This is a genomic window from Streptomyces sp. SAJ15, from assembly GCF_007595705.1.
In the GTDB taxonomy this organism is placed as follows: domain Bacteria; phylum Actinomycetota; class Actinomycetes; order Streptomycetales; family Streptomycetaceae; genus Streptomyces.
On the sequence record NZ_NISY01000004.1, the window covers coordinates 230687 to 346029 of the forward strand.

Annotated in this window: 49 protein-coding genes, 1 tRNA gene and 3 pseudogenes (2 of these 53 running past the window's edge); 26 read left to right on the forward strand and 27 right to left on the reverse strand. The window is 74.2% G+C overall.

Features of this window, described 5'->3' with window-relative positions:
• The 6 genes and pseudogenes from CD790_RS13860 to CD790_RS36835 all read left to right on the forward strand — a co-directional run.
• Nucleotides 1-12021, forward strand: partial view of a type I polyketide synthase gene (locus tag CD790_RS13860; protein WP_144383516.1) — the 3' portion only. The gene continues 9435 nt to the left of window position 1, outside the view; only the last 12021 of its 21456 coding nucleotides appear in the window; its start codon lies off the left edge, out of view; it ends in the stop codon at nt 12019-12021.
• 93 nt (nt 12022-12114) lie between these two features.
• On the forward strand, nt 12115-21741 hold the full coding sequence (locus CD790_RS13865) for a type I polyketide synthase (protein ID WP_399217583.1): 9627 nt from the start codon (nt 12115-12117) through the stop codon (nt 21739-21741).
• A 56-nt stretch (nt 21742-21797) separates the two neighbouring features.
• Nucleotides 21798-38954, forward strand: a complete 17157-nt coding sequence (locus CD790_RS13870) for a type I polyketide synthase (RefSeq protein WP_144383775.1) — start codon at nt 21798-21800, stop codon at nt 38952-38954.
• 76 nt (nt 38955-39030) lie between these two features.
• On the forward strand, nt 39031-44040 hold the full coding sequence (locus tag CD790_RS36825) for an SDR family NAD(P)-dependent oxidoreductase (RefSeq protein ID WP_399217491.1): 5010 nt from the start codon (nt 39031-39033) through the stop codon (nt 44038-44040).
• Nucleotides 43958-49027 (forward strand): annotated as a pseudogene (locus tag CD790_RS36830) (SDR family NAD(P)-dependent oxidoreductase); the annotation flags it as partial. The gene CD790_RS36825 and the pseudogene CD790_RS36830, both read left to right, overlap by 83 nt.
• 477 nt (nt 49028-49504) lie before the next feature.
• Nucleotides 49505-50533 (forward strand): annotated as a pseudogene (locus CD790_RS36835) (alpha/beta fold hydrolase); the annotation flags it as partial.
• Between the two features lie 61 nt (nt 50534-50594).
• Here the strand turns inward: CD790_RS36835 and CD790_RS13880 are convergent.
• The 3 genes from CD790_RS13880 to CD790_RS35735 all read right to left on the reverse strand — a co-directional run bounded on the left by CD790_RS13880 (nt 50595) and on the right by CD790_RS35735 (nt 51927).
• Nucleotides 50595-50789, reverse strand: coding sequence for a hypothetical protein (locus CD790_RS13880; protein WP_144383518.1), 195 nt, complete (start codon nt 50787-50789; stop codon nt 50595-50597).
• A gap of 410 nt (nt 50790-51199) precedes the next feature.
• On the reverse strand, nt 51200-51370 hold the full coding sequence (locus CD790_RS34585; protein WP_186319009.1) for a hypothetical protein: 171 nt from the start codon (nt 51368-51370) through the stop codon (nt 51200-51202).
• The gene (locus CD790_RS35735) at nt 51370-51927 is read right to left on the reverse strand and encodes a hypothetical protein (RefSeq protein ID WP_260867561.1); all 558 of its coding nucleotides are present in this window, start codon (nt 51925-51927) and stop codon (nt 51370-51372) included. The genes CD790_RS34585 and CD790_RS35735 overlap by 1 nt, the downstream gene beginning before the upstream one ends.
• A gap of 148 nt (nt 51928-52075) precedes the next feature.
• Here CD790_RS35735 and CD790_RS13890 point away from each other — a divergent pair, with 148 nt between their 5' ends.
• From CD790_RS13890 to CD790_RS13910, 5 genes are all read left to right on the forward strand, one after another.
• Nucleotides 52076-53347 carry a Twin-arginine translocation pathway signal gene (locus CD790_RS13890; protein WP_186319010.1) on the forward strand — a complete coding sequence of 424 codons (1272 nt, stop codon included), beginning with the start codon at nt 52076-52078 and terminating at the stop codon, nt 53345-53347.
• A gap of 1 nt (nt 53348) precedes the next feature.
• Nucleotides 53349-53681 (forward strand): 4a-hydroxytetrahydrobiopterin dehydratase, encoded by a 333-nt coding sequence (locus CD790_RS13895; protein ID WP_144383519.1) that lies wholly within the window; start codon nt 53349-53351, stop codon nt 53679-53681.
• Between the two features lie 161 nt (nt 53682-53842).
• On the forward strand, nt 53843-54298 hold the full coding sequence (locus CD790_RS13900) for a hypothetical protein (protein WP_144383520.1): 456 nt from the start codon (nt 53843-53845) through the stop codon (nt 54296-54298).
• On the forward strand, nt 54298-56637 hold the full coding sequence (locus CD790_RS13905) for a DUF6571 family protein (RefSeq protein ID WP_144383521.1): 2340 nt from the start codon (nt 54298-54300) through the stop codon (nt 56635-56637). The genes CD790_RS13900 and CD790_RS13905 overlap by 1 nt, the downstream gene beginning before the upstream one ends.
• A gap of 10 nt (nt 56638-56647) precedes the next feature.
• Nucleotides 56648-57457: a hypothetical protein gene (locus CD790_RS13910; RefSeq protein ID WP_144383522.1), complete on the forward strand. Its 810-nt coding sequence runs from the start codon at nt 56648-56650 to the stop codon at nt 57455-57457.
• A 160-nt stretch (nt 57458-57617) separates the two neighbouring features.
• On the opposite strand, the gene CD790_RS13915 is transcribed toward CD790_RS13910, so the two are convergent.
• The 3 genes from CD790_RS13915 to CD790_RS13925 all read right to left on the reverse strand — a co-directional run bounded on the left by CD790_RS13915 (nt 57618) and on the right by CD790_RS13925 (nt 61103).
• Nucleotides 57618-58577, reverse strand: a complete 960-nt coding sequence (locus CD790_RS13915; protein WP_144383523.1) for an ACP S-malonyltransferase — start codon at nt 58575-58577, stop codon at nt 57618-57620.
• Between the two features lie 103 nt (nt 58578-58680).
• Entirely contained in the window at nt 58681-60081 is a 1401-nt protein-coding gene (locus CD790_RS35740) for an ABC transporter permease (RefSeq protein WP_260867562.1), read from the reverse strand.
• The gene (locus CD790_RS13925; protein ID WP_222108245.1) at nt 60078-61103 is read right to left on the reverse strand and encodes an ABC transporter ATP-binding protein; all 1026 of its coding nucleotides are present in this window, start codon (nt 61101-61103) and stop codon (nt 60078-60080) included. The genes CD790_RS35740 and CD790_RS13925 overlap by 4 nt, the downstream gene beginning before the upstream one ends.
• Before the next feature lie 548 nt (nt 61104-61651).
• Between CD790_RS13925 and CD790_RS13930 the strand changes: the two genes are divergently transcribed.
• Both CD790_RS13930 and CD790_RS13935 read left to right on the forward strand, forming a co-directional pair.
• Nucleotides 61652-62314: a thioesterase II family protein gene (locus CD790_RS13930; protein WP_260867563.1), complete on the forward strand. Its 663-nt coding sequence runs from the start codon at nt 61652-61654 to the stop codon at nt 62312-62314.
• 63 nt (nt 62315-62377) lie between these two features.
• Nucleotides 62378-63790, forward strand: coding sequence for a class I adenylate-forming enzyme family protein (locus CD790_RS13935; protein ID WP_144383525.1), 1413 nt, complete (start codon nt 62378-62380; stop codon nt 63788-63790).
• 91 nt (nt 63791-63881) lie between these two features.
• Here the strand turns inward: CD790_RS13935 and CD790_RS13940 are convergent, their stop codons facing one another.
• On the reverse strand, nt 63882-65543 hold the full coding sequence (locus CD790_RS13940) for an NAD(P)/FAD-dependent oxidoreductase (RefSeq protein WP_144383526.1): 1662 nt from the start codon (nt 65541-65543) through the stop codon (nt 63882-63884).
• A gap of 102 nt (nt 65544-65645) precedes the next feature.
• Nucleotides 65646-68543: a LuxR family transcriptional regulator gene (locus CD790_RS13945; RefSeq protein WP_186319011.1), complete on the reverse strand. Its 2898-nt coding sequence runs from the start codon at nt 68541-68543 to the stop codon at nt 65646-65648.
• Between the two features lie 698 nt (nt 68544-69241).
• On the opposite strand from CD790_RS13945, the gene CD790_RS13950 reads away from it, so the two are divergent.
• Nucleotides 69242-70291: a sulfotransferase gene (locus CD790_RS13950; RefSeq protein ID WP_260867564.1), complete on the forward strand. Its 1050-nt coding sequence runs from the start codon at nt 69242-69244 to the stop codon at nt 70289-70291.
• Nucleotides 70292-70446: 155 nt separating this feature from the next.
• On the opposite strand, the gene CD790_RS13955 is transcribed toward CD790_RS13950, so the two are convergent.
• Both CD790_RS13955 and CD790_RS13960 read right to left on the reverse strand, forming a co-directional pair.
• Nucleotides 70447-72507 (reverse strand): TerD family protein, encoded by a 2061-nt coding sequence (locus CD790_RS13955; RefSeq protein WP_144383529.1) that lies wholly within the window; start codon nt 72505-72507, stop codon nt 70447-70449.
• A gap of 317 nt (nt 72508-72824) precedes the next feature.
• Nucleotides 72825-72897 (reverse strand) — tRNA-Arg (locus CD790_RS13960).
• Nucleotides 72898-73287: 390 nt separating this feature from the next.
• On the opposite strand from CD790_RS13960, the gene CD790_RS13965 reads away from it, so the two are divergent.
• The 7 genes from CD790_RS13965 to CD790_RS13995 all read left to right on the forward strand — a co-directional run bounded on the left by CD790_RS13965 (nt 73288) and on the right by CD790_RS13995 (nt 83723).
• Nucleotides 73288-74901, forward strand: coding sequence for a dynamin family protein (locus CD790_RS13965; protein WP_144383779.1), 1614 nt, complete (start codon nt 73288-73290; stop codon nt 74899-74901).
• A gap of 722 nt (nt 74902-75623) precedes the next feature.
• Nucleotides 75624-77822, forward strand: a complete 2199-nt coding sequence (locus CD790_RS13970; protein ID WP_144383530.1) for a YfjP family GTPase — start codon at nt 75624-75626, stop codon at nt 77820-77822.
• Between the two features lie 170 nt (nt 77823-77992).
• A complete protein-coding gene (locus CD790_RS36840; RefSeq protein WP_399217501.1) occupies nt 77993-78805 on the forward strand; it encodes a single-stranded DNA-binding protein in 813 nt (270 codons plus the stop codon).
• A gap of 273 nt (nt 78806-79078) precedes the next feature.
• Nucleotides 79079-80503, forward strand: a complete 1425-nt coding sequence (locus tag CD790_RS13980) for a Cys-Gln thioester bond-forming surface protein (protein WP_144383531.1) — start codon at nt 79079-79081, stop codon at nt 80501-80503.
• Nucleotides 80504-80752: 249 nt separating this feature from the next.
• On the forward strand, nt 80753-82417 hold the full coding sequence (ettA, locus tag CD790_RS13985; protein WP_144383532.1) for an energy-dependent translational throttle protein EttA: 1665 nt from the start codon (nt 80753-80755) through the stop codon (nt 82415-82417).
• A gap of 2 nt (nt 82418-82419) precedes the next feature.
• Entirely contained in the window at nt 82420-82935 is a 516-nt protein-coding gene (locus CD790_RS13990) for a thioesterase family protein (protein ID WP_144383533.1), read from the forward strand.
• Nucleotides 82932-83723, forward strand: coding sequence for a hypothetical protein (locus tag CD790_RS13995; RefSeq protein ID WP_144383534.1), 792 nt, complete (start codon nt 82932-82934; stop codon nt 83721-83723). Before CD790_RS13990 ends, CD790_RS13995 begins: the two co-directional genes overlap by 4 nt.
• A gap of 105 nt (nt 83724-83828) precedes the next feature.
• Here the strand turns inward: CD790_RS13995 and CD790_RS14000 are convergent, their stop codons facing one another.
• From CD790_RS14000 to CD790_RS14065, 14 genes and pseudogenes are all read right to left on the reverse strand, one after another.
• Nucleotides 83829-84233 (reverse strand): globin, encoded by a 405-nt coding sequence (locus CD790_RS14000; protein WP_144383535.1) that lies wholly within the window; start codon nt 84231-84233, stop codon nt 83829-83831.
• 351 nt (nt 84234-84584) lie between these two features.
• Nucleotides 84585-86006, reverse strand: coding sequence for an FHA domain-containing protein (locus CD790_RS14005; protein ID WP_144383536.1), 1422 nt, complete (start codon nt 86004-86006; stop codon nt 84585-84587).
• Between the two features lie 50 nt (nt 86007-86056).
• A complete protein-coding gene (locus CD790_RS14010; protein WP_144383537.1) occupies nt 86057-87394 on the reverse strand; it encodes a VWA domain-containing protein in 1338 nt (445 codons plus the stop codon).
• A gap of 131 nt (nt 87395-87525) precedes the next feature.
• Nucleotides 87526-88971, reverse strand: a complete 1446-nt coding sequence (locus tag CD790_RS14015) for a protein phosphatase 2C domain-containing protein (RefSeq protein ID WP_399217505.1) — start codon at nt 88969-88971, stop codon at nt 87526-87528.
• An 11-nt stretch (nt 88972-88982) separates the two neighbouring features.
• Entirely contained in the window at nt 88983-91751 is a 2769-nt protein-coding gene (locus CD790_RS14020; RefSeq protein WP_144383539.1) for a serine/threonine-protein kinase, read from the reverse strand.
• Nucleotides 91752-91796: 45 nt separating this feature from the next.
• Complete coding sequence (locus CD790_RS14025) at nt 91797-93128, reverse strand: hypothetical protein (protein WP_144383540.1); 1332 nt, start codon at nt 93126-93128, stop codon at nt 91797-91799.
• 59 nt (nt 93129-93187) lie between these two features.
• The gene (locus CD790_RS14030) at nt 93188-94321 is read right to left on the reverse strand and encodes a glutamate ABC transporter substrate-binding protein (RefSeq protein WP_144383541.1); all 1134 of its coding nucleotides are present in this window, start codon (nt 94319-94321) and stop codon (nt 93188-93190) included.
• 14 nt (nt 94322-94335) lie between these two features.
• Nucleotides 94336-95790, reverse strand: a complete 1455-nt coding sequence (locus CD790_RS14035) for a hypothetical protein (protein WP_399217507.1) — start codon at nt 95788-95790, stop codon at nt 94336-94338.
• A 223-nt stretch (nt 95791-96013) separates the two neighbouring features.
• Nucleotides 96014-96537 (reverse strand): annotated as a pseudogene (locus tag CD790_RS14040) (tyrosinase family protein); the annotation flags it as partial.
• Entirely contained in the window at nt 96495-96629 is a 135-nt protein-coding gene (locus CD790_RS35745; RefSeq protein WP_260867566.1) for a hypothetical protein, read from the reverse strand. The pseudogene CD790_RS14040 and the gene CD790_RS35745, both read right to left, overlap by 43 nt.
• A gap of 26 nt (nt 96630-96655) precedes the next feature.
• Nucleotides 96656-97630, reverse strand: a complete 975-nt coding sequence (locus CD790_RS14045) for an N-acetylglucosamine kinase (protein ID WP_144383542.1) — start codon at nt 97628-97630, stop codon at nt 96656-96658.
• A complete protein-coding gene (locus CD790_RS14050) occupies nt 97621-98883 on the reverse strand; it encodes a 6-phospho-beta-glucosidase (protein ID WP_144383543.1) in 1263 nt (420 codons plus the stop codon). Before CD790_RS14050 ends, CD790_RS14045 begins: the two co-directional genes overlap by 10 nt.
• Before the next feature lie 134 nt (nt 98884-99017).
• On the reverse strand, nt 99018-100229 hold the full coding sequence (locus tag CD790_RS14055; protein WP_144383544.1) for an ROK family transcriptional regulator: 1212 nt from the start codon (nt 100227-100229) through the stop codon (nt 99018-99020).
• A gap of 348 nt (nt 100230-100577) precedes the next feature.
• Nucleotides 100578-101657 (reverse strand): mechanosensitive ion channel family protein, encoded by a 1080-nt coding sequence (locus CD790_RS14065; protein WP_144383545.1) that lies wholly within the window; start codon nt 101655-101657, stop codon nt 100578-100580.
• Between the two features lie 260 nt (nt 101658-101917).
• Here CD790_RS14065 and CD790_RS14070 point away from each other — a divergent pair, with 260 nt between their 5' ends.
• On the forward strand, nt 101918-102454 hold the full coding sequence (locus CD790_RS14070) for an HNH endonuclease (protein ID WP_135342018.1): 537 nt from the start codon (nt 101918-101920) through the stop codon (nt 102452-102454).
• Nucleotides 102455-102670: 216 nt separating this feature from the next.
• On the opposite strand, the gene CD790_RS14075 is transcribed toward CD790_RS14070, so the two are convergent.
• Complete coding sequence (locus tag CD790_RS14075; RefSeq protein ID WP_144383781.1) at nt 102671-105778, reverse strand: beta-N-acetylglucosaminidase domain-containing protein; 3108 nt, start codon at nt 105776-105778, stop codon at nt 102671-102673.
• A gap of 417 nt (nt 105779-106195) precedes the next feature.
• Between CD790_RS14075 and CD790_RS14080 the strand changes: the two genes are divergently transcribed.
• The 4 genes from CD790_RS14080 to CD790_RS14105 all read left to right on the forward strand — a co-directional run bounded on the left by CD790_RS14080 (nt 106196) and on the right by CD790_RS14105 (nt 111241).
• The gene (locus CD790_RS14080) at nt 106196-106522 is read left to right on the forward strand and encodes a hypothetical protein (protein WP_144383546.1); all 327 of its coding nucleotides are present in this window, start codon (nt 106196-106198) and stop codon (nt 106520-106522) included.
• 16 nt (nt 106523-106538) lie between these two features.
• Nucleotides 106539-109415, forward strand: coding sequence for a 4-alpha-glucanotransferase (malQ, locus tag CD790_RS35750; protein ID WP_260867568.1), 2877 nt, complete (start codon nt 106539-106541; stop codon nt 109413-109415).
• A gap of 216 nt (nt 109416-109631) precedes the next feature.
• The gene (locus CD790_RS14100; protein WP_144383547.1) at nt 109632-109865 is read left to right on the forward strand and encodes a hypothetical protein; all 234 of its coding nucleotides are present in this window, start codon (nt 109632-109634) and stop codon (nt 109863-109865) included.
• A 401-nt stretch (nt 109866-110266) separates the two neighbouring features.
• Nucleotides 110267-111241: an acyl-ACP desaturase gene (locus tag CD790_RS14105; protein ID WP_144383548.1), complete on the forward strand. Its 975-nt coding sequence runs from the start codon at nt 110267-110269 to the stop codon at nt 111239-111241.
• Nucleotides 111242-111427: 186 nt separating this feature from the next.
• Here the strand turns inward: CD790_RS14105 and pepN are convergent, their stop codons facing one another.
• On the reverse strand, nt 111428-114001 hold the full coding sequence (gene pepN / locus CD790_RS14110; RefSeq protein ID WP_144383549.1) for an aminopeptidase N: 2574 nt from the start codon (nt 113999-114001) through the stop codon (nt 111428-111430).
• A 362-nt stretch (nt 114002-114363) separates the two neighbouring features.
• Nucleotides 114364-115343: the 3' portion of an aspartate-semialdehyde dehydrogenase gene (locus CD790_RS14115; protein WP_144383550.1), read on the reverse strand. It continues 49 nt past the right edge of the window; the window shows 980 of its 1029 coding nt (coding positions 50-1029); its start codon lies off the right edge, out of view; it ends in the stop codon at nt 114364-114366.

The window sequence follows — 115343 nt, forward strand, 5'->3', positions numbered from 1 at the left end:
GCGGTGCGCGCGCCCCGGCTGGCCCGTGCCGACGTCACCGCCGACTCCGTGCGGGAGTTCGCGGCCGGTGGGACGGTGCTGGTGACGGGTGCGAGCGGCACGCTGGGTGGTCTGGTGGCCCGGCATCTGGTGGCCGAGCACGGTGTCCGGCATCTGCTGCTGGTGAGCCGTCGGGGCGGGGACGCCCCCGGCGCCGGTGAGCTGGCGGACGAGCTGGGCTCGCTGGGCGCGTCGGTGACCTGGGCGGCCTGTGATGTGGCCGACCGCGAGGCGCTGGCCGGTGTGCTGGCGGCGATCCCGGCCGCCCATCCGCTGACCGGTGTGCTGCACACCGCGGGTGTGCTGGACGACGGCACGATCGGCTCGTTGACGCCGGAGCGCCTGGAGTTCGTGCTGCGTCCGAAGGTGGACGCGGCCTGGAACCTGCATGAGCTGACGCGGGACCTCGACCTCTCCGCGTTCGTCCTGTTCTCCTCGGCCGCCGGTGTGTTCGGCAACGCGGGGCAGGGCAACTACGCCGCCGCGAACGCCTTCCTGGACGCGCTGGCCCAGCACCGCAAGGCGGCTGGCCTGGCGGGCAGTTCGCTGGCGTGGGGTCTGTGGGCGGACGAGGGCGGTATGGCCGGTGAGCTGGCCGAGGCCGATGTGTCCCGGATGAGTCGGGGCGGCGTGGACGCGCTGACCGCCGCCGAGGGCCTGGAACTCCTCGACGCCGCCGGCCGCAGCGCTGAGCCGCTGCTGGTCCCGATCCGACTGGACCTGGCCGCCCTGCGCGCCCAGGCCGCCGACGGAGCACTGCCCGCACTCCTCAGCGGGCTCGTCCGGGTGCCCGCGCGCCGCGCCGCCGAGGGCGCCACGGCGTCCGGCGCCCTGGCACGCCGACTGGCCGGGCTGGACGAGGCCGAGCAGCACGGTGTGTTGCTGGAGCTGGTGCGTACGCAGGTCGCCGCCGTGCTCGGATACGCGGGCGCGGAGACGGTCGAGGCCGAACGCTCCTTCCGTGAGCTGGGCTTCGACTCGCTGACGGCGGTGGAGCTGCGGAACCTGCTGGGTGCGGCGACGGAGCTGCGGCTGCCGGCGACGCTGGTCTTCGACTACCCGACGCCGACGGTGCTGGCGGACTTCCTGCGCGCCGAGCTGGTGGGCGCGGTGGCGGACGCGGCCGGTCCGGTGGTCGTGGCCGCCGTGGACGACGAGCCGATCGCGATCGTGGGTCTGGGCTGTCGTTACCCCGGTGGTGTGGAGACGCCGGAGGACCTGTGGCGGCTGGTCATGGAGGGCCGGGACGCCATCTCGGAGTTCCCGACCGACCGCGGCTGGGACCTCGACGCGCTGTACCACGAGGACCCCGACCACCCCGGCACCTCGTACACCCGCGAGGGCGGCTTCGTGGACGAGGCGGGCTACTTCGACCCGGCGTTCTTCGGGATCTCGCCCCGTGAGGCGCTGGCGATGGACCCGCAGCAGCGGCTGCTGCTGGAGACGTCCTGGGAGGCGTTCGAGCGGGCGGGCATCGACCCGGGCGCGCTGCGCGGGAGCCGTACCGGCGTCTTCGCCGGCGTCATGTACCACGACTACGCCTCGCTGCTGGAGCGCGTGCCCGAGGGCGTCGAGGGCTTCCTCGGCACGGGCAACGCGGCGAGTGTGATCTCGGGTCGCCTGGCGTACACCTTCGGTCTGGAAGGCCCGGCGGTGACCGTCGACACGGCCTGCTCCTCCTCGCTGGTCGCCCTGCACCTCGCCGTCCAGGCGCTGCGCAACGGCGAATGCGAACTCGCCCTGGCGGGCGGTGTCACCGTGATGGCCACCCCCGCCGCCTTCGTGGAGTTCAGCCGGCAGCGCGGCCTGGCGGCCGACGGTCGCTGCAAGGCGTTCTCCGCCGAGGCGGACGGCACGGGCTGGGCCGAGGGCGCGGGCATGCTGCTCGTCGAGCGGCTGTCGGACGCGCGGAAGAACGGCCACGAGGTGCTGGCGATCGTCCGCGGCAGCGCGATCAACCAGGACGGCGCGAGCAACGGTCTGACGGCGCCCAACGGTCCGTCGCAGCAGCGCGTCATCCGCCAGGCCCTCGCCAACGCCGGTCTGTCGGCCACTGAGGTGGACGCGGTCGAGGCGCACGGCACGGGTACGACGCTCGGTGACCCGATCGAGGCGCAGGCGCTGCTGGCCACGTACGGTCAGGAGCGGGACGGTGGTCGGCCACTGTGGCTGGGCTCCATCAAGTCCAACATGGGCCACACACAGGCCGCCGCCGGTGTTGCCGGCATCATCAAGATGGTCATGGCGATGCGCCACGGCGTACTGCCGAAGACGCTGCACGTGGACGAGCCGTCGCCGCACATCGACTGGTCGGCGGGTGAGGTCTCGCTGCTGGCCGACGCGGTGGCCTGGCCGGAGACCGGGCGCCCGCGGCGCGCCGCGGTGTCCTCCTTCGGTTTCAGCGGCACCAACGCGCACACGATCATCGAGCAGGCCCCGGCGGACGAGTCCACTCCGGTCGAGCGCGAAGCCGCCCCGGGCGCCGACGCGGGCGTACTGCCCTGGACCCTCTCGGCGAAGACGGCCGACGCGCTGCGCGCCCAGGCCGACCGGCTCCGCGGCCACCTCGCCGACCGTGCGGACGTCATCCCCGTCGACCTCGGCTACTCGCTGGCCACCACCCGCGCCGCCCTCGACCACCGCGCCGTCCTGGTGGCCCAGGAGCGTGCCGGGTTCCTGACCGCCCTGGACGCCCTCGCCGAGGGGCGCAACGCGGCCGCCGGCCTGGTGACCGGCTCCGTGGCGAACGGCAAGGCGGCGTTCCTGTTCACGGGTCAGGGCAGCCAGCGGCTGGGCATGGGGCGTGAGCTCTACGCGGCCTACCCGGTGTTCGCGGAGGCGTTCGACGCGGTGTGCACCGCGCTGGACGAGCACCTGGAGCGTCCGCTGAAGGACGTGGTGTTCGGCGCCGACGCCGAGCTGCTGGACCAGACCGGCTTCACCCAGCCCGCGCTGTTCGCGGTCGAGGTGGCGCTGTTCCGTCTGGTCGAGGCGTGGGGTGTGAAGGCCGACTTCCTGTCCGGTCACTCGATCGGCGAGCTGGCCGCCGCGCATGTCGGGGGTGTTCTCGCGCTGGCTGACGCGGCGAAGCTGGTGGCCGCGCGCGGCCGGCTGATGCAGGCGCTGCCGGTCGGTGGCGCGATGATCGCGGTGCAGGCGACGGAGGACGAGGTCCTTCCGCTGCTCACCGACGGTGTCAGCATCGCGGCCCTCAACGGCCCGCGGTCCGTGGTGATCGCGGGCGACGAGGACGCGGCTGTCACGATCGCCGGGACCTTCGAGACGCAGGGTCGTAAGACCAAGCGCCTCACGGTCTCGCACGCCTTCCACTCGCCGCGCATGGACGCGATGTTGGAGGACTTCCGCGCGGTCGCCGAGACCCTCTCGTACGAGGCTCCGCGTATCCCGATCGTCTCGGGTCTGACCGGCGCGCTGGTCACCGCCGAGGAGATCACCAGCCCGGACTTCTGGGTCCGCCACGTCCGCGAGGCGGTCCGCTTCCTGGACGCCGTGCGCGCCCTGGAGGCGCAGGGCGTCACCACCTTCGTCGAGCTCGGCCCCGACGGGGTGCTCTCCGCGATGGCGCAGGAGTGCGTCACCGGCGAGGGCGCGGCCTTCGCGGCGGTGCTGAGGGCCGGACGGCCCGAGGCGGAGTCGCTGGTCGCGGCCGTGGCACGGGCGCACGTCCGTGGTGTGAAGGTGGACTGGGCGGCGTACTACGCGGGCACCGGTGCCGCGCGGGTCGCCCTGCCCACGTACGCCTTCCAGCGGAAGCGCTACTGGCCGGAGGTCTCGCCCGCCGGCCTTGCCGGCACGGCCGGCCTGGGCCTCGGCACGGTCGACCACCCGCTGGTGGGCGCCGTGGTGCCGCTCGCCGGCGTCGAGGGGCTGGTGCTGACCGGTCGGATCGGGCTGGACACCCACCCGTGGCTGGCCGACCACGCCGTCATGGGCTCGGTGCTGCTGCCGGGCACCGCCTTCGTGGAGCTGGCGATCCGCGCCGGCGACCACATCGGCTGTGAACTGCTGGAGGAGTTGATGCTGGAGGCGCCGTTGGTGCTTCCGGAGGACGGCGGGGTGCGGCTCCAACTGTCCGTGGGCGCGCCGGACGCCTCCGGCCGTCGCTCGCTGGCCGTCTACTCCCGCCACGAGGACGCGGCCGCCGATGAGCCGTGGCTGCGGCACGCCTCCGGCCTGCTGGCGGAGGGCACCACGCCGGCCGCCTTCGACCTGTCCGCCTGGCCCCCGGCCGGGGCCACGCCGCTGTCCGTCGACGGCCTCTACGAGGGTCTGGCCGGGGTCGGTCTCGGCTACGGGCCGGTGTTCCAGGGGCTGAAGTCGGCCTGGCGGCTGGGTGGCGAGGTGTTCGCGGAGCTGGAGCTGCCGAAGGAGGCGCGCGCTGATGCGGGTCTGTTCGGGCTGCACCCGGCGCTGTTGGACTCGGCGTTGCACGCGGTCGGCCTCGGTGGTCTGATCGAGGGTGAGGACGGCGCCCGGCTGCCGTTCGCCTGGTCCGGTGTCTCGCTGCACGCCGTGGGCGCCTCCGTGCTGCGGGTGCGGCTGGCGTCCTCCGGGGCCGAGGGCGTCTCGCTCGCCGTCGCCGACGGGGCGGGGCGACCGGCCCTGACGGTCGACTCGCTGGTTCTGCGCCCCGTCTCCGCCGACCAGATCGACGGCGCGGCGCGCGGCGGACGCCAGGACTCGCTCTTCCGCCTGGAGTGGACCGAGCCTGTCGCCGCCACCGCGCCGGACACCGCGCTCGGCGACCGCTGGGCGGTGCTCGGCACCGACGCCTTCGGGCTGGCCGCCGCCGACTCGGCGATCCCGGTCCACCCGGAGCTGAGCGCGCTGGCCGAGGCGGTGGAGGCCGGCACCGCGGCCCCGCGCGAGGTGTTCTTCGCTTGCGCCGCCGCCGATGACGCCGCCGACGGCGGCCCCGCCGCCGTGCACCGGGCCGCCGCCGAGGCGCTCGCCCTGGTGCAGGCGTGGCTGGCCGACGAGCGCTTCGCCGACACCCGGCTGGTCCTGCTGACGTCGGGGGCCGTGGCCACCGGCGCCGACGAGCCGGTGACGGATCTCGCGGGTGCGGCGGTGTGGGGCCTGGTGCGCTCCGCTCAGTCCGAGAACCCGGGGCGGTTCGTCCTGGTCGACCTCGACGGCACGGGCGGCTCGCTGCGCGCCCTCCCGGCGGCCTTGGCCTCCGACGAGCCGCAGCTCGCCCTCCGCGACGGCGCCTGGCGCGCCCCCCGCCTGACCCGGGCGCTCCACGCCACCGCCGAGTCGGCGGACTCCGTGCGGGAGTTCGCGGCCGGTGGGACGGTGCTGGTGACGGGTGCGAGCGGCACGCTGGGTGGTCTGGTGGCCCGGCATCTGGTGGCCGAGCACGGTGTCCGGCATCTGCTGCTGGTGAGCCGTCGGGGCGGGGACGCCCCCGGTGCGGTCGAACTGACCGGCCGGCTCGCTGAGTTCGGCGCGTCCGTCACCTGGGCCGCCTGTGACGTGGCCGACCGGGAGGCGCTGGCCGGTGTGCTGGCGGCGATCCCGGCCGCCCATCCGTTGACCGGTGTGCTGCACACCGCGGGTGTGCTGGACGACGGCACGATCGGCTCGCTCACCCCCGAGCGGCTGGCGAAGGTGCTGCGTCCGAAGGTGGACGCGGCCTGGAACCTGCATGAGCTCACCCGTGAGTTCGACCTCGCCTCCTTCGTCCTGTTCTCCTCGGCCGCCGGTGTGTTCGGCAACGCGGGGCAGGGCAACTACGCCGCCGCGAACGCCTTCCTGGACGCGCTGGCCCAGCACCGTAGGGCCGCCGGTCTGGCCGGTAGCTCGCTGGCGTGGGGTCTGTGGGCGGACGAGGGCGGTATGGCCGGTGAGCTGGCCGAGGCCGATGTGTCCCGGATGAGTCGGGGCGGCGTGGACGCGCTGACCGCCGCCGAGGGCCTGGAACTCCTCGACGCCGCCGGCCGCAGCGCCGACGCGGTGCTGATCCCGATGCGGCTCGACATGGCCGCGCTGCGGGCCCGCGCCGCCTCCTCCGGCGCGGTGGCGCCGCTGCTGCGCTCCCTGGTCCGGCTGCCGGGCCGCCGCGCCGCCGAGGGCGCCACGGCGTCCGGCGCGCTGGCCCAGCGGCTCGCCGGCCTGGGCGAGACAGAACAGCAGGGTGTCCTGCTGGAGCTGGTCCGCACCCAGGTGGCGGCCGTGCTCGGCCACGACTCCGCGGACGCCGTGGAACCCCACCACTCCTTCCGTGAGCTGGGCTTCGACTCGCTGACGGCGGTGGAGCTGCGGAACCTCCTCGGGGCGGCGACGGAGCTGCGGCTGCCGGCGACGCTGGTCTTCGACTACCCGACGCCGACGGTGCTGGCGGACTTCCTGCGCGCCGAGCTGGTGGGCGCGGTGGCGGACGCGGCCGGTCCGGTGGTCGTGGCCGCCGTGGACGACGAGCCGATCGCGATCGTGGGTCTGGGCTGTCGTTACCCCGGTGGTGTGGAGACGCCGGAGGACCTGTGGCGGCTGGTCATGGAGGGCCGGGACGCGATCTCGGAGTTCCCGACCGACCGCGGCTGGGACCTCGACGCGCTGTATCACGAGGACCCCGACCACCCCGGCACCTCGTACACCCGTGAGGGCGGATTCGTCGACGAGGCGGGCTACTTCGACCCGGCGTTCTTCGGGATCTCGCCCCGTGAGGCGCTGGCGATGGACCCGCAGCAGCGGCTGCTGCTGGAGACGTCCTGGGAGGCGTTCGAGCGGGCGGGCATCGACCCGGGCGCGCTGCGCGGGAGCCGTACCGGCGTCTTCGCGGGCGTCATGTACCACGACTACGCCTCCTCGCTGCCGGCGCTGCCGGAAGGCGTCGAGGGGTTCGTCGGGACGGGTAACGCGGCGAGTGTGATCTCGGGTCGGCTGGCGTACACCTTCGGCCTGGAGGGCCCGGCGGTGACCGTCGACACGGCCTGCTCCTCCTCGCTGGTCGCCCTGCACCTCGCCGTGCAGGCGCTGCGCAACGGCGAGTGCGAGCTGGCGCTCGCGGGCGGTGTGACCGTGATGGCGACCCCGGCTCCCTTCGTGGAGTTCAGCCGGCAGCGCGGCCTGGCGGCCGACGGTCGCTGCAAGGCGTTCTCCGCCGACGCGGACGGCACCGGCTGGTCCGAGGGCGCGGGCATGCTGCTTGTGGAGCGGCTCTCCGACGCCCGGCGGCACGGTCACCCGGTCCTCGCCGTGGTGCGCGGCTCCGCGATCAACCAGGACGGCGCGAGCAACGGTCTGACGGCGCCGAACGGCCCGTCGCAGCAGCGCGTCATCCGGCAGGCCCTGGCCAACGCCCGGCTGACCGCGTCGGAGATCGACGTGGTCGAGGCGCACGGCACCGGCACCACGCTGGGTGACCCGATCGAGGCGCAGGCGCTGCTGGCCACCTACGGTCAGGAGCGGCCGGAGGGGCAGCCGCTGTGGCTGGGCTCCTTCAAGTCGAACGTGGGCCACACCCAGGCCGCGGCCGGCGTCGGCGGCATCATCAAGATGGTCATGGCGATGCGCCACGGCGTGCTGCCGAAGACGCTGCACGTGGACGAGCCGTCGCCGCACATCGACTGGTCGGCGGGTGAGGTCTCGCTGCTGGCCGACGCGGTGGTCTGGCCGGAGACCGGCCGCCCGCGGCGCGCCGCGGTGTCCTCCTTCGGCTTTAGCGGCACCAACGCGCACACGATCATCGAGCAGGCCCCGGTCGCCGAGGAGCGGGCCGTGGCGCCCGCCGCCGTGACGCCGCCGGTCGTGGCCCTGCCGCTCTCGGCGAAGACGGCCGAAGCGCTGCGCGCCCAGGCCGACCGGCTCGGCCGCCACCTCGCGGACCGTACGGACGCGTCACCCGCCGACCTGGGCTACTCGCTGGCGACGACCCGTGCCGCCCTGGACCACCGTGCGGTGGTCGTGGGCGCGGACCGGGAGACGCTGGTGGCGGGCCTGGAGGCGCTGGCGGGCGGCGAGTCGGCCGCGGGCCTGGTCGAGGGTTCGGTCGCCGACGGCAAGACGGCGATCCTGTTCACCGGTCAGGGCAGCCAGCGGCTGGGCATGGGCCGTGAGCTCTACGCGGCGTACCCGGCCTTCGCGGAGGCGCTGGACGCGGTCTGCGACGAGCTGGACCGGCACCTGGAACACCCCCTCAAGACCGTGGTGTTCGGCGAGGACGCCGAGCTGCTGAACCAGACCGGCTACACCCAGCCGGCCCTGTTCGCGATCGAGGTGGCCCTGTACCGCCTGGTCGAGGGCTGGGGGCTCACCGCCGACTTCCTCTCCGGTCACTCGATCGGCGAGCTGGCCGCCGCGCATGTCGCGGGTGTGCTCTCGCTGGCGGACGCGGCGAAGCTGGTGACCGCGCGCGGCCGGCTGATGCAGGCGCTGCCGGCCGGCGGCGCGATGATCGCGGTGCAGGCGTCGGAGGACGAGGTCCTGCCGCTGCTCACCGACGGTGTCAGCATCGCGGCCCTCAACGGCCCGCGGTCCGTGGTGATCGCGGGTGACGAGGACGCGGCTGTCGAGATCGCGAGCGGCTTCGAGGCGCAGGGTCGTAAGACCAAGCGGCTCACCGTCTCGCACGCCTTCCACTCGCCCCGTATGGACGCGATGTTGGACGACTTCCGGGCGATCGCGGAGACCCTCACCTACGCGGCCCCGCGCATCCCGATCGTCTCCAACCTCACCGGCGCCCTGGTCTCCGCCGAGGAGATCACCAGCCCGGACTTCTGGGTGCGCCACGTCCGGGAGGCGGTCCGCTTCCTCGACGGGATCCGCGCCCTGGAGGAGCACGGCGTCACCACCTTCATCGAGCTCGGCCCCGACGGAGTACTCACCGCCATGGCACAGGACTGCGCCACCGACCCCGACGGGGCGGCCTTCGCCGCCGCCCTGCGCGCCGGCCGCCCCGAGCCGGAGGCGCTCGCCGCCGCCGTGGCCCGGGCGCAGGTCCGGGGCGTGCCGGTGGACTGGGCGGCGTTCTACGCGAACACCGCCGCCCGCCGGATCGACGACCTGCCCACCTACCCGTTCCAGCGCCAGCGCTACTGGCTGGAGGCCCCGGCCGGCGCCGCCGGCGACGTGGCCTCGGCCGGGCTGGGGTCGGCCGACCACCCGCTGCTGGGCGCGGCGGTGGACCTGCCCGACTCCGACGGCCTTCTCTTCACCGGACGGCTCTCGCTGCACAGCCACCCCTGGCTGGCCGACCACGCCGTCATGGACACCGTGCTGCTCCCCGGCACGGCCCTGGTGGAGCTGGCCGTGCGCGCCGGCGACCAGGTCGGCTGCGACCTGCTGGAGGAGCTGACCCTGGAGGCGCCGCTGGTGCTTCCGGCGCGCGGCGGCGTCCAGCTGCGGGTCACCGTCGGCGAGCCCGACGAGGCGTCCGGGCGGCGCGCGCTGCACGTCTACTCCCGCCCCGAGGACGCCTCGGACGAGCCGTGGACCCGGCACGCGGCCGGCGCGCTCGCGGTCGGCGGCACCGCCGCCCCGGCGGCCGTGCCGGGGGAGTGGCCCCCGGCCGACGCCGAGGCGGTCGAACTCGACGGCTTCTACGACGCCTTCGCGGCCCTCGGCCTCGGCTACGGGCCCGTGTTCCAGGGGCTGCGCGCCGCCTGGCGGCGTGGCGACGAGGTGTTCGCCGAGGTCGCGCTGGGCGAGGCGCAGCAGGCTGAGTCCCGGGCGTACGGGCTGCACCCGGCGCTGATGGACGCCGCCCTGCACGCGGTGGGCCTCGGTGGCTTCTTCGCCGGAGAGGACGAGGGCGAGGCCGCCGGGCGGGCCCGGCTGCCGTTCGCGTGGGACGGGGTGCGGCTGCACGCCGTCGGCGCCTCGGCGCTGCGGGTGCGGGTCTCACCGGCCGGCTCGGGCGCGGTGGCGCTGGCGGTCGCCGACGAGGCCGGCGCGCCGGTCGCCTCGGTCGACTCGCTCGCGCTGCGACCGCTCGACGCCGAGCAGTTCACGGCCGGCCGGGCCGCGCACCACGAGTCGCTGTTCCGCGTCGACTGGGCCGCCCTGCCCGCGCCGGCCGCGTCGCCGGCCGCGGAGGCCGGCGCGTACGCGGTCCTCGGCGGCGACGAGCTGAAGGTGGCCGCCGCGCTGGAGGCCGCCGGTGTCGACACCGTGAGCCACGCGGATCTGGCCGCCCTCGCGGCGGCCGTGGACGCGGACGGGATCGCCCCGGACGTGGTGCTGCTGCCGTCGCTGCCCGACCTGGCCACCGCCGGCGACACCGCGGCCGCGGCGCACGCCGTCACCGGCCGGCTGCTGTCCCTGGTGCGGGAGTGGCTGGCGGACGAGCGGTTCGCCGACTCCCGGCTGGTGCTGCTGACCCGTGGGGCCGTGGCCGTGGGCGACGGAGTGGCGGGCGACGGCGACGAGGCGGCCCCGACGGAGGCGGCCTGGGACCTCACGCACGCCGCCGTCTGGGGCCTGGTCCGCTCGGCGCAGGCCGAGCACCCGGGCCGGTTCGTCCTGGTGGACGTGGCGGCCGACGGCGCCGGCGCCGCCGGCGCGCTGCGGGAGCTGCCCGCCGTGCTGGCGACCGACGAGCCGCAGCTCGCGCTGCGCGGCGACACCTGGCACGCCCCGCGCCTGGCGCGGGTGGCCTCGCTCGCCGAGGAGACCGTGCCGGCCTTCGACGCGGCGGGCACCGTGCTGGTCACCGGCGCCAGCGGCACCCTGGGCGGGCTGCTGGCCCGGCACCTGGTGGCCGAGCGCGGCGTGCGGCACCTGCTGCTGACCAGCCGTCGGGGCGCCGAGGCGGCGGGCGCCGCCGAACTCGCGGCGGAGCTGACCGCGGCCGGCGCGCAGGTCACCTGGGCGGCCTGCGACGCGGCCGACCGCGAGGCGCTGGCCGCGCTGCTCGCCGCCATCCCGGCGGAGCACCCGCTCACCGCGGTGATCCACGCGGCCGGTGTGCTGGACGACGGCATCGTCGAGTCGCTCACCCCCGAGCGGCTGGCCAAGGTGCTGCGGCCCAAGGTGGACGCCGCGTGGAACCTGCACGAGCTCACCCAGGACCTGGACCTGTCGGACTTCGTGCTGTTCTCCTCGGCGGCCGGCGTCTTCGGCAACCCGGGCCAGGGCAACTACGCGGCGGCCAACGCCTTCCTGGACGCGCTGGCGGCGTACCGGCGCGCCCAGCACCGCCCGGCCGTCTCCCTGGCCTGGGGCCTGTGGGAGGACGAGGGCGGCATGGCGGCCACGCTCGCCGAGGCCGACCGGCAGCGGATGAACCGCGGCAGCATGGGCGCGCTGAGCGACGCCGACGGGCTGGCCCTGTTCGACGTGGCCTGCCTGTCCGAGCACGCCCTGCTGATCCCGGCCGCGCTCGACCTCGCGGCGCTGCGCGCCCAGGCGACGACCGGTGTGGCCCCGCTGCTGCGCGGGCTGATCCGGACCCCGGTGCGGCGCGCCGCGGCCGGCGGCGCGGGCGCGGCGGCGGAGGCGGAGAGCCTCGTCGAGCGGCTCGCCGGAATGGCGGCGGCCGAGCGGGACCGCTTCCTGCTCAACCTGGTCTGCGGCCAGGTGGCGACCGTGCTCGGGTACGGCGGTGCCGGCGCCATCGAACCGGGCGCGGCCTTCAAGGAGCTGGGCTTCGACTCGCTCACCGCGGTGGAGCTCCGCAACCGGCTCGGCGCGGCCACCGGGCTGCGGCTGCCGGCGACGCTGATCTTCGACTACCCGACGCCCGAGGCGCTCGCCGACCATCTGCGCGCGGCGCTTCCGGTCGGCGACGGCGGCCCGTCGGTCTTCGGCGAACTCGACCGGCTGGAGGCCGCCCTGGCCGGAGCCGCGGACGACAGCGTCACCCGCTCGCGGATCACGATGCGCCTCCAGGCCCTGATGGCCAAGTGGAACGAGGCGCAGGAAGCGACGGCCGACGCCGAGACCGGCGACGACGACCTCGCATCGGCAACCGACGACGAGCTGTTCGACCTGCTCGACGACGAACTCGGCTCCTCCTGAAGGGGAGCGCACCGAACTGATGAGCATGACCTCCCCTTTCGCAAGGAGCCGACGGCAATGAACAAAGACGCAGCTGGGAGTAAGGGCGCGCCCGTGAACAACGAGGACAAGCTTCGCGACTACCTCAAGCGGGCGACGGCCGACCTGCGTCAGGCCCGCCGCCGGCTCCGCGAGGTCGAGGACCGGCACCAGGAGCCCATCGCGATCGTCGCGATGAGCTGCCGCTACCCGGGCGGGGTGCGCACCCCCGAAGACCTGTGGCGGCTGGTCGCGGGCGGCGAGGACGCCGTCTCCGGCTTCCCGACCGACCGCGGCTGGGACCTCGAGACCCTCTACGACGCCGACCCCGACCAGGCCGGATCCAGCTATGTCAGCGAGGGCGGATTCCTCTACGACGCCGGCGCGTTCGACCCGACCGTCTTCGGGATCTCGCCGCGTGAGGCGCTGGCGATGGACCCCCAGCAGCGGCTGCTGCTGGAGACGTCCTGGGAGGCGTTCGAGCGGGCCGGCATCGACCCCACCTCGATGCGCGGCAGCCGCACCGGCGTCTTCGCCGGCGTGATGTACCACGACTACACCTCGCGGCTGGACTCCGTGCCCGAGGGCGTCGAGGGCTTCCTGGGCACCGGCAGCTCCGGCTCCATCGCCTCCGGCCGCGTCTCCTACGTCTTCGGCCTGGAGGGGCCGGCGGTCACCGTCGACACGGCCTGCTCCTCCTCGCTGGTGACCCTGCACATGGCGGTGCAGGCACTGCGCGCCGGCGAGTGCTCGCTGGCGCTGGCCGGCGGTGTCACCGTGATGGCGACCCCGTCCACCTTCACCGAGTTCAGCCGGCAGCGCGGGCTCGCCGCCGACGGCCGCTGCAAGCCCTTCGCGGCCGCCGCGGACGGCACCGGCTGGGGCGAGGGCGTCGGCATGCTGCTGGTCGAGCGGCTGTCCGACGCGCAGCGGAACGGCCACCCGGTCCTCGCGATCGTGCGCGGCTCCGCCGTCAACCAGGACGGCGCCAGCAACGGCCTGACCGCCCCGAACGGCCCGTCGCAGCAGCGCGTCATCCACCAGGCGCTCACCAACGGCCGGATCTCCGCCGAGGACGTGGACGCCGTCGAGGCGCACGGCACCGGCACCACCCTCGGCGACCCCATCGAGGCGCAGGCCCTCCTCGCCACCTACGGCCAGGACCGGCCGGCGGAGCAGCCGCTGCTGCTGGGCTCCATCAAGTCCAACATCGGCCACACCCAGGCCGCCGCCGGTGTCGCCGGCATCATCAAGATGGTCAAGGCCATCGAACACGGGGTGCTGCCCAGGACCCTGCACGTCGACGAGCCGACCCCGCACGTCGACTGGTCGGCGGGCGCCGTCTCGCTGCTCACCGAGAACACCCCGTGGCCGGAGACCGGCCGGCCGCGCCGCGCCGCCGTCTCCTCCTTCGGCTTCAGCGGCACCAACGCCCACACCATCCTGGAGCAGGCCCCCGCCCCGGAGCAGGACGAGACCGCGGCCGCCGAGGAGCGGCCGCCGGCCGTGACCACGGCTCCCGGGGTGCTGCCGTGGCCGGTGTCCGGCAAGAGCGCCGCCGCGCTGCGCGAGCAGGCCGAGCGGCTGCTGACGCGGCTGACCGCCGACCCGGCGCTCCGCCCCGTCGACGTGGGCCTGTCGCTGGCCACCACCCGCGCCGCCCTCGACCACCGCGCCGTGGTCCAGGGCGCCGACCGCGAAGCGCTGCTGACCGGCCTGGAGGCCCTGGCGGCCGGCTCGATGGCACCCGGCGTGGCACAGGGTTCGGCCGTCGGCGGCCGGGTCGCCTTCGTCTTCCCGGGCCAGGGCTCGCAGTGGGCCGGGATGGCGGTGGAGCTGATGGACGCCTCGCCGGTGTTCGCGGCCCGGATCGAGGAGTGCGCCGCCGCCCTCGCGGAGTTCTGCGACTGGTCGCTGGTGGACGTCCTCCGGGGCGTGGACGGCGCGCCGTCGCTGGAGCGCGTCGACGTCGTCCAGCCGGTCCTCTTCGCCGTGATGGTCTCCCTGGCGGAGCTGTGGCGCTCCTTCGGCGTCCAGCCGGCGGCCGTCGTGGGCCACTCACAGGGCGAGATCGCCGCCGCGTGTGTGGCGGGGATCCTGGCCCTCCAGGACGCGGCGCGGGTCGTCGCGCTGCGCAGCCAGGCCATCGGCCGCGTCCTGGCCGGCAAGGGCGGCATGGTCTCCATAGCCCTCCCGGTGGCCCAGGTCCGCGAGCGGATCGCGGTCTGGGGCGAGGACCGTGTCTCGGTGGCGGCCGTCAACGGCCCGTCCTCCGTGGTGGTCTCCGGTGAGCCGGAGGCCCTCGACGAGCTGATCGCCTCGTGTGAGAAGGACGAGGTCCGGGCCCGTAAGGTCCCGGTGGACTACGCCTCGCACTCCGCGCAGGTCGAGCTGCTCCGCGACGAGCTGCTGAAGCTCCTCCCGGTGACGCCGCGCGCGGCCGAGGTGCCGTTCCTGTCCACCGTCACCGGCGAGTGGGTCGAGGGTCCCGAGCTGGACGCCGGCTACTGGTTCACCAACCTCCGTCAGACCGTCGAGCTGGAGTCGGCCGTGCGCCGCCTGCTGGACGAGGGCTTCGGCGCCTTCATCGAGTCCAGCGCCCACCCCGTGCTCGCCATGGGCGTGCAGGAGACCGCCGAGGACGCGGGCAGCGAGGCCGCGGCCCTGGGCTCGCTCCGCCGCGACGAGGGCGGCCTCGACCGCTTCTACACCTCGCTGGGCGAGGCGTGGACCCGCGGCGTGGCCGTCGACTGGAGCACGGTCTACGAGGGCACCGGCGCCGCGCGCGTCGAACTCCCCACCTACGCCTTCCAGCACCAGCACTACTGGCTGGAGTCCGGCGGCGCCGCCGAGGCCGCCGCCCCGGCGGTCGACCCGGTCGAGGCCCGCTTCTGGGAGGCCGTGGAGCGCGAGGACTGGCAGGCGCTCGCCACCGAGCTCGCCGTCGACGGCGACGAGCGGGTCAGCGCGCTGCTGCCCGCCCTCGCCACCTGGCGCAAGCAGAGCCGCAAGCAGTCCACCGTCGACGGCTGGCGCTACCGCGTCACCTGGAAGCCGCTGGCCGACGGGCCGGCCGCGCGGCTCTCCGGCAACTGGCTGCTGGTCACTCCGACGACCGTCGCCGAGGGCGACTGGGCCCGGGGCGCGGCCCGCGTCCTCGCCGAGCGCGGCGCCGACGTCCGTGTGCTCGCCGTCGATACCGACACGGACCACCGCGCGTCCCTGACCGGCCTGCTCCGGCAGGCCGCGGCCGAAGAGGGCCCGTTCAGCGGCGTGCTGTCGCTGCTGGCCCTGGCGGACGACCCGCACCCCGTGCACACCTCCGTCCCCGCCGGGGTCGCCGCCGAACTGGCGCTCCTCCAGGCGCTGGGCGACGCCGAGATCACCGCGCCGCTGTGGTTCGCCACCCGCGGCGCCGTGGCCACCGGCCGCGCCGACCGGCTGGAGTCCCCGACGCAGGCCCTGATCTGGGGCCTCGGCCGGGTGGCCGCCCTGGAGCACGGCGAGCGCTACGGGGGACTCATCGACCTTTCGGAGAGCGCCGACGACCGGGCGCTGGCCCGACTGGTCACCGTGCTGGCCGGGGCCGAGGAGGAGGACCAGGTCGCGATCCGGCCCACCGGGCTGTTCGTGCGCCGCCTGGTGCGCTCCCCGCTCGCCGAGACGCCCGCCGTACGGGAGTGGCGGCCGGCCGGCACCACGCTGGTCACCGGCGGCACCGGCGCGCTGGGCGCGCACGTGGCCCGCTGGCTGGCCCGTCACGGCGCCGAGCACCTGCTGCTCACCAGCCGTCGCGGCATCGACGCCCCCGGCGCGGCCGAGCTGCGCGACGAACTGACCGCCCTGGGCGCCGAGGTGACCGTCGCGGCCTGCGACGTCGCCGACCGCGCGGCCGTGGAGGCGCTGCTCGCCGGCATCCCGGCGGAGCGGCCGCTGACCGCCGTGGTGCACACCGCCGCCGTCCTCGACGACGGCGTGATCGAGGGCCTGACGCCCGAGCAGGTCGACCGGGTGCTCAAGGTCAAGGTCGACGCCACGCTCCACCTGCACGAGCTCACCCGGGGCCTGGACCTCTCCGCGTTCGTGCTCTTCTCCTCCTTCGCCGCCACCTTCGGCGCCCCCGGCCAGGGCAACTACGCGCCGGGCAACGCCTTCCTGGACGCCTTCGCCGAGTGGCGCCGCGCCGCCGGGCTGCCCGCCACCTCGCTGGCCTGGGGCCCGTGGGGCGAGGGCGGCATGGCCGAGGGCGGCGTGGGCGACCGGATGCGCCGCCACGGCGTCATCGAGATGTCGCCCGAACTGGCCGTCACCGCGCTCCAGCACGTCATGGACCGGGATGAGACGGTGCTCACCGTCGTCGACATGGAGTGGAAGCGCTTCGTCCTCGCCTTCACCTCCGGCCGCTCCCGGCCGCTGCTGCACGACCTGCCCGAGGCGCGCGAGGTCATCGAGGACATGCGGGGCGACGCGGAGGCGGACGACGCCGACGCCGCCGCCCTCACCCAGCGGCTCGCCGGACTGCCCGAGGCCGAGCAGGAGCGGCTGCTGCTGGAGCTGGTGCGCACCGCGGTCGCGACCGTGCTGGGCTACGCCGGCGCCGACGCCGTCGAGGCCGTGCGCGCCTTCAAGGAGCTGGGCTTCGACTCGCTCACCGCGGTCGAGCTGCGCAACCGGCTCAGCGCCGCCAGCGGCCTCAAGCTGCCGCCGACGCTGATCTTCGACTACCCGACCCCGACCGCGCTGGCCAAGCACCTGCGCGTCGAACTCTCCGGCGGACAGCTCGCGGCCGTGGCCCCGCTGCCCACCGCGCAGGCCCTGGCCGACGACGAGCCCATCGCGATCGTCGCCATGAGCTGCCGCTTCCCCGGCGGCGTGCGCACCCCCGAGGAGCTGTGGCAGCTGCTGACCTCCGGCGGCGACGCGCTCTCGGAGTTCCCGGCCGACCGCGGCTGGGACGTGGAGTCCCTGTACAACCCGGACCCGAACGCCCAGGGCACCAGCTACACCCGCGAGGGCGGCTTCCTCACCGGCGCCGCCGAGTTCGACCCCACCTTCTTCGGCATCTCCCCGCGTGAGGCGATGGCGATGGACCCGCAGCAGCGGCTGCTGCTGGAGACCTCCTGGGAGGCGTTCGAGCGGGCCGGGATCGACCCGGCGACGCTCCAGGGCAGCCAGTCCGGCGTCTTCGTCGGCACCAACGGCTCCGACTACTCGATCCTGATGCGGAACACCACCGACGGCTACGAGGGCCACCTGGCCACCGGCAGCGCCGCCAGCGTGGTCTCCGGCCGGCTCTCCTACGTCTTCGGCCTGGAGGGCCCGGCGGTCACCGTCGACACCGCCTGCTCCGCCTCGCTGGTCGCCCTCCACCTGGCCGTCCAGGCGCTGCGCAACGGCGAGTGCGAACTGGCCCTCGCCGGCGGCGTGACCGTGATGGCCACCCCCGGCACCTTCATCGAGTTCAGCCGCCAGCGCGGACTCTCCTCCGACGGCCGCAGCAAGGCGTTCTCCTCGGACGCCGACGGCTTCAGCCCCGCCGAGGGCGTGGGCATGCTGCTGGTCGAGCGGCTCTCGGACGCACGTGAGAACGGGCACCCCGTGCTCGCCGTCGTCCGCGGCACCGCCATCAACCAGGACGGCGCCAGCAACGGCCTGACCGCCCCCAACGGCCCGTCGCAGCAGCGCGTCATCCGGCAGGCGCTCGCCAACGCCCGGCTGACCACCGCCGACGTCGACGTCATCGAGGCGCACGGCACCGGCACCACCCTCGGCGACCCGATCGAGGCCCAAGCGCTGCTGGCCACCTACGGCCAGGGCCGCGCCGAGGACCGGCCGGTGCTGCTCGGCTCCATCAAGTCCAACATCGGCCACGCCCAGGCGGCCGCCGGTGTCGCGGGCGTGATGAAGATGGTGCTCGCCATGCGCCACGGGGTGGTCCCCGAGTCGCTGCACATCGCCGAACCCACCCCGCACGTCGACTGGTCGGCGGGCGCGGTCTCCCTCGTCACCGAGGCCACCCCGTGGCCGGACAGCGGCGCGCCGCGCCGGGCCGGCATCTCCTCCTTCGGCTTCAGCGGCACCAACGCCCACGCCATCGTGGAGCAGGCCCCCGCCCCGGAGCGGGACGAGCCCGCGGCCGCCGTCGAGCCGGAGCGGCAGCCGACCGGCGCCCTGCCGTGGGTGCTCTCCGGCAAGACCCAGGCCGCGCTCCGCGCCCAGGCCGAGAAGCTGCTCACCCACATGGAGGCCGGCCCCGACCTCCGCCCGGCCGACCTCGGCTACTCCCTCGCCACCACCCGCTCCGTCCTCGACGAGCGCGCGGTGCTGGTGGGCACGGACCGCGACGACCTTCGCCGCGGACTGGACGCCCTGGCCCGCGGCCAGGCCCTGCCCCAGCTGGTGCAGGGAGCCGGAATCGGGGGTAAGGCCGCATTCCTGTTCCCGGGACAGGGGTCACAATGGGTAGGCATGGCCGTCGGGCTGTTGGATGCTTCGGCAGTGTTCGCCGCCCGGATTGATGAGTGTGCCGTCGCTCTCGCGGAGTTCACCGACTGGTCGTTGGTGGACGTCCTGCGTGGGGCGGAGGGCGCGCCGTCCCTGGAGCGCGTCGACGTCGTCCAGCCGGTGCTGTTCTCCGTGATGGTCTCCCTGGCGGAGCTGTGGCGCTCCCTGGGTGTGCGGCCGGCGGCCGTCGTGGGCCACTCGCAGGGCGAGATCGCGGCCGCGTGCGTGGCCGGCGCGCTCTCCCTCCAGGACGCGGCGCGGGTGGTCGCGCTGCGCAGCCAGGCGATCGGCCGGGTGCTGGCGGGCAAGGGCGGCATGGTCTCCGTGGCGCTGCCCGTCTCCCAGGTCCGCGAGCGGATCGCGGTGTGGGGCGAGGACCGTATCTCGGTGGCGGCCGTCAACGGCCCGTCCTCCGTGGTGGTCTCCGGTGAGCCGGAGGCCCTCGACGAGCTGATCGTCTCGTGTGAGAAGGACGAGGTCCGGGCCCGTAAGGTCCCGGTGGACTACGCCTCGCACTCCGCGCAGGTCGAGCTGCTCCGCGACGAGCTCCGCGAACTTCTCGCCCCCGTACGGCCCCAGGCGACCGAGATCCCGTTCCTGTCCACCGTCACCGGCGAATGGGTCGAGGGTCCGGAGCTGGACGCCGACTACTGGTTCACCAACCTGCGCCAGACCGTCGAGCTGGAGGCCGCGGTGCGGCGGCTGCTCGACGAGGGCTTCGGGGTCTTCATCGAGTCCAGCGCCCACCCGGTGCTGACGATGGGCGTGCAGGAGACCGCCGAGGCCGCGGGCCGCGAGGCCGCCGCGTTCGGCTCGCTCCGCCGCGACGAAGGGGGCCTGGACCGCTTCTGGCTCTCCCTCGGCGAGGCGTGGACCCGCGGCGTCGCCGTCGACTGGGACGCCGTCTACGAGGGCACCGGCGCCCAGCGCGTCGACCTGCCCACCTACGCCTTCCAGCACCAGCACCTGTGGCCGCGGGCCGCCGAGCCGGCGCCGGGCGCCGAGACGCTGCCCGCCGACGCCGTCGACGCCCGCTTCTGGGAGGCCGTCGAGCGCGAGGACCTGGAGTCGCTCGCCGGGACCCTGGAGTTCCAGGGCGACGAGGCGCTGACCTCGCTCGGCGCCGTCCTGCCGGCGCTGGCCTCCTGGCGCAAGCAGAGCCGCGAGCTGTCCGCGCTGGACGGCTGGCGCTACCGCGTGACCTGGAAGCCGCTCGCCGAGGGCGCCGCCGCGCGGCTCTCCGGCACCTGGCTGCTGGTCGTGCCGGAGTCCGCGCTCACCGACGACTGGACCCTCGGCGCGCTGCGCGCGCTCGCCGAGCGCGGAGCCGACGTACGGCAGCTCACCCTGAGCGCCGTGGAGCTGGACCGGGAGTCGGTCACCCGCCGGGTCCGCGAGGAGCTGGACGGGGCCGCGCCGGTCGCCGGGGTGCTCTCGCTGCTGGCCTTCGACGAGCGGCCCGCGCCCGGCACCGACAACGTCAACGCCGGCCTGACCGGCACCGCCGCGCTGATCCAGGCGCTGGGCGACGCCGGGGTCGACGCGCCGCTGTGGTGCGCCACCCGCGGCGCCGTCTCCGTCAGCCGCTCCGACCGCCCCGACCACCCGGCCCAGGCGCTCGCCTGGGGCCTGGGCCGCACCGCCGCCCTGGAGTGCCCGGAGCGCTGGGGCGGCCTGGTCGACCTGCCGCAGACCGCCGACGACCGGGCGCTGGCCCGGCTGCTCACCGTCCTGGCCGCGGCCGACGGGGAGGACCAGCTCGCCGTGCGCGCCGCGGGCGTCTTCGCCCGCCGACTGGGCCGCGCCCCGCTGGCCGACTCCGCCCCCGTACGGGAGTGGCGGCCGGCCGGCACCACGCTGGTCACCGGCGGCACCGGCGCGCTGGGCGCGCACGTGGCCCGCTGGCTGGCCCGTAACGGCGCCGAGCACCTGCTGCTCACCAGCCGTCGCGGCATCGAGGCCCCCGGCGCGGCCGAGCTGCGCGACGAACTGACCGCCCTGGGCGCGGGGGTGACCGTCGCGGCCTGTGACGTCGCCGACCGCAAGGCCGTGGAGGCGCTGCTCGCCGACATCCCGGCGGAGCGGCCGCTGACCGCCGTGGTGCACGCGGCGGGCGTGCTCGACGACGGGGTGCTGGACGCCCTGACGCCGAAGCGGTTCGCGACGGTGCTCGGCCCCAAGGCCGACGCCGCCCGCCACCTGCACGAGCTCACCCGCGACCTGGACCTGTCCGCGTTCGTGCTGTTCTCCGGCATCGCGGGCACCCTCGGCGACGCCGGGCAGGGCAACTACGCGGCGGCCAACGCGTACCTGGACGCGCTGGCCGAGCAGCGCCGGGCCGACGGGCTGCCCGCGACCTCGGTGGCCTGGGGCCGCTGGGGCGACACGGGCCTCGCGGCCGGCGGCGCCATCGGCGAGCGGCTGGACCGCGGCGGCGTGCCCGCCATGGCACCGGACTCGGCGATCAGGGCGCTCCAGCAGGCCCTGGACCACGCCGACACGGTCGTGGCCGTCGCCGACATCCAGTGGGACCGCTTCGCCTACGGCTACACGGCGGTGCGGCCCAGCCCCTTCATCGGCGACCTGCCGGAGGTCCGGCGGCTGGCCGAGGCCGCCCCGGCCGGCGGCGGCGAGGCCGGTGCCACGGCCGACCCGGCGCAGGCGCTGCGGCAGAAGCTGGCCGGGATGTCCCAGGCCGAACAGTCCCTGGTCGTCCTGGAGCTGGTGCGCACCAACGCGGCCGCCGCGCTGGGGCACCCCTCGACCGACGAGGTCGGCGCGGGGCGGGCGTTCAAGGAGCTGGGCTTCGACTCGCTGATCGCGCTGGAGCTGCGCAACCGGCTGGGCGCGGCCACCGGCCAGAAGCTGCCGGCCACGCTGGTCTTCGACTACCCGACGCCGGCCGCGCTGGCCGAGTACCTGCGGGCCGAGATCACGCAGGACGGCGGCGCGGCGGCGGCCGCACCGGGCGTCGCGGAGCTGGAGAAGCTCGAGTCCGCGCTCTCGGTGATCGACCCGGCCGCGGAGGACGACGAGACCCGGGCGGACATCGCCGCCCGACTCCAGGCCCTGCTGGCCCGGTGGGACGCGCCACGCGCGAGCGTGGCGGAGTCCACCGGCGAGACGGTGACGGAAAAGCTGCAAGAGGCAACGCCCGATGAGGTCTTCGACTTCATCGAAAAAGAACTCGGTATCTAGGGATCCACGATCCGCGGGCAGCAAGGTTTGTGACGAGAAGCATGGGTGAGACTCCAATGGCGGATCAGGACAAGATCCTCGACTACCTCAAGCGGGTAACTGCCGATCTGCACCAGACGCGGCAGCGTCTTCGCGAGGTCGAGTCGCAGGAGCCTGAGCCGATCGCGATCGTCGGCATGAGCTGCCGCTTCCCCGGAGGCGTCACGTCTCCGGAGGAGCTGTGGCACCTCGTCGCCTCGGGCGGCGACGCCATCGCGGACTTCCCCACGGACCGTGGCTGGGACGTCGAGTCGCTCTTCGACGCCGACCCCGACCAGCAGGGCACCAGCTACACCGACAAGGGCGGGTTCCTGAAGGGCGCGGGCGAGTTCGACGCCGCGTTCTTCGGGATCTCGCCGCGCGAGACCCTGGGCATGGACCCCCAGCAGCGGCTGCTGCTGGAGACCTCCTGGGAGGTGTTCGAGCGGGCCGGGATCGACCCGGCCACGCTGCGCGGCTCCAAGGCCGGTGTCTTCATCGGCACCAACGGCCAGGACTACCCGGAGCTGATGCACCGGCTGCCGCAGGGCGTCGAGCAGTACCTGCTGACCGGCAACGCGGCCAGCGTCATCTCCGGCCGCATCTCGTACACCTTCGGCCTGGAGGGCCCGGCTCTCACCGTCGACACGGCCTGCTCGGCGTCGCTGGTGGCGCTGCACCTGGCCGTCCAGGCGCTGCGCAACGGCGAGTGCTCCATGGCGCTCACCGGCGGTGTCACCGTGATGAACAGCCCCCGGGCGTTCATCAACTTCAGCCGCCAGCGCGGCCTGGCGCCCGACGGCCGCTGCAAGGCGTTCGCCGACGGCGCCGACGGCACCGGCTGGGGCGAGGGCGTCGGCATGCTGCTCGTGGAGCGGCTCTCCGACGCCCGGAAGAACGGCCACCCGGTCCTCGCGATCGTGCGCGGTTCGGCCATCAACCAGGACGGCGCCAGCAACGGCCTGACCGCCCCCAACGGCCCGTCCCAGCAGCGCGTCATCCGGCAGGCCCTCACCGACGCCCGGCTCACCCCCGCCCAGGTGGACCTCGTCGAGGCGCACGGCACCGGCACCAGCCTCGGCGACCCGATCGAGGCCCAGGCGCTGCTCGCCACCTACGGCCAGAACCGGCCCGACGGGCGGCCGCTGTACCTGGGCTCCATCAAGTCCAACGTCGGCCACACCCAGGCCGCCGCCGGTGTCGCCGGCATCATCAAGATGGTCAAGGCCATCGAGCACGGCGTCATGCCCCAGACCCTGCACGTCGACGCCCCCTCGCGGGACGTGGACTGGGCGGCGGGCGACGTCGAGCTGCTGACCGAGGCCCGCGCGTGGCCGGAGACCGGCCAGCCGCGGCGCGCCGGCGTCTCCTCCTTCGGCGTGTCCGGCACCAACGCCCACACCGTCATCGAGCAGGCCCCGGCCGAGGACCGGGCGGCCGCGGAGCGGCCCGCGGCGGACTGGTCCGGGATCGGCGGCCTGATACCGCTGCTGGTCTCCGGGCAGACCCCGCAGGCGCTGCGCGCCCAGGCCGAGCGGCTCGCCGCGCACGTCCAGGCCGACCCGGCGCTCCGCCTCACCGACCTCGGCCACTCCCTGGCCACCACCCGCGCCTCCCTCGACCAGCGCGCCGTCCTCCTCGCGTCCGCCGACGGCGGCCGGGACGAGCTGCTGCGCGGCCTCGCGGCGCTGGCCACCGAGGGCACCTCGGCGGACCTGATCCAGGGTCAGGTCACCGAGGGCAAGACGGCGTTCCTCTTCACCGGTCAGGGCAGCCAGCGGGCCGGCATGGGACGCGAGCTGTACGCGGCCGTCCCGGCCTTCTCCGAGGCCCTGGACGCGGTCTGCGCCGAGCTGGACAAGCACCTCGAACGCCCGCTGCGCGAGGTGATGTTCGACGCCGACTCCACCCTGCTCGACCAGACCGGCTACACCCAGCCCGCCCTCTTCGCCGTCGAGGTCGCGCTGTTCCGGCTGCTGGAGGGCTGGGGCGTCAAGCCCGACTTCCTCGTCGGCCACTCCATCGGTGAACTGGCCGCCGCGCATGTCTCCGGCGTCCTCTCGCTGGAGGACGCGGCGAAGCTGGTGGCCGCCCGCGGCCGACTGATGCAGGAACTCCCCGCCGGCGGCGCGATGATCGCGCTCCAGGCGTCCGAGGACGAGGTCCTGCCGCTGCTGACCGACGGCGTCAGCATCGCCGCCCTCAACGGCCCCACCTCCGTGGTGATCGCCGGCGACGAGGACGCGGCGCTGGAGATCGCCGCGACCTTCGAGGCGCGGGGTCGCAAGACCAAGCGGCTCACCGTCAGCCACGCCTTCCACTCGCCCCGCATGGACGGCATGCTCGACGCCTTCCGCGAGGTCGCGCAGAGCGTCGCCTTCCACCCGCCGGTCATCCCGATCGTCTCCAACCTCACCGGCGCCTCCGTCTCCGCCGCCGAGATCGGCACCCCCGACTACTGGGTGCGGCACGTCCGCGAGGCCGTCCGCTTCACCGACGGCATCGGCTGGCTCCAGGAGTACGGCGTCACCACCTACCTGGAGCTCGGCCCGGGCGGTGTCCTCACCGCGATGGCGCAGGACTGCGTCACCGCCGAGAACGCGGCCTTCGTGCCGCTGCTGCGCGCCGACCGCCCCGAGGCCCGCGCGCTGGCCGGCGCCCTCGCCCAGGCCCACGCGCACGGCGTCGGCGTCGACTGGGCCGCGGTCTTCGCGGGCTCCGGGGGCCGCCGTGTCGAGCTGCCCACCTACGCCTTCCAGCGCGAGCTGTACTGGCCCGAGCCGGCCGGCCCCTGGACCGGTGACGTCACCGCCGCCGGACTCGGCTCCGCCGACCACCCGCTGCTGGGTGCCGCGGTGTCGCTGGCCGACGCCGCCGGCTTCCTCTTCACCGGGCGTCTCTCGCTCGCCACCCACCCGTGGCTCGCCGACCACGCCGTCATGGACACGGTGCTGCTGCCCGGCACCGCCTTCGTCGAGCTGGCCGTCCGCGCCGGCGACCACGCCGGCTGCGACGTGCTCGAAGAGCTCACCCTGGAAGCCCCGCTGGTGCTGCCCCCGCAGGGCGGCGTGCAGCTCCAGGTGGCCGTCGGCGCCCCGGACGGCTCCGGCCGCCGCTCGCTGACCCTGCACTCCCGCCTGGAGGAGTCCGGCGACGGCACGGGCTGGGGCGAAGGGGAGTGGACCCGGCACGCCACCGGTGTGCTCGCCACCGGCGCCGCCACCCCCGCCGCCGACCTCGCCGCCTGGCCGCCGGCCGGCGCCACCGAGGTCCCCATCGACGGCCTCTACGACTGGCTGGCCGAGACCGGCTTCGCGTACGGACCCGTCTTCCAGGGCCTCAAGGCCGCCTGGCAGCACGGCGACGACGTCTACGCCGAGGTCCGCCTCCCGGAGAACGCCCGCGAGGAGGCCGGCCTCTTCGGTCTCCACCCGGCGCTCCTCGACGCGGCCCTGCACGGCGTCGGCATCGGCTCCCTGCTGGAGCCCACCGAGCACGGCCGACTGCCGTTCTCCTGGAGCGGGGTGGCGCTGCACGCCGTCGGCGCCGCCGCGCTGCGCGTCCGCCTGTCGCCCGCCGGCCAGGACACCGTGGCCGTCCTGGTCACCGACGAGAGCGGGGCGCCCGTCGCCTCCGTCGACGCGCTGCTGCTGCGCCCGGTCTCCCCGGAGCAGGTGCACGCCGCCCGCTCCACGTTCCACGACTCGCTGTTCCGCGTCGAGTGGACCCCGGCGCCGGTCCCGGCCGCCACCACCCTCGCCGCCGGCCAGTTCGCGCTGCTGGGCGAGGAGATCGCCGCCGAGCTGACCGCCGCGCTGCCCACCGCCGCCGGCTACGCCGACCTGGCCGCGCTCGCCGAGGCCGTCGCCGCCGGCACCCCCGTGCCGCAGGCCGTCGTGGTGCCGTTCTTCGGCCCCGCCACGGACGCCGAGGGCGCAGCGGAGCTGACCGCCGACGTCCGGGCCGCGCTGCACCGCACCCTCGCGCTGGCCCAGGACTGGCTGGCCGACGACCGGTTCGCCGACTCCCGGCTGGTCGTCGCCACCCGCGGCGCCGTCGCCACCGCCGCCGACGCGGACGTGGCCGACCTGGCACACGCCCCGCTGTGGGGCATGCTGCGCTCCGCCCAGTCGGAGAACCCCGACCGCTTCGTGCTGCTCGACCTCGACGGCCAGGACGCGTCCTACCGCGCGCTGCCCGCCGCGCTCGGCGTGGCGGCACCCACCGGCGGCCACGCGGCGGGAGAGCCGCAGCTGGCCGTCCGCGCCGGGTCCGTCGTCGTGCCGCGGCTCGCCCGCGTCGCCGCCGACCCGGAGCACACCGTCCCCGCCCTCGACCCCGAGGGCACCGCCCTGGTCACCGGCGCCACCGGCACCCTCGGCGGGCTCGTCGCCCGCCACCTGGTCGCCGAGCACGGGGTGCGGCATCTGCTGCTGCTCAGCCGCCGCGGCGCCGCCGCCCAGGGGGCCGACGAGCTGGCCGCCGAACTGCGCGCCGCCGGCGCCGAGGTCACCCTCGCCGCCTGCGACGTCGCCGACCGGGACGCGCTCGCCGCCGTGCTCGCGGACATCCCCGCCGCCCATCCGCTGACCGCCGTGGTGCACACCGCCGGCGTGCTCGACGACGGCGTCCTCGACTCGCTCACCCCCGAGCGCGTGGACCGCGTCCTGCCGCCCAAGGTCGACGCCGCGCTCCATCTGCACGAGCTGACCCGCGAGCTGAACCCGGCCGCGTTCGTGCTGTTCTCCGCCGCCGCCGGCACCCTCGGCGGCCCCGGCCAGGCCAACTACGCCGCCGCCAACGCCTTCCTGGACGCGCTCGCCCAGCGCCGCCGCGCCCAGGGGCTGCCCGCCACCGCCCTCGCCTGGGGCCTGTGGGCCGAGCGCAGCGGCATGACCGGCGACCTGGACGACACCGACATCCAGCGCATCACCCGGGCCGGCGTCGCCGCGCTGTCCTCCGCGGACGGCCTGACCCTGCTCGACACCGCGCTGGCCGTCGGCGACCCCGCCTTCGTGCCGATGCACCTCGACCTGGCGCCGCTGCGGCAGGCCACCGAGGCCGCCCAGATCCCGGCGATGCTCCGCGGCCTGGTGCGGCTGCCCGGCCGCCGGGTCGTCGAGTCCGGCGCCGCCGCCCCCGTCGGCGGTCTCGCCGAGCGGCTCCTCGGCCTCTCCGTGCCCGAGCGCGACAAGCTGCTGCTGGAGCTGGTCTGCACCCAGGTCGCCGCCGTGCTCGGCTACGCCGGGCCGGAGGCCGTCGACGCGAGCCGGGCCTTCAAGGAGCTCGGCTTCGACTCGCTCACCGCCGTCGAGCTGCGCAACCGCATCGGCGCCGTCACCTCCGTACGGCTCCCGGCCACCCTCGTCTTCGACTACCCGACGCCCACCGCGCTGGCCGGCTTCCTGCGCACCGAGATCCTCGGCGACAGCGCGGACGCCGCCGCCACCCAGGTGACCACCGTCGCCATCGCCGACGACGAGCCGATCGCCATCGTCGGCATGAGCTGCCGCTACCCGGGCGGCGTCAGCAGCCCCGAGGAGCTGTGGCGCCTCGTTATGGGCGCCGAGGACGCCATCTCCGGCTTCCCGACCGACCGCGGCTGGCAGCTGGACGGGCTGCAGAGCGACGACCAGGGCGCGGCCGGCACCAGCGCCACCATCGAGGGCGGCTTCCTCTACGACGCCGGCGAGTTCGACCCGGACTTCTTCGGGATCAACCCGCGCGAGGCCCTCGCCATGGACCCGCACCAGCGGCTGCTGCTGGAGACCTCCTGGGAGGTCTTCGAGCGCGCCGGCATCGACCCGGCCACCGTGCGCGGCAGCAGGACCGGCGTCTTCGCCGGCGTCATGTACCACGACTACCTGTCCCGGCTCACCGCGCTGCCCGAGGGCCTGGAGGGCTACCTCGGCACCGGCACCGCCGGCAGCGTCGCCTCCGGCCGCATCGCCTACACCTTCGGCCTGGAGGGCCCGGCCGTCACCATCGACACGGCCTGCTCCTCCTCGCTGGTGGCGCTGCACCTCGCCGCGCAGGCGCTGCGCAACGGCGAGTGCACCATGGCCCTCGCCGGCGGCGTCACCGTGATGTGCACCCCGGACACCTTCGTGGACTTCAGCCGCCAGGGCGGCCTGTCCACCAGCGGCCGCTGCAAGTCCTTCGCCGCGGCGGCGGACGGCACCGGCTGGTCCGAGGGCGCGGGCATGCTGCTCGTCGAGCGGCTCTCCGACGCGCGCAAGAACGGACACCCCGTGCTCGCCATCGTGCGCGGCACCGCGGTCAACCAGGACGGCGCCAGCAACGGCCTCACCGCCCCCAACGGCCCGTCCCAGCAGCGCGTCATCCGCCAGGCCCTCGCCAACGCGGGCGTCTCCGCCGCCGAGGTCGACGTGGTCGAGGCGCACGGCACCGGCACCACCCTCGGCGACCCGATCGAGGCCCAGGCGCTGCTGGCCACCTACGGCCGGGAGAAGTCCGCCGACCGGCCGCTGCTGCTGGGCTCCATCAAGTCCAACATCGGCCACACCCAGGCCGCCGCGGGCGTCGCCGGCATCATCAAGATGATCATGGCGATGCGCCACGGCGTGCTGCCGCGGACCCTCCACGTGGACGAGCCCACCCCGCACGTCGACTGGGCGGCGGGCGCCGTCTCGCTGCTGACCGAGTCGGTGGAGTGGCCGGAGACCGGCCGCCCGCGCCGCGCGGGTGTCTCCTCGTTCGGCGTGTCCGGCACCAACGCGCACACCATCATCGAGCAGGCCCCGGAGCCGGAGGCCGCACCGGAGCCCGCCCCCGCCGCGCCCTCGCGCGAGGCCGGCGTGCTGCCCTGGGCGCTCTCCGGCAAGAGCGCCGACGCCCTGCGCGCCCAGGCCGAGCGGCTGCTCGCGCACCTCGACCGCTTCCCCGAGCAGCGGCCGCTCGACCTCGGCTACTCGCTGGCGACGACCCGCGCCGCCCTGGACCACCGTGCGGTGGTCGTGGGCGCGGACCGGGAGGCGCTGGTGGCGGGCCTTACGGCGCTGGCCCGCGGCGAGTCGGCCGCGAACCTGGTCGCGGACTCGGTCGCCGACGGCAAGACGGCGTTCCTCTTCACCGGCCAGGGCAGCCAGCGGCTCGGCATGGGCCGTGAGCTGTACGCGGCCTACCCGGCGTTCGCCGAGGCGTTCGACGCGGTCTGCGCCGCGCTCGACCCGCACCTTGAGCGGCCGCTGAAGGACGTGGTGTTCGGCGAGGACGCCGAGCTGCTGAACCAGACCGGCTCCACCCAGCCCGCCCTCTTCGCCATCGAGGTGGCCCTGTACCGCCTGGTCGAGGGCTGGGGGCTCACCGCCGACTACCTCTCCGGTCACTCCATCGGCGAGCTCGCCGCCGCGCATGTCGCGGGTGTGCTCTCGCTGGCGGACGCGGCGAAGCTGGTGGCCGCGCGTGGCCGGCTGATGCAGGCGCTGCCGGCCGGTGGCGCGATGATCGCTGTCCAGGCGTCGGAGGACGAGGTCCTTCCGCTGCTCACCGACGGTGTCAGCATCGCGGCGCTCAACGGCCCCACCTCCGTGGTGATCGCGGGTGACGAGGACGCGGCTGTCACGATCGCCGGGACCTTCGAGGCCCAGGGTCGTAAGACCAAGCGGCTCACCGTCTCGCACGCCTTCCACTCGCCGCGTATGGACGCGATGCTGGAGGACTTCCGCGCGGTCGCCGAGACGCTGTCGTACGCGGCCCCGCGCGTCCCGATCGTCTCCAACCTCACCGGCGCCCTGGTCTCCGCCGAGGAGATCACCAGCCCGGACTTCTGGGTGCGGCACGTCCGTGAGGCGGTCCGCTTCCTCGACGGGATCCGCGCCTTGGAGGCCCAGGGCGTCACCACCTTCGTCGAGCTCGGCCCCGACGGGGTCCTCTCCGCCATGGCGCAGGACTGCGTCACCGGGGACGGCGCGGTCTTCGCCGCCGCGCTGCGCGCCGGCCGCCCCGAGGCCGAGGCGCTGGTCGCGGCCTTCGCCCGGGCGTACGCCCGCGGCCTCGCCGTGGACTGGACGGCGTTCTTCGCCGGCACCGGCGCCGCGCGCGTCGAGCCGGCCACGCTGCCCACGTACGCGTTCCAACGCCGCCGCTTCTGGCTGCGGTCGCCCGCGGGCGCCGTGGGCGACGTGGAGTCGGCGGGCCTGGGCCGCGCCGACCACCCGCTGCTCGGCGCGGCCGTGCCGCTGGCCGACTCCGACGGCTTCCTGTTCACCGGGCGGCTCTCCCTGGAGACCCACCCGTGGCTGGCCGACCACGCCGTCATGGGCACCGTGCTGCTCCCCGGCACCGCCTTCGTGGAGCTGGCCATCCGCGCCGGCGACCAGGTCGGCTGCGACCGGCTGGACGAGCTGACCATCGAGGCGCCGCTGATCCTCCCCGAGCACGGCGCGCTCCAGCTCCAGGTCCTGGTCGGCGCCGCCGCCGACGCCGGGCACCGCACCGTCGAGCTGTACTCGCGGGCGCGGGACGCCGCCGCGGGCGAGCCGTGGATTCGGCACGCCAGCGGTGTGCTGACCGCCGGCGCCCCGCAGCCCTCCTTCGACCTCGCCGAGTGGCCGCCGCCGGGCGCGGAGGCCGCCGCGGTCGAGGGGCTCTACGAGCACCTCGCGCACGGCGGGTTCGCCTACGGGCCGGTGTTCCAGGGCCTCAAGGCCGCCTGGCTGCGCGGCGAGGAGGTGTTCGCCGAGGTCGAGCTGCCGGAGGACCGGCGCTCCGAGGCCGCCGCGTTCGGGCTGCATCCGGCGCTGCTGGACGCCGCGCTGCACTCCACCTTCGCCCGCGAGGGCGGCGACGAGCAGGGCAGGCTGCCCTTCTCCTGGAGCGGGGTGTCGCTGTACGCGGTCGGCGCCGGCACGCTGCGGGTCCACCTCAGCCCGGCCGGTGCCGACGGGGTGACCCTGGAGCTGGCGGACGGCACCGGCGCGCCGGTGGCCGCCGTGGAGCACCTGGCGCTGCGCCCGGTCGCCGCCGGCCAGTTGGGCGGCGGGCGCACCGCCGCGCACCACGAGTCGCTGTTCCGGCTCGACTGGGCCACCGTGCCGGTGCCCGCCGCCGCGGACGCCGCGCCGTGGGCGGTGCTGGGCACCGGCGCGCCCGCCGAGCTGGTCTCCGGCGCGGCCGTCCACACCGACCTGGCCGCGCTCGGCGCGGCCGTCGACGGCGGCGCCGAGGCGCCCGCCCACGTCCTGGTGTACTGCGCGCCGCCGGCCGCCGCCGACGACGCGGTGACCGGGGCCGTCCACACCGCCGTCCAGGACGCCCTGACGCTGGTGCGGGAGTGGCTGGAGGACGAGCGGTTCGCCGCCTCCCGGCTGGTCCTGGTCACCCACGGCGCCGTCGCCACCCAGGGCGACGCCGGGGTGCACGACCTGGCCCACGCCCCGGTGTGGGGCCTGGTGCGCTCGGCGCAGTCGGAGAACCCGGACCGGCTGGTCCTGACCGACCTCGACGGCGACGCCGCCTCGTACGAGACGCTGGGCGCGGCCCTCGCCTCCGGCGAGCCGCAGTTCGCGCTGCGCCGCGGCACCGCGCACGCCCCGCGGCTGGCCCGGGTGGCTTCCGCCGGCGCCATGGTGCCGCCGGCCGGCGAGCCGGCCTGGCGCCTGGACATCCTGGACAAGGGCACCCTGGAGAACCTCACCCTGCTGCCGACCCCGGAGGCCGTCGCGCCGCTGGAGGACGGGCAGGTGCGGGTCGCGGTCCGGGCCGCCGGCCTGAACTTCCGCGATGTGCTGAACGCGCTCGGCATGTACCCGGGCGACGCCGGTCTGATGGGCAGTGAGGGCGCCGGCATCGTCCTGGAGACCGGGCCCGGCGTGACCGACCTGGCCCCCGGCGACCGGGTGATGGGCATGCTGCCCGGCGGCTTCGGCCCGCTGGTGGTCGCCGACCGCCGAATGATCGCGCCGATGCCGGAGGGCTGGACCTTCGCCGAGGCCGCGGCCGTGCCGATCGTCTTCATGACGGCCTACTACGCGCTGCGCGACCTGGCCGACCTCAAGGGCGGCGAGGCGCTGCTGGTGCACGCCGCCGCCGGCGGCGTCGGCATGGCCGCGGTGCAGCTGGCCCGGCACTGGGGCGTGGACGTCTACGCCACCGCCAGCCCCGGCAAGTGGGACACGTTGCGCTCGCTCGGCCTGGCCGACGACCGCATCGCCTCCTCCCGCGACCTGGCCTTCGAGGAGAAGTTCCGCGAGGTCAGCGCGGGCCGCGGGGTCGACGTCGTGCTCGACTCGCTGGCGCGCGAGTTCGTCGACGCCTCGCTGCGGCTGCTGCCGCGCGGCGGCCGGTTCGTCGAGATGGGCAAGACCGACGTCCGCGTGCCGGAGCAGGTCGCCGAGGAGTACCCGGGCGTCTCCTACCAGGCGTTCGACCTGACCGAGGCGGGCCTGGACCGCATCCAGGAGATGCTCCGCGAGCTGCTGGAGCTGTTCCAGCGGGGCGCGCTGAAGGCGCCGCCGATCACCTGCTGGGACGTGCGGCAGGCCCCCGACGCCTTCCGCTACCTCAGCCAGGCCCGGCACATCGGCAAGGTCGTGCTGACCGTGCCCGCCGCCTGGAACCCGGACGGCACCGTGCTGATCACCGGCGGCACCGGCACCCTGGGCGCCCTGGTCGCCCGGCACGCGGTGACCGAGCGCGGCGCCCGGCACCTGCTGCTCACCAGCCGCCGCGGCGAGCGGGCCGCGGGCGCGGTCGAACTCGCCGCCGAGCTGCGCGAGCTGGGCGCCGAGGTGACCATCGCCGCCTGTGACGCGGCCGACCGGGAGGCGCTGGCCGCCACCCTGGCCGCCATCCCGGCGGAGCACCCGCTGACCGCCGTGGTGCACACCGCCGGTGTGCTGGACGACGGCGTCGTCGGCTCGCTCACCCCGGAGCGGCTCGCGAAGGTGCTGCGTCCCAAGGTGGACGCGGCGGTCAACCTGCACGAGCTGACCCGGGACCTGGACCTGGCCGACTTCGTGCTGTTCTCCTCCGCCGCCGGCACCTTCGGCGGCGCCGGCCAGGCCAACTACGCGGCCGCCAACTCCTTCCTGGACGCCCTGGCCCGGCACCGGCACACCCTGGGCCTGGCCGCCACCTCGCTGGCGTGGGGCCTGTGGGCCGAGGCCAGCGGCATGACCGGGGAGCTGGACGAGACCGACAAGTCCCGGATGAGCCGCTCCGGCGTGCTGGGGCTGTCCTCGGCCGAGGGCCTGGCCCTCTTCGACGCCGCCCACCAGGTGGGCGAGGCGTTCCTGGTGCCCATGCAGCTCGACCTGGCTCCGCTGGCGGGCGCGCCCGTCGGCATGGTGCCCGCGCTGCTGCGCGGCCTGGTGCGCGGCGGCACCGCCCGGCGCACCGCCGAGGCGGGCGCCGGCTCCGACGCCGGCTCGCTGGTCGAGCGGCTGGTCCGGCTGCCCGAGGCGGAGCGCGACACGGCCCTGCTGGAGCTGGTGCGCACCCAGGTGGCCGTCGTCCTCGGCCATGACTCGCCCGACGCGGTCGAGGCGAGCCGGGCCTTCAAGGACCTCGGCTTCGACTCGCTGACCGCCGTCGAGTTCCGCAACCGGCTCGGCGCGGCCGCCGGGCTGCGCCTCCCGGCCACCCTGGTCTTCGACTACCCGTCGCCGACCGCGCTGGCCGGCTACCTCCGCGACGAGCTGCTCGGCTCGGCGGCCGCGGCCGCCCTGCCGGAGCGGGCCGGCGGCGGCGCCGGGACCGCGGTGGACGACGACGACCCGATCGCGATCGTCGCCATGAGCTGCCGCTTCCCCGGCGACGTACGCACCCCCGAGGACCTGTGGGAGCTGCTGGCCGAGGGCCGGGACGGCATCGCGCACCTGCCGACCGAGCGCGGCTGGGACATCGAGGGGCTCTACGACCCGGACCCGGACCGTCCCGGCACCTCGTACGCCCGCGAAGGCGGCTTCTTCTACGACGCCCACCACTTCGACCCGGCGTTCTTCGGCATCAACCCGCGCGAGGCCCTCGCCATGGACCCGCAGCAGCGACTGCTGCTGGAGACGTCCTGGGAGGCGTTCGAGCGGGCCGGCATCGACCCGGTGGGGCTGCGCGGCCAGCAGGTCGGCGTGTTCGTCGGCCAGATGCACAACGACTACGTGTCCCGGCTCCAGACCTTCCCCGAGGGCGTCGAGGGCTACCTGGGCACCGGCGGCTCCAGCTCCATCGCCTCCGGCCGCGTCTCGTACACCTTCGGCTTCGAGGGCCCGGCGGTCACCATCGACACCGCCTGCTCCTCGTCGCTGGTGGCGCTGCACCTGGCCGCGCAGGCGCTGCGCAACGGCGAGTGCTCGCTGGCGCTGGCCGGCGGTGTCACGATCATCACCACGCCGACCGTGTTCACCGAGTTCAGCCGGCAGCGCGGGCTCGCCGCCAACGGCCGCTGCAAGCCCTTCGCGGCGGCCGCGGACGGCACCGCCTGGGGTGAGGGCGTCGGCATGCTGCTCGTCGAGCGGCTGTCGGACGCGCGTCGACACGGCCACCAGGTGCTGGCGATCGTCCGCGGCACGGCGGTCAACCAGGACGGCGCGAGCAACGGTCTGACGGCGCCCAACGGCCCGTCGCAGCAGCGCGTCATCCGCCAGGCCCTGGCCAACGCCGGACTCTCGGCCGCCGAGGTCGACGCGGTCGAGGCGCACGGCACCGGCACCACCCTGGGCGACCCGATCGAGGCGCAGGCCCTGCTGGCCACCTACGGCCAGGAGCGGGACGCCGAACAGCCGCTGTTCCTCGGCTCGATCAAGTCCAACTTCGGCCACACCCAGGCCGCGGCCGGCGTCGCCGGTGTCATCAAGATGGTGCTGGCCATGCGGCACGGGCTGCTGCCCCAGTCGCTGCACGTGGACGCCCCGACCCCGCACGTCGACTGGGAGGCGGGCGCCGTCGAGCTGCTCGCCGAGGCCCGGGAGTGGCCGGAGACCGGCCGCCCGCGCCGCGCCGGCGTCTCCTCGTTCGGCATGAGCGGCACCAACGCCCACGCCATCATCGAGCAGGCCCCGGAGCCGGACGCCCCGACCGTCGCGGCGGCGGCCGACGCGCCAGGCACGTCCGACACGTCCGGCGCGGCGCCGCGGGTGCTGCCCTGGGTGCTGTCGGCCAAGTCCCCCGAGGCGCTGCGCGCCCAGGGCGCCCGGCTGCACGCCCACCTCACCGCCCGACCCGGGCTGGACCTCCCGTCCGTCGGCCGGGCCCTGGCCACCGGGCGCGCCTCCTTCGAGCACCGCGCGGTGCTCGTGGCCGGCGACCGGGACGGCCTCCTGGCCGGCCTGGACGCCCTCGCCGAGGGCCGCGCGGCCGCCGGCGTGGTGCACGGCCAGGTCGCCGAGGGCAGGACGGCGTTCCTGTTCACCGGCCAGGGCAGCCAGCGGCTGGGCATGGGCCGCGAGCTGTACGACGCCCACCCGGCCTTCGCCGAGGCGCTCGACGCGGTCTGCGCGCACCTGGACGGGCATCTGGAGCGGCCGCTGAAGGACGTGCTGTTCGGCACGGACGCCGAGCTGCTCGACCAGACCGGCTACACCCAGCCCGCGCTCTTCGCGATCGAGGTGGCCCTCTACCGCCTCGTGGAGTCGTGGGGCGTCAAGCCCGACGTGCTGTCCGGCCACTCGATCGGCGAGCTGGCCGCCGCGCACGTCGCCGGGGTGCTCTCGCTGCCGGACGCCGCCAAGCTGGTGGCCGCGCGCGGTCGCCTGATGCAGGAACTGCCCGCCGGCGGCGCGATGATCGCCGTCCAGGCGTCGGAGGACGAGGTCCTCCCGCTGCTCACCGACGGTGTCGGCATCGCCGCCGTCAACGGCCCCACCTCGGTGGTCGTCGCCGGTGACGAGGACGCGGCCCTCGCGATCGCCGCGAGCTTCGAGGAGCGGGGCCGTAAGACCAAGCGTCTGACGGTCAGCCACGCCTTCCACTCGCCCCGTATGGACGGCATGCTCGACGCCTTCCGCACGGTGGCCGAGGGGCTCACGTACGGGGCTCCGCGCATCCCGATCGTGTCGAACCTGACCGGCGCGCCGGTCTCCGCCGACGAGATCACCACGGCCGACTTCTGGGTGCGGCACGTCCGTGAGGCCGTCCGCTTCCTCGACGGCGTCCGCGCCCTGGAGGAGCACGGCGTCACCACCTTCGTGGAGCTGGGTCCGGACGGGGTGCTCACCGCGATGGCGCAGGACTGCGTCACCGGCGAGGGGCTGTCCTTCGCCGCCGCGCTGCGCTCCGGCCGCCCCGAGGCCGAGACCCTCCTGGCCGCGCTGGGCACCGCCCACGTCCGGGGCGCCACCCCGGACTGGTCCGCCGTCTTCGCGGGCGTGGACCCGCGGCCGGTCGACCTGCCGACGTACGCCTTCCAGCGGGCGCCGTTCTGGCTGCACAACGGGCCGGCCGCCGGGGACGCCTCCTCGATCGGCCTGCGCGCCGCCGACCACCCGCTGCTCGGCGCGGCCCTGGAGCTGCCCGACTCCGACGGCGTCGCCTTCACCGGGCGGCTCTCGCTGGCCACGCACGGCTGGCTCGCCGACCACGCCGTGATGGGCGCGGTGCTGCTGCCCGGCACCGCCTTCGTGGAGCTGGCGCTCCGCGCGGGCGAGCACGTCGGCTGTGACCGGCTCGACGAACTCACCCTGGAGGCGCCGCTGATCCTGCCCGAGCAGGGCGGCACGCAGCTCCGGCTGACGCTGGCCGCGCCCGACGAGGCGGGGCGCCGCGCGCTGACGCTGCACTCCCGCGCGGAGAACGCCGCCGAGGGCGAGCCGTGGCTGCGGCACGCCACCGGCGCGCTGGCGACCGGGGCCGCCGAGCCGACGTTCGACCTGGCGGCCTGGCCGCCGGCGGACGCGGAGCGGATCGACACCGACGGGCTGTACCAGGGCCTGGCCGACTCCGGCTTCGGCTACGGGCCGGTCTTCCAGGGCCTCACGGCCGCCTGGACCCGGGGCGACGAGGTCTACGCCGAGGTGCGGCTGCCCGAGGAGGCCGCGTCCGACGCCGGCTCCTTCGGGCTGCACCCCGCGCTGCTGGACGCCGCGCTGCACGCCCTCGGGCTGGCCGCCGCGGAGTCCGGCGGCCAGGGCCGGCTGCCGTTCTCCTGGTCCGGCGTCTCGCTGCACGCCGTCGGCGCCTCGGCGCTGCGGGTGCGGCTGACCGGCACCGGCGGCGGCACCGTCTCCCTGGAGCTGGCCGACGCGACCGGCGCCCCGGTGGCCTCGGTCGAGGGCCTGGCGCTGCGCACCGTGGCGCCGGAGCAGCTCGGCGCGGGCGCCGGCGGCGGGGCCAAGGACGCGCTGTTCCGCGTCGACTGGACGCCCGTCCCGGCCGCGGCCGGCACGGTCTCCGCCGACCGGTGGGCCGCCGTGGGCTCCGACGTCCTCGGGCTCGACGCCCACCCGGACCTGGCCGCCCTGGCCGCCGCGATCGAGGCCGGCGAGGCGGCACCGGAGTACGTGTTCTACGTGCCCGGCCCGGCCCGCGCCGACGAGTCGGCCGCCGCGGCGCACAAGCTGTCCGCCGAGGTCCTGGCCGTACTCCAGGGCTGGCTGGACGAGAAGCGGTTCGGCGACGCCAAGCTGGTGGTGCTGACCACCGGCGCGGTGGTCGCCGCGGCCGGCGACCCGATGGCGCACCTGGCGGGCGCCGCGGCGCTCGGCCTGGCGCGCACCGCCCAGCAGGAGAACCCGGACCGCCTCGTCCTGGTGGACGCCGACGAGCGGGGCGACCTGCGCGCCGCCGTGGCCGCGGCACTCGCCGCCGGCGAGCCGCAGACGGCCGTCCGCGACGGCCGGGTCCTGACGCCGCGACTGGCCCGTACGGCGGCCGCCGAGACCGAGCCGACCGCCTGGGACGCCGACGGCACGGTGCTCGTCACCGGCGCCAGCGGCATGCTGGGCGGCCTGGTGGCCCGCCACCTCGTCGCCGAGCACGGGGTGCGGAGTCTGCTGCTGGTGAGCCGGCGGGGCGGCGACGCCCCGGGCGCCGGCGAACTGGCGGCCGAACTGGCCGAGTCCGGTGCGTCCGTCACCTGGGCGGCCTGCGACGTGGCCGACCGTGAGGCGCTGGCCGCCGTGATCTCCGCCATCCCGGCGGACCGCCCGCTGACCGGTGTGGTGCACACGGCCGGTGTGCTGGACGACGGCACGATCGGCTCGCTCACGCCGGAGCGGCTCGCGGGTGTCTTCCGTCCGAAGGTGGACGCGGCGTGGAACCTGCATGAGCTGACGCGGGATCTGGACCTGTCGGCCTTCGTGGTGTTCTCCTCGGCCGCCGGCGTCTTCGGCGGCGCGGGCCAGGGCAACTACGCGGCCGCCAACGCGTTCCTGGACGCCCTCGCCCAGCACCGCCGGGCGAACGGTCTGCCCGCCACCTCCCTCGCCTGGGGCCTGTGGGCCGAGGGCGGCATGGGCGGCGAGCTCGACGAGACGGAGATCGCCCGCATCCGGCGCGGCGGTGTCGTCGCCCTCACCGCCGAGCAGGGCCTGGAGCTGTTCGACGCCTCCGCCCGGGTGGACGAGGCGGTGCTGGTGCCGATGCCGCTGGACCTGGCCGCGCTGCGCGCCCAGGCGGGCAGCGGCATGCTGCCGCCGCTCTTCCGCGGCCTGGTGCGGATGCCGGTCCGGCGCGCCACCGGCTCCCCGGCGGCCGCGGCCGCCGCGGCCGGCGGAGCCGAGGCGCTGCTCCAGCGCCTGGCCGGGCTGAGCGTGCCCGAGCGGGACGAGGTGCTGGTGGAGCTGGTCTGCGTCCAGGTGGCGGCCGTCCTCGGCTACCCCGGACCGGAGACCGTCGACCCGGCGCGCTCGTTCAGCGAGGTCGGCTTCGACTCGCTGACCGCGGTCGAGCTGCGCAACCGGCTCGGCGCGGCCACCGGCGTCCGCCTCCCGGCCACGCTGATCTTCGACTACCCGACACCCAACGCCCTGGTCCAGTTCCTGCGCGGGGAGCTCGTGCCGGACGACGCGAACGCGGTGACGCCGCTGCTCGCCGAGCTCGACCGACTGGAGGCGTCCCTCGCCGGGGCCGCCCCGGACGACGAGGGCAGGACCAGGATCACCGCACGACTGCAGGCTCTGCTGGCCAAGTGGAGCGACGACCGAGGACCGGAGGACGGGGCCGACGTCGCCGACGAGATCGAATCGGCAACGGACGACGACCTCTTCGACTTCATCGGCAAAGAATTCGGGATCTCCTGACCGTGACCGCGACCGTGAGCGGCGGCGTGACCGGCCCCGACCAGCCTTCCGGATCCCTCGAAGGGGAACGCACGAAATGAATGAGGAAAAGCTCCGTTACTTTCTCAAGCGGGTGACTGCCGACCTGCACGAGACCCGACGCCGCCTCCAGGAGGTGGAGTCGGAGAACCAGGAGCCGATCGCGATCGTCGGCATGAGCTGCCGCTACCCGGGCGGCATCCAGTCGCCCGAGGACCTGTGGCGACTGGTGTCCGAGGGCGGGGACGGCATCTCCGAGTTCCCCACGGACCGCGGCTGGGACATCGAGCGGCTCTTCGACGCCGACCCGGACGGCGCGGGCACCAGCTACGTCCGCGAGGGCGGATTCCTCCACGACGCCAACTACTTCGACCCGGCGTTCTTCGGCATCAACCCGCGCGAGGCGCTCGCCATGGACCCCCAGCAGCGGCTGCTGCTGGAGACCACCTGGGAGGCGTTCGAGCGGGCCGGGATCGACGCGACGACGGTGCGCGGCAGCCGCACCGGCGTCTTCGCCGGCGTGATGTACCACGACTACGCCTCGCGGCTGCGGGCCGTGCCGCCCGGTGTCGAGGGCTACCTCGGCACCGGCGGCTCCAGCTCCATCGCCTCGGGCCGCGTGGCGTACACCTTCGGCCTGGAGGGGCCGGCCGTCACGGTCGACACCGCCTGCTCCTCCTCGCTGGTCACCCTGCACATGGCCATGCAGGCGCTGCGCAACGGCGAGTGCACCCTCGCGCTCGCCGGCGGCGTCACCGTCATGTCCACCCCGGGCACCTTCACCGAGTTCAGCAAGCAGCGCGGGCTCTCCTTCGACGGCCGCTGCAAGTCCTTCGCGGCGGCCGCCGACGGCACCGGCTGGTCCGAGGGCGCCGGCATGCTCCTGGTGGAGAAGCTCTCGGACGCCCGGCGCAACGGGCACAAGGTGCTGGCGATCGTCCGTGGCTCGGCCATCAACCAGGACGGCGCGAGCAACGGTCTGACCGCCCCCAACGGGCCCTCGCAGCAGCGCGTCATCCGGCAGGCGCTCGCCAGCGCCCGGCTGACCTCCGACCAGATCGACGTGGTCGAGGCGCACGGCACCGGTACCACGCTCGGCGACCCGATCGAGGCCCAGGCGCTGCTGGCCACCTACGGCAAGGAGCGCCCCGCGGAGCAGCCGCTGCTGCTGGGCTCCATCAAGTCCAACATCGGCCACACCCAGGCCGCCGCCGGTGTCGCCGGCATCATCAAGATGGTCAAGGCCATCGAGCACGGCACCGTGCCCCGGTCCCTGCACATCGACGAGCCCAGCCCGCACATCGACTGGGAGGCGGGCGCCGTCTCGCTGCTGACCGAGGCCCGCCCGTGGCCGGAGACCGGCCGGCCGCGCCGCGCCGCCGTCTCCTCCTTCGGCATCAGCGGCACCAACGCGCACCTGATCATCGAGCAGGCCCCGCCGGCGGAGGCCGCCGCGGGAGAGGCCCCCGAAGCCGCCGACGGGGCTGAGAGCGCCGAGGCAGCCGAGCCGGTGGCGCCGCGGTCACTGCCGCTGCTGCCGTGGCTGCTCTCCGGCCGCGGCGAGGACGCCCTGCGCGCCCAGGCCGCCCGGCTGCACGCCCACCTCACCGCCCGCCCCGAACTGGACGTGCTGTCCGTCGGCCGCTCGCTGGCCACCACCCGCAGCGCGCTGGAGAACCGGGCGGCCGTGGTCGCCGCCGACCGCGAGCGGTTCCTGGACCGGCTGGCCGCGCTGGCCGCCGGCGAGCCCGCCGCCGGACTGGTCCAGGGCGTCGAGGGCCGCGGCAAGACCGCGTTCCTCTTCACCGGCCAGGGCAGCCAGCGGCTGGGCATGGGCCGCGAGCTGTACGCGACGTACCCGGCCTTCGCGGAGGCGTTCGACGCCGTCTGCGCCGAGCTGGACCCCAAGCTGGAACGCCCGCTGAAGGACGTGCTGTTCGGCGACGACGCCGCCGCGCTGGACCGGACCGGCTTCACCCAGCCCGCGCTCTTCGCCGTCGAGGTGGCGCTCTACCGGCTGGTGGAGTCCTGGGGCCTCAAGGCCGACCTGCTCTCCGGCCACTCCATCGGCGAGATCGCCGCCGCCCATGTCGCGGGCGTCTTCTCGCTGGCCGACGCCGCACTGTTGGTCGCCGCCCGCGGCCGGCTGATGCAGCGGCTGCCGGCCGGCGGCGCGATGATCGCCCTCCAGGCGACGGAGGACGAGGTCCTCCCGCTGCTCACCGACGGCGTCGGCATCGCCGCCCTCAACGGCCCCACCTCCGTGGTGATCGCGGGCGACGAGGACGCCGCCCTCGCCATCGCCGCGAGCTTCGAGCAGCAGGGCCGTAAGACCAAGCGGCTCACCGTCTCGCACGCCTTCCACTCGCCGCGCATGGACCCCATGCTCGACGCCTTCCGCAAGGTCGCCGAGCGGCTGACATACGAGACCCCGAAGATCCCGATCGTCTCCGGCCTCACCGGCGCCGTCGTGCCGTCGGCCGAGATCGCCGGCGCCGACTTCTGGGTGCGGCACGTCCGCGAGGCCGTCCGCTTCTGCGACGCCGTACGGGCCCTGGAGGCGCAGGGCGTCACCACCTTCGTGGAGCTCGGCCCCGACGGGGTGCTCACCGCCATGGCGCAGGACTGCGTCACCGGCGAAGGGCTGTCCTTCGTCTCCGCGCTGCGCGCCGGCCGCCCCGAGGCCGAGGCCCTGACCACCGCGCTCGCCACCCTCCACGTCGGCGGCGTGGCCCTGGACTGGGAGGCGTACTACGCGGGCACCGGCGCCGAGCGCGTCGAGCTGCCCACCTACGCCTTCCAGCGCGAGCACTACTGGCTGGACGCCGGCACCACCTACGGCGACGTCAGCTCGGCCGGCCTCGGCTCCGCCGACCACCCGCTGCTGGGCGCCGCCGTGTCGCTGGCCGACGCCGACGGCTTCCTGTTCACCGGGCGGCTCTCCCTGGAGACCCACCCCTGGCTCGCCGACCACTTCGTCATGGGCTCGGTGCTGCTGCCCGGCACCGCCTTCGTCGAGCTGGCCGTCCGGGCCGGCGGCCGGGCCGGCTGCGAACTCGTCGAGGAACTCACCCTCGAAGCCCCGCTGATCCTGCCCGAGCAGGGCGGGGTGGCCCTCCAGATCGCCGTCGGCGCGCCGGACACCACCGGCCGCCGCCCGGTGGCCTTCCACTCCCGCGCCGACGACGCCGCCGACGAGGAGCCGTGGCTGCGGCACGCCACCGGCACCCTCGCCGCGGGCGAGGACCGCCCGGCCGCGTTCGACCTGAGCGCCTGGCCGCCGGCGGGCGCCGAGCCGATCGAGGTCTCCGGCCTCTACGAGGGGCTGGCCGCGGCCGGCTTCGGCTACGGCCCGTCCTTCCAGGGCCTGCGGGCCGCCTGGCGTCGCGACGGCGAGGTCTTCGCCGAGGTCGCCCTGGAGGAGGGCGTCGAGCCCGGCGCCGGTCTCTTCGGCCTGCACCCGGCGCTGCTCGACGCGGTACTGCACGGCATCGGGCTCGGCGACCTGGTCGAGAGCACCGGCCAGGGCCAGCTGCCGTTCTCCTGGAGCGGGGTGACGGTCCACTCGGTCGGCGCCGACGCGGTCCGGGTGCGGCTCTCCGCCGCCGGCAACGGCACCGTGGCGCTTGAGCTCGCCGACGTCACCGGTGCCCCCGTGGCCACCGTGGACCGGCTGGCGCTGCGCTCCGTGGCGCCCGAACAACTGGGCGCCGGCGGCGCGGCCGGCGGCGTCAAGGACGCGCTGTTCCGCGTCGACTGGGCGGACGTCCCGGCCTCCCGCACCGCGGAAGCCGAGGCCGGCCGCTGGGCGCTGCTCGGGGCGGACGCCCTGGGCCTCGGCGCCACCGGCGCCACGATCGACGCCCACCCGGACCTGGCGGCCCTGGCCGCGGCCGGGACGATCCCCGCGTACGTCGTCGTCACCCCGGCCGCCGACGGCGCCGAGGACCTCGCCGCCGCCACCCACCGGGCCACCGCCGAGGCGCTGACCCTGCTCCAGCAATGGCTGGCCGACGAGCGCTTCGCGGACTCCCGACTGGTGGTGCTGACCTCGGGCGCCGTGGCCACCACCCCGGACGAGGCGGTCGCCGACCTGGTCGCCGCCACCGTCCGCGGCCTCGCCCGCTCCGCGCAGTCCGAGAACCCCGGCCGCATCGTCCTCGTCGACCTCGACGGCCACCCCGACTCGCTGCGCGCCCTGCCCGCCGCCCTCGACCGCGGCGAGCAGGAGCTCGCGATACGCCAGGGCACGCCGAAGGCGCCGCGGCTCGGCCGCGCCGCCGCCGGCACCACGGACGCCGCCTGGAACGCCGAGGGCACGGTGCTGGTCACCGGCGCCAGCGGCACCCTGGGCGGGCTGTTCGCCCGGCACCTCGTCACCGAGCGCGGCGTGCGGCGTCTGCTGCTGGTGAGCCGCCGGGGCGGGGCCTCCCCGGGCGCGGAGGAGCTGGCGGCCGAGCTCGGCGCGCTGGGCGCGTCGGTGACCTGGGCGGCCTGTGACGTCGCGGACCGTACGGCCCTCGCGGAGGTCGTCGCGGCGATCCCGGCGGAGCACCCGCTGACCGCCGTCGTGCACACCGCCGGTGTCCTCGACGACGGCGTGATCGCCTCGCTGACCGAGGAGCGGCTGGCGAAGGTGCTGCGTCCGAAGGTGGACGCGGCCTGGAACCTGCACGAGCTGACCCGTGAGCTCGACCTGTCCGCGTTCGTGCTGTTCTCCTCCGCCGCCGGTGTCCCTCGCCCAGCACCGCAGGGCCGCCGGGCTGCCGGCGAGCTCGCTCGCGTGGGGCCTGTGGGCCGAGGACGGCGGCATGGCCGGCGAGCTGGACGAGGCCGAGATCGCCCGACTGCGGCGCGGCGGCATCGTCGCCATCACCGCCGACCACGGCCTGGAGCTCTTCGACGCCGCCGCCCGCTCCGACGAGGCGCTCCTGGTGCCGATGCCGCTGGACCTGGCCGCGCTGCGCGCCCAGGCGAGCGTCGGCATGCTGCCGCCGCTCTTCCGCGGCCTGGTCCGGGTGGCCCGGCGCGCCGCCCAGAACGCGGCCGCCTCCGCCCCGTCGGGTGAGCTCGGCCGGCAGCTCGCCGGCGTCTCCGCCGACGAGGCCGAGCGGATCGTCCTCGACCTGGTGCGCACCCACGTGGCCGCCGTCCTCGGCTACACCGGACCCGAGGCCGTCGACCCGCAGCGCGCCTTCAGCGAGGTCGGCTTCGACTCGCTCACCGCGGTCGAGCTGCGCAACCGGCTCGGCACGGCCACCGGCGTCCGCCTCCCGGCCACGCTGATCTTCGACTACCCGACGCCCACCGCGCTCGCCCGCTTCCTGAGCGACGAGGCGCGGGGCGACCAGGCCGCGGCCGCCGCGCCGGTCGCCGCCGCCCCGGTCGGCGACGACGAGCCCATCGCCATCGTCGCGATGAGCTGCCGCTACCCCGGCGGGGTGCGCACCCCCGAGGACCTGTGGACGCTGGTCACCGAGGGCCGCGACGCCATCACCGACATGCCCGCCGACCGCGGCTGGGACATCGACGGGCTGTACGACGACGACCCCGACCAGCCGGGCACCTCGTACGCCCGCAACGGCGGCTTCCTGCACGACGCCCACCACTTCGACCCGGTCTTCTTCGGCATCTCGCCGCGCGAGGCGCTCGCCATGGACCCGCAGCAGCGACTGCTGCTGGAGACCTCCTGGGAGGCGTTCGAGCGGGCCGGCATCGACCCGGCGACCGTGCGCGGCAGCCGCACCGGCGTCTACACCGGCGTGATGTACAACGACTACGGCACGCTGCTGCACCGCGCGCCCGACGGCCTTGAGGGCTACATGGGCACCGCCAGCTCCGGCAGCGTCGCCTCCGGTCGCGTCTCGTACACCTTCGGCCTGGAGGGCCCGGCGGTCACCGTCGACACGGCCTGCTCCTCCTCCCTGGTGACCCTGCACATGGCGGTGCAGGCGCTGCGCGCCGGCGAGTGCGAACTCGCCCTGGCGGGCGGCGTGACCGTCATGGCCACCCCCGGCACCTTCGTGGCCTTCAGCAAGCAGCGCGGCCTGGCCACCGACGGCCGCTGCAAGCCCTTCGCGGCGGCCGCCGACGGCACCGCCTGGGGCGAGGGCGTCGGCATGCTGCTGGTGGAGCGGCTCTCCGACGCGCGCAGGAACGGCCACCCCGTGCTGGCGATCGTGCGCGGCAGCGCGATCAACCAGGACGGCGCGAGCAACGGCCTCACGGCGCCGAACGGCCCGTCCCAGCAGCGCGTCATCCGCCAGGCGCTCGCCAACGCGGGCCTGTCGGCGGCCGACGTGGACATCGTGGAGGCCCACGGCACCGGCACCACCCTGGGCGACCCGATCGAGGCGCAGGCACTCCTCGCCACCTACGGCCAGGAGCGCCCGGAGGACGAGCCGCTCCGGCTCGGCTCGGTGAAGTCCAACTTCGGCCACACCCAGGCCGCGGCGGGCGTCGCCGGCATCATCAAGATGGTCAAGGCCATCGAGCACGGCGTCATGCCCAGGACGCTGCACGTGGACGAGCCCTCGCCGCACGTGGACTGGTCCGCGGGCGCCGTCGAGCTGCTCACCGAGGCCGTGGAGTGGCCGGAGTCCGACCGGCCGCGCCGCGCCGCCGTCTCCTCCTTCGGCATCAGCGGCACCAACGCCCACACCATCCTGGAGCAGGCCCCGGCCGAGGAGCCGGCCCCCGCCGAGGAGCGGCACGCCGAGCCCGGCGTGCTGCCGTGGGTGCTCTCCGGCAAGAGCGAGGCGGCGCTGCGCGCGCAGGCCGCCAAGCTCGCCGCCGCGCTGGAGGCCACGCCGGAGGGCGAGGCGACGCCGCGCCCGGTCGACGTCGGCTACTCCCTGGCCACCACGCGCGCGGTGCACGACGAGCGCGCGCTGCTGGTGGGCACGGACCGGGACGACTTCGTCCGCGCCCTGACCGCACTCGCCGCCGGCGAGGCGCGGCCCGACGTGGTGCGGGGCGCCGGCACGGCCGGCAAGACCGCCTTCGTCTTCCCCGGCCAGGGCTCCCAGTGGGCCGGCATGGCCGCCGGACTGCTCGACGCCTCCCCGGTGTTCGCCGCCCGCATCGCCGAATGCGCCGCCGCGCTGGCCGAGTTCTGCGACTGGTCGCTGGTCGATGTCCTCCGGGGTGTCGAGGGTGCGCCGTCGCTGGAGCGGGTGGACGTGGTCCAGCCGGTGCTGTTCGCGGTGATGGTCTCCCTCGCCGAGCTGTGGCGCTCCCTGGGCGTCCGCGCCGACGCGGTGGTCGGCCACTCGCAGGGTGAGATCGCCGCCGCGTGTGTGGCGGGGATCCTGTCGCTCCAGGACGCGGCGCGGGTCGTCGCGCTGCGCAGCCAGGCCATCGGCCGCGTGCTGGCCGGCAAGGGCGGCATGGTGTCGATCGCCCTGCCCGTGGCCGAGGTCCGCGAGCGGATCGCGGTCTGGGGTGAGGACCGTATCTCGGTGGCGGCCGTCAACGGCCCGTCCTCCGTGGTCGTCTCCGGTGAGCCGGAGGCCCTGGACGAGCTGATCGCCTCGTGCGAGGCGGACGAGGTCCGGGCCCGTAAGGTCCCGGTGGACTACGCCTCGCACTCCGCGCAGGTCGAGCTGCTCCGCGACGAGCTGCTGAAGCTCCTCGCGCCCGTGAAGCCGCAGCCCGTGAAGGTCCCGTTCCTGTCGACCGTGACCGGCGCGTGGGTCGAGGGTCCCGAGCTGGACGCCGAGTACTGGTTCACCAACCTCCGCCAGACCGTCGAGCTGGAGGCCGGTGTCCGGCGGCTGCTCGACGAGGGCTTCGGCGTCTTCATCGAGTCGAGCGCGCACCCGGTGCTCGCCATGGGCGTGCAGGAGACCGCCGAGTCCGCGGGCCGCGAGGCGGTCGCCATCGGCTCGCTCCGCCGTGACGAGGGCGGCCTCGACCGCTTCTACACCTCGCTGGGCGAGGCGTGGACCCGCGGCGTGACCGTGGACTGGCAGGCCGTCTACGCCGACCTAGGCGCCCGCCGCGTCGAGCTGCCCACCTACGCCTTCCAGCACCAGCGCTTCTGGATCGAGGTCCCGCTCTCGGCGGCGATGGGTGACGTGTCCTCGGCGGGGCTCGGCGCCGCCGGGCACCCGCTGCTGGGCGCGGCCGTCGACCTGCCGGACTCGGACGGCGTGCTGCTGACCGGACGCCTCTCGCTCCAGACCCACCCCTGGCTGGCCGACCACGCCGTCGCCGGCACCGTGCTGGTGCCGGGCACCGCCTTCGTCGAGCTGGCGGTGCGCGCCGGCGACCAGGTCGGCTGCGACCTGCTGGAGGAGCTGACCCTGGAGGCGCCGCTGATCCTGCCCGAGCGGGGCGGGGTGCGACTGCGGCTGACCGTCGGCGCCGTCGACGTCATGACCGGGCGCCGGACGCTGGAGATCCACTCCCGGCTGGACCAGCCGGACCAGCCGTGGAGCCGCAACGCGAGCGGTGTGCTGATGGCCGACGCGGTGGGCGGGCAGGCCGAGGGCCTGTCGGTCTGGCCGCCGGCCGACGCCGTCGCGGTCGACGTCGAGGAGCTGTACGAGCGGTTCGCGGCCGGCGGCTTCGGCTACGGGCCCGCCTTCCAGGGGCTCAAGGCCGCCTGGCGGCGCGGCGACGAGGTCTTCGCCGAGCTGCGGCTGCCCGAGGAGCAGCGGTCCGACGCCGCCCTCTTCGGGCTGCACCCGGCGCTGCTGGACGCCGCGCTGCACGGCGTGGCGCTCGGCTACTTCCTGGGCGAGGGCGAGGGCATCAGGCTCCCGTTCTCCTGGAGCGGGGTCACCCTGCACGCCGCGGGCGCCACGGCGCTCCGGGTGCGCATCGCCCCGGCCGGGCCCGACACGGTCGCCCTGACGGTGGCCGACGAGTCCGGCGGGGCGGTCGCGACCGTCGACTCCCTCGTCCTGCGGCGCGTCGCGCCCGAGCAGCTGCGCGCCGCCCGGATCGCCTACCACGACTCGCTGTTCCGGCTTGAGTGGACCGGCGTCCCGGCCCCGGCGGCGACCGCCGCCGGGCGGTGGGCGCTGGTCGGCGCCGACGGCCTCGGCCTGGGCTCCGCGCTGGCGGCGGCCGGGGTCGACTGCGAGGCGTACGCGGACCTGGCGGAGCTGGCGGCCGTGGTGGCGAGCGGCAGGCCCGCCCCGGAGCTGGTCCTTCTCCCGTACGGGACCGCTGCGGCCGGGGCCGCTTCGGCCGGGGCCGAGACGGCGGAGGAGGCCAGGCGGGCCGCGCACGCCGCGCTCGCGGACGTGCAGGCGTGGCTGGCGGCGGAGGGCTTCGCCGGCTCCCGGCTGGCGTTCGTCACCCGCGGCGCCGTGGCCACCACCGCCGAGGCGGACGTGACCGACCTGGCGCACACCCCCGTATGGGGCCTGGTGCGCACCGCGCAGACGGAGAACCCGGACCGTTTCCTGCTGCTGGACGTGGACGGCGAGGGCGCGTCCGTACGAGCGCTGCCGGCGGCGGTGGCGACGGGCGAACCCCAGCTGGCGCTCCGCGCGGGCGACTGCTACGCGCCGAGGCTGGCGCGGCAGACGCAGGCGACCGAGCCGGCACCGGAGTTCGACCCGGAGGGCACGGTGCTGATCACCGGCGCCACCGGTGTGCTCGGCGGGCTGCTGGCCCGGCACCTGGTCGCCGAGCGCGGCGTGCGGCACCTGCTGCTCACCAGCCGGCGCGGCGCCGATGCCCCGGGCGCGGCCGAACTGCGCGAGGAGCTGACCGCGCTGGGCGCCGAGGTGACCGTCGCGGCCTGCGACGCCGCCGACCGCCAGGCGCTGGCGCGGCTGCTGGCCGAGGTGCCGGCGGAGCGTCCGCTGCGCGCGGTGGTGCACACGGCGGGCGTGCTGGACGACGGGCTGATCCCGGCGCTCACCCCGGACCGCGTCGACACCGTCTTCCGCCCCAAGGTGGACGCGGCGCGGAACCTGCACGAGCTGACCCGCGACCTGGACCTGACGGCGTTCGTGCTGTTCTCGTCCGCGGCCGGCACGTTCGGCGCGCCGGGCCAGGGCAACTACGCGGCCGCCAACGTCTTCCTGGACGCGCTCGCCCAGCACCGGCGGGCCGCGGGCCTGCCCGCGCTCTCACTGGCCTGGGGCCTGTGGGAGCAGCGCTCGGAGATGACGGGCGACATGGCGGAGGCCGACGTCCAGCGCATGGCGCGCTCGGGCATGGCGCCGCTGTCCTCGGCGGACGGCCTGGAGCTGTTCGACGCGGCGTGGGCGGCCCAGGCGGCGGCCGGCGAGTCGCTGCTGATCCCCCTGCACCTGGACCTGGCGCCGCTGCGCGCCCAGGCCGACGCGGGCGCGCTGCCGGCCGTCTTCCGCGGCCTGGTGCGCGGGGCCCGGCGCCGCACGGTGGAGTCGTCCCCGGTGGACACGGCGGGCCCGTCGCTGGCCCAGCGGTTGGCCGGCATGGCGGAGGCCGAGCGGGAGGCCGCGCTGCTGGAACTGGTCTCCAGCCAGGCGGCGGTCGTGCTGGGCTTCGCGGACGCCGACGCCATCGGCGCCGACCGCGGCTTCCTGGAGCAGGGCTTCGACTCGCTGACCGCGGTGGAGCTGCGCAACCGGCTCAACGCGGCCAGCGGGCTGCGGCTGCCCCCGACGCTGCTGTTCGACCACGGCACCCCCGCACTCGTCGCCCGGCACCTGCTGGACCGGCTCGCGGACGCGGTGGCCGGCTCCGCCGCCCCGGCGGCCGGGGGACAGCAGTCGACCGACGGCGAGCAGGGCGTGTTCGGCGCGATGCTGCGGGAGGCCGGGGAGGCCGGCCGGCAGGAGGAGTTCACCCGCCTGCTGATGGACGTGTCGCGCTTCCGCCCGTCGTTCACGGGCACGGCCGACCTGGCCAAGCCCCCGACGCTGGTGCGCCTGTCCCGGGCCGCGGAGGGTTCGACGCCCCCGGCGCTGTTCTGCTTCTCCTCGATCCTGTCCATCTCGGGCCCGCACCAGTACGCGCGGTTCGCGGCGGACTTCCGCGGCCACCGGGACGTGTGGGCGATGGCCAACCCGGGCTTCGTGGCCGGCGAGCAGCTCCCGGCCACGCCGGAGGCGCTGGTCGAAGCCCAGACGGAGACGATCCTGCGGCAGACGGACGGCGCGTCGTTCGTCCTGCTGGGCCACTCCTCGGGCGGCATCCTCGCGCACGAGGTGGCCGCGCGGCTGGAGGGCGCCGGGGTCTTCCCGGAGGCGGTCGTCCTGCTCGACATCTACTCCCACGACGCGGACGCGGCCACCGGCATCCAGCCCGGCCTCACCGCGGGGATGGACGAGCGGAGCGACGCCTACGTCCCGGTCGACGACGCCCGATTGCTCGCCATGGGCGCCTACTTCCGCCTCTTCGGCGACTGGCGCCCGCGCGAGGTCAAGACGCCGACGCTGCTGGTCCGCGCTGGCGAGCGGCTCTTCGACTGGACCCGCGCCACGGACGGCGACTGGCGCTCCTACTGGGACCTGCCGCACACCGCGCTCGACGTGCCCGGCAACCACTTCACGATGATGGAGGAGCACGCGGGGACGACCGCGCGGGCGGTGGGGGACTGGTTGTCGTCCTGAACCCCGCGCATGAAGGCCGCCGGCCCCGCCCATCCGGGGCGGGGCCGGCGGCCTTGTCGCATCACTCCCGGCCGGCCTCCCGTACGCAGTCGAGGCACACCCACCCCGCACGGGCGACGAGTCGGGTCCGCTCCTTCGGATGCCTGCCGCACCACTGGGAGGGGCCGGACCGGTCGGGGAGATCGCGCTTGATCAGCATGCCGATCATGGAGCGGCGCGGTAGCGGTTCGTCCTCGGGCAGGGGCTCATCCGTCATTCGTCGTCCTCGGCCGGGGGCTCCGGCTCGGGGGCCGGAGTCACGATCTCGTTCTCGAAGACGTCGTACCCGTTGACCTGTTCGTCACCCATGGGGCGTTCCTTCCTGATCGCTGGTGCTTGCGGGGCTGTGCGTGCAGCCGCCAGAGCGGCGTACGCGGGAGAGGGACAGGGTCCGTGAAGCGCCGCAGACGGTGCACCGGCACCGCCAGGCGGCGTCCACCCGTCCGGGGTACGGGGCCAGTGGCTCGTAGCCGGCCTGACCGATCTCCCACTCGGCCCGCTCAGCGGCGGCGGCCGTGTCCCAGCGGGGCGGCTTCCGCTCGCAGGGCGGGAGGGCGAGGTCCGCGCGGACGGCGGCGGAGGGTCCGCCGATCCGTATACCGAGACTGATCCACCGTCGGGCCTCGGTCACGCGCCGGCCTCCCTGGTCACCCGCCGGTGCGCCTGGATCAGCGCTCGCCCCACCGGGCAGGGGGCATCGGCGCCCAGGCAGGTGCCGCACGAGGTGAGGTGGTCGAGGACCGCGCGCCAGGTCTCCGCGCTCTCGCGGGTCGGGGCGCCGACCGTCGCGTCCGCCATCAGGCTCGCCCTTCGCGCTGGGCCCGCCGCATGGCGGCGAGCTCGGTGAGCGGGTCGCGCTGCGGCGGGAAGTACCGGGCGCACGGCTTGCACGCGTAGATCGTCCGGCCCGCCCCGTTGGCGACGTGGACGACGGCGACGGCGACGGGCTCGTCGGTCAGCCGCTCGCAGCGGCGGCAGGGCTTCAACGCGCTCGCCGCGGCCAGCAACGCGGCGTGCAGCCGGCCGGGCTCGGTGAGATAGCCGTCATGCGTCGGGGCAACCCGCCAGTGCGGCCCGGGCCCGTACCTGCGCTCCTGCGGCGGCACGGCGACATACGCGCCCGTGCCCAGGACCCGCTGGATGGTCCAGTCCCCGGCGGCCCCGGGCGCCACGAGCCAGTAACAGACGGCACCGTACGTGTCCTCGATGACGGCGCCGCTGTCGTCCCCGAGGAGCGTCAGCGTGCGCTGAGCGATCGCGGTGGGCACCTTCACGGCGTCCCACCAGATGCCGGCGGGTTGTGCCTTGACGTCCGGGCCGTTGGGCGGCTTCCACGGCTCGGTACCGCTCGTCACGGCATCTCCCATCGTTGGTGTAGCCATCCGCACATGCGACGTCGCATTCCGTGTAGCCATAGGTGGATGATGGGCTGGCTCGACGTGTCCCAACTAGGCCGCCGGGCGGCCACTTCACGGCCATTCCACGGCCACGCGGAGGAGCGACATGACTGCTGTTGATGCAGGAGCGGGCGGCAATGACGTTCTGCGGTCTGCCCGCCTCAAGCGTGGGTGGCGTTCCGGAGAGGCGGCCGCCCGAGGAGTGTCGACCGCAGGCCGTGAGGCACTGGGTGATCCGCGTTTCGAGGTGTCGCCCCGAACCTGGCGCCGCTGGGAGTCCGCGTCGCCGGGGTGGCCGCGTGCTGACTGTGCGACCGCTCTCCACGCGGCGTTCGGCTTGTGGCCAGAAGAGCTGGGCTTCCGGGCACCCGACGGATGGCCGGGTCTCGCAGCACACGACGAGGCCGACCCGGCTGTGAATCGGCGTGCGTTCGTATCGGCGACGGCAGCGGCCCTCAGGACCGGTCCGGTCCCGCCGCGTCACGTTGATCCCGCCCTGATCACCTACTTTCAGGAGCAGCTCGAAGGGCACTACAGGGCCGATATGCTGCTTGGCCCACATGACTTGATCGGTACCGTGTCCGCGCAGTACGAGCTGATCGACCGATTGGTTCGTGCGGCGCAAGGCGAGACGCGGGGCGGGCTGCTGCGCGTCGGTGCCGCGTATGCCGCTCTGGTGGGATGGCTGTACCAGGACGCCGGAGATATCGGCGCTGCGGCGTTCTGGCGGGGCGTGGCACAAGAGAGCGCCATGCGAACGCGTGATCGGGATCTGATCGGCTACACGCTCGTCAACCTGGCCCAAGTGCGTACCGACCTGAGAGACGGCCACGGAGTAGTCGATCTGTGCGAAGCAGTCCTGGAGGACGCGACCCGGCTCGCACCGAAGGTGCGGGTGATGGCACTGCAGCAGCAGGCTCATGGCGCGAGCCTTACTGGGAACCGTGAGGTCGTCGAAGAGCTTCTGGAGGCGGCCGAAGCGCTACTCGGGCGAGTGGACGACGACTTGCCATGGGGTAACGCGTGCAAGCGCACGCCGGGATATCTGGAGGTGCAACGCGCCACCTGTTACGGACGTCTCGGGCTCGGTGCCGAAGCATGCGCCCTCTGGGAACAGGTGCTGCGTGTCGTGCCCCAGACCGCACGGCGTGATCGGGGGGTGTACCTCGCCAGACATGCGGCCGCTGCCGCTGTGGCGGATGAACCAGAGCAGGCGGTGGAGATCGGAAAGCAGGCGGTGGCCATCGCCGTCGACACGGGATCAGGCCGAACGCGCGGCGAGTTGACCACCCTGCGCCGTGCGATGCGGCCGTGGCAGGATGCCTCGGTCGGCCGGTTGCTCGATGAAGCGCTGGCGCCCGTGGCAGAGAGGGGATGACATGTCGCAATCACCGGTACCGCTGACCGATGACGAGATCGGCGAGCGCCTGCGGGAGGTGCCGGGGTGGGAGCGGCGCGGAGACGAGATCACTCGCACCTTCGGCATCCGGTATCACGGCGGAGTGGCGATGATCGTGCACGTGGCCGACGTCGAGCGGCTGATCAGCCACCATGCGGACATCGACCTGCGCTGGGATCACATCCGGTTCACGATCACCACGCACGATGCCGGATTCAGGCTCACCGACGCGGACTTCGACTTGGCCAAGCGCATTGATGCGGTGGCGCAGGCCCATGACGCTACACCTGTCGACGGACGGCTGCCCGGATGATCTGACGCCGGAACCGGATCCACCGCAAGGCGTCCCGGTCCGGGTAGCCAACAAGATCCACCCTTCAACCCCCGGTCATGTCAAGGCCACGCCACGTTTCTTGTCGACATCTAGATTCCGCAACCGCGGGATCATGTCGCCGAGGACAACACGGGGGAAACGTGGGCAACGCGACGTACGAGGAGAAGTGGGCGCTGTTCCAGGCGCCGGGGCAGCCGACGCCCCCGTCTCACATGCGGCTCAACCAGGCCGGCGCCAGCGGCGGCGGCAGCGGGCCCGGGGGGCAGGCGAGGCTCAACGTCACCTCGTCGCTTCTGGACACGCGGGCGGGGAAGGCCGACGAGGTGCGGGGGAGCTTCCTCAAGGCCGACGACGACGTGATGCGGGAGACGGGGGAGGTGCCCGGCACCCTGACCGGGTTCGCCGCCGATGAGGCGCTCACCGCCTTCCAGGAGCGCTGGCGGGACCAGATGTCCTACGTGCAGGAGAAGTTCACCGGAACCGTCCAGGCCCTGCGCGACGCGGCGGAAGCCTTCCGTCTGGAGGAGGAGAAGCGGCGGCAGTCCTTCGGGGGCGGGAAGCAGAACTCCAACGGGCAGGGCGGGGGCACGCCCTGATGAGCGGACTGACCTACACCGACGTCCGCAACGCCAACCTCACGCCACTCAGCGAAGCGGTCACACAGTGGAAGAACGCGCCGAACAAGTTCCAGCAGATCCAGATCGACTTCTACAACCTGGTCACCAAGGGGCTGGACACCTCCGACTGGGAGGGTGAGGCCCGCGACGGCGCCATGGAGAAGTTCGAGTGGATCCAGAAGCAGGTGTCCGCGGCCGTGTCGGAGTCCCTGCACGTCTACAACGTGATGAGCGAGGGACTCACCCAGTTCACCGCCGCCAAGAAGGCGCTGGAGGCCATCGAGACCGAGCTGGAGGGGCACAAGCACCTCAGGCTCAACAAGACCGACGGATCGGTCTACCTCCAGCTCAGCGCCGATGAGGAGCCGAGCCGGAGCGCGCTGACCAAGTCCTACGAGGACACCTTCGAGCACTACCGCGACCGCACCCGCAAGGCGATCGAGCAGGCCGCCCAGGCGGACAGCGCGTTGGTCCAGGCTCTGACGGCCGACGTCAACGGCGAGTCGCGCGGGTTCAACGAGAAGGCGTACGACAGCCTGGGCGAGGCCCGCCGGGAAGCCGAGAAGGACCTGAAGCAGGCCGTCTCGCTCGGTGGCATCGAGAACGGCAAGATGAGCTCCGACCAGCTGAAGCAGCTGTCGGAGCTCATGTCCCGGCACAGCAAGGACCCGCTGTTCGCCGAGGGGTTCGCCACCGGGCTGGGGCCGGAGAAGACGCTTCAGCTCTGGTACAACGCGACCCATCCGCGCAACCTGAACTTCCCCGACACGGACATCGACGAGAAGGTGTGGTGGCCGGCGGCGGAGAACCTCCAGGTCAGCCTGGGGACCACGCTGGCGACCGCCACCCACTCCGACAGCCCCGACATGAAGGCGTGGAAGGACGAGATCCTCCGCATGGGGCCGGAGCGCCTGGAGAGCGGCGGGAACACCCACCCGTACGGCTACCAGGTCATGAGCAACCTCATGCGCTTCGGCACGTACGACGCGAAGTTCCTGAACACCTACGGCGACCGGCTCCTGGCCTGGGACAAGAAGAACAACACCCGGGACGGCTTGCCCTACTGGTCGAACAACGCCGATGTCGACATGCTCAACCTGCACGGAGCCAAGAAGGACGGCTGGCTCGACCAGGGCCACGACCCGGTGATCGGCTTCCTTGAGGGGCTGGGGCACAACCCGGCCGCCTCCACCGAGTTCTTCAAGCAGCCCGGCGGCGTCAACGGGGTGGTGGACCAGAAGTCCGAGATCAACTCCCACCTCGCCTACCTCGCCCAGGAACGCAACTGGATCTTCGACGGGAACACCTCGGGCGAGCCCCGCAGGATGCCGGGGCACGAGGCGCTCGGCCACGCCCTCACGGCGGCGACCACGGGCTACGCCTGGGACGCCGAAGAGCTCAGGGGTAAGGACCCGGAGATCTTCAACCACGGCGGCGACCGGCGGACGGCCGGGACCGCCGATGTGATGGAGCAGGTCGTCGCCGTCTACGGCGGCGAGAACGGCCCCCGGCTCCTCCACGAGCAGCCCTCGATGGCCACCAGCCTCGGCGTGATGGGCGGCTCCTATGTGGACGACATCAACTACGCCGTCTCGGGCGTGGGCGACTCCCTGGAGAACGACGCGTTCCCCGCCGGGTACAAGGGCCGTGCCGACTTCGGCAGCAAGGGAGCCGTCGACTTCCTCAGCGTCCTGGGCCAGAACCCCGAATCGCACGGCATCATGAACCAGGCCGAGCACCTCTACACCCTCGACCGGTTCGCGCAGAACCCGTCCGCCGAAGGGGTGGAGAACTACGCCCACTCGCGCCGGGCGCTCCTCACCGAGGCCGAGGTGCGCGGCATCCTCGACCACTCCCTCGCCGCGCAGATCGACGCGACGTACCAGCACGACAAGGCGGCGGCGGAGGCCGCGTACAAGAACTCCACGGACTGGACGCGGGTGGGCATGAGCGCCGGCGCCCCCGCCGTCGCGCAGGGGATCGTCAACATCGTGGGCAAGTCCGGCCCCTGGGGGCTGGCCATCCCCGTGGTCATGGGCGGGGCCACGGAGTTCGCCAAGCTCTTCCACAACGACGTCGTCTTCAGCGGCCCGCGGCTCCCCGAGCCCGCCGCTTCCAGCGAGCTCTTCGAGAACGGTGTGACGACGCTGGGGAAGACGGCGGAGCAGTACGAGTTCCCGAAGTACGAGAAGGAGTACGGGGCGGGTGTCGATGCCGTGGACGCGAAGGGCACGCTCTCTGATCGCATCAAGCAGGCGTACCTCGGTACGGGGACGGCGACCGACCTGTACCGGGGACGCGGCCCGTACACGCCGTGACCGGCCGGCCGTGCTCGCGCTGTGGCTGGGCGCGGCGCTGGCCCTGACCTCGTGCACGGCGGAGGAGAAGAAGGCGGACGGCGTGCCGGCGGCGAAGGTGTGCGCCTCCTCGCTCGACGCGGCGGCGGCTCAGGCGCTCGACCGCCTGAGCCGGGTGGAGGAGTTCCGGGATGTGAAGGGCCCCTCCTTCGAGGGCGCGGTGGCGAACCTGCGGCAGGGCGTCTCCTTCGGGGAGACGCGCCGCTCGTCGGTGTGCCGCGTGCGTGAGGCGCGGGACGCCGAAGGCTCACCCGTCTTCGACATCGAGTTCGCCCACCCGGGCTCCGAGATCGACTGGCCGGAGAGGCTGAAGCCGTACGAGACGTACTACCGCGTGGGCCTGTACGGGAAGGCGAGTGAGAGCGACGCGCTCATCGCCTTCCGCTGCGACGGGGGCCTCGGCGAGGGCGCTCCGCCCATCGCGCTGGGCACCCTGCATCTGTGGCCCAAGGACCACGCCTACGAGGTGTCGGGCGGGCCGGAGCGGGGCCGGCTGCTCATGACCATCCTCCACTCGGCGACCCGGGTGATGGCCGAGGAGCTGGGCTGTCCGAAGCAGGCCGGCATTCCGAAGCAGCTCCCCGAGCCGTCCGACCGCTCCGCGTACCGAAAGCCGGAGAAGGGCCGCTCAGCGGATCTGGCGAATTCGGCTGCGGTTCGGCAGCGCCCTGAAGGGGCGCGGGGCTGTGACATGTGCGGCTCCGCCGCGTGGGCGCGACCAGCCACAACGGGCCCGCAGGCGAACGACGGCCCGTCACGACACTTCCCGCAGAGCGCTTAGGGCCCTGGCCCCGCACCTGCTCGTGGATGCGGGGCCAGGGCCTCCCGGGGCCAGGGCCTCCCGGGGCCAGGGCCTCCCGGGGCCAGGGCCGCCCGGAGCCCGGCCCCGCGGGAGGGCGGCCCCGCGGGAGGGCGTACCCCTCGCCGCGCGCCCCGCGGGGTCAGCGCTTGCGGGGCGCGCGGTCGCGGGCGCGCTTGCCGGGGCCCACCGTGACGACCTCGAAGTTGGACTTCGTGGTGTCCAGCCGGTGGAAGAGGTTGTCCGGGCCGGCGATGCAGACCTTGGCGACCTGCTCCGCCTTGAGGGAGGCGACCACCTTCGGCCAGTCGATCGGCAGATCGAACGTGTCCAGGAGCATGGTGCGCAGCGCGTCGGCGGTGCGGATGATCGTGCCGTCCTGGTCGGTGACGACCGGCAGCTTCGGGTCCGCCAGCTCGTACTTCGGCAGGACGTCCTCCTCGACGCGGCGGCGCAGCTCCTTGAAGGCGGGCGCGTGCACGGCCGGCACCATGGTGTACATCGAGTAGCCGCCGATCTGGCTGACCCGGTGCTTGAGCCCCTCCAGCTCCTTCTCCCGCAGGGAGATCATGCAGAAGCCCTCGTCGAGGTAGCCGGAGTAGTCGTACCACTCGCCGCGCTCGTCGAACTCGGCGAGGATCTCGGCGAGCTTCTCCCGGGGGGTGCGGAAGAAGGTGTGGGTGACCGCGTCCTGGTACTCCTCGGTGAAGTACTGGATCTCGTAGCGGGCCATCTCGGCGGTGAGCCGGACCAGCTCGGGGAAGGGCAGCGAGCCGACGAAGGCGGTGGCCGCCTTCTGGCCGAAGCTGGGGCCCACGCAGATCTCGGGGACGAGGCCCAGCTCCTCCACGGCCCGGTCGGCCGAGGCCATCGAGTTGACCAGGAAGGCGATCTGGGTGGCCTCGGAGTAGTCGTCCTCGGAGTCGCGGAGGCGGTCGAAGACGGAGTAGCCCAGCGCCTCGTCGGCCTCGGCCAGCCGCTTGCGGGCGAAGGGGTCGAGCATCAGGAACTTGCCCACCTCGGCGAAGCTGGACGGTCCCATGCCGGGGAAGACGATGGCGGTCTTGGGCTGTGCGGCGGCGGTCGACTCGGTTGCCGTCATGGTCGGTGTGTCCTCACGTCGTGGACTCTCGGGGGTTGGAAAAACGCGGCCGAGGGGCCCGCGCCGGCAGGCCCCTCGGATGTCGCGCTCGGTTGGCTCAGGGTCAGTCCTGCGCCCGCTTGTTGAATCCCTTGATGCCGATGAACCCGTAGAGCAGGCACGCGGCGCCGATGGCGGAGACACAGATCCACAGCGGGATCGAGTCCGGCCCCTCGGGCGGCAGCAGCAGCCCGCGCATCGCCTCGCTGACGTACGTCAGCGGGTTGAAGGCGCACAGGATCTGGAACCAGCGGATGTCCGACAGGCTCTGCCACGGGAACTGGGTGGCGCCGGTGAACATGATCGGGGTCAGCGTCATGGCGAACACGATGCTGATGTGGCGGGCGGGCGCCAGGGTGCCCAGCGTCAGCCCCACACAGCCGCCGACCAGCCCGCCGAGGGTCAGGATGCCCAGCGTCTCGGGGAGGGTGTGCAGCGGCCAGCTCACGTTGTCCAGCAGGGCCAGACCGATCGGGATCATGATCAGCGAGCCGATCAGACCGCGGATCGCACCGAAGACCACCTTCTCGATCGCCACCAGCGCGAACGGGATCGGCGCCAGCAGTCGGTCCTCGATCTCCTTGGTCCAGGAGAAGTCGATGGCCAGCGGCAGCGCGGTGTTCTGCAGCGCCACCAGGAAGCTGTTCAGCGCGACGACGCCGGGCAGCAGCACCTGCTCGAAGCCGGGCGCCGTGTAGCCGAGCTGTCCCAGCACCTTGCCGAAGACGAAGAGGATGAAGAACGGCTCGACCAGCACCTGGCCCAGGAAGGGCGCGAGCTCCCGACCGGTGACGAAGATGTCCCGCCACAGGATGAAGAAGAACGTGCGCCAGCGACCCGCGCGGCGCCGGTGCCGGCCGCCCTTGCCCGCGGACCGGGCCGGCTTGACGGCGGCCGCGGGGGCGGCGACGGCCTCGGCGACGGCCACGCCACCGCCCTGGGCACCACCCTCGGCGGCCGCGCCCTTCACCCCGGCGCCGCCCTTGGCCTGGGCGCCGGCCCCGGTGTCGGTACCGGTGTCGCTCGGCGTGGCGAAGACATGGCCGGGAGGCAGGGCGGGCGAGGTGACGTTGGTGATCACCGGGACGACGGCGGTGTCGGAGTTGCCCGAGGCGCCGCCCTTCCCGTCCCCGGCCGGCTTGCCCTTCCCGGCGGCGGGACCGGCGTCGCCGGCCTTGGTCCCGGGACCCCTGCCGGCCGCGCCACCGGCGGGTGCGCCACCGGTCGGCTTGCCCTCGGCGGACTTGCCCCCGCCGGGCTTGCCACCGGTCGGCTTGCCGCCGCCGGACGCGCCGCCCCGGCCGGGCGAACCCGCCCCGGCGGACGCGGCACCCTGGCCCGGTGCCCCGCCCTCGGCGGATATCGCGGGCTTGGCGGCCCCCTCGCCGCGGGGCTCGGCACCCCCGGCGGGCTTCTTTGCGGCTCCGTCCCCGGCGGGCGTGGACGGGGGAGCGGAAGTGGTCATCGCAGCTCTCTTCCGGTCAGCTCGACGAAGACGTCCTCCAACGTCGCCTGGCTGACGCTCAGGTCCTTGATCTCGCAGCCGGCGTCCGTCAGCGCCTTGATGGACGCCGGCAGGATGGTCGAGGAGGGCGCGTCGCTGTAGATCTTCAGCCGTACGCTGCTGTCCAACCCGGCCCCGCCCAGCAGGCTGTCCACGAGATCGTCGTCGTCCTGCTGGAAGGTCTCGACCCGCTCCACGCCGTAGATGTCGCGCACCAGCGACAGCGCGTAGTCGAGCCCGTGGGCCGGCGGCTGCACCGTCACCGTCAGCGCGGTGTTGCTGAGGGTGTCGATCAGGGCCTGCGGGGTGTCGAGGGCCAGCAGCTTGCCGTGGTCGACGATGCCGACCCGGTCACACAGCTTGGCCGCCTCGTCCATGTTGTGGGTGGTGATGACCACCGTGACACCGCGCGTCTTGAGCTCGGCGACCCGCTCGTGCACGAAGATCTGCGACTGCGGGTCGAGGCCGGTGGCGGGCTCGTCCAGGAACAGCACCCGGGGGCGGTGCATCAGCGCACGGGCGATCATCACCCGCTGCGCCTGACCGCCGGAGACCTGGTCCGCCCGGGCGTTGGCGTGGTCGGCCAGACCCACCCACTCCAGGCTCTCGTCGGCCAGCTTGTTGCGCTCCACACGCGACAGACCGTGGTAACCCGCGTGGAACGTGAGGTTCTGGCGGATCGTCAGCGAGCGGTCGAGGTTGTTGCGCTGCGGGACGACGGCGAAGGACTGGCGGGCCACGGCCGGCTTGGCCACCACATCGACGCCCTGCACGAACGCCCGACCACCGGTCGGTGCGACCCGCGTGGTGAGAATGCCGATGGTGGTGGTCTTGCCGGCGCCGTTGGGGCCGAGAAAACCGAAGACCTCGCCGTGGTTGACGGTGAAACTCAGGTCGTCCACAGCGGGTGCGGGACGGCCCGGGTAGTGCTTTCTGAGGCCGTCGACAATGACGGCGAAATCCATGGGGCGTGTTGTATCCATCGATGCCTGCGTATCAGACGGAACACGAGACGGCAGCGCGGTGTTGTGCCAGGACCAGACCAAAGGCGACCTGCTGCGCTGTCGCGCGCCGATATATGGGATTACGGAAAACGTGCTTGCCATGTTCTAACACGCACCGTCAACTCGCCGGCAGGGGTGGCCTGGACGTTTAGGGGGCGCCCGGCGCGGCTAGGGGGCTTTAGGGGAGTGCCGGGTATGGGCGACGAAACCAGCATTTTACGCCTCTGGCACCCCTGCGATAGCCAAGGCATACCCCCGCAATATCCGGTGTAACCGTGTACTCACATAGCGGTTACTAGGGGTTGTGGCGCATGGATAAGGGCTCATAGCCTCGCGGCGTGAGCGCTTCGAATAGCTCTTTACCGGGCGGCCCCGATCGGGGGCGGTGACGGGGGAGAGGGCGGGCAACGCGTCGAGGCATCGCGGCGACCACGGCAAGGTGCAGAACCACTCATGACGACATCGACCACCGGGACGACCGGCGCCACGAGCGCCTCCGTGGTCAACCGGCACCAGGGACGTACTCGTTGAGCCAGGTCAAGCCCGAAGATGTCGGCCTCATACGCATTCTGCAACCGGAGACGCCCAGTAGCTTCCGGCTGATCTGCTTCCCCGAGTCCACGGACTCCACCGCGTACTACCTCTCCCTCTCGGAGCTGCTGCTCCCCACCGTGGAGGTGCTCGTGGTGCAGTACCCGCCCGACATCGCCGCCGACCAGGAGGAACAACTCGCCGACTCCCCGGAGTTGGCGGACCGGATCCACGAGGCGCTGGGAGAGTGGACCGACCGCCCCGTGGCGCTCTTCGGCCACCGGGCCAGCGCGGCCCTGGCCTACCGGGTGGCCGAACGCCTGGAGCGGGAGTCCGACTCGGCGGTGCTCACCCTGTTCGTCTCCGGCAGCAGCCCCCAGCGGGACCCCGACCGACGGGGCACGCCGCTGGGTCCGCCGGTGCTGGGCTGCCGCATCGTCGCGCTCGCCGGCGAGCGCGACCCCAGGACCCCGCTGCAGGGCGTACGGGCCTGGCGGCGGTGTACCCGCGGACGGTTCGACCTGGAGGTGTTCCCCGGGGCCCGCGGCTACCTCGATTCGAGCCGGAGAGAGGTCGTCAATCTGGTGCACGACCAGCTGCTCTCCCAGTCAACCCTCGATGCCGAGTGGGAAATCGGCGCCGACGACAAGGGCGCCTAGGGGCCGGCAAGGGTCCCGCGGCTGCCCGTACTCCACACAGAAGAAGAGGAAAGAGTACGACCGATGACCGCGAAGATCTTTGCAGTCGACTCGGTGCAGACCCTCGCAGATTTCGAGCAGGACGCACTGCGTGTCGCCGATGTGATCCGTGAGCACGGGGTGGTCGAAGGCGACCGCGTCATCCTCAAGGCCGGCAACTCCGCCGCCTACGTGAGCGTGCTGTTCGCGCTGATGCACGTGGGCGCCTCCATCGTGCTGGTCGACCAGCAGGAGCACGTCGACGAGACCCGGCGCATCGCGCTGCGCACCGGCACCAAGGTGGCCCTCGTCGACGACGACGCCCCGATCGACGACGACACCCCCGCCGTCAACCTCTACGAGCTGATCGCCCCCGCCGCCGGCCGCCCGCTCGCCCCCGGGCAGCGGCTGGACTTCGAGGCGTGGGGCGACCGACCCGACGGCCTGATCATGTGGACCTCCGGCTCCACCGGGCAGCCCAAGGGCGCCGTCAAGTCGGGCCGCAAGTTCCTGAAGAACCTGGAGCGCAACGCGGACCAGGTGGGGCACGTCGAGGACGACGTGCTGCTCCCGCTGCTCCCCTTCGCCCACCAGTACGGGCTGTCCATGGTGCTCATCGCCTGGATACGCCGGTGCTCGCTGGTCATCGCCCCGTACAAGCGGCTCGACCGCGCGGTGCAGATGGCCGGGCGGACCGGGGCCACCGTCATCGACGCCACCCCCGCCAGCTACCGCTCCATCCTCAACCTGGTCACCCGCAAGCCCGCGCTCCGCGCCCACCTGGCGCGGGTGCGGATGTTCTGCTCCGGCGCCGCGCCACTGGACGGGGCGCTCTCCGACCGCTATGTCGACGAGTTCAGGCTGTCGCTGCTGGACAGCTACGGCTCCACCGAGCTCGGCAACATCGCCTTCGCCACCCTGGACAACCCGGTCTCCTGCGGCCGCGCCATGGAGGGCATCAAGCTGCGCGTCGTGGACGAGGACGGCGTGCCGGTGGCCGCCGGCGAGGCCGGTGAGATCGAGGTCGACACCCCGGACGCGCTGGAGGGCCACCTCGCCGAGGACGGCGGCATCGACCCCTTCCCGTCCGGCTGGCAGCCCACCGGCGACCTCGGCTACCTGGACGAGGACGACAACCTCTTCGTCCTGGGCCGCAAGTTCGCCGTGGACCGCATGGGCTACACGCTCTACCCGGAGCTGATCGAGCGTAAGGCCGCCGTCGCTCACATATCCGCCCGGATCGTCCCGCTGCCGGACGAGCGGCGCGGCACGCAGCTGGTCTTCTTCGTCGAGGACGAGGAGCTGCGGGAGACGCAGCACTGGCGCGACCGACTGTGCGAGGTGCTGCCCGCCTACGAGCAGCCCAACCGGGTCGTCGTGCTGGAGTCGTTCCCGCTCAACCGCAACGGCAAGCCGGACAAGAAGCAGCTGGAGAAGCTGGCTCAGGAGTCTTCGTAGCAAAGCCGGGTCGCGAACCCGGGCCCGGAGACGGCCGGAGCCGGTGGCGGATCATCCGCCACCGGCTCCTTCGTCGTGGGCGCCAGGTGCGTCAGCCGTACGGAAGCTCCACGGGCGCCAGCTCGTGGAAGAGGTCGCCGGGGCCCGGGTTGTCGGGATGGGTCACCCCGCCCAGGTGCTTCAGCACGCCCCACACCGCGTTGAGAGCCGTGGTCACGGCACCCTCGGCGAAGCCCGCCGTCCAGGAGACGTCGTCGCCGCAGAGGAAGAAGCCGCGCTGGGCCGGCTCCATCTCCTCCTGCATGAACTGGGTGAACAGCCGCCGCTGGTAGCGGTACTGGCCGGGCAGGTTGGACTTGAACGCGCCCATGAAGCGCGGCTCGGTCTCCCAGGTGACGGTCAGCGGCTCGGCGATCACATGGGAGCGGATGTCGACGTCCGGGTAGATCTCCGCCAGCCGGGTCAGCAGCACCTCCAGCCGCTCCTCGGCGGAGAGCGTGGCCACCTTCAGCGAGTCGTCGTTCCAGGTGTACGACAGGCACATCACGCCCGGCCGGTCCGGACCGTCGTCGAAGAGGTAGACCCCGCGTGGCATGCGGTCGGTGAGCGTCATGCTCATCACGTCCTCGCCGGTGGCCGGGTCGCGGTCCCGCCAGAAAGGCCGGTCGACCAGCACGAACAGCTTGGACGCGCCCATGTAGTGGGTGCGCTCCACCGCCGTCCAGTGCTCGGCGGGCAGCAGCGCGGGATCGCAGTCGACGCGGTTGAGCAGCGCCCACACGTGCGGACTGAAGACGACCGCCGGAAAGTCGCGGGTGCGGCCGCTCTCGTCCGTGACGGATATGCCCTCGGTGGTGCGCCGCAGCCGGGTGACCGCCGGCAGCGGCCGGCCGTCGGGGTGCAGCGAGGCCAGCGAGGTGCCCGCCGGCCAGTGCGCCGGCCGCTCCGGCCGGTGCTCCCACAGCCCGCGCGGCACCTGCTGCGCTCCACCGTCGATGAGCCGGTGGTTGTCGTCCGCCTCGGTGAAGACGACGCGCAGGATCTCCAGCATCGAGTTGGGGAAGTCGGTGTCCCAGCCGCCGGTGCCGAAGCCGACCTGTCCGAAGATCTCCCGGTGGCGGAAGGACTGGAAGGTGCCGGAGGTGGCCAGGAAGCCGTAGAAGGACTGGTCGTCGAAGTCCCGGACCAGTCGGTTCCAGATCGCCTTCAGCGTCTCCACGTCCCGCCGCTGGATGGCGTCCCGCATCGTGGAGAGCTCGGCGCGCTCCTGGAGGGCCTTCTCCCAGGCGTCGGCGACCTCCTGGTAGACCCCCGGCAGCTCGGCGGTGGTGCGCGCCCGGTGGCGGCTGCCGTTCAGGTCGATCAGGGTGCTCGGCGTGGCCGGCGCCAGCGGGTTGGGAAAGGGGCGGGTGCGCAGTCCCAGCAGCTCGATGTAGTGGAACAACGAGCGCGCGGAGACGGGGAACCGCATGGCCCCCATCTCCGCCACGTATTCCGGATTCCCGGGAAAGGGAACCGAACGCATCCGCCCGCCGAGTTGCTCGGCCTCGTACAGCACCGGGCGCAGACCCAGCCGCATGAGTTCGTACGCTGCCGTCAATCCGGCCATTCCGCCGCCGACCACCGCGACATCGGTGCCCGCCGCGCCGGGCGGCAGGGCGCCGAGGCCGGCCGGATGGCGCAGCCAATTGTCGTAGGAGAACGGAAAGTCCGGCACGAGCATTGTCGTCGAAGCCGCGGTGGCTGACGTCATAGGAGAAACCTCTCGGGGGCGCGCCGAAGACGATCTCACGCTATTTACCGGCTGGTTGGGGCAACAACCCCTATTCACCCTTGCTGACGCGCCGTGAAGGGGTCATGCGGTGTGAGCGACATCGCACCCGAGGCTGGCCGGGAGGTCCTGCCGATGGGTGATGTTGATCTTCCGGTAGACCCGGGTCAGATGCTGCTCCACCGTACTGATGGTGATGAACAGCTTCGCCGCGATCTCCCGGTTGGTGTACCCGGACGCGGCCAGCGCGGCGACCCGGCGCTCCGCGTCGGAGAGGCTGGAGAAGCCGGCCACCGGCTCGCCCGCCGGTCCGGCCGCCGCGCCCGCGCCGTCCGCCGTGGCCGTACGACCGGGGGTGCGCTGGAGCGAGCGGGAGAGCTCCTCGGCGCCGCAGCCGTCCGCCAGCCGCCAGGCCCGGCGGGTCATCAGCCGGCTCTTGTCCGACTCCCCGAGCTGCTTGTACGCCTCGGCGAGCTGCGCCATCGTGCGCGCCATCCCGTACCAGCTGTCGCCGCTCTGCAGCAGGTCCAGCGCCTCCTTGAGCAGCGCGGGCTGCTCGGTGACCGGACGGGTCGCGGCCAGCACGCGCAGCGCCGAACCGCGGGTGCGGGACAGCGAGGGGTGCGCCAGGTCCAGCTGCTCCTGGGCCAGCCGGGCGGCCTTGTCCCGGTTGCCCAGGGCCAGCCAGGTCTCGGCCATGCCCAACCGCCAGGGCACCACGGAGGGCGAGTCCAGGCCCCAGCCGGTCATCTTCTCCCCGCAGGCGCGCAGGTCGGTGAGGGCCGCGTGGTGGCGCCCGGTCGCCAGCTGGTGCATGCCGCGGGCGTGCAGATAGTGCAGGCCGAACCGGGTCTGGAACAGCGCCTCGGGCACCGGGCGGGCCAGCAGCTCACCGGCCGCGTCGTGCCGGCCCATGGCGGTGTGCGCGTGGATCAGCACCGCCAGCGGCATGCCGACGACCACGCCCCAGCCGCGCGCCGGCAGCTGCTCCAGGGCGCCCTCCGCGTACCGCACCGCGTCGTTGAGCCGCCCCCCGCGCAGCGCGATCTGGCCGCGGATGGCGCTGAAGCCGGCCAGCCACGCCTGGGTGGAGCAGCGCGCGGCCTCGGCCAGCACCCGGTCGCACCAGGTGGCGGCGGCGGTCAGCCGGTCCGCGTAGATCAGGGTGCGCAGCGCGGCGCGCAGCGCGTACGCCGTCCGCTCGCCCAGCCGGGTGCTCTCCAGCACGCGCTCGGCGGCCTGCACGGCCGTCGCGTCGGCGCCGTCCTTCAGCACCCCCCGCAGCGCGGTCAGGGCGGCGATCCCGGGGGCCTCCGCGGCGCTGAGCGCCGGGCCCCGGCCTGGCACGTCCAGCCCCAGGTCCAGGGGCTGCCCCTCGCTCTCCGCGGTGCCCCACACCTCCTGGAACCGGCGCAGCTCGGGCGCGCCGGGGTAGGTGCAGGACAGCGCGAGGCCGATGACGCGCAGTTCCGCGTCCAGCTCCGAGCCGGGGGTGTCCCCCAGGGTCTCGCTGACCTGACCGATGGCGGCCGCCGCGTCGTCCAGCGAGCCGATGCGCATCAGCCCGACGGCGACCCGCAGGGTGTGCCGAGGGGGCAGCAGCCCCTCGCGGGCCGGCGCCGCGAGCGACTGGAGGCGCCGCACCTGGGTCAGCGGCTTGACCCGCCACAGGACGTCGGCCAGGGTCGCCTGGATGATGAGCGACTCCTGCTCGTCGGTGCAGCAGCGCTTGGCCAGTTGCAGGCAGCGGACGGCGAACTCGGTGCGGTCCTCGGCGAGCGCCAGCCGGGCCGCCTCCCGCAGCACCTGCGGCACCCACTCCTCGTTCGGCGCCGCCGCCTCGTGGCTGAGCAGCTGCTGAGCCACCTCGGTGGGGTCGGCGTCCTCCTCGTGCAGCAACTGCGCCGCCCTGCGGTGCAGTCGGCCGAGCTCCTCGCACGGCAGGTCGTCCAGCAGCACGGACCGGACCTGCGGGTGCCGGAATCCGGTGCCCTGGAGGATGCCCAGCTCGCCGAGGGTGGCCACGGACTGCCGTACGGCGCGCTCCTCGACCCCGATCAGCCTGCTCAGCAGCTGCGGGGAGGCGGCGTCGCCCAGCAGCGCGACGCCGTGCGCGATCCGCAGCTCCTCGGCACCGCCCCAGCGGTGCAGGCAGGACAACGTCGCCTGACGGAAGAGCTCGCCGATCGGCGGGCCGCCGCCGGCGTCGGCCGCGTCGTTCACGGTGGCCGCGTCGTTCACGTCATCTTCGTCGTTCTCGGCGGACCGCCCGCGCCCGTGCGCGCGCCGGGACAGGTGGTCCTCCAGCAGGCCGCGCAGCAGCAGCGGGTTGCCGCCGGTGCCGGCGTGGAAGGCGGCGGCGTGCCGGCGCGCCTCCGCGACGCCGAGCTCCTCGGTCAGCAGCCGGCCGACGCCCGCGACGCTGAGCGGACCCAGCCGGACCTGGCAGACCGGGCGCTGCTGGAGCAGCTCGTACAGCGCGGTGGAGGCGGTGGGGCCGCTCCGCGGGCGATGGGTGACCAGAGTGGTCAGCGCGACGCCGCGGCAGCGGCGGACGGCGTACGCCAGGCACTGGAGCGACTGCGGGTCGGCGAACTGCACATCGTCGATGGCGATCAGCAGCGGGCCGGCCGCGGCCAGTTGGGTGAGGGCGCGGTGGAAGCCCTGGAGCACGCCGAGCGGGGCCTGGCCCGGCTCGCCGAGCGCGGCGCCGTCGAGGTCGGGGCCGAGCAGTCGTGGAGGCACCCCGCGCAGCAGCTGCTCCAGCACCGCGTACGGGAACTCCTGCTCCGAGGCACAGGCGACGGCGCTCAGCAGCCGGACGCCCCGTGCGACAGCGATGTCTGACACCTTGTTGAGCAGCTCGGTCTTGCCCGAGGCGACGGCGCCGCTGATGACGCCGAGTCCCCCACCCGCTTCGTCAGGCCCCCCGGCAAAGAGCTGGGTGAGCCGAGCTATCTCCTCGTCGCGCTCCACCAACACCTGTGTGAACTCCTTCCCCCGATAAAGACTTTCCGGGGGTGGCGAAAACGCCGGTGTGCATTGACGCATTCCATTCGGTCACCGAAACCCGAGTCCGAAGAATGCGTCACGCTCCCCCGCAAGAGAATTCCCCCGCGCCGTCGGGCCTACCCCCGACTCCTTCCGTTCTTGAACTGTGGTATGCGGTGGCATGACGCTCCAGGTCAAGAGCGTCCGGCCGCCAACAGCAGGACACATGACAGGTCGTGATGTTCAAACCTGTTGTCCCGAGGGGCAAGTGCGACTGTAGCAGTGTCCAGGAACGTCAAAGTAACGCCGTTGTGACCACCGGAGCGCGCGCCGGGGCGCGCGCTGGGTGGCCACGCGCTGGTCACAGCGGTGCGGCCCAGGTCAGTAGGTGGTTGATTCCTTGACTACCTCAAGCATTCTCAAATCCCCCACAGTTCCGCCTGATCGGAAAGGTTGGGCAAAATCCGACCGGTTTGCCGACCTTGAGGTTCATTACGGGGTCAACCATGTGGCCGCGGAACGGAAGGTGGCCCGAACGCGTCAATGACTGATCTATGACTGACTTTGACTGGCCCCATGCACAAGGCGCCTGCGGCACCTATTACGGTGGGGTTCGACTGCCGAATGGATCGTCGCGCGGGAAGTCGTCACGACCCTTTGGCGCAACAAACAAACGGGAGGAAGTCGGCTTGCGCACCGAGAAGTTGACCTTTGTCGTCGGTACCGGACGCTGTGGCTCGACGGCGCTGTCCGCGGTGGTGAACCTCCACCCCGACGTGCTCAGCCTCAACGAGCTCTTCGCCAGCGTCACCGACCCGGCGGTGCTGGCCGAAGCTCCGCTGAGCGGGGCGGAGTTCTGGGGTTACCTGTCCCGGCCGAACCCGGCCAGCGACAGCATGATCCGCAACGGCGCCCCGCCGTCGGAGTTCCTCTACAACCGCCACCCGGAGTGGCGCTACTCCGCCGAGACCACCGGCATCCCCGCGATCAGCATGATGGTCCTTCCGCATCTGACCGACGACCCCGACGGGCTGCTGGACGCGTTGGAGCCCGAGGTCAGCTCGTGGCCCACGCGCCCCGTGTCGCTTCAGTGGCAGGCGCTGTTCGCCACCCTGGGGGAGCGGTTCGGCACCACGGGCGCCGTCGTCGAGCGGTCCGGGCTCTCCCTGGGCAAGGTGGCGCAGCTACGCGCCCTCTTCCCGCAGGCGCGCTTCGTGCATCTGCACCGCGACGGCCCCGACTGCGCGCTGTCCATGAGCCGGCACATCGCCTTCCGGATGCTCCCGATGCTGTGGGAGATGGCCCAGCGCTGCGGCCTGGAGTCCCCGCACCAGCTGACCCCGGAGCACGCCGCCCAGCTTCCGCCGGACCTGGCCCCGCTGTTGACCGGCGCTTACGACCCCGCCCTCATTCTGGACCGGCCCATCCCGCTCGCCGTCTTCGGCGACATGTGGTCCCGCTGGATCGTCGACGGCGTGCGCAACCTGGGAGAGCTCCCGGCCGACATTCGCACCTCGCTCTCCTACGAGCACCTCCTGACGGAACCGCGCAAGGAGCTGACCCGGCTGGCCGAGTTCATCGGCGTCGAGGCGCATGCCGACTGGCTGGACTCCGCGTCCGCCCTCCTCGACGGCGACGGCCGCCGCGGGTCCGCGCTCAAGCTGCCCCCGGAGGAGTTGGAGGCGCTCCGCGTGGCCTGCGCGGAGGGGACGGAGGCCCTGGCGGGTCGGGGACTGTAACCCCCTTCGTCCGCTTCGCCCCTGGCGCCGCGGCCGAGAGAGCTGTAGCGAAATACGTACGGCCGTCACCGAGTCATGACATCGGGGCGGCCGTATGTCGCATAAGGCGTTTCGCGGTGGGCGTGGCAGTGACGGTCGCTCAGTCGCTCAGTCATTCAGTCGGCGATGTCGACTCCGTAGCCCCGGGCGAGGTCGTCGAGGCCGTGGTCGTAACCCTGACCGACGGCGCGGAACCGCCAGACGGGTCCGCGTCGGTAGATCTCGGCCAGGAGCATGGTGCGCTCGGTGGTGGCGGCGTCCAGGGTGGCCTGGGTCAGCGCCGCCGCACCGACCCCCGGGGCCGTGGTGATCTGGACGGCGCCGACGTCGCCGAAGGAGGCGGCCCCGTCGATGGCGGCGGCGACCACCACCTTGCGCGTCGCCGGGGGCAGGGCGGCCAGGTCGACGGCGACGGTCTGCTCGGTCGGGCCGTCGCCGAGCAGCCGCACCGCGCCGTTCGGGCTCTCCGGGGCGCCGTAGAAGACGAAGTCCTCGTCGCAGGAGACCTGTCCGTCCTCGTCCACGGCGAAGGCGACCAGGTCGATCTCGCAGTGCGTCTGCTGGGCCCAGGAGGCGGTGACGTCCCACCGGCCCGTCGCGCCGGTGACGGGGGCGTTGGCGGAGGGGGCACCAGTGCCGGCAGCGTCGGCGGCGGACGCGCCGGAGCCGGGGGCAGCAGTGCCGGCAGCGCCTGCGGCGGAGGCGCCTGCGGCGGAGGCGTCGGCGGAGGGGAGGCCGCTGCCGGGGAGGTCCGTCACGCCACCGCGCGGCAGGACCTGCGGGGCCGCGCCCCACTCGCCCGCCCGGGGCGTGAGTGCCGCGGTGGGCGCGTCAAGCCAGGGGGCGTCGTGCGTCGGCAGCTCCAGGGCGGCGATGCGGCGCATGCGTCGATCCGTCTCGCCGCCGGGGAGGAGCACGACGTCGGTGACGCTCGCGGACAGGTTCACGGCCGCGGATCCGCCGAGCTCCACCACGCGGGCGCGAGCCGCCGCGGCGTCCCGGTGCACCCCGCCCAGGACGAGGACCCGGCGCCCGGCCAGCGGCCTGCCGTCGACAGGGGGCACCGGCCGGCGGGCGGCCGGAACGGGTGCGGCAGGCGTGGGCGGGGCGGGCTCGCCGGGTGCCGTCGGCGGCACCGTCGCGGGAGCTGCGGGCGTCGCCGCCGTGGGCGGGGCGGGCATCGGCGGCGTTGCGGGTGGGGCGGCGGGCGGTTCGGAGTGAGGGGTGTGGGGTGGGGTGGCGGCCGAGGGCCTCTCGTGCGGTGTCCCCGGGCGTACCTCACCCAAGAGCGTGAGAAAGGTGGGTTCGTCGATGATCGGCACGCCTTCGGCGGCCGCGCGCCGCGCCTTCGCCGACCCGGAGCCGGAGTCGTTGGTGACCAGGGCGCTGGTGTGCCGGCTGACCGAACCCATCACGTTCAGCCCGGCGGCGACGGACCGCGTCACCAGCTCCGCACGGGATGTCGCCGTGTCCCCGGTGATGGAGATCTTCATGCCCTGGACGAGCGGGCCGCCAGGGGCCCACCGCCCCGGGTTCCGGAACGCGCACGGAGTCTTGGGCGGCTTCGGGGCGAACCGCGGGTCCTGCCGAGGCGGGCAGGCGACGAGGGGCAGCGCCAGATCGAGCCGCGCCGCCTCCCGCAGGGAGGCGCGGAGGATCCCGGCCAGCACCCGGGTGTCGTCGAGCGCGTCATGCGCCTGGGTCTGCGGTACGCCGTAGTGCGCGGCCAGCGTCCCCAGGCGCATGTCGGAGGTCGGTGGATCGACCCGTCGGTTCAGCGCCAGCGTGCACAGCCGCCGCGCGACCGGGAGATGGCTCCCCGCCCGGGCGAACTCGTGCGCCAGGAAGTCGTAGTCGAACTGCGCGTTGTGCGCCACCATGACCCGGCCCTCAAGCAACGCCCCGACGCGCCCCACGACCTGCTCGAAGGTCGGCGCCCCCCGCAGCCGCTCGGCGGTCAGACCGTGCACATGCACCGGCCCGGGGTCGCAGCCGGGGTTGAGCAACGTCGAGAACTCGCCGGTCTGCTCGCCGTCCGGCCCGATCGTCACCACCGCGATCGACAGCACCCGGTGTTGACGAGGGGTCAGCCCGGAGGTCTCCACATCCACCAGTGCCCAGTCGAAGGCGTAGTCGCGCAGGTCGGGCACGGCGTGGGCGGCGGAGGAGAGAGTCATGACGGCAAGGATGATCTGCCGCTCGTCCCACCTTCAACCGGAATGCCGATATGTCCCGCCTGGGACCTCATGACCTCATCAGGCAATGGAGAGGGACGGAGGGGCGGAGAGGGATGAGCGGGGGGTCCGGCCGGGACCAGAGGTCCGATCGAGAGCCGGGGGTCCGGTCGAGACCCGGGGTCCGATCGGGCCCCGGGCGATGTCGCCGCCAGCCCGCGTCCGCCGCCCAGCCCTTACGTCGCCGCTACGCCGCCCCCGCTACGGTGGCTCTGACCTGCAAAAAAGGCCCTCCGCGAGGGAGGGCCGGACTGGGGAGGCGCCCCCGGCAGGACTCGAACCTGCGGCCAAGCGCTTAGAAGGCGCCTGCTCTATCCACTGAGCTACGGGGGCCAGATGGTGGGTCGCGGACAGCTGAAGCCCCCGGGTTGCCTGCGGGTCCGCCATGCGGGCCGTGGTGCCGGGTAGCCGGGCTTTGGCGGATCCGTGACCTTGCCGGGGACAAGGATAGGGCTCCGTGCACCTCGTCCCGGTTGCTTCACCTCCGTGGCACGTTGTGGAGGTTCAGTGAAGCGGTCCTGATAATCGCAGGCAGGTGCGAATTCTGCATCGTTTTTCACGCCTTGCGTCGCGGGTGTTGTGTACTCGTTATGCCTGAGCCCCAGCTATCACCCCTGTCATCTGTCCTATCTGGGGTGATCCGGGTGGGTCTGATCGCTGCGTGTGGACGGCCATACGCTTCAAAATGTCACCAAAATTGTGCATTCTGCGCACGTGGCGACCTTGGACGTACGGCCCCGACTGCTCGACACGCTGTCCGCTCTGCGTGACCGCGTGGACGCCGCACGTTTCCCGCTTCCCCTTCCGGGCGCGGCGCGCGCCCGCCGTAACCGGGCCGAGCTTCTCGCTCAGCTTGACGACTACCTCGTGCCCCGGTTGCGCGCCCCCGAAGCGCCCCTTCTGGCGGTGGTCGGCGGGTCCACCGGAGCGGGGAAGTCCACCCTGGTGAACTCGCTGGTCGGGCGGCGGGTCACCGAGGCCGGGGTGCTCCGCCCCACCACCCGCATGCCGGTGCTGGTCTGCCACCCGGACGATCACCACTGGTTCGCCGGACAACGGGTGCTGCCGCAGCTCACCCGGGTCTGGGTGCCCGCGCAGGGCGACACCGGACTGGGGGCGTACCCGGAGGAGGTCGGGGGGGTGGACGAGGGCGGGCCGCCGCCGCTGCGCATCGAGACCGACGACGCCCTCCCCCGCGGGCTCGCGCTGCTCGACGCCCCCGACATCGACTCCCTGGTCACCCGCAACCGCGAGCTCGCCGCCGAGTTGGTCTGCGCCGCCGACATCTGGGTGCTGGTCACCACCGCCACACGCTACGCCGACGCGGTGCCCTGGCACCTGCTGCGTACCGCCAAGGAGTACGACGCCACGCTGGTCACCGTCCTCGATCGGGTGCCGCACCAGGTCGCCGCCGAAGTCTCCCGGCGCTACGCGGCGCTGCTCAGCGCGGCCGGGCTCGGCGACGTGCCCCGCTTCACCATCCCCGAGCTGCCCGAGTCCGCCAGCGGAAGCGGACTGTTGCCCGCCACCGCCGTCGCCGCGCTGCGCGGCTGGCTCACCCAGTGCGCCCAGGACCCGGTCGCCCGCGGCAACGCGGCCCACCGCACCGCCTCCGGAGTGCTCGCCTCGCTCCGCTCCCGGATGCCCGCGCTGGCCGGCGCGGCCGCGGCGCAGCACGCCGCCGCGGTGCGTCTCATCCAGAGCGTCGAGGACGCCTACGGGGCGGCCGCCGAACGGGTGCGCCGCGATATCGCCGCCGGCGCCGCGCTGGCCGGCGGCGCACTCACCCACTGGCACGGCTATCCCGAGGACAGCACCCCCGACGAACTGCTCACCGCCCTCGCCGACTCCCTCGCCACCCTGCTGCGCAGCGCGGCCGCCGCCGCGGACGAACAGGTCGCCGCTGCCGGCGGTCGCGACCCCGCCGCACGTGCCGGGCTCGCCCCGCGTGACCCGCACGGCGCCGCCGCCCGTATCGACGTGGCCGCCCGCCACTGGCGCCGCTGCCTGGAGCAACAGGTCGAGGTCGAGGTACGGCAGGCGCGAGCCGAACGCGGCGCAGCTCCGGACCCGGACGCCACCGCCGCACTGCTGGCCGTGGCGCTGCTCGGCGGCCGCCGCGCCCGCACCGCCGGCGAGACGCTCGCCGAACGCCTCGGCGCCCACGCCGCGGTGCGCCTCTGCGACGACGGCCGGCAGCTCCTCGGTACCTGCCTCGGCCAGGCCCTGGACGCCGAGCGGGACCGGCGGCTGGCCCCGCTCGACGCCCTCGACGTCAGCCCCGAACACCAGGTCCGCCTCATCGCCGCGCTGTCCGTACTACAGAAGGAGAGGTGACCGCGGTGACCGCGACCGCCGCCGGACCGGACGACGCCGGACAGGCCCCCCAGACCGCCGCCAGTTCCCACTCCGGCCCTACCGGGCACCGGGACGCCGGGCGCGAGCCGGACCACGGGACCCCGCGTGCCCCGCGCGGCGCGCGGTACGCCACGGAACCCGATGGGCGGGCCCGGCTTGGGCCCGAGGGTGGCCGTGAGCCGGGGGGTGGCCGTGAGGCCGATGGTGCCCCTGAGGCTGAAGTGAGTTATGAGGCTGGAGCCGATTTCAGGGCCGACGTTGCCTCTGGGGCAGAGGCCACCCCTGGGGTAGGCGGTGTACGTGAGGCCGGAGCCGAACGCGGGGCCGCGCACGGCCCGCGGCAGGGCAGTGCTTACGGGGCTGAGCTCGGCGTCGAGGGCAGGTGCGGACATGAGCTCGGGGTTGAGGGCGGACACGGCGTTGAGGTCGGCCGCGGCGTCGAGGCCGAGGTCCGGCACGGGGCTGAGGCCGGGCACGGGGTCGGGCGGTTCGGGAACGGCGGCGAAAGTGGACACGGGGCCGGGATCGGACGTGGGATCGGGATCGGGGTCGGGATCGGGCACGGAGGCGAGGTCGGACGCCGGGTCGGGGGCGAGGGTGGCGGGGCCGGGGGCGAGCGGGGCGCCGGGGGCGATCGCCGGGCCGGGTACGACCGCGATGTCGTGCCCCCTCCGGCGGCGCCGGGAGCGGCGGGCCCCCTCATGTCGGACCGGCCCCCCACGGCTCCGGCGCCGGACGGACGCCCGGCTCGGTCCCCGGACGGACGCCCGGCTCAGTCCCCGGACGGGCCCCCAGCACCGGCACTGGACCGGCCCGCCGGTCTGAGCCCGGAGGGCCCGAAGGGCCCGTTGGGCGCCCCGGAATCGACCACTCCCTCGACCTCGACTGCCCCGCCCACTGTTCATGCGGCACCGGATGCTCCCGACCCCCATGTATGGGACGACGGACTGATCGCCCGGCGGGCCACCTCGGCGAAGCCCGCCCCTCCGGAGCGCCCGGAGCGCCCGGAGCGCCCGGACCGCCCGGAGCGCTCGGGCCACCCGGAGCGGCCTGCCCAGCCTGCCCTTCCGGAGTCCCTCGGGGCGGCGAGAGGGATCGGAGTCACTGATCCCGGGCGCTCGGTCGACGGGCCGTCGGGGTCCGTGGCCGGGCGCGCCGCCCCGGCCGCTTCGCCCGCCTCGGCACCCCCCTTCCGGCAGCCGCCCGGTGTGCCGGAGAGCGGGCCGGCGCCGGAGAGCGGGACGGCCGCCGCTCGGACCGGGTACGCCCCACGCCCCGGGTTCACCCCGGGCCCCGCCTTCGGCTTCGGTGCGCTGCGCCCGCGCCTCGACGCCCTCCGGGAACTCGTCGGACTGTCCCGTACCCGGTTGGACCGGCGCGCGCTCGGGGACGCCGGGCGCGTGCTCGACGAGGCCGCCGCGCGAGGCCGGCACTCGCTGGGACACACCGTGGTCGCCCTGGCCGGCGCGACCGGCAGCGGCAAGTCGACGCTGTTCAACGCTCTTGCCGGAGTGGAGCTCTCCGAGGCCGGCATCCGACGGCCGACCACCGCGGAACCGATGGCCTGTGCCTGGACCGACCACGCTGACGGGCTGCTCGACCGGCTGGGCATCCTGCCCGGGGCCCGCCATCTCCCCGCCCATCCCTATGATCCGGCGCTCCGCGGGCTGGTGCTGCTCGATCTGCCCGATCACGACTCCGCGGCGGCCGGGCACCGGGAGCGGGTGGACCGGCTGCTGGGGCTGGTGGACGCGGTGGTGTGGGTGGTGGACCCGGAGAAGTACGCCGACGCGGTGCTGCACGAACGCTATCTGCGCCCGCTCGCCGGGTACGCCGAGGTCACCTTCGTCGTGCTGAACCAGATCGACCGGTTGCCGGGGGACGCCGCCGACCAGGTGCTGGACGATCTTCGGCGGCTGCTGGACGAGGACGGGTTGGCGCTGGGCGAGCATGGCGAGCCGGGGGCGGCGGTGCTCGCCGTGTCCGCGCTGACCGGAGCCGGGATGGGCGAACTGCGAGAGGCGTTGGGACGGTTCGTGGGCGAGTGCGGGGCGGCGGAGCGCCGGTTGGCGGCGGATGTGGACGGGGTCACTGGGCGGCTGCGCTCCTCATATGTGGCGGATGGCGGGTGGGTCGGTGGGCTGTCCGAGCGCGCCCGGGCGGAGTTCGAGAACCGCTTGGCGGACGCGGCGGGGGCGGCCGTGGTCGGGCAGGCGGCGGAGCGCGCCTGGCTACGGGCGGCGGATCGGGCATGCGGTACTCCGTGGTCGCGGTTGTGGTCCCGCCGGAGCGGCGGAGGGAGGGACATGGCTGGAGGTGGTCGTGGTCGGCTGGCGGCGGTGCCGGTCGCGGCCCGGCCGGCGGTGGAAGAGGCGGTGCGGAACGTGGCGGACGAGGCGGCGACGGGGCTGCCCACGCCCTGGGCACAGGCGGTGCGCGAGGCGGCCCGACACGGGGCCATGGGGCTGCCGGAGGCGATGGACGAGGCGGTGGCCGCCACCGCGCCCGGTGGACAACCACCCCGTCCGCGCTGGTGGTCGGTGGCGGCCGTGCTGCAAGGCGCGCTGCTGGTGGTGCAGCTGGTGGGCGCCGGCTGGCTGCTGGCGGCAGTCGCCGAGCGGTTCAGTGCGCCCGTCGGTGCGGGCGGTATCGGTAGTGGATGGTGGGCCCCCGCGCTGCTGTTGACGCTGAGTGCGGCAGGCGGGCCGATGGTGACGTGGGGCTGCGCCCTGCTGGCCCGGGGGCCTGCGCAGCGATACGGACAACTGGCGGAGCGGCGGCTGCGGGAGGCTGCCGCGGAGTGCGGACGGACGCGGGTGCTGGAGCCGGTCGCGGCGGAGCTGATGCGCTATCGCGGGGTGCGGGAGCAGTACGCCATCGCGGCGGCGCGGTCGAGATGAGTCATGCCCCGTCGCGCCGACCGCACGCACCGGCCCCGTGGGTTCCCTCTGACGAGTGGCCGAGTTGTCCACAACGGAGCGGTCGTCCACAGCCCTCAGCGGGCTTCGCCGGGCGGGGGCACGATGACGGCACGGCAAGACCAATCCGCGACGACGGGGGAGGCCATACAGTGAACGAGACCTTGGTGACCTTGGTGGGAAACGTGGCGACGGCGCCGGAGTTCCGGCAGACCGCCTCGGGCGTTCCGCTGACCCGGTTCCGGCTGGCGGTGACGGCCCGGCGCTGGGATCGGACGCGTGCGGCCTGGACGGACGGGGACACGAGTTTCTACACCGTGTGCGCGTGGCGCACGTTGGCCGCCAATGTGGCCGCGTCCGTGTCGATCGGTGAACCCCTCGTGGTGCAGGGCAGGCTGCGGATCCGGGAAGGCGGCCGGGACGGGTCCCGGGAAGGTGCCGGCGGCGGTTCCCGGGGCGGCTTCCAGGCCGGGGCCCGCGAGGGAGGCCGACAGGCGGCGTTCCCGGAGGGCGGGCGCGAGCGGGAGGGCGGACGCTGGCTGTCGGCCGACATCGAGGCGGTGGCGGTGGGGCACGACCTGACACGGGGCACCTCGGCCTTCCGCCGGGTGTCACAGGCCAGGCCGATGACGCCGGCCCTGGCCTCGATGCACGGTGCGGTGCCCATGGACGGGGCGCCCGCCGGGCCCGCGACCACCGGCCCCGCGACGGCCGAACCGGCGACCGCCGGGACCGCGACCGCCGTGCCCGCCCAGGCCGACACCCTGTTCACCGATCCGGCCCCGGCCGTCTCCATGTCCACCGACTCGGCAGGCCGCCCGACCGCCGTCCGCCCCACCGCCGGTAGTCCGACCCGCGGTGGCTCGACCCCCGGTGACCCCGCCGCCCCCGACGCCGTGGCCCCCGCCGCGCCGTCCGGCCCACCCGCGGCCGAACCGGCACTCACCGGGGCGACACCTGCATGAAGGTCGGAGATTTGTCGATATACCCAGCTCGAAAGTGGAACTGAGGGATAACAATTCCGATTCGGATCGGGTTGGCAGGCGCATTCCCGGCGTCTGCGGACGCGCTCTCTCCCTAGGATCCACCCGGTGCCAACGGGGGTTCCTGAGTTTTGAGTTCGCCGGCGAGAAGCGTTCCGGTATCCCACGGCAGCCCATGGCCTCGACGACTCGCACACGATGACGCGCTCGAGCCCGTGTCCGTGATGGTCCTCATGCTCGCCCGGAGGGGAAGAAATGAACTCAGTGAAGAGGCGGAGAGCGGTCCGCCTCGCCGCCGCTGTGCTGGCCTCTGGGCTGGCGGCGGTCGGCGCGGTGGCGGTCGCGAGTCCCGCCGCCGCCGACGACCTCCCCTCCGGTCGGGGCGGCGCCACGGCCACCCTCGGCGGTCTCACGGTCTTCGACCAAGCGGTCGTCCGGAACGGGGCGGAGAAGGAGCAGGTGGGCGCCGGGCTGTTCGAGATGGCGGTCGACGAGGGCGGCACCATCCAGACGTACTGTGTCGACATCCAGAACCCGACGCGGCCCGAGGCCAAGTACCGGGAGAAGCCCTGGAGCGAGACCTCGCTGCACGACAACGCCGACGCGGGCAAGATCCGCTGGATCCTGCGGCACTCCTACCCGCAGGTCAACGACCTCTCGGCGCTGGCCGCGAAGGCCCACACCGGCCCGCTGACCGAGAAGACCGCCGCTGCCGGCACCCAGGTCGCCATCTGGCGCTTCTCCGACAAGGCGCGGGTGGAGGCGGTCGACCCGGCAGCCGAGAAGCTCGCCGACTATCTGGAGAAGAACGCCGAGCGCCTTCCGGAGCCCAAGGCCACCCTGACCCTCGACCCGCCGGCCGTCTCCGGTAGGTCGGGCGAGCGGCTCGGTCCGGTGACCGTGCGTACCGGCGCCAACGCCGTCAGCGTCGCCCCGGCCGCCGCGACCTCCGGCGTCAGGGTCGTCGACAGGGCCGGCAAGCCGGTCACCAGCGCCGTCGACGGCAGCCGGCTCTACTTCGACGTCCCCGCCGGCACCCCGGACGGCACCACCTCGCTGACCGTGCAGGCGTCCACCGAGGTGCCGGTCGGCCGCGCGTTCGCCAGCGAGAGCAAGAGCCAGACCCAGATCCTGGCCGGATCCAGCAGGTCCAACGTGTCGGCCACCGCCACCGCGAGCTGGGCGCGGAAGGGGCCGATCCCGGCCCTGTCCGCCGCGGAGAACTGCGCCAAGAGCGGCGTCGACGTGACCGCGCGGAACGCGGGCGACGAGCCGTTCACCTTCGAGCTGGCGGGCGTCGAGCACACCGTCGCCGCGGGGAAGTCCGAGACCATCACCGTCCCGGTGCGGGAGGACCAGGAGTACGCGTTCACGATCAGCGGCCCCGACGGTTTCGAGCGCACCTTCTCCGGGGTGCTGGACTGCAGGACCGCGAGCACGGGCGGCGGGCCCACCGGGGCCGGCACGGGGGGCTCCGGCGGCGACACGCCCGCCAACGAGCCGGCCCCGGCCTCGGTCGGCGGCGCCTCCGGCGGTGACATCCCGGACGACGGCGATCTCGCCGAGACCGGCTCCGACACCGACACTCCGCTCCTCGTGGGCCTCGCCCTCGCCTTCCTCGCGGTCGGCGCCGGCATGGTCTTCCTCCTCCGCGGGAAAGGGGCGCCCGAGGGGGAGTGATGGCGGGGGAGTGACGGGGGCCACCGTGTGAGGAGCGTGAGCGAGCCGCAGCGTAGTCGTCAGGTGACCGTCCGAAGCGCGACGGCTCTCCACGGGCGCTGCGCTCCGGGGGCCGTGCCGCTCCACGCCGGTCTGTGGTTTTCGCCGCGGGCTTGTCGTACGGCAAGATGGGGTGTATCTGCCCGCACGCGGCGGAGCCCACGCGGCGGAGCCGCATTTCGACACCTATAGATTGCCGGACGGTTTCTCTTGGCTGAGTACATCTACACCATGCGCAAGACGCGCAAGGCGCACGGTGACAAGGTGATCCTCGACGACGTGACGTTGAGCTTCCTGCCCGGCGCCAAGATCGGTGTCGTGGGCCCCAACGGCGCCGGTAAGTCCACGGTCCTCAAGATCATGGCCGGCATCGAGCAGCCGTCCAACGGCGACGCGTTCCTCTCGCCCGGCTACAGCGTCGGCATCCTGCTCCAGGAGCCGCCGCTGGACGAGTCGAAGACCGTGTTGGAGAACGTCCAGGACGGCGTCGCCGAGGTCAAGGGCAAGCTCGACCGGTTCAACGAGATCGCCGAGCTGATGGCGACCGACTACTCGGACGCGCTGCTGGAGGAGATGGGCAAGCTCCAGGAGGACCTCGACCACTCCAACGCCTGGGACCTGGACGCCCAGCTGGAGCAGGCCATGGACGCCCTGGGCTGCCCGCCCGGCGACTGGCCGGTCACCAACCTCTCCGGTGGCGAGAAGCGTCGGGTCGCGCTCTGCAAGCTGCTGCTGGAGGCGCCCGACCTGCTGCTGCTCGACGAGCCCACCAACCACCTCGACGCCGAGTCGGTGCAGTGGCTGGAGCAGCACCTCGCCAAGTACGCGGGCACCGTCGTCGCCATCACCCACGACCGGTACTTCCTGGACAACGTCGCCGGCTGGATCCTGGAGCTCGACCGCGGCCGTGCCATCGGCTACGAGGGCAACTACTCCACCTACCTGGAGACCAAGCAGGCCCGTCTGAAGGTCGAGGGGCAGAAGGACGCCAAGCGCGCCAAGCGGCTCAAGGAAGAGCTGGAGTGGGTGCGCTCCAACGCCAAGGGGCGGCAGGCCAAGTCCAAGGCGCGTCTGGCCCGTTACGAGGAGATGGCCGCCGAGGCCGAGAAGACCCGGAAGCTGGACTTCGAGGAGATCCAGATCCCGCCGGGCCCGCGTCTGGGCAACGTCGTGGTCGAGGTGAACAACCTCTCCAAGGCGTTCGGCGAGAAGGTCCTCATCGACGACCTGTCCTTCACCCTGCCGCGCAACGGCATCGTCGGCGTCATCGGCCCGAACGGCGCCGGCAAGACCACCCTGTTCAAGATGCTCCAGGGCTTCGAGCAGCCGGACTCCGGTGACATCAAGGTCGGCGAGACCGTCAAGATCTCCTACGTCGACCAGAGCCGCGCCAACATCGACGCCAAGAAGACGCTGTGGGAGGTCGTCTCCGACGGCCTGGACTACATCAACGTCGGCCAGGTCGAGATGCCCTCGCGCGCCTACGTCTCCGCGTTCGGCTTCAAGGGCCCGGACCAGCAGAAGCCGGCCGGGGTGCTCTCCGGTGGTGAGCGCAACCGCCTCAACCTCGCGCTCACCCTCAAGCAGGGCGGCAACCTGCTGCTCCTCGACGAGCCGACCAACGACCTCGACGTCGAGACGCTCTCCTCGCTGGAGAACGCGCTGCTGGAGTTCCCGGGCTGCGCCGTGGTCGTCTCCCACGACCGCTGGTTCCTGGACCGCGTGGCCACCCACATCCTCGCCTACGAGGGCGAGTCCAAGTGGTTCTGGTTCGAGGGCAACTTCGAGTCGTACGAGAAGAACAAGATCGAGCGGCTCGGTCCGGACGCGGCGCGTCCGCACCGTGCCACCTACAAGAAGCTCACCCGGGGCTGAGCGTGGCCCGACACCTCTACTCCTGCCCGCTGCGCTGGTCGGACATGGACGCGTTCGGCCATGTCAACAACGCGGTGTTCATCCGCTACCTGGAGGAGGCGCGCGTCGACTTCATCTGGCGGCTGGCGCCGAACGACGGCAGCGGCGCCTTCACCGGCGGCATCGTGGTGGCCCGGCACGAGATCGACTACCTCAAGCCGCTGGTGCACCGGCACACGCCGGTGACCATCGAGCTGTGGGTGACGAAGATCAGGGCCGCCCAGCTGGCCGTCGCCTACGAGATCAAGGACGAGGAGGCCGTCTACGCGCGCGCCACCACGCTCCTGGTCCCGTATGACCTGGAGGCGGGCCGGCCGCGCCGGCTCATGGAGCAGGAGCGGCTCTTCCTGGAGCGGTATCTGGAGGAGGACCCCGGGCGGGGCCCGAGCGCCCGGGACCGCCGGAACGGGCAGGCGCCAGCCGCGCGGGACGGTTGGGACGCCCAGTCCGGGAAGCCGGAGGAGGCCGTCGTCGCATGACGACGCGGGAGCTGCACTTCGCCGACGACAGGGAGGCGGCGGACCTCGCCGCCTTCCTGTCCCGGCTGCTCCACTACGACCGGGCCGCCGCGGTGCGGCTGCAGGCCGGCGGCGGCGTGCTCGCCGTCTTCGGCCGGCCGCCGTCCTTCGAGGTGCTCGCCATCCGCACGGCGCGGCTGGCCCAGCCCGCCACGGAGCAGCTGGACACCACCGTCTCCGCCGGGCAGTTCGCGGATGCCCTGGACGCCGCCCGCCCCTCGGGCGCGCCCGAGGGAGCCGGGCCGCGCGGGCTGACCGTCGCCGTGCCGGCCCCGGTCACGGGGCCGCCGTGGGCCGGGGTGCTCCCACCCCGCGGTGGCTGGCAGCGGATGCCCGGCCTGCCGGGCACGGAGGCGATGCGCGGGGCGGTGGCCGCCGCCGTCGCCGAGTTCCGTGCCCGCGACGAGGCGCTTCCCGACGAGCGGCGCACGCGCGCGGAACGCGACCGCATCGGCCGCCAGATCTGGTCCCGCACCCTCGGGGACACCGAACTGCCGCTGCGTGCCGTGCACGCGGCGCAGTCACTGGGCTTTCTGCGCCCGGGCCGCACCCCCCAGCGGCCGGCCGCCTCCGCGGCCACGACCCTCGGCCACGCCGCTTCCGCGACGCGTGGCGCGTGGTCGACCGCCGTCGCCGACGAGCCGCTCGCCCTGCTGACCGCGGGCAGCTGGCTGCGTTTGCGCACCCCGTACGGCTCGATCGCGGTGCGCCGAGCCGGGCTGTCGGCCCTGCCGTTGTCCCCGGTCTGACCACGGGACGGAAGCCGGGCCAAGCCGGCCCCGCTGACCGACAGCGATATGCGACGGGCTCACGGGCTCGCCGGCATCGACCGGGCAGGCGGCGACCCGGCGGTGTCAGTCCGGGGTGTTGAGCATCGAGGCCGCGGCGTAGGTGAGGTAGTTCCACAGCTGCGTCTCGTGCTCGGGGGAGAGCTCGAGCTCGTCGACGGCCTCGCGCATGTGGCGCAGCCAGGCGTCGTGGGCGGCGCGGTCGACGGTGAAGGGGGCGTGGCGCATCCGCAGCCGCGGGTGTCCGCGGTTGTCACTGTAGGTGCGCGGCCCGCCCCAGTACTGCATCAGGAAGAGCGCCAGCCGCTCCTCGGCGGGCCCCAGGTCCTCCTCCGGGTACATCGGCCGCAGCAGCGGATCCTCCGCGACGCCCTGGTAGAAGCGGTGCACCAAGCGCCGGAAGGTCTGCTCGCCGCCGACCTGCTCGTAGAAGGTCTGCTCCTGAAGCGTGCCGCGCGGGATCTCTTTCACCCTTCAATGCTCTCAGATGACCGGAGGAGGTCTGTAGACGTAGGTCACACGATGACCGCTTCCCGCCCCCGCGCCCGGCGAGACGGTCCCGGCGCCCCGCGCGGTCGACGGCACCCCACGCGGTTGCGGCCATCTCGCGTGGGTGACGCACCTCGCACGGTTGACGGGCCCGCGCCCGGCGACACCCGCGCGGGCGGCGACACCCGCGCGGTCGACGGCACCCTGCGGACGCGGGCCTGCCGTCGATGTCTGCTCGCTGTCGACGTCGGCCCACCGGCGCGAGCGGCGGCCGAGAGGCGGCCGTCGCCCGCGCCCTGGTGTCGAGGGCGGACCCGTACGGACCGGGTCGACTCAGCCCCGGCGCACGGTGATCGTCGTCCAGGCGCCCACGTGCACCCGGTCGCCGTCCTGGAGCGGCACCGGGACGTACGGCTGAATCGGGTCCTCGGCGCCGTTGATGGTCGTGCCGTTGGTGGAGTTCTGGTCCACCACCGCCCAACTGCCGTCCGGCTGCTGGACGAGGACCGCGTGCTGGTGCGAGACGCCCGGGTCCTCCGGCGGGCGGGCCAGGTCGATGTCGGGCGACTCACCGGTGCTGTGCCGACGGCGGCCGATGGTGACCTGGGTGCCGGTGAGCTGGATGTGCTGATCCGGGCTGTAGGCGGGGAGGTTCAACCCGGCGGCCTCGGGGCCGCTGCGGTGCATCATCGCCATGAAGTACTCGCGGTCCGGGGCCACCACCGCGACCCAGCCCGCCGGGGCCGGTGGCGCGGCGGCCTGGAACGGGGCGGCCGGCTGGGGCGGCTGCGGCTGCGGCTGCGGGGAGCCGGTGCCCGGGAAGTCGTCACCCCCGAAGGCCGGTGCGGCCGGCATCGGCGCCTGCGGAGCCGGAGCCGGAGCCGGGGCCTGCGGCGGCTGGTACGGCGAGGGCACCGGACCGGGGGCCGGTGCGGGCGCCGGCGCGGGCGGCGCCGGAGGAGCGGGCGCGGCGGCCCCCGCCGGTCCGCCCGGAGGCGGCAGCGGCCAGTCGTCCTCGACGCCGTACGCGCCGCCGGTGGACTGCGGCCCGGTCAGCGGCTCCGCCGGGCGGTTGACCTGGGACAGGTGCGAGCCCGGGTAGTCACCGCCGCCGTGCGTCGCCTGCGCCGGCACGTGCGGGTGCGGCGGCTGGCCGGGCGACGGCAGCGGCGGGGCCGGCGGCTGTGGCGCCGGGGGGAAACCGCCCTGCCCGGGCGGCGCCGGCGGCGCGATGTACGGACTCGCGGACTGCGTCAGGAAGTTGTAGCGGCACTCCTCGCAGAACGGCGCCTGCGCCTCGCGCGGCGTGCGGCACTGCGGGCACAGCTCCGCCTGGACGGTGGCGTCGGACTGGGGGCCGGGGTAGCCGTAGCCACCCGCCGGCGCGGGGGGCTGGGGAGCCGGGTAGCCATAGCCGCCGGGCGCGGCGGGCGCGCCGAGCTGACCGGGGGCACCCGGAACACCCGGCATACCGGGAGCGCCAGGAGCGCCGTGAGCGCCCGGCATTCCGGGCATACCGGGAACACCGGAGGTATCCGGCGCACCGGGGCCACCAGGCGCACCGGGGCCGCCGTGCGGCCCGGGTGCACCGCCCGGAGCCACCGGAGAGAGGGGCGTGCCCGGCATGGGGAGCGGTGGTGGCGGTGGTGGCGGCGGGACGCTGCCCGCGGGCATGGGCGTCCCCGACATGCGGTGGCCGCACACCTCGCACCAGTCGTCGGCTGTCGACTGGTGGCCGTTCGGGCAGGTCGCCATGTCGGAGTTCCCCCTCTTGTGCCGTTTATTGGCGTTGCTGGTGGGCCGTGCTACTTCTTGACGCGAACTGTCCTGGTGGAGCGCGTGTCGAGTGTCATCTCGGCGGCCTCCGCGACCTTCGCTTTCAGTCGCACAGTACCCGTCGCCGCGTCGACGACGTCGACCACCTTCGAAAGCAGTTTCGCGGTGTCCTCGTTACCCAGTGCGCTCGCGAGCTGGACCGCGCGGCCCAGTCTCGCCGTCGCGCCGTCCCGGTCGCCGGCCTTGCGGGCGTCCAGGCCCTGCTGGATCGCCTGGGCCAGCTCGGCCTGCCCCGTGTAGTGCGCGACCTGCTGGTTGATGCGGGTGGAGGCCGCCATGTCGTCCGTCCAGACGACCCGTACCAGCTGCTGGGCGAGAGGGGTCGGGGAGCCGCCGTCCGGCGCCGGCAGCACCAGCGAGACCCGTGCCGCGAGCATCTCCCGGCCCACGTCGGCCGCCGGCACCCGTACGCACACGTGGTAGTCGCGGGACTCGTCGCCCCACGATCCGGTCGGGTAGTCGCCGGCCCGCGCGTTCGCCTCCGCGCGGCGGTCGGTCAGGTCCTCGATGGTGGGTGCGACCTGCTTGACGAAGACCACCTCGGCGCCCTGCGGGGTCCACAGCCGCAGCGCCACGTCCGCGACCTGCTTGCCCATCGCGGTCTCCATCATCTTTGTGAAGTCCTCGGCCAGGCCGGAGGGGTCGGCCACGATGTCGGCGCTGCCGAGCAGCGCCGAGGCGATGCCGGTGACCTCCTTGACGTCCCAGTCGGTGCCGACGCCCCGCGCGTCACAGGTGAAGCGGCCCGCGCAGGCGTCGAGCGCCGCGCGCAGCTCCTCCGGCGTCTCGTGTTCGTTGCGGCCGTCGGTGAGCAGGATGCCGTGTCGTATCGGCGCGTCGCCGGTCGCCAGCACTCGGTCGGCCAGCCGCAGCCAGGTGCCGATCGCGGTGCCGCCGCCCGCGCCTAACCGGCGCAGCGCGTCCTTGGCCCGGGCCCGGGTCGCCGGGCCGGCCACCGCAAGCCGGCCGTCGCCCGGGTAGACCTCCTCCGCCTTGTGCGTGCCGGCGATCACGGTGAAGGAGACGCCGTCGCGCAGGGTGTCGATCGCGGCGGCCGTGGCGTCCCGCGCGTTGCGCATCTTGGTGGGCGGGTAGTCCATGGAGCCGGAGCAGTCGATCATGATGGCCACGGCCGCGTCGGGCGCGCGCTCGCCGTCGGTGGGGATCGGCAGGCCGCCCGTGGTGCCGCCGCCGGTGGCGGTCACCGTCACGATCGCGTTGACGTCCCGACCGCCCTCGGGCAGGTACTCGTTCTGGTAGACGTCGACGGTGAACTGCGGAACGTTCGATTTCGCGAAGTTGGTCATCTGATCCGCTCCTCGGCCCCGGTGCCCCGGCGCCCCGCATATGGACAAAGCGATATATGGGCGTGCGGAGTCGAGGTCCCCCCGCGTGTGCCCGCGTCTTCGACGCGGGCACCACCACCCCCCTCAGGCCGTCAGGCCGATCCTGCCCTCCCGACCGCGACGGGGAACGGGACCACCGCCACTGTTACGTTGTCGTGGCCGCCGCCCTCCAACGCGTACGTCACCAGCCGGCGCGCGCTCTCCATCGGCCGGGTCCGGGCGTCCGCCGGCACCACCCGGGCCATCTCCCGCGCCGATTCGGCGTAGTTCCACAGCCCGTCGGTGCACACCACCACCACGCCCGGCCGGTCCGGCTTGAAGGACGCGGTGTGCGGCTCCAGTTCGTACGCGTCGGCGCCGAGCCAGCCGGTGATGGCGTGCGCCCGCTCGTCCGCGTACGCCTCCTCCTCCGACATCAGTCCCGACGCCACCATCTGGGCGGCCCAGGAGTCGTCCTCGGTGAGCCGCGCGGGCGGCGCGTCGGGGTCGTCGGGCACCCAGTAGGCGCGACTGTCGCCGACCCAGCCCACGGTCAGGACGGGCCCGGCCGCCACGGCGCTGACGAGGGTGCAGGCCGGCGCGTTCTGCCGGTAGTGGTCCTCGGGTCGGGCCACGGGCTCCCGAGCGAGCGCGTTGACGGCCTCGGCCGCGACGAAGATCGCGTCGTGCATGGCCTGCTGCGGTTGCGTGCCGCGCGAGACCGCCTCGATCAGCGACTCGCCGGCGGCCCGCGCCGCCGCGGCCGAGGCGTCGTCGGGTCGGGTCGCGGAGGAGACCCCGTCGCAGACCACGGCGACGACGGCCGGGGTGCCGTCCGGGAGCGCGGTGGTGGACACGGCGAAGGCGTCCTCGTTGCGGTGGTGCCGCAGCCCGCGGTCGCTGGCGGCCGCGACGCCCTCCAGTTCACGCTCCATGTGGTCGCGTTCGCGAGGCTGGGCGTGGCCGCAGTTCTCGCAGTAGCCGTCCCTGTCGATGGTGCCCTCCCGACACGCGGCGCACCGGCGCCGCCCCGTACCGCCCGGCCCGCCGGTGGTCGGCGTGCCGTCCGCCCCGCTCGGGGCCGTGGCCCCGAGCTCGGCCACGGCCCGCGGGTCGGCGGCCGGGCCGTCGTCGGTGGCCGCGCCGGCCGCTCGCTCGCCGCCGCGCGGACCGGGGTCGGCGGTCGCACCGTCCCGGCCGTCGCCGTACGGCCCGGCGTCGATCGCGCCGCCGCCGTACGGTCCGCCGTCCGCCGCCCCGGAGGGCGTCGCCGGCGACGGCGGCGCCGTCGACACGGACACCGATGCCGCCGGCGGGTTGGGCGGCGGCAGCGGATAGTCGTCGGGCTCCGCGGGGCTGGGCCCAGCCTCGCGTGCGGCGGCCCGCTCCGCGAGGTGGGCTACGCCGTTCAGGGAAAGCGTCGGCGTCGGGGCGCCGTCCGGTCCGGTGGTAGGCGGCGGCACCGAAAGCTCGGCGCCACAGCCGCCACAGAAGTTGTCGCCCGTCTCAAGGGGCTCGTGACAGCCTGGGCAGGCGGCCAGCCGGGGCAGCTGCGGCATTTGGGACATCCTCACACCCACGTCCTGGGGCGGAAGCGGTTGGCCCGCTCCACCATGTCGATCCTCTCCTCGCCGCGCTGCGCGAGCCTGGCGAGCGTGCGGTACGAGCGTTCGAGACCGAAGCGCAGCCCACGCTCGTTCAGGCTGCTGCCGAGCAGCGTGTGCGCCGCGGCGTCCCGCGGGGCTCCGCTGCCCCCGGCCAGGATCCAGTCCAGCGCACCGCCCAGCACCTCCGTGCTCAGGAGTTCGCGGCGCACCGCGTCGAGGCCGAGCTCGCCCAGCCGCTCGACCTGCCCGGACGCGGCCACCAGGTCGTCGAACAACGCGTCCCGCGCGGCGCGCTGCCGCAGCCTGGCCCGGACCGCGGCGACCCGGGCCGCCGTGTAGTGGATCGACGAGGCCGGTACCGACTCCAGGGCGGCCACCGCGCCCCGCCGGTCCCCCGAACACAGCCGTACGCGGGCGAGCCCGAAGGCGGCGCTGACATAGCTCGGGTCGGTCGTCCACACCAGCCCGTAGTACTCGGCGGCGTTGTCCAGCTGGCCCAGCACCTCGGCGCAGACCCCGAGCGCCAGCTTGGTCGCGGGCTCGCCGGGGAACGCGTCGTAGACGGCGTCGAAGGAGAGCGCGGCGGTGGTGTGGTCGCCGGTCGCCAGCGCGTGCAGCCCGCGGTACCAGACGATCCGCCAGTCGTCCGGGTGGTCGGCCTCAAGGCCGGCGAGCAGCTCCGCGGCCGTCCGTTCCTCGCCCAGCTCCAGCTCGGCCCGCACCCGCCGCAGCCGCAGCTCGGTGGAGTCGGTGGGCGCGGCCCGCAGCGCGGCGCTCACCTCCGCCGGCGGGGACGAGGCCGGCAGCCCCTCGAGAAGGCCGGCGTTGGGGTCGGCGGGGGAGACCCGCGGGGTGGGCAGGGCCAGCGCGGTGGCGCGCGCGTCCAGCGGGGCGAGGAGCGGCAGCGGATCGGGCGCGGCGGGCGCGGGGTCGGCCCCGATGTCGGCGGTGCCGAGGGCGGCGCTCGCGGCGGAGCCCGAGCCACCGCCACCGGAAGCGGTGGCCCCCGGGCCGGGGCCACCGGCCGTCCCCGCGCCCGTACGACCGGACGTTCCTGCCCCCGCACCCCCGGGCGTCGCTGAGCCGGCGCCACCCGAGCCGGTGGTTCCGGTGGTTCCGGTGCCGAGGGTCGCGGCCGCGAGCCCCGTCCCGCCGGGCGGCACCGTGCCGCCGCCCGTCGCCGCCGGACGCCGGCAGGGAAGGGCCCGCCGGCCCCGGCCGCCGGTCGCGGCGACCTGCCGGGTGCCCAGCCGCGAGGCGTCCCCGCTCTGCTCCGCGAACAGCTGGGTGTCCACCACCCGCAGCTCCGACTCGAAGAGCGTGGAGAGCGCCGGTCGAGGCTGCCCCGACTGCAGCGCCACGACCTCGCGCAGCACGCCCGTCAGCTGGTCGGCCATCTCCTCCGCGGAGGCGAACCGGCGCTCCGGGTCCGGGTCGGTGGCCCGGACCAGCAGCCGGTAGAAGGACTCGTAGCGCCGGAAGACCTCGATGTGCTCGGGGTCGGGGAGGCTGTCCACGAAGACGTTCGTGTAGCCCTGGAAGTCGAAGGTGAGCACGGCCAGCGTCCGCGCCACCGTGTACAGGTCGGAGGCGACGGACGGGCCGGTCTCGGAGAGCTCCGGGGCCTGATAGCCGACCGTGCCGTACAGCGGACTGTTCTCGTCGCCCTCGCGGCGCACCGCGCCCATGTCGATGAGCTTGAGCTGGTCCTGCTGCTGGATGGCGTTGTCGACCTTGAAATCGCAGTAGAGCAGCCGGCGGCTGTGCAGGTGGCCCAGGGCCTCCAGCGCCTCGATGCCGTACGCGCACGCCTGCTCGACCGGCAGCGGGTCGCGTCTGCCGTCCGGCGTCCGGCGCTCGTTGGCGATCTCCTTCAACGACTTGCCGCCGACGTACTCCATCACGATGTAGCCGTCGAGGCTGCCGGTGCGCTGGTCGAGGTGCTCGACGAAGTTGTAGATGCGCACGATGTTGGAGTGCTCGATCTCGGCCAGGAACCGGCGCTCGTTGACCGCGGCCGCCAGCGCGTCCTCGTCGCCGGTGTCGAGCAGGCCCTTGAGCACCACCCAGCGGTGCGCGACCGCCGTGTCCATCGCCAGGTAGATCCAGCCCAGGCCGCCGTGCGCCAGACAGCCCGCGACCTCGTACTGCCCGTGCACCAGGTCGCCGGGGTGCAGCTTCGGCACGAAGGAGTAGGGGTGGCCGCACTTGGTGCAGAAGCCCTCGGTGCGGCCCGGCCGCTCCGCGCGGGAGCGCCCCACCGGCGCCCCGCAGTCGCCCCGGCTGCAGAACCGCTTCCGCTCCGGCACCTCCGGGCGGTCCAGCACGACCGTGCGCGGGTCCGGCCGCGGCACCTTGGGCACGTTGACCAACCCCGCGCCGAGCCGGCTGCGCACGGAGGTGCCGGCGGAGGGCGCGCTGCGCACCGACACCGACCGTGTCGACGACGGGTCCGACCGCGAGAACGACAGCCGCCCGGAGACCGACCGCCGCGAGGACCGCGAGCTCTGCGAGCGGGTGGAGAACCGCGACGAGGAGTGCGGTCCCGAGCCGGTCGAACCGCTGCCCCGGTGCCCGAACGCGCTGATGCCGGTGGGGGCCGAGATCACCAGGCCCTGGGAGGACACCACCGGCGCGAGCCCACAGGTGTCGCAGTACAGCTCGCCGCCGCCCATGTCCTCGTAGGCGCCGTCGCACTCAGGCCGCTGGCACGGCTGGTCCGGTGTGCTCATCCCGCTCCCCCGTCCTGCCTCATCGGTCCGCCCCCGTGTCTCGCCTCATCGGTGCTCCCCGGTCCGGTCGGCCGGCTCGGGCCGGTGCTCCGCCCGCGGGGGCGCCAGCGCCTCGGCGGCCGCCTGCTGATAGCGCAACACGGCGGCCTCGGCGGCGCGCAGGTCGCACGGCGCGCTCCACAGCATCCGACGGGCCACGTCGAACCGCTCCACCAGCAGCGGGTCCTCGGCCATGCCGTGCCGGGCGACCTTCGCCTTGTACGCGTCCAGCCGGCCGCGCAGCTCCGCGCGGACGGCGAGCGGCGCCGTGACGGCGGTCAGCGACTCGCGGGCGCGCAGCAGTTCGTCCTCGGCCCGCTGCTCCAGGCTCTCCAGCAGCGGCGAGAGCCGGTGCCACTGGGAACGCCTTCGGTACTCGGCCGCCGCCGCGAGCTGTTCCTGGAGCGCGGTCGGGGGGCCGCTGACCACCGGGACCTCCGAGGCGGCGATCTTCGCGAGCACCTCCCCGCGCGCCTGCCGGGCCTCGGCGAGCGTGCGATCCGCGCGGGAGAGCAGATCGCGCAGATGCATCAGCCTCCGCTCCGCGTCCTGCCGCACGCCCAGCACCGCCTCGATCTCGCGCCGCACGTCCTCCAGGGCGCGGGCGGCCCGGTCGTAGCGCCCGGTGTCGGGACGGCCGCCACCGGGCGCGGCGGAGCCCGAGCCCCTGGTCCAGAAGGCGAGCGGGTCGCGCACCACCTCGGCGCGGAGCGCGGCCAGTTCGGCGGTGATCTCCTCCAGGTCGTCCCCGGCGGGGTGCTCGCCGGGGCGCACCCCCACGGAGTGCGCCAGCGAACGGGTGCGCTGGAGCTCGGCCGACAGCATGTCGATGCGCGCGGGCAGGGCGGACCACACGGCGTCGGCGGCGACGATGACGTCCAGCGCCTCCGCGTACCACCGGTTCATCCGGGCCACCAGCTCCTCGACGCCCACCTGCTCGCTGAGCAGGGCGGCCCCGGTGAGGGTGGCGCTGCTGGGCAGCGTGATGCCGCTGCCGCGCAGCAGCTCGGTGAGCTCGGCCAGCTCGCCCGCTGTGGGCCAGCGGCGCCGGCCGCGCACCTCACGGGCGGCGGTCAGGGTGTCCGTATAGGCGTCGAAGTACGTCCACAGGAGCGAGATGGCCTGCTCGGTGATGGACCACCGGTCCTTGGTGCGGCCGGTGAGCTCGGCGCCCTCCAACAGCCTGCGGCCGGCGTGGTCCTGGAGGGCGAGCAGCGAGGACTCGATGGCCTCGTGCTCGGCGCCGAGCCGCGCCAGCGCACGGTCCACCTCCTCACGGCTCATGGCCGGCTCCTGGGGTCTCCCCGTGGAGCTGGGAACGGGTCCCGCGACCCCCATCGATCACCTCTCCGTATGTCGTCCGCCGTCGGTCCCGGCGCGGTGCCGGGCGCCGGCGCTCAGTCCCTGTACTCCGGTCGTGGTGGTGTCGCCCCGTCCTCTCCGAGGTCTTCGGCGAGCCAGGTGCGGTAGGCCCGCTCCCAGGCTCCGCTGTCGCGGTAGTCATCCAGCACGTCGTTCACCCGGCGTACCAGGTCGGTGTCGTTCTTGTTCATCGCCACGCCGTAGTGCTCCACCGTGAAGGGCTTGCCGACCAGGTGGACGGAGGGGTCCTGGGCGGCCTGGCCGGCGGCCAGCGCGCTGTCGGTGATCACCGCGTCCACGGTGCCGAGTTGCAGCCGCACCAGGCAGTCGAGCTGGTTGGGGACCGGCTGGACCTTGATCGCACCCAGCGACTCCGCCCCCGTCTTCGGATCGTCCAGCGCCGCCTCGGCGGTGGAGCCCTTGGCCGTGCAGACCCGCTTGCCGCGCAGCGAGTCGTCGTAGCCGGTGATCGACCTGTGTCTGACGGGGGCGAGCACCTGCTGGCCGGCGGTGAAGTAGGCCGTGGAGAAGGCCACTTCCTTGATCCGGTCGCAGTTCACGGTCATGGTGCGCACCACCACGTCCACCTTGCCCTCTTTCAGGGCCGGTATGCGCTGGCTGGTGGGGATGGTGCGGTAGATGACGGCGTCCGGGTCGCCGAAGAGGTCCTTGGCGATGGCTCGCACCAGGTCGATGTCGAAGCCGGTGAGCTCGCCGCTGACCGGGTCCCGGTAGCCCCAGCGGTAGCTGTTCTGGTCGACGCCGGCGATCAGCTTGTTGAGCTTGCGGCCGTTGACCTCGCGGTTCTTGATGCGCTTGATGGCGTCGCCCGCGTCCCTGGAGGGGCGCAGGCTCGCCTCGGGCTTCTCGCACTCCGCCGCCGAGGTGTCGACCTCCTCCACGGCGCCGTCGGGCAGCCCGGACGCGGGGTGACCCGCGCGCTCCACGCGGTCGCCGTGCGCCGCGCGCCCGCCGCGGGCCGCGCGCTCTTCGCCGTCCGCGAGCGCGCCGGGCAGCAGGACGGCGGCGGCCAGTACGGCCAGGGCAGCGGCGGACACGGCCAGCGCGGACCGCGTCGACCGGCCGGCTGTCACGCGCCGCGCCGGCCGGCTCCGTCCCGGCTCCGCCGCCCGCGCGGCCTCCGTCGACCGCGACGTCCTCGACCGCATGCCCGTGTCCCCCCTCATCGGTACTCCGACAGCCTGCGTCCGATGCCGAGCACCGCGCCGGCGGCCCCGAGGACGGCCAGCACGGCCGCGCCGACGACAAGGCCGGAGAAGGCGCCGCGCCCGTCGTCGGCGGCGGCGCGGAACTCGCCGTCCTCGTGGGCGAGCGCCTCGGCCAGCGCCGCGTCGATCCGGTCGAAGGACTCGCGGGTGCTGGCGCCCGCGCCGATCACCTGGGCCACCGCGCTGTCGTACTCGCCGTTGTCGTCGGTGGCGCGGGCGGAGCGGTGGCGCTCCTGCCACTGTCGGACCGCGTCCAGCGCGCGGGCCACCGGTTCGCGGCCCGCGCGGTCGTCCGCCAGCTCGCGGGCGCGTGCGAGCAGACTGCCCCGTTCGGCCAGCCCGTCGCCGCTCTCCGAGCCGACCAGGGCGCGCATCTGGTCGCGGTAGCCGACCTCGTAGGCGTCCTTGCCCTGGTCCGGGCCCTTCTTGGTGACGACCACCGCGCCGCGGGCCACCAGGGTGAGGTTCTCGTCGCCGCGCGCCTGGAGCGCGGCGATCCGGGCCTCGTTGAGCACCCGCAGGGATCGGGCGCCGTGCTCGTCGGAGTCGTCGAGTCGGGCGCCGGCCACGCCGTGGCCTACCGCCAGCCACAGCAGCACCACGGTGGTCGAGGCGGTCGCCGCGAGCAGTCCGCGGTTGAGGACGCGGTTGGTCCGCCGGTACAGGCGGCGCTGGGCCCAGCCGAGGCCGCCGAGGGCGAGGACGCCGGCGCCCAGCGCGGCCCAGGGCCACGCCTCGGCGTCCGCGTAGTCCCGGTCGAGGCGGGCGGACTCGGTCTCGTACAGCGCGCGGGCGGCCGGCAGCAGCTCGGTGGTCATCAGCTCGTTGGCGTACCGCAGATAGGCGCCCCCCAGCGGGAGGCCCTGGCGGTTGTTGGCGCGCGCCGCCTCGACGATCCCGGTGTAGACCGGCAGCCGCTCGTTCAGCCGGGCTATCTGGCGCTGGGCGGCGGGGGAGCCGCCGGTGCCGGCCGCCTCGGCGAGCCGCCTGGACGCCGTCGCGATGTCCTCCACGTAGCGCCGGCGCGCCTTCGACGACTCGTCGCCGCCGGCGAGGAAGCCGCTGGCGGCGGTGGTGTCGGCGTCGGCCAGCGAGCGGTAGATGTCGGCGGCGTCGGCGCTCAGCGGCTGGCTGCGCTCGACCACGGCGTCGGCGGCGGCCGCCCGGTCGGAGACCTGCCAGGCCGTCACCGCGCCGAACCCCAGCACCAGGGCGGCGAGCACGGCGCCGATGACGCGCAGTCGACCGGGCTCGGTGACCGCCGCGGCCCGCAGGCGCTCGACCCCCTCCTGCCACGCGGTCTGCCGCGGCGCGCCGGGCGCCGCGGCAGACGGGGTCGCGGTGGGTGGTGCCGTGCCGGGCGGCGCCGTGGGCGGCACGGCTCTGCCCGTGGTCGGCGACTGTGACACGAGACCCTCCCCCTCGGTCGCTGGCGCGGTGACCGTCGGCCGCGGGCGGCGTTCCGGTCACTCGGCAGCAGTATGGCGTCAGACTCTGACAATCTCACCGGTGTTGACTCGATCTTGTTCGGATCGCGATCTCCACCGGAACCGTGCCACCACTGCTGTCAGCCATCACGCGCCCCGGCGGTGTTCGGTTCCGGTGGGGCGCGCGGCTCGGGGTCTCGCCGGGTCAGGCGGCCGTGTCGTAGGTGTAGCAGCGGGTGTGGTCCCACATGTCGGCCGGGGTGACGTCGTTCCAGGGCCGCATGGGCTCGTCGCGGTCGACCACGTCGGCGGTGCCGCCGGTCGGGAGGTAGGTCGAGCCGGGGCGGCGCCGCTGCCACTCGGTCCACAGCTTGTCGATGAAGCAGTGGTGCAGCCAGAAGATCGGGTCGTTGGGCGAGACGCCGGTGGCCATCTGACCGCCCATCCACACATGGACGCGGTTGTGGAGGTTGACGCCGCGCCAGCCCTCCAGGTGGTTGCGGAAGCCGTTCGAGGCGCTGTTCCAGGGGCCGTGTCGTAGGTGCCCATGGCCAGAACGGAGTCCACCTCGGCCCGGGTGGGCAGCGAGGCGGTGCGGGCGCCCCTCTCGCGGACGAGGTAGTCGCGGCTGTCGACGCTCACGTTGATGGGCCACCTGCCGCCGCTGAAGGCGAACGGCCCGGTGGTCACCTGACCGTCGCGCGGGCGACCGTTGCCGCCGAGGAAGTCCGCGAGCCCGCCGCGTCGCCGGTGGCGGCGCCGTCGGACCGTACGGCGGCGGTCGCCGCCGTACCGGCCAGCGCGGCCCCGGCGACGGCCATGGTGGTGCCCCTGAGTATCAGGGGGCTCAGCCGTAGTGCGACCGCAGCCGTTCGTACGCCGCCTCCCGCGCGGCCACCCGGTCCAGGGCGAGCAGGGCCGCCCCGAGCACCGGTGGCGCGGTGATCAGACGCGGCTCCGCCTTGGGGGCGCGCTCGGCCAGCAGCGCGCGGACGTGGCCGTCGAGGAGCGGATGGCGGGCGGCGAGCACCCCGCCGCCCAGGACCACCGGGACCACCTCGTCCAGCAGCTCCAGCCGGGCCAGCGCGGTGACCGCCAGCGCGACGACCTCCTCGGCCTGACGGACCACGATGGCGCGGGCGACCGCGTCCCCGGCGGTCGCCGTCGCGAAGAGCACCGGGGGCAACTCGTGGCGCCGACCGTTCTCGATCCGCCCCAGGTGCAGCGCCTCGATGAGCGCGTACATGCTCGGCAGCCCGAAGTGGCCGGGCAGCGTCCGGGCCAGCGCGGTCGGCTCGCCCCGGCCGTCCTCCGCGCGCGCCGCCCACCACAGCGCCTCCTCCGCCAGGAACGCCCCGCCGCCCCAGTCGCCCGAGATCCGTCCGACCGCCGGGAACCGGGCGGTGCGCCCGCCGGGCGCCAGGCCCGCGCAGTTGGCGCCCGCGCCGCACACCACGGCCACACCGCGCGGTTCGCCGGTGTCGCCGAGCCCCGCTCGCAGCAGCGCGAAGGTGTCGTTCGCCACCGTGACGGTGCGCCCCCAACCCCGCCTGGCGATGGCGTCGGTCAGCCGCCGCTCCTCCTCCGGCAGGTCGGCGTTGGCCAGACAGGCGAAGACGTGCGCCACCTTCGGCGCGGCCCGCGCGGTGGCCTCGGCGACCAGCGGGGCCAGCCGCGCCACCGCGCGCTCCGCGCCGACCAGATGGGGCTGGAAGCCACCGCCGCGGGCGGCGCCCAGCACGCTGCCGTCGGTGCCGACGAGCGCCACGTCGGTCTTGCTGTTGCCCGCGTCGATCGCCAGGACGGCGCTGCTCAGGCCCACGCGAGATGCTCCCGGTTGTGCGCGATGAGGTTGTCGGTGAGCCGCTCGGCGTAGGCGTACTGGCCGATCAGCGGATGGGCGAGCAGCGCCGCGAAGACCCGGCCACGACCGCCGTGCAGCGCCGCCTCCAGGGCCAGCCCCTCGTACGCGGTGACGTGCGCGACCAGCCCCGCGAAGCGCGGGTCCAGCGGGGGCTGCGGCAGCGGCCGCGCGCCGCCCGCGCCCACCGTGGCCGGGACCTCGATCACCGCGTCGGGAGGCAGGAAGGGCAGCGTGCCGCCGTTGACCGCGTTCACCACCTGCACGTCGCCGGTGTCCCGCAGCAGCGAGGCGGTGAGCGCCACCGCCGCCTCGGAGTAGAAGGCGCCACCGCGCTTCCCCAGCAGCTCGGGCTTCTCGTCCAGCGTCGGGTCCGCGTACGCCTCCAGCAGCTCACGCTCGATCGCGGCGACCTGCCGGGCCCGGGAGGGCCCGGTGCGCAGCTCCCGTACGACCTCGTCGTGCTGGTAGTAGTAGCGCAGGTAGTAGGAGGGGACGACGCCGAGTCGGTCCACCAGCTCGCGCGGCATCCGCAGGTTCGCCGCGATCGCCTCGCCGTGCTCGGCCAGCAGCCGGGGCAGCACGTCCGGCCCCTGCGGGCCGCCGAGCCGCACCGCCCGCTCCCAGGTGAGGTGGTTGAGCCCCACGTGGTCCAGGCTGACCTCCCCCGGGGCGACGCCCAGCAGGGCGGCGAACCTGCGCTGGAAGCCGATCGCCACGTTGCACAGCCCGACGGCTCGGTGCCCGGCCGTCAGCAGGGCACGGGTGACGATGCCCACGGGGTTGGTGAAGTCCACGATCCACGCGTCCGGGGTGCGGCGGCGCACCCGCTCGGCGATGTCGAGCACCACCGGGACGGTGCGCAGCGCCTTGGCCAGGCCGCCGGCGCCGGTGGTCTCCTGGCCCACGCAGCCGCACTCCAGCGGCCAGGTCTCGTCCTGGTCGCGCGCCGCCTGTCCGCCGACGCGCAGTTGGAGCAGGACCGCGTCGGCACCGTCCACGCCCGCGTCCAGGTCGCCGGTCCAGCCGATCCGCCCCGGATGCCCCTGCCGGGCGAACATCCGCCGGGCGAGGGCGCCGACGAGCTCCAGCCGCTCGGCGGCCGGGTCGATGAGGACGAGCTCCTCCAGGGGCAGGACGTCGCGCAGCCGCGCGAATCCGTCGACCAGTTCGGGGGTGTAGGTGGAGGCTCCTCCCACCACTGCGAGCTTCAACCCTTGACTCCTGTCCGTGTCAGGCCTTCGACGAAGGCGTACTGAGCGAAGAAGAAGACGGCGATGACGGGGGCCGACCGTCGGTGGGCGGGCCGGAAGGCGGTCGGTGGGCGGGCCGGTGAACGGGTGCGCGCTCAGGTCGTGTCGAAGACGGAGTGCCGGGCGGCGTGCAGGGCGGTGCGCAGGGCGCCCTTGAGGATCGGGGAGCCCTCCACGGCGCTCAGCCGCAGTTCGGGCCGGGGCAGGGCGAGGCCGGTGAGCTCGGCTTCGACCAGCGACCGCAGCCGTTCGCCCCCCGCCCGCGGGACCTCGCCGGAGAGCACCACCAACTCCGGGTCCACCACGGCGACGACGGAGGCCAGCCCGGTGGCCAGCCGGCGGGCGAGCTCGGTGAGCACCGCGTCGCCGCGATCCGGGGTGCGCAGCGCCTCGGCGAGCGCCGCGGGCGCGGCGTCGGCCGTGAACCCGTGCGCGCGGGCGAGCGTGAGCACGGCGGGGGAGGACACGAGCAGTTGGAACCCGCCGCCCCCGTCCGGCCCGGCGGTGGCGTCCGGGCCGCCGCGCGCCAGCGGGGCGCCGGGCAGCGGCATGTACCCGATCTCGCCGGCCCCGCCGGTCGCGCCGCGCAGCGGGTTCCCGCCGAGCACGATGGCCGCGCCGACGCCGTCGTCCGCCCAGACGAGCACGAAGTCGTCGAAGTCCTGGGCGGCGCCGTGATGCCGCTCGGCGACGGCGGCGAGATTGACGTCGTTCTCGATCACGACGGGGGTGCCGAGCGCTTCGGCGAGCTCCTCGCGCAGCGTGCGGGACTGCCAGCCGGGCAGGTGGGGTGCGTAGCGCAGGGCACCGGTGCGCGGGTCCAGCGCACCCGGCGTGCCGATCACTGTGTGGTGCAGGTCCTTCCGCGTCAGCCCGGCGACGCTGAGCGCGCCGTCCACGGCCTTCGCCACCAGGCGAACCGTCCGCTCCGGAGCGCCCTCGACGAGGGCGGGCGCGCGGATCCGGTGCTCGCCGACGACCTCGCCGGTGATGTCGGCGACGGCGGCGGTGATGCCCCGCTCGGGGTCCACGACGAGCGCGGCGACCCGGGCGGCGGACGGCTCGATCTCGTAGAGCCGGGCGTTGGGCCCCGGCCGTCCGGTCGCGGTCCCGGTCGCCCGCACCAGCCCGGCGGCCTCCAGCCGGGCCAGCAGCTGGGACGCGGTCGGCTTGGACAGCCCGGTCAGTTCGCCGAGCCGGGCGCGGGTCAGCGGGCCGTGGGCGACCAACAGCTCCAGCGCGGCCCGGTCGTTCATCGCGCGCAACACGCGCGGCGTGCCCGGGATGCCCCGAGCGGTACCGGCCATACGGTGCCCCTCGTCTCCTGGCGTGCGGGAACCCAGAGGTGCCCGCGCGGGTTCCCCACGGCTCCCGTGGAAGCCGCTCTGTTAGGAAACCTTCCTGTCGAGTGACCAGGAAGGTACGGGCGACCGGAGGCCGGGTCAAGGGTGCGGGGGCGTACGAGCGGACCCCGGGCCGCGCGGGGTGGGACCGACACCGGGGGCGGGAAAGGACCACCGCGCGGAGGGGCCGCGCGCGGGGCGCCAGCGGCGGCCGCGGAGGGGGAGGCGGCGACCGCGGAGGGGGAGGCGGCGACCGCGCGGGCGGCGCCCCCGAGGGGTGGCCCGCGCGGTCGCGTCGTTCGCGGTCGCGCGCTACTTCTGGGTGTTCGGCGTACCGACGCTCTGCGGCGCCAGCGGGGTCGCCGCCTGGGACTGCGGCGAGGTCGGGTTGGCCAGCGCGGAGGGGGCGGCGACGTTCGCCATGGGGTCGGGGGCGGACTCCGTCTCCAGGTCCGGGTCGATCGGGCGGCCGACGATGCGGATGCCCTCCGCGTCCAGCGCCCGCTTGATCCGCCAGCGCAGCTCGCGCTCCACGCCCAGCGCCACCCCGGGCATGGTCTTGGCCGACACCCGGATGACCACCGAGTCGAGGTAGACCGCGGTCAGGCCGAGGACCTCCACCGGCTCCCACAGCCGCTCGTTCCACGGCTCGTCCTTCTGCATGTCCTCGCCGACCCGGGTGATCACCTCGTTCACCCGGTCCAGGTCCTCGTCCGCGCGGACCTGCACATCGACGCCGGCGGTCGCCCAGCCCTGGCTGAGGTTGCCGATCCGCTTCACCTCGCCGTTGCGCACGTACCAGATCTCGCCGTCCGCGCCGCGCAGCTTGGTCACCCGCAGTCCGACCTCGACCACCTCGCCGGAGGCCACCCCGGCGTCGATCGAGTCGCCGACCCCGTACTGGTCCTCAAGGATCATGAAGACGCCGGAGAGGAAGTCGGTGACCAGGTTGCGGGCGCCGAAGCCGATCGCGACGCCCGCGACACCGGCGCTGGCCAGCAGCGGGGCGAGATTGATCTCCAGCGTGGAGAGGATCATGAGTCCGGCCGTGCCCATGATCAGGAAGGAGGCGACGCTGCGCAGCACCGAGCCGATGGCCTCGGAGCGCTGCCGGCGCCGCTCGGCGTTGATCAACAGACCGCCCAGGGCCGTGCCGTCCACCGCCTGCGCGGTGCGGTTCATCCGCTCTATCAGCTTGGTGATCGCGCGGCGGACGACCGTGCGCAGCACGAAGGCTATGACCACGATCAGCAGGATGCGCAGCCCGATGCTGAGCCAGGTGGACCAGTTCTCCTCCACCCAGCCCGCGGCGTTGGTGGCGCTCTCCTGGGCCTCATCGAAGCTGTTGGGACGGGGCGTCGGGTCTCCGGCCAGAGCAGCGGACCAGAACACAGCAGGAACCCTTCGTGGGGGGACGTGCCCGGTGGATGACGCGCACCGGGGGCAGACCCTCCACACTAACGGGGCCGCGCAACGGACCCGGCGTTGTGTTCGAGAGAGAACCGCTCTCTTGCGGGGGATGAACAGAGTGTGGTCGAAAACACTCCCAGGCCGTTACCCGGCGGTGGTGGCGCGTCTACCAGGGATGCGGGGACACTGGGGGGAGATCGTCCCGGCGCGAGCCACGCGCCGCCGGCGTATTAGGAGGCACCGTGCCGCACGTCCTGGTCCTCAACGCGTCGTACGAGCCCCTCGGCGTCGTACCGCTCCGCCGCGCGCTCGTCCTCGTCCTTAATGACAAGGCCATCAGCCTTGAGGACTCAGGCGCCCTGATGCATAGCGCGACCCATGTCATACCCGCACCGAGCGTAGTCAGGTTGAAACGCTTCGTGCGTGTCCCTTTTCGAGGTCCCGTTCCCCTCACCCGCCGCGCCCTGTTCGCCCGAGACGGTGGGAGATGCGCGTACTGCGGCGGCGTGGCGACCAGCGTCGACCATGTCATTCCGCGCAGTCGGGGCGGCCAGCACACCTGGGAGAACGTGGTGGCGGCGTGTCGCCGCTGCAATCATGTCAAGGCCGACCGCCATGTCGCCGAGATCGGCTGGCGGCTGCGCCACCAACCCGCGCCCCCTTCCGGCCTGGCCTGGCGCATCATCGGCACCGGACATAGGGACCCGCGCTGGCTGCCATACCTGCAGCCGTACGGCGCGGACGACGCGATGGCCCGGATCGACGGCATATCCGCCTGAGGACCGGGCCATCGTCGTACCCGCGGCGCGGTCGCGGCGGACGGTGGTCCGGCCTCCCGGCCCGCCCGCCTCCCGCGCGGCCGTGAGCCAGCCGCTTCGCGCGGCGCTTCGGTGCCTCTCCCGGTGCCTCTTCGGCCTCCCGTCCTTCGCCCCGGCCCCACCGTGCCGTGCGCGCCTCGCCGTGCCGTGGGGGCCTCGCGTGCCCTGCGTCGCGCGTTACTCCGCCACCGCGAAGGCCCGCACCGACCACAGGGAGTACCCGAACTCCGTCGCCCGCGCGACGCCCTGGATACGGATGAACCGTGCGTCCGGGGCGTCCAGGCGCACGGTCTCCGTCCCGCCCCGCCCGTCGTTCACCGTCGCCGCCGTGCGCCAGCTGCGGCCGTCCGCCGAGACCTGGATCCGGTAGCGCGTCGCGTAGGCGTCCTGCCAGCGCAGCTCCAGCCGGCCGACGCGGGCCGGCCGGGCCAGCTCGACCTGGAGCCAGGCACCGTCCTCGGCGGGGGAGGACCAACGGGTCCCGGGGTCGCCGTCGACGGCCGCCGCGGCCGGGAAGTCCGACGTCTCGTCCCCAGAGGAGTCGGCCCGTGCGCCGCTCGCCGCCGCCGCCAGGTCGGGGCCACCGGTGCGCGGGACGGCCCGCACGGTCAGCATCGAGGTCTCCGACCCGAACCGCACCGGCACGGAGAAGGTGCCCGACCTGGTGCCCGCCGGAACCGACACCGCGATCCGCGCGGTGGTCACCCCGCCGCGCTCCGCCGTGACCTGCTTCGGCGCCGTCACCGTGACGCCGCGCGGGGGCCGCACGGTCAGGTCGCCGCGCACATCGCCGGGGCGGCGGGCCGAGAGGCGGGCCTCCACCACGACGGGCGCACCGCCGATCTCCACGTCCGCCACGCTCTGCGACAGTTCCAGCTCGGCGGCCGGGGTGTCGCCGAACCAGGGGGTGACCTCGTGCACGGCGGGCGGCTCGGCCCCGCCGGCACCCGACCACACCAGCCGCACCGCGTCCGCGCGCACGCCCTTGCCGCTCGCCTGCGTCCAGCCGCTGCCGGAGACCGCGCCGAGCCGCCGCCAGCCCTCGCCCGGCACATGGGCCTCGATCGCGCCGTGCTCCTCGGGGCCGCGGCCGGTCAGCGCGGTGACGGCGGTGAGCGGGCGGGCCCGGCCGAAGCGGAGCGTCACCGGGGACGTCGAGGTCAGCGAGGTGGCGGGGTCGCCGTCGGCGGCCGCGCGTTGGTCCTTGTCGGCGCGCGCCGGCTTCTCCGCCGTCTCGTCCAGGCCCGTCCAGGCGTCCGCGCGGTCGGTGGCCCGCTTCAGGAAGGGCGCCAGGACGCCCTTGCCGACGGTGGCCGGACTGTCCGCGATCTCCTCGCGCAGCCGCTGGATCTCGAGCCGCTCGGCCCAGGCGGTGGCCCCGTCGCCGCGCGCCTGGGCGGTGAGCATGTCCACCGCGCGGATCCCCGCGTCGCCGTAGCGGCCCAGCTGGTCCAGCCACGGCCGCACCTCGGCGCCGAGCTTCGCGTCCAGGCGCGCCGGGGCGTCGCGCATGGTGCGGAAGGCGGACCGCAGTCGCTCGGCCGCCCGGTCCAGCGTCGGGTCCGACGCTCCCGCCGTCCGCGCGGCCCCGCCGGGCGCCGTGCCACCCGCCCCCGAGGCGTCCAGGGCGGCGAAGAAGGCGTCGATGCGGGGACGGAGATAGGCGGACTCCTCGCCGCCCAGCACCGACGAGGCGTCGTTGCCGGCCAGCGCGCGCAGCGCCGCGCGGTCCTCGCGGTCCGGACCGGCCAGGTCGTCGATGGCGGCCAGCCAGGAGGCGCGCGGGTCGTAGCCGCGCGGGTTCCAGGCGAAGTCGGCGGCGGTGAAGAGCGGGATCCGGGAGGCGGTCGCCTGCTGCATGGCGTTGGCCAGCAGCCCCGAGGAGCCGCTGGCCACGGCCGGGTCCCGACCGGTGTACGGGCCGAGGAAGACCCGGTCCTTCGCGTAGTCGTTGACGGGGTAGTTGTCCATCGTCATCAGCCGGTGGCCGAAGGCCGCGCGGGCGTCGGACAGCTCGCCCCCGGTGATCGTCCTGGGCACCACCCCGACCCCGGTCCAGGCGACCTCGACCCCGTCGTCCAGGGCGTCGGCCAGCGCGCTCCGGAAGTCCGTCGCCCCGTCCTGGAAGTACTCGGTCGGCATCAGCGACAGCGTCGCCGCACCGGGGTGACGGCGCGCCAGGTGCTCGGCGACGGCGTTGGCGGTCTTGGCCTGCGCCATCGCGGCCGCCTCCGGCCCGGAGCCGAAGACCGAGCGGTCCCGGCCGCAGTGCCACTCGCTGTAGCTGACGTCCTGGAACTGGAGCTGGAAGGCGCGCACGCCCAGCGCCCACATCGCGTCGATCTTGCGGTTGAGCGCCTTGAGGTCGCCCTCGGAGGAGAAGCAGAAGTTCTGGCCGGGCGTCACCGCCCAGGCGAGCGTCACATGGTTGCGCCGGGCGCGGTCGGCGAGCGCCCGGAACTCCTCGCGCTTCTCCGCCGGGTACGGGTCGCGCCAGCGGGCCTGGCGGTACGGGTCGTCGCCCGGGGCGTACAGATAGCGGTTCTGCTTCGTCCGCCCCATGAAGTCCAGCTGCGCCAGCCGCTGCTCCCGGGTCCACGGCGTGCCGTAGAAGCCCTCCGTGGTGCCGCGGACGGTCGCCGCGGGCCAGTCGCGGATGGTGACGGCGGAGAAGCCGTACGAGCCCGTGGCCGTGGAGCCGTCCCGCACCAGCAGTTGACGCAGCGTCTGGACCGCGTGGAACAGACCGTCCGGGTCGGCCCCGGACAGCGCGATGGTGGGCACGCCGGCCACCGTGCCGGTCGCCAGCTGGTAGCCGCCCGCCGGAAGGTCGCCCCGCGCGGGCGCGCGCAGAGCGCGCAGCGCGGCCTCCGCGTCGCGCCCCTGGACGCGCACGACCAGCCCGCGGGGTGGTGCCACCATGCCGGGGCGGCCGCCGGCCGTCGCGGGGTCCTCGGTCAGCTCGACGACGTCGCGCGCCCCGGCCTCGTGCAGCAGGAGGCGCAGCGCGTCCAGCGCGTACGGGTCGGAGCTGCCGTCCGCGATCAGGGTGACCTCGTCGCCCACGGGCACGAACGTCCCCTGCGCGCGCATCGACTGCGGCCGCGGCCACACCGGCGGCGCCCCGCCGTCGCTGGTCCGCTCCGGCGCGGCGGCGCCGGAGGGGCCGGGCGTCCCGGGCGGCGTCGGCGCGGCGGTCGCACTGGGCGCACCGCCCAGCAGCCCGCCTATCACGGCCGCGGCGACCGCGGTCGCCCCCGCCGACTTCGGCCTGTGCGACCGCATCCCCCGGAACTGCACGGTGCTCTCCTCGTTCCTGGTCGTGGTGGCTGGCGTGATGGCTCTGTCTGTGGCGTCGTGTGTGTCGTCTGCGGTGTCCCGCGCCGTGTGCGGCGCTCGGCGCTGAGCCCACCACCCCCCTGGCGAGGTGTCAACGGGAGTGACCGAAGTGCCGGTATTGCGGTGACGGGTGGCTGCGGGGCCCCGGTCGCACGGCTGTTCAGCGCGGTGCGCGGCGCCGTAAGACCGCCGCGTCGCCGGGTCGACCTCCGCATGCTCTCCTCCGTGGGAGCCTCCCGGCCGACGATTCGCCTGTAGTCAGGGAGTGTGACCTGACGCACGTTCCCCGAGCGTGGACGTCTGCGATCGCCCGCAGTGGGTAGGGCTGTCGTATCCCCATTTCCGAGACTCACGGAGGCCCGTGTGGCCACGTCCTCCCGCCTTCTGCTCTCCGCCTTCTTCAAACCCGCCTCCGCCGCCTCCCTGACCGAGCCGGCCGCGCCGGCGGACTCCGTGGACTCCGCGCCGGACCGGGAGCCCGACCCGCTCGCCGGGGTCTCCGGCCCCGACTCCATGACCGGCGCCTCGGCCTCCGGCGGCGGCGTCGAAGCCCCGCTCACCAGCGAACCGCCGCTGCCCGCCCTCGCGCCCCTGACCAGCGAACCGCCGCTGGCCGCGGAGCCGCCGCTGACCAGCGAGCCGACCGCCGCCGGGCTCGGTGGGGCGGCCATGGAACCGATCGAGTTCTGAGCGGCGGGGAGTCCCCATGGACCGAGCGCGACTCGCCGAGCTGCATGGTGTGACCACCTCCTACGAGCCCGAGCCGGGCCGTACCGTCCGCGTGCCCGACGAGACCGTCGTGGCCGTGCTCGCCGCCCTCGGGGTCGACGCCTCGACGCCCCGCGCGGTGCGCGCCGCGCTGGAACGGCGCGCGCTGGCCGACCGCGAGCGCCTGTTGCCTCCGTGCGTCGTCCTCGGCCCGGGAAGCGGCCCCCGGCTCGCCCTGCCCCCGGGCACGGTGCTGCGTGTGGAGACCGAGGCCGGGGAGGCGCGGGAGTGGCTCCCGGAGACGAACGACCCCTGGGCGGGATCGGGCGCCTCGTGGGCCGCCGGCGACGGCACGGGGGGCACGGACGGAGCGGGCACGGGCCCCGCGGGGCACCGCGCGGCGACCACGGGCGGCGGAGCGGGCCACGGCTCCGGGGCAGGGAGCCGTCAGGGCGGCCGCGCGGGCGGAGCGCGCACGGGCGCCCCGGCGCGGCGCCAGGCCGGAGGTGGAGGCGTTGCCGGCACGGGCCGCGGGGCCGGGACGCGCGGCGCGCGGCGGGCGCGCGGCGACGGGCCGGGCGCCCCACCGCCGCCCCGCGCGGGGAGCGCGGAACGCCCCGCGGCCGCCCGCGCGGCCGGCGGGGACGGCCCGGAGCGGGCGCTGCTGCCACCGGGCAGCCATACGCTCCACGCGCACACCCCCGACGGGCGCTCCGCTGTCGCCACCCTGCTGGTGGCCCCCGAGGGCATGCCCGCCCCGCCCGGCCGCACCCACGGCTTCCTCGTCCAGCTCTACTCCCTGCTGTCCGCCCGCTCCTGGGGCATGGGCGACCTCGGCGACCTGGCAGACCTCGCCTCCTGGTCGGGGCGGACGCTCGGCACCGACTTCGTCCAGATCAACCCGCTGCACGCCGCCGTGCCGGGCGCGCCGACCGACCCGTCCCCCTACCGCCCCTCCTCGCGCCGCTTCCCGGACCCGGTCTACCTGCGCGTGGAGGACGTACCCGAGTACGCGCGGCTGAGCGGTTCGGCCCGGACGCGAGCCGCGGCCCTGCTGGAGGCGGCCGCGGCGCTGCGCGCGTCCGTACTCGACCAGGACGAGCTGATCGACCGGGATGCGGTGTGGGCGCTCAAGAGCGAGGCGCTGCGTCTGGTCCGGGCCGCCCCGATGAGCCCCGGCCGGCGCGCCGCCTACTGCGACTTCCTGGCCGAGCGGGGCCAGGCCCTGGACGACCACGCCACCTGGTGCGCGCTGGCCGAGGCGCACGGCCCGGACTGGCGCTCCTGGCCGCGCGCGCTGCGCGACCCGCGCTCCGTCGCCACCGCCCGGGCCCGCGGGGAACTCCTCGACCGCATCGACTTCCACTGCTGGCTGGCCTGGCTGACGGACACCCAGCTCGCGGCCGCCCAACGGGCCGCGCTCGACGCGGGCATGTCCATCGGCCTCGTCCACGACCTGGCCGTGGGCGTCCACCCCTCCGGCGCCGACACCTGGGCGCAGCGGGACGTCTTCGCCGCGGGCATGTCCATCGGCGCCCCGCCGGACGCGTTCAACGCCCGCGGCCAGGACTGGGGCCTGCCTCCGTGGCGCCCGGACGTGCTGGCCGCCACCGGCTACACGCCCTACCGCGAGCTGCTGCGCGGGCTCCTGCGGCACGCGGGCGCGCTCCGCATCGACCATGTGATGGGCCTCTTCCGGCTCTGGTGGGTCCCGGAGGGCCGCGACCCCACCCAGGGCACATATGTCCGCTACGACGCGGAGGCGATGCTCGCCGTGCTGGCCCTGGAGGCCCGGCGGGCGGGGGCCGTGGTCATCGGGGAGGACCTGGGCACGGTCGAACCGGGTGTCCGGGAGACCCTGGCCGAGCGGGGCGTGCTGGGCACGTCCGTGCTCTGGTTCGAGCGCGACTACGCGCGGGCCTGGCCCGCGCCCGGGACCACCGCGGCGCCCGTGGAGCCCCCGACCGTGGAGCCCCCGACCGCGGGGCCGTCGGGCGCCGCGACCGATCCGGCCGTGCCGGAGGTCGAGCCGGTGGCGCTGGGGGCGGGGCCGGTGGGCTCGGACCTCGCGGTGCCCGATCCGGCGGTCGCGCCGGCGGTGCCCGAACCCCCGACGTCGGGGCCGGTGGAGGCGGATCCCATGGCCGCCGTCGCCGGCGCCCCTGCCGGTCCCGGGGCCGCCATGGCCGCCGGGACCGGGGGCGCGGATGCCGCCCATACCGCCGTGGCCGCCGCCGTGGCCGCTGTCGGGGTGGACGTCGGGGCGGCTGGCGGGGCCGACGCGGGGGCTGGGCGCGGCGTCGAGACCGGGGCGGTGTCGAGGTCCGTGCGGGACGCCCTGGCCGGGGCGGCCGGCGAGCCCGCCGCCCGGGCCGGCGGACGGGCCCGTCCGCTGCCGCCCGAGGCGTGGCGGGCGGGGTGCCTGGCGACGGCCACGACGCACGATCTGCCCAGTACGGCGGCGCGACTGACCGGCGTCCATGTCGAGCTGCGACACCGGCTGGGGCTGCTCACCCGGCCGCTGGCGCGGGAGCGTGCCGAGGACGCGATCGAGGTCGCGGAGTGGCTGGCGCTGCTCGGACGGCTGGGGCTGCTGCCCGAGGGGCCCGAGCACGAGGAGGCGGCGGTCAGGGCCGTGCACCGCTTCCTCGTCCGGACGCCCGCGCGGATGGTCGGGGTGTGGCTCCCGGACGCGGTCGGCGACCGCCGGCCCCAGAACCTCCCCGGCACCTGGGGCGACCGGTACCCCAACTGGAGGCTGCCGATCGCCGACCACCGGGGGCGCCCGGTCTCCCTGGAGCGGCTGGTCGCGTCCCCCCGGCTGCACGCGCTGATGCAGGAGGTACGGGCCGGCCTCGCCGCCGCCCCCGGCTGAACGCCGCCCGGAGCCGAGCGAGCCGGGGCGGAGTCGGTACGGAGGGTGGGGTCGGAGGCCGGGTGCGGAGGTTGGGGTCGGAGGTCGGGCGCGGAGGTCGGGACGGGGTGGAGCGCGGCCCCGCTCAGGGCCGGCGGAAGCCCGCTCGGGCCCCGTTTCGACCCGTACGGGTACCCCGGCCGCGCGGCGCGTTCGGGTGTTCGCTAGGTTGGGAGCGTGGTCAAGAAGAACGCCCTGCGCGCCGGCGCCGTGTCCGCCGGAACGACGCTGATGCTGCTGATGTCGTCCCCTGCGTTCGCGCTCACCCGCGACGACGGCGACGACCCGGGTCCGGGTATGAGCGCCGCCGAGACGATCGGTCTCTTCGTCGTGCTGCCGATCGTCTCCTTCCTGGTGATCGCCGGCCTGGTGATGCTGGGCGACAAGTCCCGCAAGCAGCCGCAGCAGTAGCGCACCGCCGCCGGTCCACGACCGGCGTCGAAGCCGACCCCGGAGCCCGGGATCGGCGATTCCGCGCCCGAGGTCGGAACGCCGACCGAAGGAATCGGACAAAAACATACAGATAAGGCGCCCCTGGTCGTATCGGCCGGCGGGCGCCTTGTCGTGTCTTCTCGCAGGTGTCCGCCCCGCTCGGGCCGATCGGCCCTGCCTCGAGTCGGCCTCCTCCGCGTCGAACTCGACTTCTCTCACGCCGGATTGACCGTCCGTCCGCCCGCCGCTCCGGCTAGCCAGGGGACCCTTATTTTCGCTTTAACCTACGGTGTCGTAACCTACGGGACCGTTACCTACGGGACCGTTACCTACGGGCTCGTAGGGAACGAGCCGCCCTCTCCCGTCCCCAGGAGCCTGCTGTGACCGTTGCCCCCTCCCTTCACTCCGGCCGAGCCGAGTGGAGCGACAGCAAGCTGCTGTACGCGCTCGAAGAGGTCGTGGAGGAGGAGCTCAACCGCCACCTGAAGGTGGCCAAGGAGTGGATGCCCCACGAGTACGTGCCGTGGAGCGACGGCCGCAACTTCGACGGGGTCATGGGCGGCGAGGCATGGGCGCCCGAACAGTCCAAGGTCAGCGATATCGCCCGCACGGCGCTGGTGGTCAACCTGCTGACCGAGGACAACCTCCCCAGCTACCACCACGAGATCGCCACCCTCTTCGGCCGTGACGGCGCCTGGGGCACCTGGGTGCACCGCTGGACCGCCGAGGAGGGCCGGCACGGCATCGTGATGCGCGACTACCTGCTGACCAGCCGGGCCGTCGACCCGGTCGCGCTGGAGCGGTTCCGGATGCAGCACATGTCCGAGGGCTTCGAGTCGGACAACCGGCACAGCATGCTGCACTCCGTGGCGTACGTCGCCTTCCAGGAGCTGGCCACCCGGATCTCGCACCGCAACACCGGCCACCACTCCGGCGACCCGGTCTGCGACCGGATGCTGTCCCGCATCGCCACCGACGAGAACCTGCACATGGTCTTCTACCGCAATCTGCTCGCCAAGGCGTTCCAGATCGCGCCGGAGCAGACCATGGCCGCCGTCCGCGACGTGGTGGTGAACTTCCGCATGCCGGGCCACGGCATCCCCGGCTTCGAGCGCGCCGCCGCGCAGATGGCCATCGGCGGGGTCTACAACCTGCGCATCCACCACGACGACGTGCTGCAGCCCGTGCTGCGCTTCCTCAAGGTGCTGGACCTGCCGGGGCTCGGCGCCGAGGGGCTGCAGGCGCAGGAGGAGCTGGGCCTGTTCATGGATGGCCTCAACGACCAGGCCACCCGGTTCGACGAGCGCCGTGCGGCCCTCCTGGCCCGCCGCGCCGCCCGCGCCGAACGGGGCTGAGCCCCCGGGGCCCACGGCCCCGCGGGACCCACGCCCCTCGGACCGGTCCGGTCGATGCCGGTCCGGTCCGGGGGCGTCCTGGCGGTCGTCCCAGGCCCGCCCCCGGCTCAGGCCGAGGCCCCCGCCGCGCGCTCACGCGGCCGAGGCCCGAGGCCCGAGCCGGAAGCCCTGGCTTCGGCGTCGGACTCAGGCACCCGCCGCCGCGTCGGCGGCCTGGGCCCTGAGGGCCCGCTCGATGCCCGCCCGGGACTCGGTGACCAGGCGGCGGAGCGCCGCGTTGGGCTCGGCGGAGGCCAGCCACGCGTCCGTGGCGTCCAGGGTGGCCTGGGAGACCTGGAGCGACGGGTAGAGCCCCACGGCGATCTGCTGGGCCATCTCGTGGCTGCGGCCCTCCCAGACGCCCTTCACCGCGGCGAAGTACTTCTCGGCGTAGGCGGCCAGCAGCTCGCGCTGGTCGGTCTGGACGAAGCCGCCGATGACCGCCTCCTGCACCGCGTTCGGCAGCTTGTCGGACTCCACCACCGACGCCCATGCCTCGGCCTTCGCCTCCGGGGTCGGCCGGGAGGCGCGCGCGGTGGCCGCGTGGCGCTCGCCCGCCGAGGTCCGGTCCCGCTCCAGCTCGGCGGCGATCTCCGGCTCATCGGCCTTGCCGGTGGCGGCCAGCCGCTCCAGCAGGGCCCAGCGCAGCTCGGTGTCGACGACCAGGCCCTCGATGGTCTCCGAACCGTCCAGCAGCCCGGCCAGCAGTGCGAGCTGCTCGTCGGTGCGCGCGGTGGCGGCGAAGGCCCGGGCCCACGCCAGCTGGTGGTCGCTGCCGGGGGCCGCCGCGCGCAGGTGTCGCAGCGTCGCCTCGGTCCAGGCGGCCAGGCCCGTCGCCCGCCAGTCCGGGGCGCCGTACAGATCCAGCGCCAGCTTCACCTGGCGGTGCAGCGACTGCACGACACCGATGTCGGACTCCTTGGCGATGCCGCTCAGCACCAGGTCCAGATAGTCGCGGGTGGGCAGCTCGCCGTCGCGGGTCATGTCCCAGGCGGAGGCCCAGCACAGGGCGCGCGGCAGGGACGCCTCGAAGTCGCCGAGGTGCGCGGTGACGGCCTTCAGCGACTCCGCGTCCAGCCGGACCTTGGCGTAGGACAGGTCGTCGTCGTTGAGCAGCACCACGCCCGGGCGCTTCCGGCCGACCAGCTCCGGCACCTCGGTCAGCTCGCCGTCCACGTCGAGCTCGATGCGGTCGGTGCGCACCAGCTTGCCGGTGGCGTCCAGGTCGTAGGCGCCGATCGCGATGCGGTGCGGGCGCAGCACCGGCTCGCCGGTCGCGCCGGCCGGCAGCGCCGGGGCCTCCTGGCGCACCGCGAAGGAGGTGATGGTGCCGGAGTCGTCGGTCTCGATCTCCGGGCGCAGGATGTTGATGCCCGCCGTCTCTAGCCACTTCTTCGACCAGGTCTTCAGGTCGCGCCCGCTGGTCTCCTCGAGCGCGCCCAGCAGGTCGGAGAGCCGGGTGTTGTCCCACTGGTGCTGCTTGAAGTAAGCCTGGACGCCCTTGAAGAACTCGTCCATGCCGACGTAGGCGACCAGCTGCTTCAGCACGGAGGCGCCCTTGGCGTACGTGATGCCGTCGAAGTTGACCAGCACGTCGTCCAGGTCGCGGATCTCGGCCATGATCGGGTGGGTCGACGGCAGCTGGTCCTGCCGGTAGGCCCAGGTCTTCATGGAGTTGGCGAAGGTGGTCCAGGCGTGCGGCCACTTCGACCCCGGCGCGTACGCCTGGCAGGCGATGGAGGTGTAGGTGGCGAACGACTCGTTCAGCCACAGGTCGTTCCACCACTCCATGGTGACCAGGTCGCCGAACCACATGTGGGCCAGCTCGTGCAGGATCGTCTCGGCGCGCGTCTCGTACGCCGCGTCCGTCACCTTGGAGCGGAAGACGTACTGGTCGCGGATGGTCACCGCGCCGGCGTTCTCCATCGCGCCCGCGTTGAACTCGGGCACGAAGAGCTGGTCGTACTTGGCGAACGGGTAGTCGTAGTCGAACTTCTCCTGGAACCAGTCGAAGCCCTGGCGGGTCACCTCGAAGATCGCGTCCGCGTCGAGGAACTCGGCGAGCGAGGGCCGGCAGTAGATGCCCAGCGGGACCGACTGGCCGTCCTTCTCGTAGCTGCTGTGCACCGAGTGGTACGGACCGGCGATCAGCGCGGTGATGTAGGTGGAGATGCGCGGCGTCGGCTCGAAGTGCCAGACGTTGTCCTTGGGCTCGGGTGTCGGCGAGTTGGAGATCACCGTCCAGCCCTCGGGCGCGGTGACGGTGAACTGGAAGGTCGCCTTGAGGTCCGGCTGCTCGAAGCTCGCGAACACCCGCCGGGCGTCCGGCACCTCGAACTGCGTGTACAGATACGCCTGCTGGTCCACGGGGTCGACGAAGCGGTGCAGCCCCTCGCCGGTGTTGGTGTACCCGCAGTCGGCGACCACCGTCAGCTCGTTGTCACCCGCCGACAGTCCCGGCAGCGCGATCCGCGAGTCCTTGAACACCTGCTCCGGGTCGAGCGCCTCGCCGTTCAGCACCACCTCGTGCACGGTGGGGGCGACCAGGTCGATGAAGGACTCCGCGCCCGCCTCGGCGGCGTTGAAGCGGACCCGGGTCACCGAGCGGTAGGTGCCCCCCTCCTGCGCGCCGGAGAGGTCGAGGTCGATCTCGTACGAGTCGACGGTGAGCAGGCGCGCCCGCTGCTGCGCCTCGTCGCGGGTCAGATTCGTGCCAGGCACGTAGGCATCTCCTTATGTCGCGTTTCCGGTCATCCTTCCACGTCGCACCTGACCGTGGCGGGAGCATTTCCGGGGGTGAACGTGACGGTCCGGGGGCGAACGTGACGGACCGGGAGAGGGCGGAGGAGTGCCGGGCGAGGGGAGGGAGGAGCGCTGCGGGAGGGGCGTGGTCAAGCGACGGGACACGCCGTGGCGGCCCGGCGCCGAGAGGCGGCCGGATGCCGCGAGGCGGCGCGGAGGCGCGGCGGGGGCGGGCGGAGAACCGCCGTCGGTGACGCGGGACATGCTGGAACCGTCCCACATCCGTCCGGGCGGCCACGGTGGTTGTCCACAGCCCGCCCCCGCCGATATGACTTATGCCGTCAGGCGCTCAGCTCCGCCGCGACCAGCTCCGCGATCTGCACCGCGTTGAGCGCCGCGCCCTTGCGCAGGTTGTCGTTGGAGAGGAAGAGCGCCAGACCGTTCTCGACGGTCTCGTCGACGCGGATGCGCCCCACGTAGGAGGCGTCCTTGCCGGCCGCCTGGAGCGGGGTGGGGATCTCCGAGAGCACCACGCCGGGCGCGTCCTTGAGCAGCTCGTACGCCCGCTCGACGCTGATCGGACGCTCGAAGCGGGCGTTGACCTGGAGCGAGTGGCCGGAGAAGACCGGCACGCGGACGCAGGTGCCGGAGACCTTGAGCTCCGGGATCTCCAGGATCTTGCGGGACTCGTTGCGCAGCTTCTGCTCCTCGTCGGTCTCGAAGGAGCCGTCGTCGACGAGGTTGCCGGCCAGCGGCAGCACGTTGAAGGCGATGGGGCGCTTGTAGACGCCGGGCTCGGGGAACTCCACGGCCTCGCCGTCGTGGGTGAGCTCGGCGGCCTGGTCGATCACCTTCTTGACCTGCCCGTCGAGCTCGGCCACACCGGCGAGCCCGGAGCCGGACACGGCCTGGTAGGTGGTGGCGATCAGCGCGGTCAGGCCGGCCTCCGCGTGCAGCACCTTCAGGACCGGCATCGCGGCCATGGTGGTGCAGTTCGGGTTGGCGATGATCCCCTTGGGGCGGTTCTTGATCGCGTGCGGGTTGACCTCGGAGACGACCAGCGGGACCTCGGGGTCGCGACGCCAGGCCGAGGAGTTGTCGATCACCACGGCGCCGGCCGCGGCGACCTTCTCGGCCAGCGCCTTGGAGGTGGCGCCGCCGGCGGAGAAGAGCACGATGTCCAGGCCGGAGTAGTCGGCCGTGGCCGCGTCCTCGACGGTGATCTCCGTGCCGCGCCACTCCAGGGTGGAGCCGGCGGACCGGGCCGAGGCGAACAGCCGCAGCTCGTCGACCGGGAAGTTCCGCTCGGCCAGCACCTTGC

Excerpts from the sequence above, each read along its gene's own strand:
- CD790_RS13870 (WP_144383775.1), top strand. The coding sequence starts at position 21,798 with ATGGCGGATCAGGACAAGATCCTCGACTACCTCAAGCGGGTAACTGCC.
- CD790_RS36825 (WP_399217491.1), top strand. The coding sequence starts at position 39,031 with ATGAATGAGGAAAAGCTCCGTTACTTTCTCAAGCGGGTGACTGCCGAC.
- CD790_RS13880 (WP_144383518.1), bottom strand. The coding sequence starts at position 50,789 with ATGACGGATGAGCCCCTGCCCGAGGACGAACCGCTACCGCGCCGCTCC.
- CD790_RS34585 (WP_186319009.1), bottom strand. The coding sequence starts at position 51,370 with ATGGCGGACGCGACGGTCGGCGCCCCGACCCGCGAGAGCGCGGAGACC.
- CD790_RS13890 (WP_186319010.1), top strand. The coding sequence starts at position 52,076 with ATGACTGCTGTTGATGCAGGAGCGGGCGGCAATGACGTTCTGCGGTCT.
- CD790_RS13895 (WP_144383519.1), top strand. The coding sequence starts at position 53,349 with ATGTCGCAATCACCGGTACCGCTGACCGATGACGAGATCGGCGAGCGC.
- CD790_RS13905 (WP_144383521.1), top strand. The coding sequence starts at position 54,298 with ATGAGCGGACTGACCTACACCGACGTCCGCAACGCCAACCTCACGCCA.
- CD790_RS13915 (WP_144383523.1), bottom strand. The coding sequence starts at position 58,577 with ATGACGGCAACCGAGTCGACCGCCGCCGCACAGCCCAAGACCGCCATC.
- CD790_RS35740 (WP_260867562.1), bottom strand. The coding sequence starts at position 60,081 with ATGACCACTTCCGCTCCCCCGTCCACGCCCGCCGGGGACGGAGCCGCA.
- CD790_RS13925 (WP_222108245.1), bottom strand. The coding sequence starts at position 61,103 with ATGGATACAACACGCCCCATGGATTTCGCCGTCATTGTCGACGGCCTC.
- CD790_RS13935 (WP_144383525.1), top strand. The coding sequence starts at position 62,378 with ATGACCGCGAAGATCTTTGCAGTCGACTCGGTGCAGACCCTCGCAGAT.
- CD790_RS13940 (WP_144383526.1), bottom strand. The coding sequence starts at position 65,543 with ATGACGTCAGCCACCGCGGCTTCGACGACAATGCTCGTGCCGGACTTT.
- CD790_RS13955 (WP_144383529.1), bottom strand. The coding sequence starts at position 72,507 with ATGACTCTCTCCTCCGCCGCCCACGCCGTGCCCGACCTGCGCGACTAC.
- CD790_RS13970 (WP_144383530.1), top strand. The coding sequence starts at position 75,624 with ATGTCGGACCGGCCCCCCACGGCTCCGGCGCCGGACGGACGCCCGGCT.
- CD790_RS13980 (WP_144383531.1), top strand. The coding sequence starts at position 79,079 with ATGAACTCAGTGAAGAGGCGGAGAGCGGTCCGCCTCGCCGCCGCTGTG.
- CD790_RS13995 (WP_144383534.1), top strand. The coding sequence starts at position 82,932 with ATGACGACGCGGGAGCTGCACTTCGCCGACGACAGGGAGGCGGCGGAC.
- CD790_RS14005 (WP_144383536.1), bottom strand. The coding sequence starts at position 86,006 with ATGGCGACCTGCCCGAACGGCCACCAGTCGACAGCCGACGACTGGTGC.
- CD790_RS14010 (WP_144383537.1), bottom strand. The coding sequence starts at position 87,394 with ATGACCAACTTCGCGAAATCGAACGTTCCGCAGTTCACCGTCGACGTC.
- CD790_RS14015 (WP_399217505.1), bottom strand. The coding sequence starts at position 88,971 with ATGCCGCAGCTGCCCCGGCTGGCCGCCTGCCCAGGCTGTCACGAGCCC.
- CD790_RS14020 (WP_144383539.1), bottom strand. The coding sequence starts at position 91,751 with ATGAGCACACCGGACCAGCCGTGCCAGCGGCCTGAGTGCGACGGCGCC.
- CD790_RS14025 (WP_144383540.1), bottom strand. The coding sequence starts at position 93,128 with ATGGGGGTCGCGGGACCCGTTCCCAGCTCCACGGGGAGACCCCAGGAG.
- CD790_RS14030 (WP_144383541.1), bottom strand. The coding sequence starts at position 94,321 with ATGCGGTCGAGGACGTCGCGGTCGACGGAGGCCGCGCGGGCGGCGGAG.
- CD790_RS35745 (WP_260867566.1), bottom strand. The coding sequence starts at position 96,629 with ATGGCCGTCGCCGGGGCCGCGCTGGCCGGTACGGCGGCGACCGCCGCC.
- CD790_RS14055 (WP_144383544.1), bottom strand. The coding sequence starts at position 100,229 with ATGGCCGGTACCGCTCGGGGCATCCCGGGCACGCCGCGCGTGTTGCGC.
- CD790_RS14075 (WP_144383781.1), bottom strand. The coding sequence starts at position 105,778 with ATGCGGTCGCACAGGCCGAAGTCGGCGGGGGCGACCGCGGTCGCCGCG.
- malQ (WP_260867568.1), top strand. The coding sequence starts at position 106,539 with ATGGACCGAGCGCGACTCGCCGAGCTGCATGGTGTGACCACCTCCTAC.